We start from the raw sequence: 115,343 nt of genomic DNA on the forward strand, positions 1-115,343 counted from the left end.
GCCGGCGAAGATCAGGTTGGTTTCCGGATCGTAGGTGGCGCCGGCCCAGGTGGCTGCGCCGCCGGTCTTCCACAGGTCGCCCGGCCAGGTGGCGTTGGTGGTGCCGGAGATGCCGTTGTCCTTCGCTTTGCCGTCGGCGCCGTAGGTGTAGCCCATGTGGCCTTCGACCACCGGACGCACCCACTTCATCTTGCCGGTCAGGGCGTCTCGCGCCTCGACACGGCCGATCACGCCGAACTCACCGCCGGACACGCCGGAGATGACCATGCCTTTGACGATGATCGGTGCGGCGGTCATCGAGTAGCCGGCGTGGTAGTCGTCGACCTTCTCTTTCCACACCACCTTGCCGGTTTCACGGTTCAGCGCCACCAGTTGCGCGTCGAGCGTGCCGAAGATCACCAGATCACCAAACAGTGCGGCGCCGCGGTTGACCACGTCGCAACACGGCATGATGCCGTCGGGCAGGCGATGCTCGTATTTCCACAGCTTCTTGCCGGTCTTCACATCCAGCGCGAAGATGCGGCTGTAGGAGGCGGTGACGAACATCACGCCGTCGTGAATCAGCGGCTGCGATTCCTGCCCGCGCTGCTTCTCCCCGCCAAAAGACATCGACCACACCGGCACCAGATCTTTCACCGACTCGGTGTTGATCTTGTCCAGCGCCGAATAACGCTGCCCCTGCGTGCCCATGCCGAAAGACACCACATCGTTCGCGGTAGCCGCGTCCTGCACGATGTCGGCGTCGCTCACGCCTTTTGCCTGGATGCTGCCCATGCCCATCACCGAAGCGGCGATCAGCGAGACTGCGGCGGCCCAGTGCTTGTTGGATTTGCTCCTGCCTTCCATTGAGTAACCTCCTTGAGTTTTCTTGTCCTGCCCTGTGCTCACCCAGGCGGGCAAAACCAGGACATGGCAGGGGTCTTCCGCAAGAGGCATGCCATTGAGCGACACCTGTCGCACCTGGGCAGAGCGATCACCCATCAAGCGCGCGCCAACACTCGCTATCAGCACCGTCAACGAGTCCTGAACACGTATCGCGCCGCCCACCGCGCCCCGCGATCTGATCAGCCGCGGACGCACGGGCTGCTTCGAAACACGTCACGTGTTCCAAAGTGAAACACCTGTGCGGGCATGACACGCCATGCACCAACACAGCGCCGACGCACATGCACGCCAAACCCCGGCGGGTGGCAGCGATTGCGCGGCATCGACCCCGACCGCGCCGAGCTGGCACGCCGCTTGCGGTTATCAGCGCTATCAAACAGAGCGTGCACACCACGCCGATCAGGAGACATGAATGCCCGCACTGCCGCGCCTTGCCGTGCTTGGACTCGCCTTGTGGTCCGCGCTGGCGATTGCCGAGCCCGATCCGCTCGACTCCGCCCGCTGGGGCGACATGCGTGCGCAGCTCTTTGCCGCCGAGGCCACCGTGGTGTTCGACCCACGCGTGAGCGTCACCGGCCCGCTCACCGCCGAAGACGCGATGAACGTGCCCATCGCGGTCGACGCCACCGCGCTGCCCGAGGTGGTCGAGGTGCTGGTGTTTGCCGACTTCAACCCGATCACCAAGGTGCTGGCCTTCCGCCCCAAGGCAGCGCGGGCCGAGCTGGCCTTTCGTATCAAGCTGCAGCAGTCGTCGCCCGTGCGCGCCGCGGCCCGCACCGCCGATGGCGTGTGGCATGTGGGCGGCACCTGGGTCATCACCACCGGCGGCGGCTGCACCGTGCCCTCCACCGGCTCGGCCTCGCCCGAGTGGCAGCGCCGGCTCAATGAAGTGAGCGGGCGTATCTGGTCGCGCCCCGAGGGCAACCGGGTGCGCCTGCGCATCATCCACCCCATGGACACCGGCCTGGCCGCCAGCATCCCGGCCTTCTACATCGAGCAACTGGCCATCACCGACGGCCAGCAGCGCGTGCTGATGGAAATCGACGCTTTCGAGCCGGTCAGCGAGAACCCGCTGTTCACGCTCGACCTGCCGCCCACGGTGACCGACCTCGTCTCGGTGCAGATCACCGGCCGCGACAACAACGGCAACAAGGTCAACGCGCAGGTGGAACGATGAAGCGCCTGCTCGCCCTCCTCGCCCTCATTGCCGTACACGCCACCGCGGCCGGCTTCGACTACGCGCTCGCGCCGCGCCAGATCGCGCCTGACACCTGGGTGCTCGAAGGCGCGCAAGAAGACTTCTCCTTCGCAAACGGCGGTCGCATCGTCAATACCGCCTTCGTCGTCACCCCGGCCGGCGTGGTGGTGATCGACAGCGGTCCCTCGCGCCAGTACGGCGAACAGACCGTCGCCGCCATCGCGCGCATCACCGACCAGCCCATCGTCAAGGTGTGGATCACCCACCACCACCCCGACCACTTCCTCGGCAACCAGGCCTTTGCGCCCAAAACGCTGGGCGCCCTGGCGCGCACCCTCACCGACATCGAGACCGAAGGCAAAGCCTTCAACGAAAACATGTACCGCCTGGTTGGCGACGCCATGCGCGACACCGAGGTGGTGGTGCCGACCGAGGCGCTGGTGGCCGGCATCGTCGACATCGGCGGCCACCGCTTCGAACTGCTCGCGCTCGACGGCCACACCGCCGGCGACCTGGCCGTGCTCGACCACAGCACCGGCGTGCTCTTCGCCGGCGACCTGGTCTTCCATGACCGCACCCCCACCACCCCGCACGCCACCATCGCCCGCTGGCTCAACAGCCTCGACGTGCTCGAAGCGCTCCCCTTCAAGCACGTCGTACCCGGCCACGGCCCGGTCGCCGCCGACGCTGGCCCCATCCGCCAGACCCGCGACTACCTCAAATGGCTGGACGGCCTCCTCACCCAGAGCGCCGCCGCCGGACTCGACATGACCGAGGTCATGCGCCTGCCCCTGCCCAAGCTGTTCCGCCAGATGGCGGTGATCGACGCCGAGTTTCCACGCTCGGTCAGCCATCTGTACCCCGCGGCCGAAGAAGCCGCGCTCCACGTATCCAGCCATCCGGCCAAGCACTGACCCATGATCAAGCACACCCCCATCACCCTCCTGATCGCTGCCCTCGGCGCCGCGGCCCATGCGGCCGACCCCGCCACCCTCGGCACCCTCGAAGTGATCGGCACGGCCCCGCTGCCCGGCCTTGATGTGCCGCGCGACCACATCCCCTCGGCCATCCGCACACTCGACGACCGCGCGCTGCGCCATGCCGGCGGCGCCTCGCTGGCCGAGAATCTCCAGCGCCGCCTGCCCGGCGTGTCGATCAACGAAGTCACCGGCAACCCGCTGCAAGCCGACCTCAACTACCGCGGCTTCACCGCCAGCCCGCTCCTCGGCACACCGCAGGGCCTGTCAGTATTCATGGACGGCGTGCGCCTCAACGAAACCTTTGGCGACGTGGTCAGCTGGGATCTGATCCCCCAGTCGGCCATCGCCGACCTCACCCTCGCCCCCGGCGCCAACCCGCTCTACGGCCTCAACACCCAGGGCGGCGCCATCGGCCTGCACACCAAGCGCGGCGACACCCACCCCGGCGGCGAAGCCAGCCTGTCGAGCGGGTCATTCGGCCGAACGCGGGCCAGCCTGTCGCACGGCGGTTCCAAAGACGAACTGTCGTGGTTCGTTGCCGGCGACGCCCTGCGCGACGACGGCTGGCGCGAGCGCTCGCCCTCCGAGGCCGGCCAGCTCTTCGGCAAACTGGCCTGGACCACCGCCACCACCGACATCGCCCTCACCCTGGCCCAAGCCAACACCGACCTCATCGGCAACGGCCTGACCCCCACCAGCTTGCTGAGCGACGACCGCAACACCATATTCACCCACCCCGACCAGACCCGGAACCGCAGCACCCTGCTGGCGCTGTCGGCCAGCCACTGGCTCGGCGACAGCGACCGCCTCGCCGCCAACGCCTACCTGCGCCGCACCCGCTCGCGCACCCTCAACGGCGACGCCAACGACGACTACGAAGACGCCTACGAAAACTGGGTCACCGGCGGCATGATCGGCCCGGCCCCGGACGAAACCGGCGTGCTCAACCGCACCGCCACCGACCAGAACAGCGCCGGCCTCGGGCTGCAATGGACCCACTATGCCGAACGCCACCAGTTTGCCCTCGGCGTGAGCCACGACCGCGGCCACGCCCGCTTCTCGCAGACCGCGCAGGAAGGCGAACTGACCGACAACCGCGGCGTGGACACCGACGAAGCCAGCGAGCTGGAAAACAAACTCTCGGGCCGCACCCTCACCACCAGCGTGTATGTGACCGACACCTTCGCCCTGGCGCCCACGGTGCAACTGACCGCCGCCGCCCGCTTCAACCACACCCATGTCATCAACCGCGACAAGCTCAATCGCGTCTCTCCCAACCTCGACGGCGACTTCACCTACAACAAGCTCAACCCCGCGCTCGGCCTCACCTGGCAAGCCAGCCCGGCGCTCACCGTGTATGGCGGCATCAGCCAGAGCAACCGCGCCCCCAGCCCCATCGAACTGGGCTGTGCCGACCCGGCCAACCCCTGCACCCTGCCCAACGCCCTGGCCGCCGACCCCTTCCTTGAGCAGGTGGTCACCCGCAGCCTGGAGCTCGGCCTGCGCGGCCAAAGCGGCGAGGGCCTGCGCTGGCACGCCGGGCTGTTCCGCGCCACCAACCACGACGACATCCTGTTTGTCGGCACCTCCACCAGCGCCGGCTACTTCACCAACTTTGGCCAGACCCGCCGCCAGGGGCTGGAACTGGGCGCCAGCGGCAATGCCGGCACCTTCAACTGGCGCATCGACTACACCCTGCTCGACGCCACCTTCCGCAGCAGCGCCTGCCTGCTGGCCGAGAACAATGCCAGCCGCGGCCAGAGCGCCGAGTGCACCGCCGACGGCCAGGACGACGAGATCCTCATCTCGCGCGGCGACCAACTGCCGGGTCTGCCGCGCCACAGCCTCAAGCTCGGTGTGGACTGGCGCGCCACCGAGCACCTCACCCTCGGCGCCAGCGTGCTCGCCTACAGTGGCCAATATGCGCGCGGCAACGAGAACAACCAGCACCGCACCGGCAACGCCACCGACCGCTTCGGCGAGACCCGTACCTTCGACGACGACGGCAAGCTGCCCGGCTACGCCATCCTCAACCTCTCCGCCGACTACGCGCTCGGCCGCGGCTGGACGCTGTTCGGCCGCATCGACAACGTCTTCGACCAGCGCTACGCCACCGCCGCCGCGCTGGCCGAAAACCCCTTCGACAATGGCAGCTTCCAGGCCGACCCGGACGACTGGCGTCGCGAGCGTTTCGAAGCGCCGGGCACCCCGCGCGCCGGCTGGATCGGCGTGCGCTACGCCTGGGGCGGTCGCTGATGCACCCCCGCGCCCGCCTCGATACCCGCGTCAGCCTGGTGGTCACACTGGCCGCCGCGGCGCTGATGCTGTTTGGCGGCACGCTGTGGCTGGCCGCCACGCGCGACGCCATTCATGAGGAAATCGAGGCGGCGACGCGGGTGGCCGAACAATGGGTTGCCGTGCTCTCGCAAGACGCTGCGGCCGACCCCGAACACATCGTGCAGCAGCTGGCAGCGGTGGGCCGGGTACGCGCCAATACGCTAGAGGTGCACGAGGCCAGTGGCGCGCTGCGCTACCGCTCCCCCGCGCCGACCTACAAAGCCGGGCGCGACGCCCCGGCGTGGTTCGCCGCCCTGCTCACCCCCGACTTCGCGCCGCGCGTGATCACCGGCCCGAACTTGCACATCCGCCTGCTGCCCGATGCCTCGCGCTCGGTGCTCGACGCCTGGGACAACGCCATCGCCGCGGCCGGCTGGGCGCTGGCGATCCTTGTGCTGCTCGGCGTGGCCGTGCGTCGTGCCATCGACCGCGCGCTGGCCCCGCTCACCGAATTCGAAACCGCGCTCGCACACACGGGCGACGGCCGCTTCGACATTCGCCTGCCCCGCCAGCGCAGCCTGGAACTCGATCGCCTCGCCGAGCGCTACAACCAGATGGCGAGCCAGCTGGCCGCCTCGCTCGACCAGAACGCCCGCCTCGAAGAAGACCAGGCCTTTGCCCGCGCCGTCACCGCCCGGCTCGAAGAAGAGCGCCGCCAGCTCGCCCGTGAGCTGCACGACGAGTTCGGTCAGGGCATCACTGCCGTACGCGCCATCACCGGCGCCATCGCCCAGAAAAGCCGCGACGACGCCGGCCTGCACGGCAACGCCCAAGCCATTCTGGCCATGACCGGCCAGATGCAGGACGGCGTGCGCGCCATTCTCGAACGCCTGCGCCAGCCCGGTGCCGACACGCCCGCCCGGCTCGACGACGCGCTCGCCGCCTACTGCGCCCACTGGCGCAACTGCTACCCGGCGGTGGATATTCAACTCGGCCTCGCACCGCTGCCTGCCACGCTCGACGCCAGCTTCAGCCTCACCGTGCTGCGCTTGGTCCAAGAGGCGCTCACCAATGTGGCGCGCCACGCCAACGCGCATCATGTCAGCGTGCGGCTCGACGCCAACGACGCCGGCCTCGCGCTCACGATTGCCGACGACGGCCGCGGCTTTGACCCCGCCACGCCCACCGGCCGCCTCGGTCTCACCGGCATGCGCGAGCGCCTCGCCGCCCGCCATGGCCGGCTTCACATCGCCGCCACGCCCGGTGCCGGCACCACGCTCAGCATCCAACTCCCCTGGCCGAGCACCGCCACGGGCACGCACACACCGCAGCACGCCTACACCCCAGGAGAAGCCTCATGAGCCCCCAACCGCTGACCGGACTGCGCCTTGTCATTGCCGACGACCATGCCGTCGTACGCATGGGTTTTCGACTCCTGCTCGAAGGCGCCGGCGCCTCCGTGCTTGCGGAAGCGGAAAGTGGTGAGCAGGCCATCGCGCTGTTTGCCGAGCACCGACCCGACGCGCTGGTGATGGATGTGTCCATGCCCGGTCAGGGCGGGCTGGCCACGCTGGAACGCCTGACCGCCCACCACCGCGGCGCACGGGTGCTGATGCTCTCGGCCCATGACGACATGCAGATCCCGGCCCGCGCGCTCAAGGGCGGCGCTACCGGCTACCTGTGCAAACGCGCGCGACCCGACGAGCTGGTGCGCGCCGTGGGCTGTGTGGCGCGCGGCGAACGCTACATCGACCCGGATCTGGCGCCGCGCCTGGCGCTGGCACAGTTCAGCGACAGCGACCCGGTCGCGCAGTTGTCGGACAAGGAATTCACTGTCTTCAAGCAGCTCGCCCTCGGCCGCTCGGTGGCCGAAGTGGCCGACACCCACCACCTCGCCCCCAGCACGGTGGGCACGCATTTGTATCGCATCAAGCAAAAACTCAATGCCAGCAACGCCGCCGAACTGGCGCTGATCGCCGTGCGCAGCGGGCTGATCGAGGTGTGATCCGACACGACGCACGGCGCGCGCTGGCCCTGTGTGTCGGGCTGTTCGTCGCCGCGTCGACCACGGCCGGGCAACTGAGCCGGGCCGATATCGCACGGCGCATTTCGCCGCCGCTGGTCGTCGGCGAAAAACCGGCCGACACCCCGGCCTGGCCAATTAGCAGTGAGCTGACGCCCGACGCCGGCCCCGTCGGCTGGGTGTTCGAATCGATCGACCTCGCCCCCATCCCGGGCTTTGAAGGCACGCCCTACAACCTGCTCATCCAGATCGACACCACCGGCCAACTGCTCGACGTCGAACTGCTGCGCCAACACGAACCGGTGTTTCTCAGCGGTCTGGGCGAAGCCCCACTGCGCGACTTTCTTGCCCAATACGCGGGGCTGAACCTGAGCCAGTCGATCACCGTGTCCACCGCCTACTCGGATCGCAGCAACACGCGGCAAAGCCAGTCCGACCGCGTCGTGCTCGACGGCGTCACCAAGGCCACCGCCTCGGTGCGCATCGCCAACCAGACCGTGCTCACCGCCGCGCTCGCCGTGGCCCGCGCCCAGCTCGGCTTCGCCGGCCCGGCGCAGCACACACCACCGGCCGAGGTGCGTGAAGACCGCTTCGAGGTGCGCAGCTTCGCGCAACTACTCGCCGACGGCAGCATCGCGCGACTTCGCCTCACCCACGCCGATGTCGAAGCCTTGTTTGCCGGCACCGACGGCGCCGGGCTGGACAGCTCGGACGCGAGCCCCGACGCCCTCGTCACCGAACTCTATGTCGCCTATCTGAACGCACCAACCCTCGGCCGGGCGATTCTGGGCGACGCGGGCTACACGCATCTGCGCGGCTTTCTCGAACCCGGTCAGCACGCCTGGTGGGTCGCCACCGCCGGGCCCGACAGCCTCATCGACACGCACTTTGTGCGCGGCACGTCCCCCGAGCGCTTGAGCCTGCAGCAACACGGCACGCCCTTCGAGCTGCGAGATTTCGACACCGCCCCGGCCCCACCGCCCGGCGCGCCGGCGCTCAATGCCGCGCTGGTGCTGCGCACTTCGCCCTTGTCGGGGTTGGACCCGGCGGCCGAACAGACTTTCGAGCTGAGCTTTACCCGTCAGCGCGGGCAGATCCTGCCGCAACGCATCCACCGCAGCGCCACGCTGGCCTACACTCCGCCGGCAGACTACTTCCGCCTGCCCCCCGCCCCCCTGCCCGAGTGGCTGATCGCCTGGCGCGAGCGCGTGGTGGAGCTGTCGACCATTGGCCTCGCCCTGCTCATGCTCAGCATCGCGCTGACACGGCCGCGCTGGCTGAGCCGGTCGGCGCGCCGCTTGCGTATCTTCCGCCTCGGGTTTCTGGCCTTCACGCTGATCTATATCGGCTGGATTGCACAAGGTCAGTTGTCCATCGTGCAGATCACCGGCGCCATCAAGACACTGGCCGCCGGGCACGCGCTCACCAGTTTTCTGTACGACCCGGTGTCGCTGCTGATCATGGCTTTCACATTGCTGAGCTTTTTCATCTGGGGGCGCGGCAGCTTCTGCGGCTGGCTGTGCCCCTTTGGCGCGCTGCAGGAATTCGCCGCCGAGCTGGGCGCCCGCCTGGGCCTGCGAGCACGCCGCCTCCCGCCGCGCGTGGCGCTCGCGCTCGACCGCGGCCGCTACGGCATTCTGCTCGCACTGGTGCTCAGTGCCGCGCTGGCGCCGGCCATGGCGGAGCGTCTTGTCGAGGTGGAGCCCTTCAAGACCGCCATCACTGTCGGCTTCGACCGCGCCTGGCCTTTCGTGCTCTACGCACTCGGCCTGCTGGCGCTGGGCGCGGTGTATTACAAATTTTTCTGCCGCTACCTGTGTCCGTTGGGTGCAGCGATGGTCATTGGCGGCAAGCTGCGCGTGCTCGACTGGCTGCCGCGCCGCGCCGAATGCGGCCAGCCCTGCCAAACCTGCCGCCACCGCTGCGCCTACGACGCCATCGACCGAAACGGCAGCATTCGCTACAACGACTGCTTCCAGTGCCTGGACTGCGTCGGCATCTATCACGACGAGGCCCGCTGCGCGCCGCTCTTGCTGTATCGGCGCAAGGGCCGACGGGTTGGCACGATCAAGTCATCCTAGTCGCCGCCGTTAAGCATTGCATGGAGGCCCATCGCCTCAAGCCATGCAGGAGCGGCAGCGGATGCCCGATTCACTCAAACTGTCCGAACTCATCGGCGCGCTCAGTCACGCGCTCGACATGACCGAAGGCCAGCCCCCCGGCCACTGCGTGCGCTGCTGCTGGATCGGCACGCACATTGGCCGCGAGATCGGGATGAACGACGCCGATCTGTGGGAGCTGTATTACACGCTGCTGCTCAAGGATCTGGGTTGCAGCAGCAATGCCGCGCGCATCTGCGAGCTCTATCTGGCCGACGACCGTCAGTTCAAGCGCGACTTCAAGCTGATCGACGGCAGCCTGCCGCAGGTGCTCAACTTCGTGCTGCGTCACACCGGCCTGAAAACCGGGCTGGCCGAGCGCTTTCGCGCCATGATGACAATCTTCCGCGATGGCGAGCAGATCGCCCAGGAGCTGATCCAGACCCGCTGCCAGCGCGGTGCCGATATCGCCCGTCAGCTGCGCTTTGGCGAGCGGGTGGCGATGGGCGTGCATTCGCTCGACGAGCACTGGAACGGCAACGGCCGGCCCGATCGCCTGGCGGGCGACAACATTCCGCTGGTTGCGCGCATCGCGCTGCTGGCGCAGGTGGTCGATGTGTTTCACACCGCCGACGGCGCCGACGCCGCGCTGGCCGAGGCGGAAGAACGTGCCGGTAGCTGGTTCGATCCGTCGCTGGTCGCCGCGCTCAAACGCGCGGCGGCGGACCCCGCCTTCTGGGCCATGCTGAACGACCCGCAGCTCGACGCCGCGGTGTTTGCCCTCGAACCCGGGCGCACCGAAGTGGCGCTCGACGATGACTACCTCGACGAAATCGCCGCCGCCTTCGGCCAGGTGGTCGACGCCAAGAGCCCCTACACCTCAGGCCACAGCGCCCGGGTGGCGCTGTACACCGACATGATCGCCGAGTCGCTCGGCCTGTCGGCCGAGCGCCGGCGCTGGCTCAAGCGCGGCGCGCTGTTGCACGACGTGGGCAAACTGGGGGTGTCCAACGCCATCCTCGACAAACCCGGCAAGCTCGACGACGCCGAGTGGGCCGCGGTCAAGCTTCACGCAGCCCACACCGAAACCATCCTCCGGCGCATCCCCGCCTTTGATGAACTGGCGCGTGTCTCGGCGGCGCATCATGAGCGGCTCGACGGCGGCGGCTACCCGCGCGGCCTGAAGGCTGAGCACATCAGCACCGAGACGCGCATCATCACCACCGCCGACATCTTTGACGCGATCACCGCCGAGCGGCCCTACCGCGGCGCCATCCCGATTCCGAAAACGTTGGAGATCATGGCCGAGAACGTCGGCACGGCCATCGACGCACGCTGTTTCGACGCGCTCAAAGTCGCCCTCGCCCGCCTGGACACCACGCAGCCGGAGGCCGTCGCGCTGGCATGCTGAGGCGAACCCCAATATCTGTGCGCAGCGTTCATCGCTAGACTGAAAAGAACGCCACTCGCCGAGGCCCGCCATGGATTCACTCAGCTTCACCGATTTCGCATCGGCCAGCCGCGCGGTGCTCAGTTACCTGCATCGCAAACTTGGCTTCAAACTGTGGATGGTCACCCGCACCGAGGGTGAGGACTGGATCGTGCTCGATGCCGAAGACCACGGCTATGGCGTCGAAGCCGGCACGGTGTTTCGCTGGGCCGACTCTTTTTGCTCCGAGATGGTCAAGGGCAACGGCCCTCGCATCGCGCCGCAGTCAGACACAATCCCCGCCTACGCCACCGCACCGATCGGCCAGCAAGTCGAAATCAAAGCCTATATCGGACTGCCGCTGACCCGCGCCGATGGCAGCCTGTTTGGTACGCTTTGCGCCATCGACCCGGCGTATCAACCCGAATCAATCACCGAAGAGCTCCCGCAGATCGAACTGCTCGGCGCGCTGCTGAGCACCATCCTGCACTCCGAACTGAACGCGACCGACGAAAAAAGACGCGCCGAGCGCCTCGCCGCCGAGGCCATGACCGACGCGCAAACGGGGCTCTACAACCGTCGTGGCTGGGATGTGCTGGTGCGCCAGGAAGAGGCCCGGTGCCGTCGCTACGGTCACAAGGCGGCAATCCTTGTTGCCGATCTGGACGGTCTCAAGACCATCAACGACACACGTGGCCATGCCGCAGGCGACGCCCTGATCGCGCAAACCGCCGACGTTCTGCGTCGTTGCATTCGCAGCAACGACATCGTCGCGCGACTGGGCGGCGACGAATTCGGCATCCTGAGTGTGGAATGTGATCGCGCTGGCGCCGATGGCCTGTTCGAGCGCGTTCGTGCGGCCGCGCAAGACGCAGGTATCGAATTGTCGCTTGGCCTGGCCATGCGCGGCCATGTCACCGGGCTCGAAGCCACCTGCGAAGCCGCCGACCAGGCCATGTTCGAAGACAAACGGGCGCGCAAGGCCGCCCGCGACTGATCGCCCGGCCTCAGGCCGACGCGGCTTCGATCTGCTCCGACATCTCCAGCCAGCGGTCTTCATGCGCGGCCAGCTCGTCGGTCAGCTTTTGCACCTCGACCCCAATCTCGCCAATTTGCTGCGCTGACAAGGGCGAGGCCAGGCGCGCCTCAAGACCGTGCTTTTTGGTCTGCAGGTCGAGAATGGTCTGCTCGAGTTTGCCCAGATCGCGCTTGAGCCCCTTGAGCTCGGCGCTGTCCTTCTTGACGGGCGCGGGCGCGGCAGCGACCGGCGCAGCCTGCTTGGCCGCTTTCACGGATTCTTTCACGCTCTCGCGCACGCGCTTGGCTTCGTCGAGCAGATAGCGCTGGTAGTCGTCCAAGTCGCCATCGAAGGGTTCGATGCCGCCGCGCGACACCAGCCAGAACTCGTCGCACACCGAGCGCAGCAGCGAGCGGTCGTGGCTGACCAGCATCACCGTGCCTTCGAATTCGTTGAGCGCCATCGACAGCGCCTCGCGGGTGGCGAGGTCGAGGTGGTTGGTCGGTTCGTCGAGCAGCAGCAGGTTCGGGCGCTGCCACACCAGCATGCACAACACGAGGCGGGCTTTCTCGCCGCCGCTCATGGTGCCCACCGGCTGCTTGACCATGTCGCCGCTGAAATTGAAGGTACCGAGGAAAGTGCGCAAATCCTGCTCGCGACCACTCTGGCCGGCCGGCACGCCTTCCTTGGCCATGCGCACCATGTGTTCGAGCGGGTTGTCGAGCGGGCGCAGCACGTCGAGTTCCTGCTGGGCAAAATAGCCGATGTTCAGGCCCTTGCCCTCGATCACATCGCCGCTGATCGGCTTGAGCGCGCGCGCGATGGTTTTCACCAGCGTCGACTTGCCCTGGCCGTTGGCACCGAGAATGCCGATACGCTCACCGGCCATCACCGACTTGCTCACGCCGCTGACAATCACCGTCGAGGGCGTGCCGGCCGGCGCATCCTCGGCGGGCGGATAGCCAAAGCAGGCCGAGTCCATCGCCAGCATCGGGTTGGGCAGGTTGGCCGGCTCCTTGAATTCAAACGTGAAGTCCGCATTGGCCAGCACCGGCGCGAGGCGGTCCATGCGGTCCAGCGCCTTGACCCGGCTCTGCGCCTGCTTGGCCTTGCTGGCCTTGGCCTTGAAGCGGGCGATAAATTTTTGCAGGTGGGCGATCTTGTCCTGCTGCTTGGCGTAGGCGTTCTGCTGCAATTCCATCTGCAACGCGAGCGTGTCTTCAAAGGTGCTGTAGTTGCCGCCGTATCGCGTGAGCTTGGCGTGATCAATATGCAGCGTCACATCGGTGATCGCGTCGAGGAATTCGCGGTCGTGGCTGATCACCAGCAGCGTGCCGGCATAGCGTTTGAGCCAGGCTTCGAGCCACACCAGGGCGTCGAGGTCGAGGTGGTTGGTCGGCTCATCGAGCAGCAGCAGGTCGGACGGGCACATCAGCGCCCGCGCCAGCTGCAGACGCATCCGCCAACCGCCCGAGAAACTATTCACCGGGTTGCACAGTTCGGTGGTCTTAAAGCCGAGGCCGAGAATCAGCGCCTGTGCGCGGGCTTGCGCGTCATGTGCACCGGCGTCGTGCAGCGCCATGTAGGCATAGGCCATGCGCTCGCCGTCGTCGGCCGCTTCGGCCGCATGCACCTCGGCCTGCGCCGCCACCAGCGCGGTGTCGCCCTCGATCACGAAATCGGTCGCCGACTGATCGGTCTCCGGCATGTCCTGCGCCACCTGGCCCATACGCCATTGCGCGGGCACGCTGAAATCGCCGCCATCTTCTTGCAGCGTGCCATTGAGCAGCGCAAACAGCGTCGACTTGCCCGCCCCGTTGCGTCCCACCAGACCGACCTTCTCGCCGGGATTCAAAGTCGCCGAAGCGTTGTCCAGCACCACCTTGGCGCTACGGCGCAGGGTGACGCCTTTGAGAATGATCATGCGGGTGAAACTCCAGCGGGGTCTGGCAACAGCGTGCAGCAAGACGGAAAAAGAAGCGTGCCGGGCGAGCGTCCGGACGGCAAGGGCGGAAGTATCCCCGCCCACGGCAACTGCCGTCAATCAGGCCGACCGGCGGTTGCACACGATGAGCGCAATCATTTTGATGCGATGCAGCGACGACACCCACAACCAGCACGGCGTTGACCGAAGTAGAACGTTTGCTCTACCCTAAAAGTAGATCAATCATTCTACCTGCGACATCGCCATGAGCCTCCAGCAAGACATCGCCTCGCGCCTCGAACAGGCCTTCAGCCATCGCGGCTTTGCCGAGCCCAGCGTGGCCGAGCTCAAAACGGCCGCCGAGGTCAGCCTGCGCACCCTGTACCGTCACTTCCCCTCAAAGGAATCGATGGTCATCGGCGCGCTGGCCCACCGGCATGCGCGCTATCTCGACTTCCTGCGCGAGGGCCTGCCCGCTCCCGGCAAGGCCGCGCTCGTGCACCTTTTTCAGCGCCTCGGGCAGTGGATGAAAAACGACGCGCCCCACGGCTGCCTGTCGATGAGCGCCTTTGTCGCGTTCCCCGGCCATCCCGACATCGTCGATGCGGTCAGCCAGCACAAGCGCGACATGATCCAGCTCCTGGCCGAACTCAGCGGCCGGCCCGATCTAGCGCAAGCCCTCTTCCTGCTCCACGAAGGCGCCTCGGCCGCCTGGCCCTTGCTGGGCGAGCAAGCCATTCACGCGGCAGAACACGCCGCACTTCAACTCACCGAAGGAAATCCCTCATGACCTCCCACGCCACCACCATGCGCGGCATCCAACTCATCGGCCACGGCGACATGGACATGCTGAAATTCAGCACCGACCTGCCCGTGCCCACACCCGGCCCCGGCGAGGTGCTGATCCGCGTCAGCGCCGCCGGCGTCAACAACACCGACATCAACACCCGCATCGGCTGGTACTCCAAACATGACAACGCCGCCGACGACGCCGGCTGGACCGGCGAAGCGCTCAAGCTCCCGCGCATTCAGGGGGCCGACGTGTGCGGTCATATTGCAGCAGTTGGCGACGGTGCCGACACCGCACGTATCGGCCAGCGCGTACTCGTCGAACCCTGCCTTCGCGAAGCCGGCGGCGAAGTGCGCGACCAGCCCTGGTACCTCGGCTCGGAATGCGACGGCGGCTTTGCCGAGTTCACCGTGGTCGCCAGCCGCCACGCCCACGCCATCGACAGCGCGCTGTCCGACGTCGAACTCGCCTCCTTCCCCTGCTCCTACTCCACTGCCGAGAACATGCTCACCCGGAGCCAGGTCGCGCCCGGTGAGCGCGTGCTCATCACCGGCGCCTCCGGCGGCGTCGGCTCCGCCGCCATCCAGCTCGCCAAAGCCCGCGGCGCCCATGTCATCGCCGTCTCCACCGAAAGCAAAGCCCCAGCCCTGCGCGACCTGGGCGCCAACCAAGTCATCCCCCGCGACGCGGTGCTGACCGAGGTTGTCGACACCAACAGCATCGACGTCGTCATCGACCTTGTCGCCGGCCCGCACTGGCCGCAATATCTGGACGTACTGCGCCCCGGCGGCCGCTACGCCGTCTCCGGCGCCATCGCCGGCCCCATCGTCGAACTCGATGTGCGCACCCTCTACCTCAAAGACCTCAGCCTGTTCGGCTGCACCGTGCTCGGCCCCGACGTGTTCGCCGCCCTGATCCAACGGATCGAGCAAGGCCAAATCGCCCCGGTGGTCGCGCACCGCTTTCCGCTCGAACAGATCGCCGAGGCACAGCACGTGTTTCTGGAGAAGAAGCATGTCGGGAAGATTGTGCTGAGCATTCGGGGCGATGCTCAATAGACCTGCGCGGGGTGATTCGAGAAGGCGTGAACACCTGTTCTCAAACATCGCAATCGAACAGAAGCCCCCGGACGCAGGTAGGGCGGATCAGCGAAGCGTCATCCGCCGAACGCCTCCGCGCCAATCACCGAATGCGGCGGAAGGCGCTTCGCTTTTCCGCCCTAGACGGGCCCGCTGCTACTTACCTGCTGCACGGCCGCGCTGCGCTATCACAAAGAAAAATGCCGACCCCAGAAGCATGAAGGCTGCGTCAGCGTGGTTCCCGAAAATCGGGACAAGGAGCATGTGAGCAAAGCCCAAAAGGGTGCGATGCGTCGACGGCGGGATTGGGTGAAGCCAGCCTTCGACGGCGAGGGCAAGCGTAAGAACGGATACGCCGAATAAAACGCTGCTTCGGCGAAACAATGGACCTTCAGGCTGTGGTGTGCCGCCTTCGCGCTCTCGGTCTTCCGTGCTCTGTCCCGCTTCGTTGACCAATCGATCGTGCCGCTTGGAATCCGAACGATAACAGCCATAAATGATGAGCAGTGGGACACCCACAAAGAGAAAAACCACTAAAAGTAGAAATACGAATCCCATGACATAAGGTTCTTGCAACAGCCAAAATAAAATGTGTTAGGCATGTTACATCCGCAAGCGCAGGTTGGCCCAACAGTCGGTGTTGCACGATTGCTCCGCTGATGTTGGGCTTCGCTGCGCTCAACCCAACCTACATGACGTTGCCACGGTCGAATTGGGTCGAAAGCTCGCATAGCGGGCGTAGGTTGGGCTGACGAAGGAAGCCCAACGCTCGGCGTTCCACAATTGCACGGCTGATGTTGGGCTTCGCTGCGCTCAACCCAACCTACATGACGCCGTCACGATCAGATTGGGTCGAAAGCTCGCATAGTCAAACAAGCGCCTTCCCCGAACCCGCTTCGTAGCCGCCGGCCGGGGATTCTCACTCCCCCTTACCCAACAACCCTTTCAAATTCGCAAACGGTGAGTGCGTGGCGACCGGGCCGCGGTCAGTTTGCATGCTGGTGCCGGCCTGGGCTTCGGCCTGGCGCTGATGTTCGTTGTCGTGGCAGTACACGCAGAGCAGCTCCCAGTTGCTGCCGTCGGTGGGGTTGTTGTCGTGGTTGTGGTCGCGGTGGTGCACGGTCAGCTCACGCAGGTTGACGTGGGTGAATGTGCGGGCGCAGCGGCCACAGATCCAGGGGTAGATCTTGAGCGCGCGCTCGCGGTAGCCCTGGCTGCGGGTGTCGGCGGCGCGGCGGGCATCGGCGACGATGCGGTCGAGTTTGCTGGGGTCGGGCGTCTTCATATGGGCACTCAAAACGGTTCGTTTGAATCATCCTGGAAACGGTAGTTGAACGCACCCGAGTGTGCGTCTGGCGGGCAGGCTGACAAGGCGCGACGACGCACAGCCTGCCCGCTGTAAGGAGGAGCAACGCAGCCAGCGTGATCGCCAGACGTGCAATCGGGTGCGTAGCGTCTGCGCCCACCAAATGATCGGGCTCGACGCCGGAATCGCTCGTTTGCGCCAATCTTTGCTTACACGCACCAGCGGTCAACAGCCGTTTTCAGGATCATAGACCATCGCCGTCGCACTGCCTCATTTTGTAGCGCCGCCGCCATCGCCAATGCGTGCCGGGCTTGTCCGACTTGCTCAGGCACTTATCCACACATTCTGTGGGCAAGTCCACGGCACTGGAATCGTGCCGCGCCACGTAATAGACTGCGCCGGCATTGTTGATAGGGAGGAAACACACCATGCGTAAATCCGGCGCGGGCGGGCTCGTCTATTCCACCGAAACCGGGCGCATGTGCCCGACTTGCCGCGAACCGATGGCCGACTGCCGCTGCAAAAGCGCGTCTGCCGCGCCCGCGGGCGACGGCATTGTGCGGGTGAGCCGCGAGACCAAGGGGCGCGGCGGCAAGGCGGTGACCGTGGTGCGCGGCGTGGCGTTGAACGCGATTGAGCTGGCGGTGCTGGGCAAGAAGCTGCGCGCCGGTTGCGGCACCGGCGGCACGGTCAAGGACGGCGTGATCGAGGTGCAGGGCGACCATTGCGACCGGGTGATCGAGGCGCTGAAGAAGGACGGCTTCACGGTCAAGCGCGCGGGCGGCTGACGTTCCACCGGGGCGCGCGAATCATGATTTTCATGAGCCGCGCACGGCCCCCACACGGACGCGGCAGCGCCGCAGCGTCGGCACACTGAGGATACTGACAGAAACCCTCACGGACCCACGCCATGCGCCAACCCGCTTTCACCCCCCGCCCCCTGCTCCTCGCCCTGTTGCCCATCTTTGCCGGCAGCGCGATGGCCGCCGACACAGCCACACTGCTCAACCCGGTGGTGGTGACCGGCAGCCGCGCCGAGGCGGCGAGCTTTGATCTGCCCTATTCGATCGACGTGGTCGACAGCCGCACGATTGGCGAGGGCAAGCTGGGCGTAAATGCCTCCGAGGCTTTGGCGGGCGTGCCCGGGCTGGTGATTCAAAACCGCAACAACTACGCGCAAGACCTGCAGATTTCGTCGCGCGGCTTCGGTACACGCGCGGCCTTCGGCGTACGCGGCATCAAGCTGATCACCGACGGCATCCCGGCCAGCACGCCGGACGGCCAGGGCCAGGCGGCGACCTTCAACCTCGACACGGCCGAGCGCATCGAGGTGTTGCGCGGGCCCTTCTCCAGCGTGTATGGCGCGAGCTCCGGCGGCGTGATTCAGCTCTTCTCGCGCGATGGCAAGGGCAAGCCCAGCCTCAAGGCTGGCGTGACGGCGGGCTCGTGGGGCACCAGCAAGATCGAACTCGGCGCCGAGGGCGCGGTGGGCGACACGGGCTACATCCTCAACACCTCGCGCTTTGACAGCAACGGCTTCCGCGACCACAGCGCGGTGACGCGCGACCAGGTCTTCGGCAAACTAAGCTTTGTGCCCGATGCCGACAGCACGCTCAAATTCACCGTCAGTTCGCTCAAGCAGACCGGCACGCAAGACCCGCTCGGCCTCAAGTGGGCCACCTTCAAGGCCGACCCGAGCGCGGTCGAGAGCAACGCCACCACCTTCAACACCCGTAAAAATATCGACCACATGCAAGGCGGCCTGCAGTACGCCCGCCAGATCGGCGCCGGGCGACTGGAGTTCAACGCCTACGCCGGCACGCGCAGCGTGACGCAATATCTGTCGATCCCCAGCTTTGTGCAGGCGGCGGCGTCGCACTCGGGTGGCGTGGTTGATTTTGACCGCAGCTTCCATGGCTTTGGCGCGCGCTGGATTCACACGCTCGACGCCGGCCCCGGCGAGCTGACCCTGACTGGCGGCCTCGATTACGACCGCGCCGAAGACGACCGCAAGGGCTACGAGAACTTCATCGGCACCACGCTGGGCGTCAAAGGCAATCTGCGCCGCGACGAGATCAATACCGTCACCAGCCTCGACCCCTACGCACAGGCGAGCTGGAAGCTGGGCGACGTGACGCTGCAAGCCGGTCTGCGTCACAGCCATGTGGAATACGAGGTCGACGACGCGTATATGTCGAACGGCGACGGCAGCGGCGAGGTGAGCTATCGCAAAACCACCCCGGCGGTGGGCGTGCTGTGGGCGGTCACCCCGGCGCTCAACCTCTACGCCAGTGCGGCGCGCGGCTTCGAGACGCCGACCGTCACCGAGATGTCCTACGCCAGTGCGGGCGGCGGTTTCAACTTTGATCTCAAGCCGGCGCGCAGCATTCAGTACGAACTGGGCGCCAAGGCCTTCCTGAGCGACGACACCCGCCTCAACGCAGCGATTTTCCAGATCCGCACCGACGATGAGTTGGTGGTCGCCAGTTCCTCGGGCGGTCGCACCGTGTACGCCAACGCCGCCAAAACCCTGCGCCAAGGCATGGAAGTGGCGCTGGATTCGGAGTTCTCGGAACAGTGGCGCGCCCGCCTGGCCGTGACCTGGCTGCGCGCCATCTATGACGGCGCCTTCACCAACGGCAGCAACAGCGTGGCCGACGGCGCGCGCATGCCGGGCATTCCGGCCACCAGCGCCTTTGGCGAGATCGTGTGGCAGCCGCGCCAGGACCTGTCGGCCGCGCTGGAGGCCCAGTACCGCAGCAAGGTGTATGTGGAAGACACCAACACCGAACGCGCCGCGCCGGCCTACACCCTCTTCAACCTGCGCCTGAGCGCCGAACAGAAGATGGGCGCATGGAAGCTGACCGAGATGGTCCGCCTCGACAACCTGTTCGACCGCACATACGTTGGCTCAGTCATCGTCGGCGACGGCAATGGCCGCTACTACGAACCGGGCAGCGGCTTTGGCTGGTTCGCCGGCGTGTCGGCGCGCTACGCCTTCGACTGATCATCGGCGGCGCGATTGCGGTACAAGGCTCGCTTCGGCGGGCCTTTGCCATGTCGGCGGGCACCGCTGCTATCCATCACCCGCATCCGGCTCGCCGCAGTGCGCCAGGATGGCCTGTCGCACCGCATCGCGCAGCTGGAGCATGTCGTGCCAGCCCTCGCCCTGCGGCTCGATGGGCGCACCGATCGTGACCGACAGCGGGCCGCGCCGCGGGCGCCACGAACCGGACGGCAGAATCCGGCGCGAGCCGGCGATGGCCACCGGCACCACCGGCAGGCCCTGCTGCGTGGCAATCTGAAAGGCCCCGAGCCGGAACCCGCGCAACCCCGGACTGCTGCCGAAGGTGCCCTCGGCAAAGAACAATAAGGGCGGCGGCTGGCGGGCGATCTCGCCCATGGTCTTGACGTCCTCCACGCCTTGGCGTGAATCGAAGCGCGCCACAAAATGCGCGCCCATGCGCTCGAACAAGGGGCGCATCACGCGGTTGTGCTTGAACTCCCCCTTGGCCACGAAAGCCACCGGCGCCGGCAGTGCCGCGCCCAGCACCAGGCCATCGGCGTAGCTGGCATGGTTGGCGACGAACAGCACCGGGCCGGCGGGCAGGTGCTCAAGACCGGAGACAGTCATCGGGCAGGCGCTGAGCCATTGAAACGCGCGCGCCAGCCAATGCGTCACCCGCCATCGTGCGCCGAGGCTGGGCAAGGTGAAGATGGCCAGCGCGGCCAGCGGCGCCAGCAACCAGAACACCGCCCACACCCAGGCACCATAGCCCAGCTCACGCGCCCGCCCGATCGCACCGGCAAGCCGTCCCGCCGCACTGGCGAGCTGCAGCCGCGCCACCTGCACCCAGGTGGGTCGAGTCGAGACGCCCAGTGTGCCGTTCAGGTAGGCCTCACGCACCGCGGCGCGCCGCAGCTTGCCGCTGGAGGTCTTGAGCACGGCATGCGGCGGCGCCAGCACCACCACATCGGGGGGGATGCCGATCTGCTCGACGGCGGCACCGGCAATGCGTTGCTCCAGCGCGGCGCGGCGCCCGGCGTCGGCCTCCCGCGTCTCGGCCACCACCACCAGCCGCTCGTCCACCGCCTGCTTATCGACCACGCCGAACACCGCTACGCAACCCTTGCGCACACCGTCCAGTTCGCCGACGAGTTGCTCCAGGTCGTAGGGATAGAAGTTGCGCCCGCCGCGGATGATCAGGTCTTTCTCGCGGCCGGTGATGTACACCTCGCCATCGGCCAGATAGGCGTAGTCGCCGGTCACCAGCCAGTCGCCGTCGAACAATCTGGCGCTGGCCGCCGGGTTGCGGTAGTAGCCGCGGGTGGCCGACGGACCGCTGAACTCGAGCCGGCCGACGCGCCGCTCGGGCAGCGCGCGACCCGCGCTGTCGACCACGCGCACGCGGTGCTCGGGCAAGGGCGGACCGCAGGCGACGAAGCGCAGCGCATCTGCGCCCTCGGCAACGGGGTCGGCCAGGCCCCGACTGCGCATCGCCTCGGGCGCCACGTGGTCGACACGTACCCCGCGCCCCGGCGGCGGCACGCACAGCCCCACCGTCGCTTCGGCCAGGCCATACACGGGGGCCAGCGCTTCCGGTCGCAAGCCGTAGCAGGCGAAGGTCTGGGCGAAGCGTGCCAGGGTGTCGGGGCTGACCGGCTCGGCGCCATTGGCCGCCAGCCGCCACGAGGACAGGTCCAGCCCGTCAAGCGTCTGATCAGCCAGCCGCTTGACGCACAGCTCGAAGGCGAAATTTGGCGCCGCGGTGACCGTGCCGCGATGGCGGTGGATCGCCCACAGCCAGCGTTCGGGCCGGGCGAGAAAGTCCAGCGGCGACATCAGCACCAGCGGGCATCCATGGTAGAGGCTGCCGAGCCAGGCGCCGATCAGCCCCATGTCGTGATACAGCGGCAGCCAGCTGACGGCCACATCGGTGGACCCCAGCCCGGTCGCCCGCCCCCAGGCCCGGATGTTGGCGAGCAGGTTGCGGTGGCTGAGCATGACGCCCTTGGGGTCGCCGGTCGAACCCGAGGTGTACTGGATCAGGGCGAGCGCGTCGTCCGCGGTCGGGGTCGGCGTCATGGACGGGCCATCGAGATCGGCCAGCGTCAGGACGGTGCGCAGGCTTGGCGACAAGCCGATCAGCATCCGCGCCAGCGGGCGGACCGTATCGAAGGTGATCAGCACCCGGGCTTCGCAGTTGCGCAAGATGCCGGCCTGACGATTCAGGTGATCCTCCAGCTGGGCCGGGCGTGACGGCGGATACATCGGCACCGGCACGGAACCTGCCATCAGGATGCCGAAAAAACACCGAAAGAAGTCCGGCCCCGACGGCAGCATCAGCGCCACACAGGCGCCGGCCTGAACGCCGGCGCCGCTCAGGACGCCAGCAATACCGCGGGCCGCCTCGGCCAGCTGTGCGTAGCTCAGGGTCTCGGTGGCATCGGGCTGGCGATAGAAGGTGACATGGGTACGCTCGGGATGACGCCTCACATGCCAATCGAGCACGTCGACCAGACCCCTCGCCGCGTCGGGCAAGCCTGCCACATGCGCCGGCACCGCCAGCCGGGCATCGTCATGGGCGGTTGGCGAGGGCGTATAGCCCGCAACCGCCATGGCCGCGAGCACATCGCGCGGCGTGCGGGCGTTGCCCAGCACGTCGGACGGCAGCTGAACCGCAAACTCGCGCTCGACCCGCGCCAGCAACTCAACCCGCGCCAGGCTGTCGAGCCCCAGATCCCGGTCCAGCTGGCTGTCGAGTCCGGCATGAAGCCGGGCGCCGGGGCGCAACTCGCCAAGCACCGAGTCGACCAGCTGCAGAAGCCGGTCGGCATCGTGCGGGTGTTCCAGTCCGGGCGTCTGTGCCATGTCGTCTCCGGAGGGTGGCCTTGGGTGACCCACCTTACCGCCGGCGCACAAGGCCGGGCAAGTCACCCCCGCCGCGACACGGCCACGCAACACGCGGGAGGGTCCGGTCGATGCAGACGGTCGGCCGTGATGGCACAGACCACCTTGGGCACCGGGCACCTGCCCCATCGCGCAACAACACTGTCCATTCGCTGTACAGCCCACGCATCGCCGCCCCGAATCCCGCCGGCATGCGCGCTTGGCCGGAAGCCGCATCGGAGCGCGCTTTGCGCCCACTCCGCCTCGCCTTGAAGGCCTTGTGCGCCCCGCGGGCACGAAGATCGCGACCTATGACTTGCGCCGTGACGACGGTGGAGCACATCCGTCACAGGGAGGCGACTGCGCATCTGGCGCGGACATTCCATAAAGACCATGCATTGGAGACAAACACATGCAAAAAACGCTCATCGCCCGCGCCATCGGCGTGGCCCTCATCGCCGCGTCAGGCGGTGCCGGCGCCGTCAGCTTTACCGACGGCGACAAGACGCTGGACATCAACACCACGGTCAACGGTTTCTACGCCTTCCGCACCACTGAAGACGACCGCGGCAAGGTCAACAACTCGGGCATCACCAACGGCCTGCTGCCGGGCTGGATCAACTTCGTGTTCACCACCAAGGCTGAAGGACTGGACATCAAGGCGCACGTGGGCTTTGCCCCGGGCCTGAACAACGACTCCAGCGTGGTCGGTCTGCCGATCAGCAAGAGCGGAAGCGGCCGCCAGGACCCGTACTCGCAGATCGACACCCGCAACCTGTACTTCCAGTTCGGCAACGAGAACATGGGTACGGTCAAGATCGGTCGCGACATCGGTCTGTTCGCGCAGAAAGTCATTCTGTCCGACATGACCCTGCTTGGCCTGGGCGGCACCACCGGCGCGTCGATCCCGTACAACACCACCTTCGGCATGATCGCCCACGGCTACATGTACACCGGCTTCCAGCCGCAGATCACCTACACCACGCCGAACATGAGCGGCTTCTCGGCCTCGGTCGGCATCTTCCAGCCGAGCGATTTCATCGGCAGCGGTGAGACCTCCACACCGGGTCTGCAAGCCATCGCCAGCTACGACTGGACCGGCAGCAACCCGGGCTCGGTCTGGGGCGGCCTGATCCATCAGGACACCGATGAAGGTTTGAGCAACACCAACACCTTCAGTGCCCGTGGTTTCGAACTGGGCGCCAAGATGGCCTTTGGCCAATTCGAAGCACTGGCTTATGGCTTCAACGGCAAGGGCCTCGGCCTGTCGACCGTCGGCGCACTGTTCCATTCGCCCTACGGTGAAACCGACAGCTCGGGCTACTTCCTGCAAGGCACCTACAAGTTCGGCGCCACCAAGGTCGGTCTGAACTACGGCGAGAACAAGGACAAGGGCGGCACGCTGACCGGCAGTAACAAGTTCCGCGGCACCACGCTGGGCATCTATCACACGCTCAACAAGTACATCACCCTGGTTGGCGAAATCAACCAGGAAAAGTCCAGCGGCCCCGACGCCATCAACTCGGGCGGCAACGGCGACCTGAAGACCCGCACCATCTCCCTCGGGGGCATCGTCTTTTTCTAGGAGCACGAAAAAGACAGTCTCCCTCGACTTGCGCGGCGCCTTCGGGCGCCGTTTTTTTTAACGGTAGAATCCGGTCACATCCCCCGGGAGGCGCCCATGCCCCGATTCGTCACCGCCCTCGCCATCGCACTGGCCCTGAACCTGATGCCGGTCGCCCACGCCGACGATATCGTCCATCAACGCCTCAACACCAGCGACTACACTACGGCGCGCATCGCCGTCACCGACGCCATCATCGACGAAGGCCTGCGCGTTGCGTCAGTCAGCAACTTTGGCGAGATGCTCGCACGCACCGACGCCGACCTGCACCATGGCGCCACCCCCTATCGCCACGCCGAAGTCTTCGCGTTCTGCAGCATTCAAGTTGCCGCGCTACTGGTCAGCGAAGCGCCCGAACGCATTGCCTACTGCCCGCTCACCATCGCGCTTTATCAATTAGTGGAGGAACCGGGGCATCCCGTACATATCCTCTTCCATCCGCCGGGCGGGCAAAGCCCCGGCGCTCTGGCGGGGCTGGATGTGCTCAATCGCATCGTCGGCCGCGTGCAGCAGAACTTTCCACCGCCAAATTAGCGCGCCATCAGCCACGCCCGATGCATGACGCCCCCATGCTGAATAAGACCGAAGCCGTGCCTGTTGACGCAAAACGCGGCTCAAGGCCGCGTTATACAAGAATATTGGCGGAAGCTCAGTCCGCCGAACTATAGAATCATCACATTCCACTACATTCATTTTTATGCTACCAAATCAGTAGCTTAGCCTCGACAATTGCTTCGCACCGTGCCACCACGTATCATTAAAGCTCAATTTTTATGGCGGGTGTGTTGGCGGGTGCAGCCAGCAGTGGAGGTGAAAAATGCCGAAAAAGGTGGGTCCGCTCGCTGACAGAGAGGTCAGAAAGATTTCCGCCCCCGGAATGCATGCAGTCGGCGGAGAACCGGGGCTGTATTTGCAAGTACTGCCTTCCGGTCGCAGAACATGGGTGCTCAGGTATTCAATCGGCGGAAAGCGTCGGGAGATGGGTCTAGGCGGCTACCCCGCCGTTTTGCTAAAGGACGCACGAGACCGCGCCAAAGAACAGCGCGGAAACATCGCAAAGGGTATCGACCCGGTGGATAAACGCGCCGCCGAGCGAGCCGCAGACAAAGCGGAGAAGGCACGCCGCAAGACCTTCGACTGGTGCGCATCACAGTACATTGAGGCCCACGCCGCCGGCTGGCGCAACGCGAAGCACGCGCAGCAATGGCGCAACACCCTGAACACGTACGCCAGCCCGGTCATTGGCCGCATGCCAGTTCAGGACATCACCACAGACGATGTTCTAAAAATCCTCACGCCCATCTGGCCCATCAAAACCGAAACAGCAAGCCGGGTGCGTTCGCGCATTGAGCTTGTTATGAGTTGGGCCAAGGCAAAGAAATTTCGAACAGGGGAAAACCCCGCTGTGTGGCGCGGCAATCTCGACTGCCTGCTAGCCAAACCGGCGAAGGTCAAAGCAGTGCGGCACCACCCCGCCCTCCCGTATCACGACATCACCGCCTTCATGGCGGACCTGCGCGCCCGCGAAGGAATGGGCGCCCGCGCACTTGAGTTCGCCATCCTGACCGCCGCGCGGTCAAACGAGATTCGGGGCGCCACATGGGACGAAATCGACCTTGAGCGCCGCATCTGGACAGTTCCATCATCGCGCATGAAGGCCGGCAAAGAGCACGCAATTCCGCTGTCGGATGCCGCTGTTCAACTGTTACGCGCCCTGCCTCGGTTCGCTGAATCCAATCTAGTTTTTGTAGGCCTGAGAGGCAAGCCGCTGAGCGATGCAACTCTGCTGGCCGTCACCAAGCGAATGAATGCAGAGTGCGTCCCGCACGGCTTCCGCAGCACCTTCCGCGACTGGGCGGGAGAGACGACCGGACACCCGCGCGAGGTCATTGAGCACGCCCTAGCGCACCAACTGCCCGACAAGGCCGAAGCCGCCTATGCACGCGGAACCCTATTGCAGAAACGCCGCCGCCTAATGGATGACTGGGCGCGGTTTTGCGCCAAGAAGGCAACGGGGGGCGACGTGGTCCCACTTCGACGCAAAAAGGGTGCCGCATGATCGACGAAGAATTCATCGCCAAGCGCACGCAACACCACCCCATCAGCGGGGCCGCTCGCGTCGCAATCGACGCCGCGCTGTGCGCCCTCGCCCACAGCGAAAAAGAGGCGTCAGTCACTATTCAAAAGCGCACAGGACGCGACGGGTGGGTTTTTGTTGTCACTGGCGGACATCTGGAGGCAACGCCATGAACACAACCCCTGAAAACCCCGCAGAGGCCGCGCTGGTGGCTTTTGTAATGAGCCTTTCGCCTGAACAGCGAGAACAGCTTGAACAGGCCATGCGTCGCTCGAGTGACCCGCGCGCTGTTGCCGCTGAGTGGATGGCGAAGCACGCACTCACCAACATTCAAGCGGGCGTAACGCTTGCGCGCGAAGCCTCTCCGCCGTCAATTGGTGGAGTTCTCGACGGGCTGGAGGTGTGCGCTGTGGAGGACATGGCAACCATTTCGCAATTGGCCCACGCGATTCGCCAGCAAACACGCAGCGCGGCAGTCAAGGTGCTTGCCGATCAAATCGAGCAACTGGCGCGCGAGTGCTCCGAGAGTCTGGAAGCTGACTGCGAAACGGCCCATGCGCTACTGCAAGCGAGGCCAAAACCCCATGCTGCTTATGGTCGATAAGCAGCATCAGGGGCCGAAAGTCACGCTGTTAGCGGCAGTTGTGAGCAAGCTCCCAAAAAGATACCCACATAAATACCCGCTTTTTCTTTCGCTGGAGGCGAAATGACCGACCCGGACGATGAAGGCCTCGCGGACGCACTCGCCGCTATTAACGCGACCCATACGAACGGCGGCAGGCTACTAAGCAAGCAAGATGCTATCGAGTTCATCACGAAGCCGATCTACCTTGGGCACCCCAAAACGGCGCCGTACAGGGGCCGTGGGCGCCGCCCAACCCGCACGCAGTATGACGATGCCCTTGATCGCAGGAAGGGGCCGTATCAACGTCTGGTGAATCTCCCGACACATCGCCTGAACTCGGGCGACGTTCCGTCAAATATTATTGTGGGCGTCGGGCGCCAACTACGCCCAACAACTCCAAAGCGCGACCTTGCCCGAAAGGTGGAGGAGGAGCTCGACAGGAAATATGAGAACGCGCCCCACCGCGACAACATCCGCCGCCACCTGAAAAAAGCCGGCCTACTCGACTGAATTAAACCCCGATGATGCGTCGGCATTGACGCTGCGGCAACGGCAATACTTGGCTCACGTCCCAACAACACCCAAGGGGGTGAAACGTGTCCCAAGCAGAAAACACCGAACAGCGCGTACGCCGCTTCCTTCGGTTGCCTTCCGTCGCAGAAGCTACGGCCAAGAGTCGCAGCACTATCTACCGCGACATGGCAGCCGGCACTTTTCCGAAGGCCCACCGAATCGGCCCCAATAGCGTCGCTTGGGATGCCGACGAGATTGCCCGCTGGCAAGCAGAACGCCTTGCCGCCAAGGGATAAGGGGCGGCGACATGGCACAAAAAAATAGCCCGGCCCTCAAGAAAGAGCCGAGCAACTTCAAACACACCCCCGATTTTAACCCGCGTTCGTCGTCTGTTCGCGCACTTGTGTTGAGCGCGCTGCGCGCCGGCGAACAACTGACCCCCGGCGATGCGTGGGCGCGCTTCGGAACGTCCCGGCTGGCTGCTGTGGTCTACACCCTGCGAGGCCAAGGCTGGCAGATCAACAGCCGCCGCGTGACTGTTCGCTGTCGTGATGGACGCCCTGCGGTCGTGGCCGAATACACCCTCAGCGAGCGCCAGTAGCGTGGGCCGCGACCGCAAGAAACACGGCATCGCTTGCGAGGGGCCGTGGCTTCCCGTTCCCATCGAATTCCTGCGCAGCCGCGCCTGTGCCGAACTGAGTCCGCACGCGGCAAAGCTGTTGCTGACTGTGTGGGTGGCGCTTGGACCGAATGCGGGCCGAAACGGAGATATCAGCCTCGCCCCCAAGGCAATGGCGGTCCGAGGCTGGAATTCTCGCGCCACGCTGCACGCAGCGGTTTGCGAATTGGAAAGCGCCGGCCTGTTGTGCAAAACCCGCAAAGGCACACGACTAGATTGCACTCTCTGGGCTTGCACCCTCTATCCGCTGGATTGCGACTTGCGGAAGTTGGAAGTGACGCCGAGCGCCTACACGCAAAATGATTGGAAAGGGTCGGAGCGCGAACACCTCCAGCCGCCTACCGAGGCAAGCCCGGCCGTGTGGCGCCGCGCCCGCCTCAAGATCGACGAACAAGCAAGAAAGGCCATGAATGACGCGACGAAGCGGGGCCAGAAAAAAAATTCTGATGACCCGCTGCGGAACGAAATCCAGAACTTTGTTCCGCCACGGAACAAACCCGCCCTTGCTCAAGGCCCGTAGGCGGCTTTTCGTTCCGCCACGGTACGAAACCCCCTGTTTTGGCCCATAGCTCCGTTCCGCAGCGGGTCACCTATCTAAAGTAGCCATCTATCCACAGAATTTGGAGGCAGCATGAACAAACAAACAGACACCACCGGCGCCCTTGACCGCGCCATCGCCAAAGGCCAGGACAACGCCAACAGCCTGATCGAGCGACTGCGGACTGTCACTGCTGAACGCGACCAACTGATTGCCGATACCGAGGCCGCCGAAATCGCGCGCAAGGAGGCCGAAAACGCGCTTGTGACAGCGCAGGCAGGCGTCGAGCTTGGCGAAGCCAGTGCAGAGGACGTGAGCGCCGCACAGGCGCATTTTGATGAGCTTGAGACCACCGCAGCCGACCTGCCCGCCAAGCGCCAGCGCATCGCGGTACTGAACGCCATGTGCGAAAAGCTGACTGACAACCACCGCAGCGCGGCGGAGCACCTGCAACGCCTTCAGGACGACAGGCGCGAAGCCCAACTTGAGGCGGTGGGAAATCTCGCAAAAGCCGCCAACCAAAAGCACATTGAACTGACCGAGGCCGCCGAAGCCGCCGCCGTTGAAGTCATGGCGTGCGCCGCAGTGCTGGCCGACCAGAAATTCGCCCTTCAAGGCTGCGAGGACGCGCGGCGCTATTTCAATTCAACGATTCGCGGAGATAGGCCGCACCGCATCTTCCAAAACAAACAGCGCATCGCCGACGAAATCGGCCTTGCGTAACTCGCAGCACCGCCCGGCGGGGGGATTGGTCTCCGACCTTGCCGGGCATCACCTCGAAGGACAGAAAATGACAGACAACGAAATTGCAAAACTCAAGGAATACCGGCGTCACGCCCAAGCACGAGTCGCCGCAGGCAAGGCCAGTCAAAGACTATGGGAGGTGGCTGTTCGCAGTTGCGACGCTGCGCTGAACCCCGAAAAATTCACTCCCGAGGAACACCGCGAGATCAACGCCAGAGCGGCCCAAACGCTTGCCTCTGTTGAGAAAACGCTGGCAGTCCGAAAAGCCCGCGCAAAGGCAAAGGATGGCGCGTGAGCGTGAAAAATACAGCCCCCGTAACTTCCGTGGCAGTTGGCGAAATCGTCGATTCGATACCTCCTGAAAGTACGCCGGCCAAGCGCAGAGTGCCACCGATCAAACTGCACACGCTGCGCGACATCAAGACGGAACTTGGCAAGGTGTATCGGGAGGCCCGCGCCGGGAAACTTGAGCCGCAGGACGCGACGCGTCTCGCCTACCTTTTGCGCCAGATTGCCGACCTGACCGTCCAGACCGACCTAGAGGACCGCATCACCGCGTTGGAGGCGCGAACCAATGAGTAAAGACATCGCCCGCCGTGTGGCCTCTTTGGAGGCAACATACGGCACGCCCCTGCCCACTTGCTCGCCTGCCATCGCCGCAGCCCTCAACGCGACAATAAAGCGCCTTGCGGAGCATCCTGAGCAACCCGTTACCGAAGCCGATGCCCGCTTGTTGCTTGAGAAGAATGGCGACCGCTGGATAGACCAAGTGGAGGATGAATTTTGGATCGAGGGCAGAGTCACAGCGTTCATTGCGCTGTGCGAGTTCGCCGCGATACTCGAAACCTTCGGGACTCTGGCGCCAGCGGCTGATGTAGTCGAAACATGGGCGCAACGATTCCGAGACAAGCGGAAACTATCGCCCTATCTGCCGCCGACGCGGTATGCGGAGCACGCAGGAAAACCGGACGGCGTCGGGCCGTGGCCTGTCCTTCAAGCCATCCAACACATCGCGGACTTGGAGATTCCGGGGCGCCGCGACGACTGCGAGTATTCGTATCGACTCACAGAGGCCGACCGTATCGCGGCCCGGCATCGATCCGCCGGCTACCGGCTGAAAGACGAATCAGAGAGGGACGCATGGCGAGCCGAGGGCGAGGTGCTATCGGTGAAAGCCGCCATCGCTCAGGTAGTCGAGCTAGGAAAAGATACGGACTGGCTTGAACGGTACGCACGAACACAGCCGGAATCGGAAGCAACAGGGCTGGCGCGGGCCTTTGTCAGCACGAAGACCAAAATACCGCCACATGAAACCGGGTGACAACCACTCCGGCCTACCCCGCTAGCAAAAAGACGGCGTGTCGCGTTTCCGGCCAAAAAAACAGCATTCGCTGAATGGGACGCCGGCATCCATCAGCCCCACGTCAAGCGTCCCGAATTAGCGATGGTATCTAGCGCAGGATACCTATCCGGATCTAGATTCCTGAATATTTGATAGTTTTCTACTTCATGCTCTGTGAGCGACACGACAGCCAGTTGATAAGAAATGAAAAGTGCCAGCAATTCGTACTCTGAAAGCTGGCTCAATACAATTCTTACGTATCTTGCTGCATCCAAATTTTCTCCGTCTGTCTCGCCGAGCCAAACAAACAGCTCTGACAGAGAACGCAGCGCAGGACCGAAGAGCCCTGTATGTGCTGATTGGTATCGACTCGCATAGGCAAACCAAACTTTGAAGTCACGCTCATAGCTTTTAGCTTGCTCTGACGCCAAGCCTTCTCTTGGCTGAAAAACAGGAGGCTCGTTGGGGTTTTCTTTACGGAACCATTGCTGAATATTGGCCTCTTTGACGAGTCGAATGACCTCCAAGTCGAGATTCATCTTTTCTTTTGCTGAATCGAAGAGGGCGCGTGAGTGCAGTAGCCAAGCAAAAAAAGTTTGCTCGAACCTCTGCCGGTCAATCGCCCTATTCTGTTGCTCAAGCGCCCGAGCCGAGTTCGCCATCTCAATCTGCGACAGTTCAAGCGCCTTCTGTGAAGCCTTGGCGACCTCCCGCGACAACCTCAATTCTTTTGCCTGCATGGCCAAAGTCATCAACAGGCCAAGAAGTGCAAAGAACGAAAACGCAGGGTTCAGAACGCCGCCAAGGTAGTCGCCTAGCTGACCCCACGCAGCGGGGTCGCCGGAAATAGGGGCGTCGTAAAAACGGAGAACGTAGAAGCCGACAGCTAAGACCGCAAGGACCGCCGCAACGAGAAGAATTCCGGCCAGTAGTCCGGGCAGCTTGGACTCATGCTCAATGATCGACCGCTCGGCGCTCTCACCTGTCTCCGACATCATCGACTTGTCTCATCTCGTGAAAAATGAGGCGATTATGTCATATGGGAGACCGGCGCGTCCGACTCAACAGCGAGTTAAGCACTCGCCCGTTTGGCGGGTTTTTTGGCGGGTGCCATTGGGGTGACACCAGAACCCTCAACAACCACAAGGGGTTTGGCGGGTTATTGGCGGAAGCTCAGGGATTCGAACCCTGGATACCTTTCGGTATGCCGGTTTTCAAGTTTGGCGTAGCCGTACTTTACCCTACTTTGTTTAGCCATACACACCTATACAAATCAACGATTTAGTCCGCTTGCGTGTTTGGTGTAACCTGTCGTACCTTTACCCATGATGTTAAACATACGTTAAAAACACGTCTTGGAGAAGGAAAATGACACGGCTGACAAAGGAATTCATCGACAAAGTTCCGCTACCCGCGAAGGGCAACAAGGTCTATTGGGACGACCAGCTTAAAGGCTTCGGTCTGCGCGTCACGGCTGCGGGAAAGAAGGTCTTTGTCGTCATGGGTAGGGTAAAAGGCGAGCAGGTGGGCATCACCATTGGGCCTTATGGTGTCTGGACAGTTGATCTTGCACGGAACGGCGATACACGAAAAACCCCAGACAACTCAATCGAGATAGTGAGGCCGGGTGCAAAGCACCTGCTCAACGCAATGCAAGCGGGCATTGACCCCCGCGAGGAACGCAGAAAGCAGGAAGTGTCCGAGGTCACGTTGCGGAAGGTTGCCGACGCCTACGTCGCCCGACCCGGCAAGCTCAAGGAGAGCAGCAAGGGCGAGATTGAACGCCATGTGGCTACCACCTTTGAGGCATGGGCAGACAAACCTATCACCGCCATTACCGAGGACATGTGCCGTGATCGTTATAGGGAAATGCTCACGAAGGGTCTGCGAGGCAAGGCACCAGCCCCCGGACAGGCGAACCAAGCATTTTCCGTCCTTCGCGCCTTAATCAATTTCGCGGGTCGTAGGTACAAACAGAGCAACGGTGCGCCTCTGATTACCCTTAACCCAGTCAAAGCACTGAAGGACGACTGGGTGAAGTTGCAGCCCCGTATGACTAATATCGGCGAGAGCAAGGTCGGGGCGGTCTGGCACATGCTGACCACATCCCGCGCCGAGGCATACAACCGCGACACCCTTGCCAGCATTGACCTTGTCATGTTCTTGCTGCTGACCGGCGCACGCATTGGCGAGGCATCCGCGCTCACTTGGGACAGGGTCAATTTTGACGAGGGCTGGTGGCACATACCTGACCCCAAGAACAAGAACCCTGTGTGGTTGCCGCTGTCGTCGCAAGCCTTTGAACTGCTCAAGGGCCGCCAGCGCGTGAAGGGTAGCCCGTTCGTTTTCACCAGTTGGGGTAAGGCAGGCCACATCAAAGACCCCCGCGACACGATGGGCAAGGTCAGCGAAGCCGCGGGCACCAAAATCGCGCCTCACGATCTGCGCCGTACATTTGTCGCCATAGGCTTCCAGAACTGCGGCGTTGATCTTTCCAAGCTGGAACTGCTGACGAATCACGTCCTTAAAGGTGTAACCGCCACTCATTACCTACCGAAGCAGCGCCTGCAATACCTACTCCCGGAGGTGCAGCGCATAGGCGACTGGATCGAGGCGCAGGGTAAGGCCGCTGCCAGCGTGGTTATTGAGGAAACCGCCCCCGCATAGTTTGACGAAACTAAAGCGGGCGGCGCTTGCATGGCCGATGATTCATCGCGTACAGTTGCGTTCAGTTGCAACCCGAATACGCAATGTAATTCGGGGAAGCGCCGCACTGGGGCGCTCCCGCGAGGAAAATTCCAGAGCCGAGAGCTGGTGAGCTAAGGGTGAAAGCCCCCCAAGGAACCAGACACCGCCCGAACCCGTAAGTGGGCTGAGTGACCCTCAAATAATTCCACGGCAAGCTCGCCTTGCTGCTGCACTACCAGATACACCGCATCGGCAAGGCACGTCTTAGGACTTGCCCAAATGACTGCCGCACGCAAACTGCTCACCAACGCCGAAACCGCCGAACTACTTGGCATCCTTCCCAACACGCTGGAAATTTGGAGGGGCAAGGGTAAAGGCCCGCGCTTCCTGAAAATGGGGCCGCGCAAGCAAGACGCCATTCGCTACGACGAAGCCGAAGTGATGGCATGGATTCAGGAGCGCACCTGCTCCAATACCAGCCAATACATGAACCTCCCGCAACAAGCCCAGCACGCTTGAGGGGAACGACATGTCACACGATCAAGAAAAAACCGGCGAGGGTCGCAACACCCTGCCGGTTAAGGACGAAACCAGCCCCCTGAATGGACTAGGGGCTAGTTTAGGAAACCTCGCCGCGCAGGGCTTTGACAATTTGGGCGCACAGCAGGACGACGGTAGCGATCAATACCAGTACGGCGGCACCATGCCGATCTTCGCCCCTGTCGCCCAGCAGCCCGACCATATCGCATGGCCTCCGGGGTTTGCGGGTGCCTTGGCGAGCTTTATCTACCACTCAGCACCGCGCCCGGTCGCAGAGGTTGCGATTGTCGGGGCGCTTGGGCTGCTCGCTGGAATATGTGGTCGTCGATGGGTCATTTCCAATACGGGGCTTAACCTCTACCTCATCTTGGTTGCTCGTTCTGCGATAGGCAAAGAGGCGATGCTTACCGGGATCGGGGCGCTAGTCATGGCAGCGTCGAAGAAGGCACCTGACGCAGCGCGGTTCGTGAGCTTCACTGACTTTGCATCCGGCCCCGCGCTGGTGAAGGCGATTGCTGAGAATAGCTGCTTCGTGAATGTCGCGGGTGAGTTTGGCCACAAGTTTGCGAAGATGGCAAAAGCGAAGGAAGGACCGGAAAACTCGCTTCGAAACGTACTCACGAACCTGTATGCCAAGTCTGGGCCGCAGTCGATTGCGGGCGGTATTTCATACAGTGACAAGGAGAAGAACGCAAACGCCCATGCAGGTATTGCGTATAGCTTGGTTGGCGAAACCACCCCCGGCACTTTCTACGACGCAATTACTCAAGACGTGATGGCTGACGGGTTCATGTCACGCTTCACGGTTATTGCTTACGAAGGCGACAGGCCGGACAAGAACCCTTGCCCGCAACTGGTGCCGCCAGAGAACTACATCATTCACCTCTCTGACATCGTCATGCAGGCCGTACAGCATGAGCTTCGTAATCAGTATCAGGATGTGTATTTTTCACCTGACGCGGAACAGATGCTAACTGCATTCGAGGCTGAGTGCGACAGCAACATACGGAAGGCAGGAGACGACGAATCCCGCCGACAGATGTGGAACCGGGCGCACCTCAAGGCGCTTCGCATTGCCGCTCTGCTGGCGGTCGCCGACAACTGCCTGAACCCCTGGATAACCGCAGACCATGCGAAATGGGCGATTGACCTTGTTCGGCGGGACATCGCTCTGTTTTCCAAGCGTCTGAACGGCGGCGATATTGGCGATGGCGACGACGTTCGGCAAAACAAGGTTCTGGCACTGCTTCTCGAATACCTGACCCACGATCTGCCGGACACATGGAAGCACATTGAGCCGATGAAACGTAACGGCATCGTTCCATATAACTGGCTTCAAAACAGGACGCAGCGTGTATCGGCGTTTGAAAAGCACCCGATGAAATCTACGGTGGCATTACAGCAAACAATCAACGCGCTGATTAACTGCGGCGTCATTAGCGAGGTGTCGAAATTGCAGATGACGGAGAAGTTCGAAAAGCACTCAAAGGCTTATGCCATCGTGGAATTGCCGGGATACGAGAAACCGGCAGTCACAAGGGACTGGACAGATAAATTCATGGAGGCCGCCAAGGTGAAAAGCAAATGACAACCACATAGGCTAGTAGCGCCTCAATAGCGCAACTAGCCTACCTTCCATCGGATGTGGCGGGAAGATCGGGCTAGAAGTAGCCTGCGATAGCAAGATCGGGCTATTGCCGCAAACCCAAGCGCAGCAAGGGTTTTAAGTAAAAAAATAAAAAAAATAGCGTAATAGCCAAAGGTACTTAAATTGTCAGTTTGTGCGAGAAAAGGGGTGAGGATGGGTGGGCTTGGCTATTACGCTATTACGCTATTTTTTCCAGTGCCAGCCAAACCATAGCCAGCCAACGCCATGCAAACCATAGTGATGCAACGGACAACAAACCGGCAGCGCCAGCGGCCTGCCAATGTGGTAATCAACAGGAGAAAGTGAAATGATTAAGACAGGCGAAGCACTGACACTCGACAAGAACGAAGCGTACCAACTGCGCGAGCTACTGGACTCGCTGACCGACTTTTCCAAAGGTCTAGCGATTGCCGAGACTGCCGTACCCGACATTCGGGAAGCGGTCTGGGGCTTGCAGAAGAAGCTAAAACGCGCCGATGCAGCGTCGGGCATGGGGAAGCTGTAGCCGCTGTAGCAGGTGTAGCCAATACCCATGCACCGGCCAGCAAAAACAAAGCGCCCTTGTCGGGCGCTTGTCGTGATGCTTTTGTCATGTACGTCAGTTCGGGGCGGTCGTTCTACTGATGCCCAAGAACTTACGGCGAGCGTAATACTCACAGCTCACATTGTTTTCGTTCCAGCCGTGGGCAGGTGCAGCCGCCTTCGCTTCCTTGAGGGTAGCGGCAGGGTTCGCGTCCAGCCATGCCCACACAGCAGCGCACGCCCCGCCAACCTTCGGACGCTTGACCCCGTTGCGTTCCTCCTGCTCGACCTTCGGCACCTTGCTTGCTGTGGTCACCTTCTCCGGCTTCACAGGTGCCGCGCTCTCCTTCCAGCCGAAGCGCACCTCGTCGCCATCCTTATGAACCGTGATTGCAACCCGTTCGGTCGGTATGCCAGCAGCGACACCAGCGCGACGGGCATTCACTCGCTTGGTGTAGGTCGTTGTCGATTGCTTCATGTCGTTCTCCTGTGTGTTGTTGATGACAACGCAATTACAGGATGCATCTCCGAGAAGCGGCAAGCGATTAGTCATGCAGTCAGCGGCTAAACATGGAACAGCAAATACCTAGTTTGACGTTCGCGGCTTGTAAGCGATTGGAATTGTTCCGCTTTGTCGTCGGTCGTCGCGCCCCGTTTAACGTATGTGCAGCATTGGCCCGAAATTGGGTCGTGCGAACGGTCAGCAAGCGCACCAGCAAAGCCGACACAAAACCACTACCGCTAGTAGGTTTGACGGAAGAATGCCCTAGATGTAGTGGCTTTCATCAAGCTATTACCGGTAATTTGCCATAAGCTGCACTCACTACAACACACCAGCCGAGAAGAGGCCAGTTTTGCCAACCGACAACGCCAGGAACCAGCAAGCATTCCGCGACCGACTGAAACAGGACGGCGGCGCTCGCGTGGAACTCACTTTGAACAAAGACCTTCTCCAAGCGGTGGAGCAGGTCAGACAGAGTCTTGGGGCGGGATACACCCGCCAAGACGCATTAACCCACCTTCTCAACCAAGGAGCATCAACCGTGAAGACCAATCAGTACCGCGAAGACCAAACCAGCGGGCAACCGTCCCGCCCGTCTCAGATGACAGTAGCCGAGCATCAGGAACTTGAGAAATTCAAGGAATCCCTGCCTCAAGCTGCTCTCGCCACGCAACAAGTCCAGCAAGCGCACGCCTTCAATGGCGGCGACGATGGCGCTCGACGCAAAGCTGCATTCGAGGCGCAACTCAACGCCAGCAACCAGCATCGCAAGTAAATCACCAACCACAAAGGAACTGAAATGAACGCCCCTGAAACGAACAAACTCCGCGAAACCCTCGCTGACGTAATCGCCAAGCACAACGAAGCCAGCGGCGAATACACCCTGCTGCACTCGCAATGGCACGAAGCCGCCGCCAAGGGCGAGGACGCGAAAGCCGACAAGCTGGAAATCGAAATTGAGAAGGCGCGACGCTTAATGCTCCGCCTTGAACTGCGCCGCGCTGCACTTGAGGCGGACATTGGAAGTGCCGAAGCAGTTGAAGCAGCCGCCCGCGCTGCGAAGCTCAAGGCGACCGCTGACAGCATCCTCGCAAGAGCTGGCAAGCGCATTGCTGACATTGAACCGCTGTGCGGCACGCTTGCAGAACTGGTGCGGGCGCTGGAAGCAGACTTCCGTGATTGGAAGGAAGCACGCTACTTCGCGCAGCAGTCCGGCGCGACCCCGGAAGGCTTCGCCACGCAAGAGAACGATGCTCGCGTCAGCCGCATTGTTGAATCGCTTGGCATGTCCAAGAACCGTGTTGGCAGCGTAGCGAAGGAACTGAGCCGCGTTTCCGTGTTTATGTAATTCGCATCATCAGGCGTAACCAATGTGGTCAATGACCGCATTCAGTGCCTCTCAAACAACACCGAGAGGACAGCATGAAAACAGGACGCGGCCCGAAGGCCATCACCTCATCCACCAGCATTAAGCAGGCCGAACGACGCGCCGAAGTTTTGAGGTTGAGACTCGACGGCCACACCCTTCAAGCGATTGGCGACCGCCTCGGTATTCGCGCTGACAGCGTGCATGACATCATCACGCGATCACTGCGCGACATGACGAAGGAACCTGCGGAACAGCTTCTTGATCTGGAACTAGCCCGCCTCGATTCGCTGTATGCGGAGGCAATGAACGTCCTTCGCAGTTTCACGCCCTTGCTTCACAACGGCAAGATCGTTCAAATCCCCGTCATCGACCGCAACGGGGAAGTCGTTAAAGACCCCGATACCGGACTGCCGCGCACCTGCATTGCAGAGGACAAAGCGGCTCGCCTCGCCTCGATAGCGGCGGCAGTGCGTGTCATGGAGCGGCGAGCCAAGCTCACTGGCCTAGACGCCCCAAGCCGCTTCCAGCAGGACGTGACCCTTACCACCGACGAGAAAAAGCCCTACGACCTGAGCAGGCTGGACATGGACGAGGTTCAGCTTCTGGACTATCTGATGCGTAAGGCGGAAGACCCGAACGCAACACCAGCAGCGAGAAGGAACCTCAACGCGAAATGGGGCGAGCGCAGCGAGTGCCCGGAAGAACTGACCCCGGACGAAATGGCTACCGTGAAAGAGGTGTTCCGCAAGCTGGGCGTGAAGTACCTCGTAATTGACACGGTGAATGGTTGGCGTGTCCCGCCCGCACTGCCCAACACATAAAAGGAGAACGAACAATGATTTCCAACCACACCGACGACGCGCATAACATCGTCGTTCATTACGACACCGAGGCGACGGAACCCGCTACGCGGTTCATTGTCTGGGTAGAGGGTAACGACAGGCATGTGGTCGCTGAAGATGGCGAGTTGCCTGCCTCAACGTGGGCGCGGGTATTGGAGCAGGTGCAAGACATGCGCCGCAGCCTTGCCGAGGCAGAGCAGCGCGACCCGGCATGGAAGAACCCCGCATTCATTCGAGGCAACCCACACCGGCAAGCCCACGTCTATGCAGGCATTGAACCGACGCGGGAACAGGTCGCCGCTCACATGCGGAAATGGATTATCTGGTCACTCTGGCAGCTTTCCAACCCGTACCGAAACGACAATGCAATGGAACGCATTGCCGCCCTTGGTGCGCTTGCTGAACTGTACGGGCTGCACCAGCCACAGACGGTCTATTTCACGGTGCCCACGCTGGAACAACTGAACGCCGAAATCGCACGACGCGAGGCGCTGTAATGAGCGAGGGGCGCGACATTATCGAACCGGCGAAATGGCCGCAGCGCAACGACAAGCGGGTGCCGGTTCTGGATATGAACTTTGACCCGCCCCGCGTCGTGCGATATGTCGGCTGGCGTCCTTGCACCTGCTGTGGCCGTAAGTTCTTCAGCCGTGACGTTGCAGGTGTTCGCATGTGCCTACCCTGCAAAGACGGCACGCGGCGCGAAAGCTGGTAACACCCGATAACCACAAACACCACTCAGGCCGAGGCATAGCGGTGAGTTCCTCGTAAAACAAACCTCCGCAGTTCGTAGGGCATCTCCTCCTTGCTTGATGCGAACACTCAAGCCCGCCCTAGTCGCATGACTTCGGCGGGTTTGTTTTGAGCAGATTAATCATCCGGCAGCAACACGGCTAAATCGTCGCGTAAGCCGCTTTGAACATCATCAAGGCAAGTGTATTGAGGATTAGTCGAACGTCGCCTATACGAACTGTCGATTCTGGGCGGCGTAGCGGGCGGCACAGCCAACGATCACCGCAAGGGTGCCGCACTGGTATTGGCTCGGGTACTGCGCGGCCTGTAGCGGCGCTGTGTGCCGGGTAGTCGCGGGGCTGCAACGCTGGCCGGTGCTGGTGTTGCGGGAGGGTGCGCCGTGCTGGCAAGCCTCACGCAGCTTTACCGGCATTGTTAAACATGTGTTAAACGAGCCGTTTTGTTCTCGACGCTGATTAGCACCGAATTTGCCCTTGCATGTGGTCAGTTGCAGCGACTTTCTTACTGATCTTGCATAACGCTGAAAGTGCGCTAAGTTGTTGTATTTATTGGCGGAAGCTCAGGGATTCGAACCCTGGATACCTTGCGGTATGCTGGTTTTCAAGACCAGTGCAATCGACCACTCTGCCAAGCTTCCTAAACCTTACCTACAACAAATTTCAAGACCGGTGCAATCGACCACTCTGCCAAGCTTCCGTTTGGTCCGCGCTCGCCGGTTTCGCGAGCTGGCGCGGCCGGAGTATAGCCGATTGCGCCGCGTCCGTCAGTCGCGCTCGAAGAGCGCAATCGATTCCACATGCGAGGTCTGCGGGAACATATTGGCAATGCCCGCGCCGATGAGTCGATAACCCTTTTCATAGGTCAGCACCGCCGCATCGCGCGCGAGCGAGGCCGGATTGCAGGACACGTAGACGATCCGGCGCGGCGCGTCTTCGCCCAGGGCGCTGACCACCGCATGGGCGCCGTCGCGCGGGGGATCGATCAGCAGTTTGTCGAGTTTTCCAAAGGCGGCCATGCTGTCTTCGGTGGCTTCGAACAGGTTGGCCGCATAGAACTCGGTGCGCTCCGCGAGGCCGTTGGCGCGTGCGTTTTCGGCGGCACGGGCGACCAAGGCATCGCTGCCCTCGACCCCAATGACGGTAGCCCCGGAGCGCGCGATCGGCAGGCTGAAATTGCCCAGGCCACAGAACAGGTCGGCAATGCGCTCGCCGGGTTGCGGGTCGAGCAGTTGCATCGCTCGACGCATGAGCACCCGGTTGATCGGGATATTCACCTGCGTAAAGTCATTGGGCCGGAAGTTCATCGTCACATCGAACTCAGGCATGCTGTAGGTCAAGGCCGGCGCCGCTTCCGGGTGCACGCAATACGCCGTTGCCGGGCCGGCAGGCTGCAGCCAGACCTGCACTGCGTTCGCCTCGGCGAACGCCCGCAACTGGGCCAGATCGTCGTCGCTCAATTCAACCAGATTGCGAAACACGAGAACGGTTTCTGTGTCACCCACGGCGATCTCGATCTGCGGCACACGATCGGGCACGGACAATCCGGCAATCACGCGACGCATCTGCGGCAGCATGTCCGAGATATGCGGCGGCAGAATCTGACACGAACTCATGTCGGCGATATAGCTGCTGCGCTTTTCATGAAAGCCCACCAGCACGCCACCCTTTGAGGGGACATGCCGCACCCCGATGCGGGCGCGATAGCGGTAACCCCAGGGCGCGCCAACAACCGTCGGGTAGATGATGGCGGGTTTGAGTCGGGCAATGTGCCAGAACGCATCTTCGAGCACGCGCTGCTTTGCCGCGGCTTGCGCGTTGGAGTCGAAATGCTGCATCGAGCAGCCACCGCACTTGTCGAAGAAGGCGCATTTCGGCGTGACCCGCTGCGCACTGGCACGAATGATCCTGGTGATCTCGGCTTGCTCAAAGGTCTTTTTCTTCCGGACGACCGAATACTCGACCTCTTCGCCGGGCAGTGCGCCATCGACAAACACCGCCTTCCCTTCGGCAGAGCGAGTCACACCCCGACCTTCGTGGTCGAGCGATTGGATGATGGCAATGGGCATGTTCGGCTGATCGTAAAGAAAGGCGGTATTGTAACGACCCCTCAGACGACATCAATCCTTCATCTCGCTACGACCTCGGCGAAGCGAAGGGGCGCCAAGCACCGAATCACGAAACACTTCGACACAACGCACAATCTGAAACAATTTAGACATCCCGCCAAAATCCCTACAACCGCAGTGCAACTAGCGTTTGAGGCCGTTAAATGATGTTGCGGCACAGCAACAAAACACTTGTATGCGATCATCCGCGTGCTAGTATTTTCAGCGAGTTCTGCAAAACGCAGGATCAACATCAACGCAATACCCAACCCAAGAAAGAGGTCCTCGAACATGAAAAATTCTCTCCTCGTCGCCGCCCTTGTCGCTCTCGCCGTGTCCGCTTGCGGCCAAAAAGAAGAGCCGGCTGCACCGGTCGCTGCGCCGGCTGTTGAAGCCCCCGCCGCCGCTCCGGTCACCGAAGCCCCCGCTGAGGCCGCCAAGGAGATGAGCGCCGCTGACGCCGCCAAGGACAGCGCCGCTGCTGCCGCAGACTCCGCCAAGGATGCTGCTGGTCACGCCATGGAAGCCGCCAAGGAAGGCGCAACCGCTGCGGTGGAAGCCACGGGCGACGCCGCTGCTGCCGCCAAGGACGCCGCCGGCAATGCCGTTGAAGCTGCGAAAGAAGCCGCTGGCAACGCCGTTGAAGCTGCCAAGGACGCCGCAGCCGATGCCAAGCCGGAAATGCCCAAGCAGTAAGCGCTTTATCTGCCGCAATCAAAAAACCTCGCTTCGGCGGGGTTTTTTGTTTTCAAGCGCGCAATACGATCCAGTCGGACCCGGCCTGCTGCGTTGCAATATGCCAGATGGTGGATGTATCGGAGAGCACCTGCGTGAGGCAGGTCGCCACATGGTGGGGATCGTTATTGGTTTCGCTCAAGTGTGCGGCCAGCACGGCTTGCAGCGCATCACCTCGCAGCGCGCGCAGCAAATCCGCCGCAACGCGATTCTCCAGATGGCCCAGGCCACCGCTGATCCGCGCTTTCAGTCGCGCGGGATACGGGCCTTGCGCGAGCATGGCCGCATCGTGATTGAACTCCAGCATCAGGCCGGCACATCCGCGCAGCGCATCGCGCATGGATGCCGTCACGCTGCCCGCGTCGGTCAACACACCCAGCGACAAGCCACCGGCCGACACGACAAACTGGATGGGCTGCTCCGCATCGTGCGGAACGGCATAGGGGCGAATCTGGAGGTCCTGGACGACGAAGTCGATCGTGCCATCGATGTCTTCAAGACAGGGCACAGAAATCTTGCGGCGCGCCAACGCGCGGCGTGTACCGGCTGAGGCATAGACCGGGCAGGAAAACCGTTTGGCGAGAGCCGCAACCCCGGCCACATGATCGCTGTGCTCGTGAGTGAGGAGCACCGCGTCGATCTGCTCTGGCACAACGCCCAGCCGTGCCAGACGCTGCGCCAGTGCGCGTGGCCCGAAGCCACAATCGATGAGCAAGCGCGTTCGCCCCGACTGGACCAGCAGCGCGTTACCGCGACTGCCGCTGCCCAGCGAGGCGAACCGGATCACTTCAGCTGTTCGTGCAGCAGGCCGAGGATCTTGGTGGCGGTCTGCGAGGTATCCTCGCCGCCTTCAGGCGTGAGCACACGGACGCGACTGCGGTCGGCGTTTTCGCCGGCCACCTGGATCCGATACTCGCTGCCCGACACCACGGGTTTGTCATTGCTGCGCCAGAAGGCCAGCTTCGACAGGAAGCCTTCTGGCTTCTTGGTGTTGTTGTCGAGTTCGGGATCGATGTAGCGCACGTAGTACACGCCTTCCGAACGGTTGCGATCCTGCACCGTGAAACCGATTCGATCGAGCGCCAGGCCGACACGACGCCATGCACGGTCGAAGGGATCGTCAACCTTGAGTTGGGTCTGCCCGCCGGCGGTCGCTAGCGTGGCTTGCTCGGGACGCGGTGCGACCGCGACGCTCTCTTCGGCCCGCTTTTCTTCGGCGCCCAGATGCACCATCAGGCGGCGCAGCATTTCGGCTTCGAGTTCCGGATCGGCCGGACGCGGCTGCCAGACCGTGGTCGACTTGGATTCGTTTTCGTAGATTTCCATCATGCCGCGGTGGCTGATGAACACCTCAACCGTACCGGGCTCGGTGCCCTTTTCGATGCGGGTGCGGAACTTGTCGCGCTCGGGCGTCGAGTACAGACCATCAAGAACCTTGCCGAGCGTACCGCGGATGATGTCCTGCGGGATCTTGGCGCGATCTTCGGCCCAGTCGGTTTCGAGCACGCCGATTTCCGGCGAATCGATGTTCAGGATGAAGCCCAGCTCGATCCAGAAATTGCGCACGTCGGGCCATAGCTCTTCGGGCGTTCTCTTGATCACCAGCCAGCGCTGGGAGCCTGCACGTTCAACGCGCATGCCGGCCTCGGCGGGCAGCACTTCGCGCGACTCACCCGCACCCGCGGTTGCGACGCGTTCGGTGTTATAGGTCGAGAAAGTGGCCGTCCCCTTGCCGCCCGAGTCGGGCACGGCATAGCGGTCGTTGCGATTGGGCACGGTCAGATCGGGGGGGATTTCCAGCGTCGGCGCCTTGGCCGCGCTCTTGTAGTCGATCTTTTTGGTTTCGATCATGCTGCCATTGCAGCCAGCCAGCACCAGGCTGGCGGCGAGCACGGAGAGAGTCGCGGTGTGACGTCGCTGCATCGTGATGAATACCTATCGAATTAGACGGACAGCCCGGCAGCGCGCATGGCATTGCGCACCCGGTCGTGGTTGATTTCGCCAAGCGGCGTCAGCGGCAGGCGGAGCGTCGGGCCAATCAGCCCCAGCTGATTGACCGCCCACTTGACCGGAATCGGGTTCGCTTCGCAGAACAGTTCGCCATGCAGGCCGAGCAGTTTCTGATTGATGGCACGCGCGGTGACCACGTCGCCCTTGAGGGCCGCAATACACATCTCGTGCATCATTTTCGGTGCCACGTTGGCGGTCACCGAGATGCACCCGTGGCCACCCATCAGGATGAAAGCCAGCGTGGTCATATCGTCACCGGTATAGAGCGCAAAGCCCTCCGGCGCGCGTGCGACCAGATCGCAGGCACGGCCGATGTTGCCGGTCGCATCCTTGATGCCGATGATGTTCGGGATTTCGGCCAGACGCAGTGTCGTGTCGTTGGACAGATCAGCCACCGTGCGACCCGGCACGTTGTACAGGATCATCGGCAGCTCGTCGGCTTCCGCAATCGCGCGGAAGTGCCGATACATGCCTTCTTGCCCCGGCCGGTTGTAATAAGGCACGACCGACAGGCCCGCCATGGCGCCAGCGCCCTTGGCGAAGCGGGTGAGCTCGATGGCTTCGGCGGTGGAATTGCCGCCGGTGCCGGCAATCACGGGAATGCGTCCGGCCGCGTGCCCGACGGCCACACGAATCAGTTCGCAGTGGTCATCAACGTCGACGGTCGGGGACTCGCCCGAGGTGCCGACGATGACGATGCCGTCAGTGCCTTCGCGCACATGGAAGTCGATCAGAGAACGCAGGCTGTCGAAATCGAGGCTGCCGTCCTCGTGCATCGGGGTAACGATGGCGACAATGGATCCGGTAATCATGGGTATCGGGTCGAAAAAGCAAAAGTGCATTGTACCCGAATCGCGCCAAGCAACATCGGCGTGATAAGGCCGGGCCGCGGGCGCCTCAACGCCCACGGGCCCGGCCATGACAGACGATTCAGATGTCGGCGAGCGCCTTGATGTGCGCAACCACCGAACGGGCCAGCGACGACAGGGCGTAGCCGCCTTCCAGAATCGAAACAATCCGCTTCTCGGCACACTCGGCGGCCAACGTACGCAGTTGCTCGGTGACCCACACGTAGTCCGCTTCGACCAGTCCCAGGGAACCCATGTCATCTTCGTAGTGCGAGTCGAAACCCGCCGAGATCACGATCAGCTCCGGGGCATGCTTGCGCAGTGCCGGCATCCAGATGTCGGTGACGATCTGGCGAAACGCATCGCCACGCGTCCCCGCAGGCACCGGCACGTTGACCATGTTGGGCGCCGGATTGTCGGTGCCGCTGTAGGGATAGAACGGGTGCTGAAAGATGCTTGCCATCATCACCCGCGGATCATCCTTGAAGATGTCCTCGGTGCCGTTGCCGTGATGCACATCGAAGTCGATCACCGCGACGCGCTTCATGCCATAGGCTTCCATGGCGTGATGCGCGGCGACCGCCGCGTTGTTGAAGAAGCAAAAACCCATGGCATTGGTTTTTTCGGCATGATGGCCCGGTGGCCGAACCGCGCAAAACGCGTTCTCGACCTCTTTGGACATCACCAGATCAACCCCGAGAATGCCCGCCCCCGCCGCGCGAACGGCAGCTTTCATCGAGCCCGGCGACACGGCGGTATCCGGGTCAAGGTGGCGGATGCCGGTTTCAGGCACATTGGCCAGCAAGCCTTCGACATGCGCACGCGGATGCGCGCGCGACAACTGCTCGACCGTTGCAACCGGCGCATCATGAAACGCGAGGAACAAATCCAAGCCAGCGGCAATCAACCGGTCGTTGATGGCCGAAAGCCGGTCCGCACATTCGGGGTGATAAGGCCCCATTTCGTGCAACCAGCAATCCTTGTGTGTGATAAATGCCGTAGCTGTCATATCCCCCCTTCCCTGTTAACCAGCATCCGTGACCTGTCGGGCTCTCAAGTTCTACTATTTTTTATCGATTCATTATCCTCTGAACACTCTTTTTTCCCAACCGGCTTTACATGACAGTTGACCTCGCGCATACCCTGCTCGCACGTGCAGACACAATTCTCCTTGGCAAGGCACCGCAATTGCGCCTGGCGCTGTGCTGCATGCTCGCACGCGGCCACCTGCTGATCGAAGATGTTCCCGGCGTCGGCAAAACCACGCTGGCGCACTTGCTGGCGCGCCTGCCCGGCCTGGCCTTCCAGCGCATCCAGTTCACCAGCGACCTGCTACCTGCCGACATTCTGGGGGTATCGGTCTTCGACCGCGGCGCCAACGGCTTCCAGTTTCATCGCGGGCCGATCTTTGCCCAGCTGATTCTGGCCGACGAGATCAACCGCGCCACGCCCAAGACGCAAAGCGCCCTGCTCGAAGCCATGGAAGAAGAGCAGATCACCGCCGACGGCACGACCTACCCCCTGCCGACCCCCTTCTTTGTCATCGCCACGCAAAACCCCAGCACCCAGATCGGTACCTTTCCGCTGCCCGAAAGCCAGCTCGACCGTTTTCTGATGCGTCTGCAACTGGGCTACCCGGACGCCGCCGCCGAGCGCGCCCTGTTGCTCGGCGAGAACCGTCGCGATCTGCTCGCCGCGCTTGAACCTGTCATCGACCCCGACACGCTGATCCAGATGCAGCGCGCCTGCGCCAAGGTGCATGTCTCGGGCCCACTGGCCGATTATGTCCAGGCGCTGCTCGAAGCCAGTCGCCGCGGCGCCGACGACAGCCCCGGCCTGAGCCCGCGCGCCGGCCTCGGACTCATCGGCGCAGCACGCGCCTGGGCCTGGCTGGACCGACGTGAGCATGTGCTGCCCGAAGACATCCAGCGCGTGTTCTCATCGGTCGCCGGCCACCGCCTTGGCCTGGCACACTCAGTCGGCGCCGCCGACGCGCGCTGCCGTGCGCTGATCGAGAGCGTGCCGCTGCCTTGAACACACTCACCGCGCCACGCCGGTTGTGGTCGGGGCTGCGTCAAGTCATCGACCGCCGCCTGTTCCGCATTCGCCCCGCCGAAGCCCTGCCGCTCCGCCTGCCGCAGCGGCGCATCTTCGTCCTGCCCACCCGCGCCGGTGTCGTGTTTGCGCTCACCCTGTTCGCGATGCTGCTGGCGTCGATCAACTACACCCTGAGCCTCGGCTTTGCGCTGACCTTCCTGCTCGCCGGCCTGGGCATTGCCAGCATTTTTCACGCCTTTCGCACCCTGCTGCATCTCGAAATCAAAGCCGGCGCCGCACCGCCGGTGCATTGCGGCGAGCCCGCCCACTTCGGACTGATCATTGGTCACCACGGCAAGTCCCCGCGCGAAGCCATTCATGTTCGCACCGCGAGCGCCACGGCCCGTGTCGACCTCCCGCCCGACAGCCACACCACCATCACCCTCAGCGCCCCCACCGCCGCGCGCGGCTGGCAGCCGATCGGGCGTGTGGTGATCGAAACCGTCTTCCCACTCGGTCTGATCCGCGCCTGGAGCGTGCTGACGCCCGACCACACGCTGCTGGTCTACCCGGCGCTCGAATCCCGCCCGCCTCCACCACCGGCCAGCGCAGGCGCATCCGGTCAGACGCATACGGACTCGGGCGATGATGAGTTCGCCGGCCTGCGCGCCCACCGACCCACCGACTCACCGCGTCAAGTCGCCTGGAAAGCCGTCGCCCGCAGCGGCACGCTCGTCTCCAAGCACTTTCAGGGCGGCGCCGGGGGTCCGCAAATATTCGACTGGCAGCAACTCCCGCCCGCACTGCCCGACGAGGCCCGCCTGCAGCGCCTCGCGCGCTGGGTGGTGGACGCGGCGCAAAACGACGCGCGCTGGACGCTGATTCTCCCCGGCACGCAACTCGGCCCCGATCGCGGCACGCAACACCGACACCGCTGCCTGCGAGCGCTCGCGCTCTATGGCACGCCCGACCATGTCACGCGCGCCTGAGTCCACACTCTCGGCTGACCCGCTGCGTTGGGCGGCGGCCTGCGCCGGCGCCACGCTATTGCCCCACCTGCCGCGCCTGCCGATCTGGCTCGGCGCCCTTGCCGCGCTGATCCTGCTCTGGCGTGTGCTCAGCCAGCTCAAAGCGCCAAGCGCAGCGCCGCGTTTTCTGTCGCCGCTGCTGGCGGTCGCCGCCGGCGGGCTGATCCTGTTCGAATACGGCACGCTCTTTGGCAAGCAGGCAGGCATCGCCCTGCTCGCCTTGCTGCTCGGCCTCAAATACCTCGAATGCCAGCGGCCGCGCGATGTGCAGGTGCTGGTGCTGTTGTGCTTCTTCCTCCAACTCGGCCTGTTCTTCGACACCCAGTCGCCGCTCACTGGTGTCGGCGCGCTCGCCGGCGCCGTCCTCGCCACCGGCAGCCTGCTCAGCCTGCACACCCGCCACCCCGTGCGCGCCCAACTGCGCACCGCCGGCGTGCTGATGCTTCAGGCCCTGCCCTTCATGATCCTCCTGTTCGTGCTCTTTCCGCGTATTCCGGGGCCGCTGTGGGGGCTGCCCGCCGACGCCTTCTCGGGGCGAACCGGGCTCTCCGACAGCATGCAGCCGGGCGCCATCAGCGAGCTGAGCCAATCGGGCGAGATCGCCTTTCGCGCCGCATTTCGCGGCGAGGTACCGCCCCCGGCGCTGCGCTATTGGCGCGGCCCGGTGCTGACCGATTTTGACGGCCAGCGCTGGACCATCCGCCGCAGCACCACCGCCGACCAACCCGACTACGCCACCACGGGCACGGCCTACACCTACGACATGACGCTCGAAGCCCACAGCCGCCGGTGGCTGCTGGCACTCGACTATCCTGCCGCCGGCATCGCCGACGCCACCTACGCCGCCGATTTCACCGTGCTCGGCCGAACGCCAATTGACCAGCGCATGCGTTACGCCGCCAGCGCCTATCCGCACAGTCTGGTCGGCCAAAATGAGGCGCCTGCTTCACTGGACGGCGCACTGAACTTGCCCGAGGCGAGCAACCCGCGCACCCGCGCGCTGGCCGAGCAACTCAAAGGCCGCCATCAAACGCCCGAGCACATCGTCACCGCCGCCATCGCCTGGCTGCGCGAGGCCGACCTGGCCTACACCCTACGCCCGCCGCGCCTGGGCATCGACACCGCCGACGCCTTTCTGTTCGACACCCGCCAGGGCTTCTGCGAACACTTCGCCAGCGCGTTTGTGGTGCTGATGCGCGCCGCCGGCGTGCCGGCGCGGGTTGTCACCGGCTATCAGGGCGGCGAGATCAACCCCTTCGACAACAGCATGGTGGTGCGCCAGTCCGACGCCCACGCCTGGGCCGAAGTCTGGCTCGCCGGCGAAGGCTGGCGACGGGTCGACCCGACCGCCGCCAGCGCACCGCGCCGGATCGACGGCGGCCTGGCTGCGGCCCTGCCCGAGGACAGCGCCCTGCCGTTTCTGGTGCGCCCCAACCTGACCTGGCTGCGAACCCTGCGCGACCGCTGGGAATTCCTTGGCAATGCCTGGAACCAGTGGGTGCTCGGCTTCGACCAGAAGACCCAGCGCTCGCTCCTGCGCCGCCTCGGCCTGCACACCGACGACTGGCGCCAGATGGGCATGGCGATGCTGATCGGTATCGGCGGCTTGCTGGCGGCGCTGGCCTGGTGGGCGCAACACCGCGCCGCGCCGCGCGACCCGCTGCAACGTGCATGGCAGCACTTCGAACGAAAACTGGCCCGCGCGGGCGTGCCCCGGTTGCCCTGGGAGGGGCCGGCCGACTATGCTAATCGCGCGGCCAGCCACTGCCCCGAGCACGCCGACGCCATTCGCGCCATTGCGCACCGTTACGCCCGCCTGCGCTACAGCGCTGGCCCGACGGCAGTCGACGGCAAGGCGCTTCACTCACAGATCAAAAGGTTCTCGATTTAATGCGTCCGATTTCTCTGCTTCGCCCGCTTCGCGCACTTGTGCTCGCTGGCCTCACCGCCACCGCCGGCACCGCGATGGCGGGCTCGGGTTACGACACCCACCCTGAAGCCCTCCGCTTTGCCGAAGACATGGCGCAAACCCATGGCATCGCCGCCAGCGACATCCTCGGCTCACTCGGCCGCATCGAGCGCAATGACCGGGTGATCCGCCTGATCACGCCACCCACCAAGCGCGGCGTGCGCTCGTGGGAGCGCTATCGCAGCCGCTTCATTGAGCCTGTGCGCATTGAGGCCGGCACCGAGTTCTGGCGTGAACACGCCGACACCCTGCGCGCAGCGAGCCTCAAGTACGGCGTACCGGAATCGATCATCGTCGCCATCATCGGCGTCGAAACCATCTACGGGCGCAACACCGGCAACTTCGTGGCCGCCGAAGCGCTCGCCACACTGGCTTTCGACTACCCGCCCCGCGCGCCGCTGTTCCGCCGCGAGCTTGAAAACCTGTTCCTGCTGGCGCGCGACAGCGGCCGCGATCCGCTCAGCTACGAAGGTTCCTACGCCGGCGCGCTGGGCTTCCCGCAGTTCCTGCCAAGCAGCATCCGCAACTACGCGGTCGACTTCGATGGTGACGGCAAGATTGACCTGGAAGGCAGCCCGACGGACGCCATCGGCAGCGTTGCCAACTACCTGGCGGCACACGGCTGGATTGCCGGGGCACCCGTCGCAGTGCGGGCGCATGTCGAAGATGGCGCGCGCGCACAAACCCTGGTTGAGCTCGGCATTGAGCCGAGCGTGTCGGCCCAGGCGCTGAGCGAGCATCAGATCCTGCCGCTGGGCGACGTGCCGGCCGGCACCCTGTCCACGCTGGTCGACCTCGAAACGCCGGGCGCCGCCACTGAATACTGGCTGGGCTTTCGTAACTTCTATGTGATTACGCGCTACAACCGCAGCAGCTTCTACGCCATGGCGGTGTTTGCACTCTCCGAAGCGCTGCGCAACGCGCAGAACGAAACCACGGTGGCCAGCGTTCCGCGGCAGTAGCACCGCCGCTCAAACGTCCGGCGCTTACACTTGGCGCTGCAGGACTGACGGAATACGCGACACGCCCGGACGGGTGCGCGCAATGCATCAGCGGGGCCAAAGCGGCCCGCGGCTCAAAGCAAGGAGTCTTTCGACATGCCGTGTCGTTTGACGATGCGGCGCAGCTGACCGAGCGCTTCGAGCTGGATCTGGCGGACCCGTTCGCGGGTCAGGTTCAACTCGCCGGCCAGCTCTTCAAGCGTCTGCACTTCGACGCCATCCAGGCCGTAACGATAGCGGACGACCATGCGCTGCTTGTCATTGAGCATATTGATCCATTCACGGACCAGGGCTTCGACCTCGTGATCGTGAATCTGCGCGTCCGGCGAGCTCACGTCGTCGTCACGCAAAGACTCGCCGATCGACAAGGATGGATCGACATCCAGCGGTGCGTCGAGCGAGGCGGTGTGTTCGTTCAGTGCCAGCATGGCCCGCACGGCCTCTTCGGTTTTACCAAGATCGCGCGCCACCTCTTCCACCAGTGAGTCACGCTTGCCCGCCGCCTCGGCACGGCGGCAGGCCCGCAAGACCTGGTTGAGTTCCTTGACCACATGCACCGGCAGCCGGATGGTGCGCGACTGGTTCATGATGGCGCGCTCGATGTTCTGGCGAATCCACCAGGTCGCGTAGGTCGAAAACCGGAAGCCGCGCTCGGGGTCGAACTTTTCCAGCGCGTGCATCAGCCCGAGGTTGCCCTCCTCAACGAGGTCGAGCAACGGGATGCCGCGATTAAGGTAGTGCTTGGCGATATTGACGACCAGGCGCAGGTTGCGCTCGATCATGATCTGGCGGGCGTCGAAATCGCCCTTGCGCACACGGCGCGCCAACGCGGCTTCTTCTTCTGCAGTCAGCAGAGGATTGGCGCCGATGTCATTGAGGTAGAGCTGAGTGACATCGGTGAGAAAGTCACTTTCGAAGGAGGGGGCCGGGGTCTCGACAAATGCTTCGACCTCGGGCGGTAGATCCGGCGCTTGATCATCAACTTCTTCGTTCAATGCCGGATCGTACATTCCTTCGCCCTCCTAGCGTTTGGGTAGGTATGTCAGCGGATCGACCGGTTTGCCTCGACGACGGATCTCGAAATGCAATTTGGGTCGATCTGCATCTGTCTGGCCCAGCTCGGCGATGGTCTGCCCCTGGGTGACCGATTGCCCCTCTTTGACAAGCAGGTTTTTGTTATGTGCATACGCGCTGAGATAGTCAGCATCGTGTTTGATGATGACGAGTTTTCCATAGCCGCGCAAGCCAGCGCCGGCATACACCACACGTCCGCCCGACGAGGCGCGTACCGGATCCCCGAGCTTGCCGGCAATATCGATGCCCTTGGTTTCGCCATTGGAGAAGGTGCTCACCACTTTGCCGCTCGCCGGCCATAGCCATTCGGAGCTCCCTGCCGCGGCAGGCGGCGGGGTCGAAACGCCGGGGGCCGGCGCGGACGGTGCCGCCTCGGGCTTGCTCGCCGGGGTTGCGGACGGCGTCTGCCGGATTCGCGCCCAAGCCGCGTCAGAGTATGGCTCCACGATCGCCAGGGGGCCATTCTTGACCCCCCCGGTGGTGGTCGCTGGCGCGGGTGCGCTCGGCGAACTGGCCGGCATGGTGCCGATGCTGGGCTGACCGATCGAAATGGGTGTCACCGTCACGCCATCGGGCGGCGCCACGCGAACCGTCTGCCCGACCGAAATCTGGTTCGGATCGGCCATCTGGTTCCATTCGGCCAGCTCCTTGAATGTGTAACCAAATTTCTGGGCGATGCGATTGAGGGTGTCGCCGGGCTGGACCACATAAGTGGTGGGCTGCGGCGGCAATGCCGAGGTGCCCGCCTCGGCCGCGGGCAACTCGCCCGTGGTTTCAACCGGCATGTTGCGGTCACTGACCGGCGCCGACAGATTGGCGGCACAACCGGTCAGACTCAGGACCAGCACAGAGAGGGTCAATCGGAACAGGCTTCGCATAGTTGTCATTCCGTACCACCGAGCAGAGGCACAAAGCGGACGGCGTCCAGGCGGGTTTCGCGGAACTGCCGGCCCTGGCGCTCTACCAGGATCAAATATTGTTGTCGGCCACCGACCGGCACCAGCGCCCGGCCCCCCGGTGCCAGCTGCGCCTTGAGCGCCTCAGGCACACCGTCGGCAGCGGCCGCGGCGGAGATGATGGTATCGAACGGTGCCGCTTCAGGCAGACCAAGCATGCCGTCAGCGTATTTCAATCGTACATTGGGCAGACGCAAGTGTCGCAGATTGTCGCGCGCGCGATCGAGTAGCGGACGAATTCGCTCAACGGCGAACACGTCGGTACACAAATGCGACAGCACGGCCGCCTGATAACCGCAACCCGCGCCGATCTCGAGCGTTTTGCCCATTTCACGCCCCTCGCGCAGGATCTCGGCCATGCGCGCGACGATGAAGGGTTGCGAGATGGTCTGCTGAAAGCCCAGCGGCAAGGCGGTGTCTTCATAAGCGCGAGAGGCCAGCGCCTCTTCGACGAAGACATGACGCGGCACCTGGAGCAAGGCGTTGAGTACCTTTTCGTCACGCACGCCCATCTCGCGCACACGATCGACCATGCGCGCGCGGGCGCGCGTGGCCAGGGCCAGGTTCTGGGCCGGGGAGCGCACGCCGATCATGCCAGCCAGGCCGTAATCGACGGCATCTGGCCGGTGTGAGTCAGATCGATCTGCAAGGGCGTGACCGACACAAAGCCCTCGGCGACCGCATTGAAATCGGTGCCCTCGCCGGCGTCCTGCGCTTCGCCCGCGGGGCCAATCCAGTAGATGGTTTCGTTGCGCGGCGACAGGCTCTTGATGACGGGCTCGGCCTTGTGGCGACGCCCCAGGCGCGTGACCTTGATCCCTTTGAGATCGCCGCGCGCGCCTTCGGGCACGTTCACGTTGAGCAGCACGGGCTGGCGCATCGGCTGGCGCTTGAAGCGCGCGGCCAGTTCGGCGGCGACCTGCGCCGCGGCGGTGAAATCTTGCGGGTTCTTGCTCACCAGCGACACGGCCATCGACGGCACACCGAGCAGATAGCCTTCGGTGGCGGCGGCAACCGTGCCGGAATAGATGGTGTCGTCGCCCATGTTGGCGCCGTGATTGATGCCGGAGACGACCATGTCGGGCAGCGTGTCGAGCATGCCGGTGACGGCCAGGTGCACGCAGTCGGTCGGCGTGCCATTGACATGGTAGAAACCATTGGCGCCGCGGCGCAGGGACAGCGGACGGTCCAGCGTGAGGGAATTGCTTGCGCCACTGCGGTCGCGCTCGGGCGCCACCACGGTGACTTCGCCGACCTGCGCCAAGGCAGCCGCCAGCGCCTCGATGCCGGGCGCAAAATAGCCATCGTCATTGCTGATCAGGATTCGCACGATCGCGTTTTCTCGCTTGCGGGGTGGGGGCGCCGCCCGCTGCGAGCTGGCGCCGGAATCAGCGCCGCAGTTTAGCACAGGCGCCGCGTACGCCATGGGCGCGCGACTCGGCCTGTGCCAGCTGATCAGACGATCTTGCGTGCGTGAAGATCGGCCCGCGCCTCGGCGCCCAGATCGAGCAGCTCGGTCAGCACGGCATCGGTATCGGCGCCCAGCACCGGCGGCGCGTTGCGGTAGCTGACCGGCGTCCCGGACAAACGGATCGGGCACGCCACCTGCGGCGCCGTCCCGGCCAGCGGATGCGGCAGATCGACGCGCAGGCCGCGCGCCTGCACTTGCGGGTCGTCAAACACATCGGCCACGGTATTGATCGGACCGCAGGGCACGGCCAAGGTCTCCAGACGGGCGATCCACTCGCTGGTGCTGCGCGTGACGGTGAGCGCGTTCAGCTTCGGGATCAGCACATCGCGATTCGCCACCCGCGCGGCGTTGGTGGCAAAGCGCGCATCCGTCGCCAGCGCCGGCTGCCCGGCGCTCTCGCAAAAACGGGCAAACTGGGCGTCGTTGCCGATGGCCAGAATCATGTAGCCGTCGGCGGTCGGGAAGTCCTGATACGGGACGATGTTCGGATGCGCATTGCCCAGACGTTGCGGCGCCTTGCCACTGGTGAGGTAATTCATGGCCTGGTTGGCCAGGCAGGCGACCTGTACGTCGAGCAGCGCCAGATCGATATGCTGCCCGTCGCCGGCGCGGAAGCCGTCACGGTCACGATAGGCAATCGCCGCCAGCACGGCGTTTGAGGCATACAGCCCGGTGAGGATGTCGGTCAGCGCGACACCGACTTTCATCGGCCCGCCGCCTTCGGCGTCATCCGGCCGGCCGGTGAGGCTCATCAAGCCCCCCATGCCCTGAATCAAAAAGTCATAGCCGGCGCGCGGCGCGTAGGGGCCCGTCTGGCCAAAACCAGTGATCGAGCAGTACACCAGCTTGGGGTTCACCGCCCGCAGGCTGTCGTAATCGAGGCCATATTGCTTGAGGCCGCCGACCTTGAAGTTCTCGATCACCACATCGCTGCTGGCCGCCAGATCGCGCACCAGTTGCTGACCGTCAGGCGACGTGATGTCGATGGTCACCGAGCGCTTGTTGCGATTGGCGCCCAGGTAATAGGCCGCCTCGCGGGTCGGCGCACCGGTCTCGTCGGCCAGGTACGGGGGGCCCCAGTGACGCGTGTCGTCGCCGACGCCGGGGCGCTCGATCTTGATGACCTCGGCCCCCAGGTCAGCCAGCAGCTGGCTGGCCCACGGTCCCGCCAGGATGCGGGACAAGTCCAGCACGCGTAGGTGTGAGAGTGCGCCAGCCATGGTCGGCCTCAGTTCGCGAAGGCGGGGATGTCGGTGATGGCGCGGCCGATGATCAGCGCGTGCACATCGTGGGTGCCTTCGTAGGTATTCACCACCTCCAGGTTCACCACATGGCGGATCACGCCGAACTCGTCCGAGATGCCGTTGCCGCCCAGCATGTCACGCGCCGTGCGGGCGATATCCAGCGACTTGCCGCAGGAGTTGCGCTTCATGATCGAGGTAATCTCGACCGCTGCCGAACCGTCTTCTTTCATCCGACCCAGACGCAAACAGCCCTGCAGGCCGAGCGTGATTTCGGTCAGCATGTCGGCCAGCTTCTTCTGGATCAGCTGATTGGCGGCCAGCGGGCGACCGAACTGCTTGCGGTCGAGGGTGTATTGGCGGGCAGTCTCGTAGCAGAACTCGGCCGCGCCGAGCGCGCCCCAGGCGATGCCGAAACGCGCCGAGTTGAGGCAGGTGAAGGGGCCGCGCAGACCGGTCACTTCGGGGAACATGTTCTCTTCCGGCACGAAAACTTCGTCCATCACGATCTCGCCGGTAATCGACGCACGCAGGCCGACCTTGCCGTGGATGGCCGGGGCGCTCAGGCCTTTCCAGCCCTTTTCGAGGATGAAGCCGCGGATCTTGCCATCCTCGGTCTTGCCCCACACCACGAAGACGTCGGCAATCGGGCTGTTGGTGATCCACATCTTGCTGCCCGACAACGAATAGCCGCCATCGACTTTCTTGGCGCGGGTGGCCATCGAGCCGGGGTCGGAGCCATGGTTCGGCTCGGTCAGGCCAAAGCAGCCGACCCACTCGCCGGTCGCCAGTTTGGGCAGGTACTTCTTCTTCTGGGCTTCGGTGCCGAATTCATTGATCGGCACCATCACCAGCGAGGACTGCACGCTCATCATCGAGCGGTAGCCCGAATCCACGCGCTCGATCTCGCGGGCGATCAGGCCGTAGGCCACATAGTTGAGGCCGGCGCCGCCGTACTCCTCGGGGATCGTCGGGCCCAGCAGGCCGAGCGCGCCCATCTCGTTGAAGATCTCGCGGTCGGTACGTTCATTGCGGAAGGCGTCCTGCACGCGCGGCATCAGCTTGTCCTGACAGTAGGCCCGCGCGGCGTCGCGCACCATGCGCTCTTCTTCGGTCAGCTGTGCATCCAGCAGCAAGGGGTCGGCCCAGTCGAATCTCGGATTGGCGCTCATTGCATCTCCTCCAGCGGGGGGTTGTCGTGTCAGGCGCCGCAGCGCATCGGTTTATGTCTCCGATCTTAGAAGCCTCGACGCCGGGGCACAACCGAGAATTTCGCACCGTTATGTGCAAAAATCTCACTCCGAGCGATCAAAGCAGAAAGCCCATGAGACGCAAAATCCCCAGCACCGGCGCGCTTGTTGCCTTCGAAGCCGCCGCCCGCCACGAAAGCTTCACCCGTGCCGCGGAAGAACTCTCGCTCACACAGGGCGCCATCTGCCGGCAGATTGCCAGCCTCGAAGAATTTGTTGGCATCGCCTTGTTCAAGCGCGCCCGTCGCGGCGTCAAACTCACCGAGGCCGGGCTGAGCTACAGCCGCCAGGTGGCCAGCCGGCTCGATGCGGTTGAACGCGATACCTTGTCGATCATGGGCCACCACGCCGGCGGGCGCAGCATCGAACTGGCGGTGGTGCCAACCTTCGCCACGCGCTGGCTGCTGCCACGGCTGTCGGGCTTTCTCGCGGCGCACCCGGAAGCCAGCGTCAATCTGGCGACCAGCACCCGCCCCTTCCTGTTTGCCCAAACCGAATTCGACGCCGCCATCTACTTTGGCGATGCCGACTGGCCGGGCACGCAGGCGCATTTTCTGATGCACGAAAACCCGGTGCCGGTGTGCAGCCCCCGCCTGCTCGCGGGCGGCGTAGGGGCAGCGGCGGATCTGGCCGACGCGCCCCTGCTCCACCAGAACACCCGCCCCTACGCCTGGCGGCAGTGGTTCGACACGCAAGGTGTGCGCGCCGCCCGCGATCTGCACGGCCCGCGCATGGAGCTGTTCTCGATGCTCGCGCAGGCCGCCATGCACGACATGGGCGTCGCGCTCATCCCGCCCTTTCTGATCCAGGACGAACTGGCCCGCGGCCGGCTGGTGGTGCCGGTGGACGCCACCTACGACAGCGGCAAGGCCTACTACCTGATGATTCCCGAGCGCAAGACCGAGGCCGGGCTGCTCACCGCCTTTCGCCACTGGCTGATGACCGAGATCGCCGCCTTTGTGGGCACGCCGGCGGCTCAATCCTCGAGCGGGGCGAACTCCGACACCGCCTTGGAATAACGCGGCTTGGGATAGGGGTAGCGCATGCTGAGCGCGATCGAGCCGCCGTCGCCCTGCGCAATCCGCACGTGCTCGCGCTGGAACTCGCGCGAATGCTTCAGGCCGCAGGCATGGGCAATCATGTCGACCTCGTGATTGAGGTTGCGGCAGTAATTGGCGACACGCTCGAACTTCTCCTCGACCACCAGCCCCCGCTGCAGCTTGGCATCGTGCGTGGTGATCCCGGTCGGACAGGTGTTGGTGTGACAGCGCATGGCCTGAATGCAGCCCATGGAAAACATGAAGCCGCGCGCCGAGGTGACAAAATCGGCACCGGCCGACAGCGCCCAGGCAATGCGCGCCGAGGTCACCAGTTTGCCCGAGGCGACCACCCGAACCCGGTCGCGCAGGCCATATTCAATGAGCGAATCCACCACCCGCGGCAGCGCCTCATCAATCGACAAGGCCATATGATCGGCCAGTGCCTGGGGCGCCGCGCCCGAGCCGCCCTCGCCGCCATCGACCGTAATGAAGTCCGGCGCGAACTCCCGACCGCGCAGCACAATCGCCTCGCACAACTCACCCATGAAATACCAGCCGCCGATGGCCGCCTTGATGCCGACCGGCTTGCCGGTGACTTGTCGAATGCGAACCACCATGTCGAGCAAGGCATGAACATCCTTGATCTCGGGGTGGCGGTTGGGGCTGATTGACGCCTTGCCCGCGGTGATACCCCGAATCCGCGCGATCTCCTCGGTCACTTTCTCCGCGGGCAACAACCCGCCCTTGCCCGGCTTGGCGCCCTGCGAGAGTTTGAGCTCGAAGGCGCGCACTGACTCGATGGCCGCCAGCTCGCGCAAACGCGCCTCCGACAGCCGGCCTTCTTCGTCGCGCACGCCGTACTTGGCCGTGCCAAGCTGCACGATCAGGTCGCAACCGCCTTCGAGGTGATAGGGGCTCACGCCGCCCTCACCGGTGTTCAGCCAGCACCCGGCCAGCTTGGCGCCTCGCGACAGCGCCTGAACGGCCGGGCGCGAAATCGCCCCGAAACTCATGCCACTGATGTTCACCACCGATCCGGCCACAAACGGGGTCGTGCAATAACCCTCGCCAATCGTCAGCGTGGGCGTGGGCAACTGGTCCTCCTTGAGCACCGGAAACGGCGAATTGACGAAGATGATCGCGCCGCGCTCGCGCAGGTTATAGGTCGAACCAAAACCGATGGTGCCGCCTTCGTCCTTGGCCAGCCGATAGACCCAGCCGCGCGTGGCGCGATTGAAGGGCATCTCCTCGCGATCGCCCAGAAAGAAGTACTGGCGAAAATACTCACCCATCTGCTCGAAGAAATAGCGCAGATGGCCCACGACCGGATAGTTACGCAAGATGGCGTGCTTCTTCTGGGTGATATCGCGCAGATACCAGAACACCAGGCCGGCCATCAGGACGATCACCACAATCACGCCCAGACTGACCGAAAATACCGTGGTCACACTCTCCATACCGCCTCCGATTCCGCCGCTTGTTCCAAAGAGTGTAAACGGTGCCTACGCAATGCGCTTAAGCGCCGTATCACGGGGTTTTGCAGTGATAGAATGCACACCCGACCACAAAGAGCACTTGCCGCATGGAATCGATCGAGCAACTCCGGGTAGAAATCCAGCGTAGCGTGGCCGCCGCCCTGGCCGAAGACATCGGCACCGGCGACCTGACCGCACGACTGATTCCAAACGCCTCCGAAGCACGCGGACGGGTCATCACCCGCGAAGACGCGGTGCTGTGCGGCTCCGACTGGTTCAACGCCGCCTTTGAAACCCTCGATCCGACCGCCACCATTTTGTGGCACGCCAAGGATGGCGACCGCGTTGAGGCCGGCCAGACGCTGTGCGACGTGGTCGCCGGCGCCCGCGCCCTGCTCACCGCCGAACGCGCAGCGCTCAACTTCCTGCAACTGCTCTCGGGCACCGCGACGCTCACCCGTCGCTATGTCGAGACCGTGGCCGGCACCCGCGCCAAGATTGTCGACACCCGCAAAACCCTGCCCGGCCTGCGTCTGGCGCAAAAATACGCGGTGGGCATCGGCGGCGGCACCAATCACCGCATCGGTCTCTACGACGGCATCCTGATCAAAGAAAACCACATCATCGCCGCCGGCGGTGTGGCCGAGGTACTGGCCGAAGCCCAACGCATCGCGCCGTCGAATGTGTTCATCGAGATCGAAGTCGAAACCTTGGAACAGCTTGGCGCGGCACTCGATGCCGGCGCGCGCATGATCCTGCTCGACAACATGACGCTCGATCAGATGGCCGAAGCGGTCCGGCTCACCGACGGCAAGGCCGAACTCGAAGCCTCGGGCGGCGTCAGCCTCGACCGGGTGCGCGCCATCGCTGAAACCGGCGTCGATCGCATCTCCATCGGCGGCCTCACCAAAGACGTGCGCGCCATCGATCTGTCGCTGCGCCACATCGAAGATTAAGCTGCCTGCCCGGCCGACCTGGAGACCCTGCATGCTGTTTGCGCTCTACTACATCTTTGCGATTACGGTGCTGGTACTGCATTTCACCGGTTTTCTCGCCCGCCGGAATCTGGAGTGGCTGCTGTACGTCGTGGCCATCACGGTATTTCCCGCGGTGATGTATCTGTAGCAGCTGGACAGCACCATGACAAAGGGCACCCACGGGTGCCCTTTGTCATGTGCCATCGAAATAATTCAGGTCGCAGCGCGTTGCACCACGACATCGACCAGCGCCGACATTCCGCGATGCCCCTCGCCTTCGTCGATGACCGACTCGTGCGTCCGGAGCAGCAGAATATCGTGCCCATCGAAGGCATTGAGCAACACCGATTCGGTGTAGAGATTTTCGACCGCAGACGGCCCGCCGGTGCCGTACTCAAGCTGTTTCGGCGTATAGCCCTGCAACAGCAACAGGCCGCCGGGCTTGAGTGCCGCCATCATTTTGTCGAACAAAACCTGACGCTCGGCCGGCGCTGAAAACTGGATAAAGATCGCCACCACGGCGTCGTAGGTCTCCTCCGGCCAGGCCCATTCAAACACGTCCGCCTCGATCAGATTGACCGCCACCTGCTGCTCTTGCGCCAGTTGCCGGCTCTTGGCCACCGCGGCCGGCGCAAACTCCAGCGCATCAACGCGGTGGCTGGCCTTGGCCAAAAATACGCTGTTGCGCCCTTCGCCGTCGGCGACCGACAGGACCGCACTGTCCGGAAACAGTCGCCCCGACTCACGGACGAGAAAATCGTTGGGCTCGCGCCCGAACACGAAAGACTCGCCCGCGCTGGCGAAGCGGGCATCCCAGAACGCCTTGGGGTGTTGCTCAGCCACGGTCAATCGGCCACATGAGCGCGAATGAAATCCTTGATGACGTCAACATCGACCGCCATCACCTCGCAGCGCTGCGGCAGGCTTTCAAGATGGGCAAAGCCATCGGGGCGCGGCGGCTCTTCGTTCAGCGCCTCGCGGATAGTCTCTTCAAACTTGACCGCCTGCGCGGTTTCGAGCACCAGCACCGGCACCGCGGCATCGCGATGCGCCACGGCCACCTTCAAACCATCGGCGGTGTGGGTGTCGACCACCACGCCATAGGCTTTTTTGGTGGCGCGGATGGTCTCGAGGCGGTCGGCATGCGAACTGCTGCCGGAGACAAAACCGAAGCCGGACAGCGCGTCGCGATACGGCGTGTCGTTCAGATCGAAGCTGCCGCCCGACTCGACCTGCTGCCACAGTTGGCACACCACGGCGGGGTCGCGCCCGACCAGGTCGAACACGAAGCGCTCGAAGTTGGATGCCTTGGAGATATCCATGGACGGGCTGGAGGTGACATGCGTTTCGGCCGAGCTACGCGGGCGATAGACGCCGGTGCGGAAGAACTCGTCGAGCACGTCGTTTTCGTTGGTGGCGCAAATCAGTTGCCGGATTGGCAGACCCATCATGCGGGCGATATGGCCGGCACAGATATTGCCGAAGTTGCCCGAAGGCACGGCCATGTCGACCTGCTGATCGTCGCTGGTCGTGGCGCCAAAATAGCCGGCAAAGTAATACACGATCTGCGCGACAACCCGGCCCCAGTTGATCGAATTGACCGCGCCGATCTTGTATTTGGCCTTGAAGGCGTGATCATTGGAGACGGCTTTGACGATGTCCTGCGCGTCGTCGAACATGCCTTTGACGGCGATGTTGAAGATGTTGTCGTCTTGCAGCGAATACATCTGCGCGCGCTGAAAGGCGCTCATGCGGCCGTGCGGCGAGAGCATGAACACCCGCACGCCGTGCTTGCCGCGCATGGCGTATTCCGCGGCCGAGCCGGTGTCGCCCGAGGTGGCACCAAGGATATTGGTCTGCTCGCCGCGCTTGTCGAGCACATACTCGAACAGGTTGCCGAGCAACTGCATGGCCATGTCCTTGAAGGCCAGCGTCGGCCCGTTGGACAGCTCCAGCAGCGCCAGCCCGCCCTGGTGATTGGGGCCGTTGCCGGCCTCCAGCCAGGTCACCGGCGTAATCGCCCTTGCATCGCTGCCCGCGCGGGTGTTGCAGTACACGGCCGGCGTGTAGGTTTTTTGGCAGATCGCGCGCAGATCGGCGGCGGGAATGTCGTCAATGAAGCGCGACAGGATTTCAAACGCCAGGTCGGCGTAGGACAGCGTGCGCCAGGCCGCCAGATCCGCCGCGCTGACCTTGGGATAGGTCTCGGGCAGATACAGGCCGCCGTCAGGCGCCAGGCCGCCAAGCAGGATGTCGCAGAACTGTTGATCGGGCGCCCGCCCGCGGGTAGAGAGATAACGCATGAGCTTCACCAGAAGGCGGGCGACACGAGGGCCGCCCGCCAGGGGGAGGAGTTAACGATCGAGCTGTTCGATGCGCAAACGGGTGATCGGCGCCGATACGACCGGCAAGGCTTCGATCTTGGCAATCGCCGCATCGGCGAACTTCTCGACGGTCTCGTGGGTGAGCAGAATGATGTCCGCCTGCGATTCACCCTCGCGCGGTTCCTTCTGGATCAGCGCGTCGATGGAAATGTTGTTGTCCGCCAGAATGCGAGTGATATCGGCCAGCACGCCCGGCTTGTCGTCAACACGCATACGCATGTAGTACCCGCCGCGGCTCTCGGACACCGGCAGCACCTTGAGGTCGACCAGCTGATCGGGCTGGAAGGCCAGGTGCGGTACGCGGTGCTCGGGGTCGGCAGTGTGCATGCGGGTGACATCGACCAGGTCGGCAATCACCGCGCTGGCGGTCGGCTCGTCGCCGGCGCCCTTGCCGTAATACAGCGTGGGGCCGACGGCGTCGCACTGCACCAGCACGGCGTTCATCGCCCCTTCGACATTGGCCAGCAGGCAGCGCGCCGGGATCAGCGTCGGATGCACCCGCAGCTCGACGCCGTCTTCACGCATGCGCGCGATGCCCAGCAGCTTGATGCGATAGCCCAGTTGCTCGGCGTAGGCGATATCGGTCGCTTGCAGCTTGGTGATGCCCTCGATATGCGCACGCTCGTACTGCATCGGGATACCGAACGCGATCGAGGCCATGATGGTGGCCTTGTGCGCGGCGTCATTGCCCTCGATGTCGAAGGTCGGATCGGCCTCGGCATAGCCGAGCGCCTGCGCTTCCTTGAGGACGACGTCGAAGGGCAAGCCCTTGTCACGCATCTCGGACAGGATGAAATTGGTGGTGCCGTTGATGATGCCGGCCAGCCACTGGATGCGGTTCGCGGTGAGGCCTTCGCGCAGCGCCTTGATGATGGGGATGCCACCCGCCACCGCAGCCTCAAACGCCACCATCACGCCCTTTTTCTGGGCGGCGGCGAAAATCTCGTTGCCGTGGGTCGCAATCAACGCCTTGTTGGCGGTCACCACATGCTTGCCGTTTTCGATGGCTGCGAGCACCAGATCCTTGGCGACGGTACAGCCGCCGATCAGCTCGACGATGATATCGATCTCGGGGTCGCGCACCACCGCGAAGGCGTCGTCCACGACCTTGGCCTTGCCCTGCGTCATCGCCTGGGCACGCTCGATGTTACGGTCCGCCACGGTAGTAATGCTGATGGGACGCCCCGCGCGGCGGGTAATCTCCTCAGCGTTACGGGTAAGGACGGTCCAGGTGCCGCCGCCAACAGTGCCGATGCCCAGCAGGCCAACATTGATCGGTTTCATCGCAGAGTTTTCTTGAAGTCAGTACAACGTGGTCAACACCCCCTGCACCGCAGGGGAACATAAGCGCGGCCACCACAGCCGGACGACCGTGGTGGCCGCGCGATTCAAATCAGACGCGGCGGGCCATCAGCTGCGATGGAGCCCCTTGCGGTAACTCTCGAGGAAGCGGGCAATGCGGCTGACCGCATCGCGCAGATCCTCTTCGTGCGGCAGGAAGACCAGACGGAAGTGGTCCGGCTGTTTCCAGTTAAAGCCGCTGCCTTGCACCAGCAGCACCTTCTCGGCTTCGAGCAGCTTCAGGATGAACTGCTGGTCGTCCTCGATCGGGTACATGTTCAGGTCAAGCTTGGGGAACAGATACAGCGCAGCCTTGGGCTTGACGCAGCTCACCCCCGGGATCTGGGTGATCAGCTCGTAGGCCAGGTCGCGCTGACGGGTCAGGCGGCCGTCCGGTGCGATCAGCTCTTCGATGCTCTGATAGCCGCCCAGCGCGGTCTGAATACCCCACTGCGCCGGCACGTTGGCGCACAGGCGCATCGACGCCAGCATGTCGAGCCCTTCGATGTAGTCGCGGGCATGACGCTTCTCGCCCGAGACAATCATCCAGCCGGCGCGGTAGCCGCAGGCGCGATAGTTTTTCGACAAGCCGTTGAAGGTCACGCAGAGCACGTCATCGGCCAGCGAGGCGATCGAGGTGTGGGTTTCGCCGTCGTAGAGCACCTTGTCGTAGATCTCGTCGGCAAAGACGATCAACTGGTGCTGACGCGCGATCTCGAGCAACTGCTCGAGAAAGGCGGTCGGATACAGCGCGCCGGTCGGGTTGTTCGGGTTGATGATGACGATGGCGCGCGTATTGGGCGTGAGCTTGCGGCGGATATCGTCCAGATCGGGCAACCAGCCAGCCTGCTCATCACACACGTAATGCACCGGCGCACCGCCGCCGAGGCTGACCGCCGCCGTCCACAACGGATAGTCCGGCGCCGGCACCAGTACTTCGTCGCCATTATTGAGCAGCGCCTGCATCGACATGACGATCAGCTCGGACGCGCCGTTGCCGATGTAGATGTCTTCAATGCCAACCCCCGCAATTTTCTTTTGCTGGGAGTAGTGCATCACCGCCTTGCGTGCCGAGAACAGGCCCTTCGAATCCGAATAGCCCGCCGCGCCGCGCAGATTATGGATCACGTCGACCACGATCTCTTCGGGCGCTTCAAAACCGAAGTGCGCCAGGTTGCCGATATTGAGCTTGGTAACGCGGTGGCCTTCGTCTTCCATCTGCTTGGCGCGCTGCAGGACGGGGCCGCGGATGTCGTAGCAGACCTCCGCCAGCTTGTGCGACTTGCGAACCGCCCGCAAGGCGGCGGCGTCGGCGCGGGCGGCGCCCTGCATTTCACCGATCGGCTCTGCCACCTTGAGATTGGGCGTTTTGCTCATCATCTTCCCCTGTGCGAAGGACACTGACCGCAATAATTGCTGCAACGCAAAAGCCTTGCGTTTGGCCAGAAAATCAAAAGATTGTAATCTACCCCAAGCCACAGCCCCCGGGCAAATCCCGCCCAAATCGTGCACTGCCCATGAACCTTCATCAAGACAGCATTTCCGATCAGAACGTCATCACCGGTTACGGCCCCGACTACGTCCAGGTCAATCGGGTTGATCATCGCGGCAACAGCCTGATCATCCTGCCCGACCAGATCCAGTCCGACTGGGCTGCGCCAGGCGGTTTCGAAGCTCTGAGCGAGGCGGCCTTTGCCACCCTGGCCAAGCTCGATTGCGTCGTGGTGCTCATCGGCACGGGAAACCGCCAGCGCTTCCCCTCGGCGGCGCTGCTCCGGCCGCTGATTGAAGCGCGCCTGGGTTTCGAGATCATGGACACCCCCGCCGCCTGCCGCACCTACAACATTCTGATGGGCGAAAACCGCAAGGTCGCGGCCGCCCTGATGTTCGACCCGGCCTGAGACTCGCGCACGATTCCAACGCGCGTTTGTCATCGTGATGGAATGTCGATTACCCTGCGGTGAAGCCTTCACCGACAGGAGCATGCATGATCGACCAAGCAGCCCCCGACATCACCCTGCCCGCCACTGGCGACCAGACCATCCGGCTCGCCGACCTGCACGGCAAAACCGTGGTGCTCTACTTCTACCCCAAAGACAACACCCCCGGCTGCACCACCGAGACCCGCGATTTTGGCGTGCTTCACCCGAAGTTTGCCGAGGCCGGCTGCGTGGTGCTGGGCGTCTCGCGCGACAGCCTCAAGTCGCATGAACACTTCAAGGCCAAGCTCGACGTGCCGTTTGATCTGTTGTCAGACGCCGACGAAGTCGCCTGCCAGGCGTTTGACGTCATCAAGATGAAGAACATGTACGGCAAGCAAGTGCGCGGCATCGAACGCAGCACCTTCGTCATCGACCGCGAAGGCGTCGTGCGGCGCGAGTGGCGCAAAGTCAAAGTGAATACGCACGCCGAGGAGGTGCTCAACTTCGTCCAGTCGCTTTAACCTCATGGCCGGCCCGGCACAGATGTGGACCGGGCCTCAGAACACCGATTCCCTGCCGGAGCCCGCATGGTCACCAAACGCGCATCGAAGTCTGTGAAAACCAAGCTGTTCATCCTCGACACCAACGTGCTGATGCACGACCCCACCAGCCTGTACCGCTTTGAAGAGCACGACCTCTACGTCCCGATCATGACGCTGGAGGAGCTCGACGGAAACAAGAAAGGCATGTCGGAAGTGGCCCGCAACGCGCGTCAGGCCAGCCGCATGATGGACGAAATCGTCCGCGCCTGCCCCAACGGCATCGACGAAGGCATCGACCTCACCGAACCGTCTCGCCGTCAAGCCACCGGCCGGCTGTATCTGCAAACCGAAGCCATCGACCTGCATCTGCCGCCGGGTTTGCCCACTGGCCGCGGCGACAATCACATCCTTGCGGTGGTCAGCTTCCTCGCCAAACGCTTCCCCAAGCGGCCCGTCATTCTGGTGTCGAAAGACATCAACATGCGCATCAAGGCACGCGCGCTCGGGCTGGATGCGCAGGACTACTTCAACGACAAGGTTCTCGAAGACACCGACCTGCTGTACTCCGGTGCGCGCGAGCTACCCGCCGATTTCTGGGAAACCCACGGCGCCAACCTCGAGTCCTGGAAGGACGAGCGCAGCACCTACTACCGCTTGCGCGGCCCCCTGGCCGACTCACTCAGCCACAACGAATTCGTTTTCGACACCACCTCCGAGCCACCCTTCGATGCCTGGGTCACCGAGTGCGACGGCCCCACCGTGGTGCTCGAAACGCTCACCGACTTCAGCCATCAAAAGAACAACATCTGGGGCATCACCGCGCGCAACCGCGAGCAGAACTTCGCGCTCAACCTGCTGATGAATCCCGAGATCGATTTCGTCACCCTGCTCGGCCAGGCCGGCACCGGCAAGACGCTCCTGACACTCGCCGCCGGCCTCACCCAGGTGCTCGACGCGAAGCGCTACAGCGAAATCATCATGACCCGGGTGACGGTACCGGTCGGCGAAGACATCGGCTTCCTGCCCGGCACCGAGGAAGAAAAGATGACGCCGTGGATGGGCGCGCTCGAAGACAACCTCGATGTACTCAACGGCGCCACCAACGAGGGCGGCGAATGGGGCCGCGCCGCGGCGCACGACCTCATCCGCTCGCGGGTCAAGGTCAAGAGCCTCAACTTCATGCGCGGGCGCACCTTCATCAACAAGTTTCTGATCATCGATGAAGCGCAGAACCTCACACCCAAGCAAATGAAGACGCTCGTCACCCGCGCCGGCCCCGGCACCAAGGTGGTCTGCCTCGGCAACATTGCCCAGATCGACACGCCCTACCTCACCGAAGGCAGCTCCGGCCTGACCTTTGTCGTCGATCGCTTCAAAGGCTGGCCGCACTCGGGCCACATCACCCTGCAACGGGGCGAACGCTCGCGCCTGGCAGATCACGCAGCCGAAGTGCTCTAAACCCGCGCAACGCGCCGGCCACCACGGCCGGTGCGTCCGTCAAGACGACGGAATAGCGCACCGCGCGCCTCAACCACGGTGCACTGCACCATCCTAGGAATTCATTTTACTTTCAGCGCGTTATCGAGGATACTGATCGGTTTTCCCGTCGCCCGTTGCGTCCGGGGATGCCTGAAACCACGAGACTCGCATGACAACGTCCGACCCGACACCTACTACCTTCGCCGCCCTGGGGCTATCCGCCCCCGTTCTGACTGCCTTGTCAGAAATCGGCTACGAAACCCCCTCGCCCATCCAGGCGGCGTGTATTCCCCACCTGATGGCCGGCGGCGACGTGCTTGGCGAAGCCCAGACCGGCACCGGTAAAACCGCCGCCTTTGCGCTGCCCGCACTCGAACGCATCGACGTCACACGTCGCACCCCACAGATTCTGGTGCTGACCCCCACCCGCGAGCTCGCCATCCAGGTGGCCGAAGCCTTCCAGACCTACGCCCGTTACCTGCGCGACTTCCATGTGGTGCCGCTCTACGGTGGCCAGAGCATGGTCGTTCAGCTGCGTCAGCTCACGCGCGGCGCGCAGGTCATCGTGGGCACGCCGGGCCGCCTGATGGACCACCTCAAGCGCGGCAGCCTCAAGCTCGACGAACTCAAAGTGATGGTGCTCGACGAAGCTGACGAGATGCTGCGCATGGGCTTCATCGAAGACGTGGAATGGATTCTCAGCCACACCCCGAGCACCCGCCAGACCGCGCTGTTCTCGGCCACCATGCCCTCGATCATTCGCAGCGTGGCCCAGCGCCACCAGCGCAACCCGATCGAAATCAAGATCAAATCGGCCACCAGCACCGTGTCGACCACCCGCCAGAGCTACTGGATGGTGCGCGGCCACGACAAGCTCGACGTCCTGACCCGCATCCTCGAAGCCGAAGAAGAGCTCGACGCGGCCATCGTTTTCGTACGCACCAAGGTGGCCACCGACGAGCTGGCCAACAAACTCGAAGCCCGCGGCCACGCCGCCGCTGCGCTCAACGGTGACATGACCCAGGGCCTGCGCGAGCGGGTGATCAGCCAGCTCAAATCGGGCCAGATCGACATCGTCGTCGCCACCGACGTCGCCGCCCGCGGCATCGACGTGCCGCGCGTCAGCCACGTTATCAACTACGACGTGCCCTACGACACCGAGGCCTATGTGCACCGTATCGGCCGCACCGGCCGTGCCGGGCGCACCGGTCACGCGATCCTGTTCATCACGGCGCGCGAACAGCGCATGCTGCGCGCCATCGAGCACGCCACCCGCCAGAAGATCGCCCTGCTCACCCTGCCCACGCGCAGCGAAATGGCCGATCGTCGCGTCTCCAAGTTCAAGCAGGAAGTCCTCGACGTCCTGGAGAAGGAAGAGCTGCACTTCTTCATGGAAGTCGTCGGCCAGCTGCGCGACGAAAACGAACTGAAGGCGCACTCCATCGCCGCCGCCCTGGCCTTCATCGCCCAGCGCGACAAGCCGCTGCAACTCGACAACGCCAAGGGCGGCGAATTGCCCACCACCAGTGAACTCCGCGCACCGGACGCCCGCGCGCCGCGCGAGAAGCGCGACGAAGCCCCCGGCCGTCGCCGCGACGCGGCCGATGGCAAGCTGCGCCCCTACCGTATCGAAGTCGGTCGCCAGCACGGCGTCACGCCCAAAGAAATCGTCGGCGCCATCGCCAACGAAGGCGGCCTGTCAGGCGGTCAGATCGGTCAGATTCACCTGTTCGACGACTTCAGCCTGGTCGAACTGCCGAGCGACCTGTCCAACGAAACGCTCGCCACACTGAAGCGCACCCGCGTGTGCCAGCAGGCGCTGCAAATTCAAGCCGACGACTCGACGCCGATGCCGGCCAAGCGTTTTGGCACCAAGCCGGGCGCGAGCAAGCGTCCGGGTGGGCCGGGCGCGCCGGGCAAGAAGCCCTTCAAAGGCGGCAAGCCCTTCATCAAGCGCCCAAAAGAGTAATCTCGCGAACTAAGCCCGCGCAGCCTGCACCAGCAGGTTGCGCGGCGTGATCGCCCGATCGCAGAACACCCCGAGCCTCACCCGGTAGCCTGCCGCCTCCAGGCCGAGCGCCAGATCCCCCACCAGCCACATCTCCAGCGCCCGTCGAAACACATGGCGTACCAGGTCGTAGCGCAGCACCTGCGCATGACGCGCCCAGCCGACTACCTGCCATTCATCCCAATTCACCGCAGCGGGTAACACCACCACTTCGCGCGCGGCCAATTGCCGGCAAAAGCCTTCAAAACCTGAACGCACCCACGCCGCCGGCACCGGCCGGAACGGGCGATACTCACCGCCGTCGACCGCTGCGCGCAGCGCGATGAAACCCAGCTTGAACGCGCTGTCCTGCGCGTGCTGGCGTCGTTCGCGCTCAGTGGCCGTCACCGACTCGGTGATCGCCAGACGCAAATCGCCCGCATCCAGCCTCAGCGTCGCGGCGGTCGATACCGGCAGGAAGTCGCCCGTCACGCCCCGGTCGTAACAGCACGGCGCAATACTGAACCCCGCCGCCGCACCCGCTGCCGCGCCGCGCACCAGGCTGCGATGCAATTCGCCACAGGCGTGCAAGGCCACCACATGATGCGTCGCCACGCGCGCCTGCCCGTCCGCCGACAAGGCATCGGCGCAGACCATGTGTTGCGCCAGCCGCGCGCGCGTGGCCAGCAAGGCACTCTGGGCACACAGCGCGGGGTCGATTTCCAGACTGGTCACCGCGCCCGCGCCCTGCATCGCCAGGCGTCGGCCGAGATGCCCCTTGCCGGCGCACCACTCCAGCACCGGCGCCTCGACCGGATCGAGCGCGGCCGCGAAGGCTTCGATCTGCTCACGCTTGCGCCCCGGAATCGCCCAATCGAAATGCGCATCGCAGGGTGGCAACGGCCGTGGCTCGCATCGCGGCACCGTCGTCAAGGCGGGCAAGTCAGCCAAGGCCGGCACGCGCGACGCCACCCAGGCCAGACGTGCGGCGTCATCGGCTGCCAGCGCAGCCACCGCATCATCGGACAAGGCCAGCACGTCCGCGGCGAGCGCCGGATAGCGCGCCACCCAGTCGGGCGCCTCGACACAGAACGGCCGCGGACGCCAGAGGTCGGCATGGACGTCCAGACAATGCTGCAGGGCGAAGAAACGATCGGGAAGATTCATGGCCGCGAACGATACGCCCTTGGCTGCGGCTGGCAAGCCCGACGGCAACATGGCGCGTCCGCGGCAGATACGGTATAAGCGGGAGGCCCGGACCCATCGCCACACAGCCCATGAACGCCCTCGTCGATCTAGCCGACCCCGCCGCCGTCACCGACGCCCTCTCGCGCGAGTGGCTGGTGGCCTGCCTGTGCGCCGAATGGTGCGGCACCTGCCGCGACTATCACGACAGCTTCGCATCCATGCAGGCGCAGTTTCCGCAGGCGGCGTTTCTGTGGGTGGACATCGAAACCCATGCCGACTGGGCCGACGACATGGACATCGAAAACTTCCCGACGATCATGATCCAGCAGGACGATGCCGTCCGTTTTCTCGGCACCATGCTGCCCTACCCGGGCCATCTCCAACGCACGCTGGAAACCCTGCTCAACGCCTCTGGCGACGCGCGCCGCCCCGGTGAAAGCGTGCCACTCGATCTGCGTGAACTGCTGCGAATGCAGGCTGGCTGAACGGGCGCGACTCAGGAACCGATCTCAGGACGCAGCAAGGGCGCCAGCCGGGCCGGCGCCTGCATGGCCTGCTCCATCAGCTCCGAGAGCGACACCGAGCGCTCCGGACTGAGCGTCAGCCGAATGCTGTCGTCCTCGCCGCTGATGAACTCGATCAGCGTGGCGCAGGCCTTTTTGCGATCACCCACATCGGTCACCGGCAAGTCCTTTTCACAGTCACGCTGCGCCGCGTCGATATCGGACTTGAAGCGCGCATCGCGCTGCGTCGCCGCCTTGCCTTCGGTCGGCAACACCGGAATCGCGTAGCGCTTGTGCAACGCGATGCTGCGCTTGATGTAGCCGTCGTCATGCAGGGCTGCCTCAAGCTGCTTGAGCCGCACCTCACCCATCAATTCGAGCATCTGGAAGGCCATCCCCAGCCCCGGCGGCGGGCCACCACGGCGCCCGCGCGGCCCACCCGCGCCAGGCATGGCGAACGCAGAGGGGGCCGCCCCGCCGTCGGACAATCGCGCGAGCGCAGCAACGCGCTCAAGCGCCAGGTCAAGACGCGCCTTCATCACTTCGGGCTGATCCACTTCCAAGGCCAGGGTCAGCGTGTCGTCATCCAGATCCATGCGCCACTGCATCACGATGGTGGCCGGCGGCAACTGCGAACGCCCGCTGGCCTGGACGAACGCCACATCGCCCAAGGGGCTGAACCCGTCGCTGGTAGCGACACCGCTCATCCGCAGCTCGGCCCGCTTGCGCCGTGGCTCATCGACAAAATCATCAATATCCACCCGTACGATGTGCACCACGCCCGCACCCGGTACCTCTTCGATACGCACGTCGTCCAAATGTACGCTGCCGCCCAGCGGCGACGCCGAGACGCCCTGCCACGACACCTGACCGCGCATGCCGTGCTGATCGAGCGCGCCGTTGATTGCCGCTTCGGCCTTGGACGCCGCCACATTCGACAAGACCATCCAACCGACCACGAGCGCCACCACCGCGCCACCGCCAATCATCATCAGTTTGCGTTGTTCCATCGCCATTGCGTGCGCCTCATTGCTGGCGCTGGAGATCCGCCTGCGCGGCCTCGGGCGTCCATTCGGGTTGGCCGAGCGTCATACGGGTGACGGCCAGGGGGTCGAGCAGATCGGTGCAGCCCTCGTTCTTGCACGGCATCACCGTCTGCGCGCTCAACAGCGTCAGCGGCAAGCCCTCGTCGTCGCGGCGCTTGGCGTCCAGGGTCACTTCGCCATCGACGCGGTACCACCCCGAGGGCAGGTCGCGCTTTCCGGTCAGGCGCATGGCGTAGGGCCAATCGACTTCCGCATCCTCCCCGTCACTGCCATCGACCCGCACAATGCGCTGAATCTTGCGCTTGCCGCCGGCCACCAGCGTGGCATACGTGCCGCCGGACAGCGGTTGGTAGGCAAGGTCTGACTCCAGGCGACTGCGCAGGCGCTGCGGGTCGCGGGTCGCTTCATCAACCAGTTGTTGATAGGTCTGCAGGTTGCGACGCTGCTCAGCCACCACGCGCGCCTGCTCCATCCGCAGACGCTGCGCCTCGCGCTGCTCGGCATACCGGCGCTGCTGCTCGGCGCGCTGTTCTTCCATCTGCTTTTGCCGGGCCAGACGGGCATCGCGCTGGAACAGATAGTTATTGGCCTGCTGCAAGTTGTATTGCCACGGCCCCCACGCCTTGCTGCGCCGGTCCCGGCCGCGCCAGACGCTGATCGAATACAGCAGGTGGTTGGCGTCCCCGGCGGCCGTACCCCGTTCAAATTCGCTGGAAAACACCAGATTGGCCCGCGACGCGCGCGTCACGTCGGCCGCGTCGAGCGCCACGATGGCCGCATCCACGGCGTGACGGATCGCCTCAGCCTGACGGAAGCGATCGGCCTGATCGGTCAGCGCGTCGATCTGCGGATCGATCTGCCACACACCGATGCCGCCGTAGTGGGTGGCCCGCGCCCGCAGCAAAAAGTGCGTGCGTGTGTCGACATCACTGGCCAGATGGAACCACAAGGTGTTCTGTTTATCGGTCGCCGCCAGACGGGTGGCCTTCACCTCCTGCGTGAAGGGAATGCCGCCGGAAAACCAGAGCTGGCTGGTTCGCGCGATCGGCACGCCATCCGATCGCTCCAGCGTCAGCCGGCCCGGGCCGCTGGCATAGCCGTCGGTGCCGCAGGTCAAATCCACCGACTTCAAGGTGACGAAATTCATGTCGGTGCGCGTATCAATCCGCGTCAGCACCCGACACCCGTTCTGGTCCTTCATTTCGCTCAAGGCCTCGGCCAGCGGCCCCGTCCGCGAACCATCGCCGGGCTTCCAGCCGCCGATGGCGAAATCGGCGAGCATCGGCGCGACGGCGGCGGGCGGCGTGGCGACCGGCGCGGAGGGCGGCGTGGCGACCGGCGCGGGCGTCGGCTGCGCTGCCGGTGCCGCGACCGGCGCTACTGGCGCTGCCGCTGCGGGGGCCGGCACAGGCGCCGCAATCGGTGCGGGTGGCGGGCTCGGCACGGGTTCAGGGCGCGGAGTCGGCGTCGGTTGCGGCGTCGGTTGCGGCGTCGGTTGCGGCGTCGGTTGCGGCGTCGGTTGCGGCGTCGGTTGCGGCGTCGGCGCGGGCGGTTCGGGTGCGGGTATGGGGACGGGCGTCGGCGCGGGGGCCGGTTCGGGCAGCGGCGTCGGGGGCGCCGCCGCAACCGGCGGCACCGCCGCTGCGGGCGTGACACGCAGCGCCCACAGGTCGGTCTTGCTGCTTGTCCCGTTCGCCACCGGCCGACCATTCGTGTCGGTACTCACCCAATCAAGCGCGGTGGCTTTGGGGCATTGGCTGTTGAGCAGCGCGCCGAGCTTGGGCAGCAACCGGGCCAGCGCGGCCGTATCGGGGCTGCCGCCATGCACCGCGCGCAAGGACAGATGCGGCGCACACCACGGCGTACCCGCGGCATGCTCGACGAAAATTTCGATGTTTTCCGACTTGGAGAACGCCAGCCGGTAGCTGTCCGCCAGTGCATTGGTGGCCACCAGACCGAGCGCGGCCGCCAGCCACCAGCGCGCGCTGCGGCCGCCAAGCATGCTCAGCTCAGCTGCCAGGCGCCGTCGGCGCTCTGACAGGCATCAACGGTTTTGCTTTCTTCGCCGTCCGCGGTCTTCACTCGATAGTCGACCGTCCGACACGTTGTCTTGACCGCCACCTGCTCGGTCACCGCGGCACTCGGTTCAATGCTGTCCAGATCAAAGCCCTGCGCACTGGCGGTGTCGGCCGAGATGGCATCGAGATCAGTTGGCGCGTCCTTGGCCTGCATCGGCACCGGACCGACCAGCGGGCCATAGACATAGCCGATTGTCACCCCCTTGCGGCCGACGGCGATCCAGTCATTGTCGGTACGCCCGAGCGCGGTAAAGGTTTGCCCGGCCAGGAAACCGCCGACCTTCTCGCCCTGCGTCCCGGGCTCGGCGCGCAAATTGGACGATTTGATGGCCTGGTAGGGCTGGTTGATGACGGCCATGTTCTGCACCGTCGCGATCTTTGGCGCACGGCGAATGGTCTGCTGCGAGCTCACGGTCTTGCTCGACACGGGTGCAATCGTCGCGCTGGCACCGCTGTGCGTGGATTGCCACGCCACGGTCCTGCCCGAATCCAGCGCGTCCTGCGTGCTCGCGGCCAGGGCTTGACGATCACGTTCGTCCAGCTTGGCGCCCAGCCAGTTGCCCAAGGCGCCACCGGCCAGGGCGCCGGCAAGGATGGCCAGATTCCGCCCCGAGCCCTTGCCGACCTGGCTGCCCAGGATCGCGCCGCCCACCGCCCCCAGCACCGACCCCATGGTCTGCTTGGACATGCCGCCTTCGCCGTTGGTGGCGCAGCCCCCCACTCCGAGCGCGATCGATGTCGCAATAACGGTGAGATGTTTCTGTGGCGACATGAGTGCATCTCCCTCAAACACCCGGCATCACAGCCCGGGACAACGCCATGGCGGCCCCCATGCGACTTCAGGCTGCCGTCGACGCCCACCCGTTCGACATTCATGACAAGGAAGCGCGAGAACCAGGGTTTGAGCAACACCCTCAACACCGCCGACGCCGAACACCAACACGTATTTCTTATAGATTGACTATAGAAATCACGATTCGCGAATACAAGCCAGCCGCCCCCGCGGATTGACAACATCGCGAGGCTCACCTGTCTCGCCCAACACGATGGAATAGCACTATCCTAGGTGTGTGTACTCGCCGCCAGGAGGCGCAGGCCGACATCATGGACGCATCTACCCTTGCCGAACTGTGCACTGGCGACTTCCCGGTCGCCACGCCAGACACGCTTGCGACCGATGTCTGCGGACTTGTCGCTGAGCGCGGCATTCTGGTGGTCATTGACGGAGACCGCCCGGTCGGCGTGCTGACTGCGGCGATGTTGCTTGCCCCACCCCTGACGCCGACCAGCACGGTGGGCGAGCGCATGGGGCCCGCCGAGTGCATTGATGCCCGTGCAGACTGCGCCACCGGTCTCCACCGCCTTCAGCACAGTTCGGTCCACGCGCTGGTGCTGATTGACGACACCGGCGGCCTGATCGGCCTGGTCGGTGAACGCGAGTTGCTGCGCCATTTTTCGGGCCGGAGCATGACCCGATCAGCGCTGGCGCTCGAGTCCAGCGACATCTCGCTGCGCAAGGCGCTCAACGAGGTACGGTACAGCGACCGCGTGCTGGACTCCGTCTTCTCGGCCCTGCCCGATCTGTTTTTCAGAATGCGCCAAGACGGCACAATCATCGACTATCGCGCGCGAACCGACGACGATCTGTACACGCCGCCCGAGTACTTTCTCGGCAAACGCATGCAGGACGTGATGCCCGAGGCCACCGCCCGGCAGTTCAGCGCCAAGCTGGCGCAGATGGCCGACAGCGGCGAGATGGTCAGCTTCGATTACGCACTGGACGTTGCCGGCCAGACGCGACGCTTCGAGGCACGACTGTGCCAGCTCGACGACAGTGCGCAAGTCATCGCCGTGGTGCGCGACATCACCGACAGCCATGCCACGGCAAAAGCGCTGCGCGACAGTGAAGCCCGCCTGAGCTTCGCTCTGGATGCCGCCGAGGGCGGCGTCTGGGATTGGGATCTGACCCACGACACCTGCCGTGGCAGTGCGCGCTATTTCACACAACTGGGCTACCCCGCACAAAGCGAATCAATAACACTGGCAGACTGCCTGAGCCTCATTCACCCCGACGACCGCGCCATTTTCGAGCAGCACATGAGTGCGCAGCGCCAGGTCGGTGCGCCGCCCTTCGACATCGAGATTCGCATGCGGCACGCCGATGGCACGGACCGCTGGATTCGACGGAAAGGCAAAACCGTCGAGTGGGACAGTGCGGGCCGTCCGGCGCGCGTCGTCGGCACCCACAACGACATCTCCGCGCGCAAAGCAGACGAACTCGCCCTCCAGGCGCTCAACCAGAAACTTGAAAATGCGCAGGCCCTCGCTCATGTGGGCTGGTGGGAGTGGACGCCGGCCACGGGTGAGGCGCGCTTTTCGGACGAATTGCTGCGCATCCACGGGCTCGCCATAGGGACCCGCCCGCCACGCCACGAGGACTGGTTGACGCATGTCATCGCCGAAGACCGCCAGCGTGTGCAACGTGCCCAGGAAGCCGCCTTCGAAAGCGGAATTCTCGAATGTGAGTTCGCCCTTCATCGCTACGACAACGGCGAGCGGCGCGATCTCAAAACCATCGGCCAAGTCTCTTTTGACGAGCACGGACAACCCGTCAAGCTATTTGGCGTCACCGCCGACATCACCGAATTGCGCGACATGGGGCGGCGATATGCGCTGTCAGCGCGAATCAGCAACTCGGCAACCTGGGAAATCTGGCCCGGCGAGGGCCGTTTGCTGGCCGATGCCAATCTCGCACGCTTGATCGGTGAGGCGCCCAACGCCCCACCCGGCACGCTCAGCGCGTTTTTGTCGCGCCTGCCCGACGACGACGCCCAGGAACTCCTTAACGCGCTCAAGCGCATCACCGACGGCGACACCGACACCATCAAGCTGGACCATCGCGTGTTGCGCCGTGACGGCCAGACGGCCTGGCTCCATGTGCAGGGGCAACGCATTTCCGACCCGGATGAAACCCCGGTCCGCGTGCTCGGCTCATCAATAGACGTCACCGAACAAAGACTCGCCGAGCGCCGCATCCGCGACAGCGAAGCCCGTTTTCGCGCCATTACGGCGCTCGCACCGGTCGGCATCTATCACGCCGACACGCAAGGGCGAATGACTTACGGCAACCCACGATGGTGCGCGATTGCCGGCATGGACCTTGAACAGGCCCTCGGCGACGGCTGGGTGCAGTCCCTGCATCCGGCGGATCGCGATCGCATCGTCGCAGCCTGGCAGTCGCTGGTCGACACACGACAACCATTTCACGCCGAGTACCGCTTTCAACGCCCGGGCGGCGACAGCACCTGGGTGTTTGGCGCAGCCGAAGCGCTCAGTGACGCCGACGGCCAGGTCACGGGCTACCTCGGCATCACCTTCGATATTTCCGAGCGGGTGCGCGCCGACGCGGCCCGCCATGAACACATCCATTTTCTCGAATCGCTGGAGCAACTCGACACCGCACTGCACGCCAGCAGCAACATGGACGACATGCTCAACCGTGGCACCGCCGCGATTCTCGAGATGTTCGACTGCGACCGCTGCTGGCTGCTCACCCCCTGTGATCCGGACGCCCCAACGTGGCGAATTCCGATCGAGGCCACACGCCCCGACTATCCCGGTGCCGGCGCACGGAACACCGATCTGCCGATGACCCCCGAGATTGCCGCACTCTGTCGCACAATACTCGCCAGCGACGTCCCCATCGCGCTGATCGACGAACAAAGCTCGCCAGTGCTGGCCGCCATGAAAGCCGACTTCGATGTGTGCTCACTGATGATCGTGGCCCTGCACCCGGCAACCGGCCCCGCCTGGGCGATGGGCCTCCACCAATGCCGCAGTGCGCGCGAGTGGTCCCCCAACGAACAGCGCCTTTTTTCCGAAGCCGCGCGTCGCATGACCACCACCATCGACCTGCATACGGCCATTCAGGCCCTGCGCACCAGCGAAATCCGATACCGCTCGGTGGTCGAAGACCTACCCATCCTGCTCTGCCGAAATCGCGCCGACGGCACCATCGAATTCGTCAACGATGCCTACTGCGAGTACTTCGGCAAACCACGAGAAGCCCTGATCGGCCGCAACCTGCTCGACCTGATCCCCCCCGAGAATCGCAACCAGGTTCGCCAGCATTTCATGTCGCTCAGCGCCAGCACGCCGCTCAAGACCCACGAGCTCAAGGTGATAGACAGCAGTGGCAATGTCCGCTGGCAGCGCTGGACCAACCGCGCCATCTGCAATGCCAAGGGGGAAGTCATCACATTCCAGGCTTTTGGCGAAGACATCACCGAGAGCAAGCACGCCGAGCAAATGCTCAGTCGACAACAACGCGAGCTGGCCGAAGCGCAGGAGCAGGCGCATCTGGGCAGTTTCGTCTGGAATATCACCTCTGGTGAAATTCGCTGGTCCGACGAAATTTTTCGACTGTTTGGTCTCGACGCTAAGGCACAACCTCCAACTTATGGCTTGTTTCTCAGCGCCGTCCACGTCGAAGACACCGCGCGTGTCGATTCAGCCTTCAAGGGGGCCCTGCGCGATGCCATTCCGTTTCAGGAAGAATTCCGTCTCACCCGGCCAAACGGTGAGCTCCGATGGCTGTTTGCACAAGGCCAGATCGAGACCGAACCCGCCGACAGGTCCGTGTTCATGCGCGGCACGGTGCTCGACATCACCGACCGGGTGTTGGCGACCAACGCACTGCAACACGCCCACGACGAACTGGAACAACGGGTCGAGCAACGCACGGCAGAGCTCAAAGCCACCAATGCCGAACTCGAAGCCTTCACCTACGCGGCCTCGCACGACCTGCGAGCACCACTTCGCGCCATCCAAGGCTTCCAGCGTGCGCTTGATGAAGACTTCGGCCCCCAGATACCGGAAGGCGCCCAGGACTTTCTGGGTGAAATCGCCAAGGCCAGCGCCCGGATGGGCGATCTCATCGACGGCCTGCTGGAACTCTCTCGCAGCAGCCGGGCAAGCCTGGTAAGGCAAACGCTGGATCTTGCTCAAATGGCACAATCCATTCATACCCGGCTCGCGCGCAACCAGCCGGAGCGCCAGGTCAGCTTGCATTGCGACAGCCCGATCGTCGCCCAGGGCGACAGCCGGCTACTGGCCACCGTGATGCAAAATTTGCTCGAAAATGCGTGGAAATACACAAGCACCCGAACCCAAGCAACCATACACTTCACCAGTAGCATGCAAAATGGGCAGCGGGTATATTGTCTCGAGGACAACGGCGCGGGTTTCGACCCGGCCTTTGCCAACAAGCTGTTCGAGCCATTCCAGCGCCTGCACCATCCCAGCGAGTTTCCGGGTATCGGAATCGGGCTGGCGACGGTAGCAAGAATCACACGACGCCACGGCGGCTGGATTGAGGGCGAAGGGCGCCCAGGAGAAGGCGCCTGTTTCCGGTTCAGCTTGGGACCGCAAGAAGGGAGTACGGAATGAACCACCGCAAACTGCTGCTGGTCGAAGACGACGCGCAAGACCTGCGCCTGACCCTGCGCGCGCTCAAGCGCATCAACGTGGTCAACGAAGTCGACGTGGTGGGCGATGGCGCGGCAGCGCTCGACTATCTCTTCTGTCGCAACACCTACGCCCAGCGCAGTCCCGCCGACGCCCCGGCCGTGGTGCTGCTCGACATACGCCTCCCCAAGCTCAGCGGTCTGGAAGTGCTCGAACAGCTTCGCCAGGACACCCGCACCCACAAGATCCCGGTCGTCATGCTGACCTCCTCCGACGAAGAGCAGGACATCCTGCGCAGCTACGACCTGGGCGCCAACAGCTATGTGCGCAAGCCGCTCGACCCCGGTGAATTCACCGAGGCGGTCGCCCAGCTCGGCCTTTACTGGATGCTGCTCAACGAGCCGCCCAAGAGCACCGAATGACGGAGGCACTTCAGATTCTGGTTATTGAAGATGACGAACAAGACTTTCAGCTTCTTGTCCGTCATCTGGCGCGCAGCCAGCTGTCCTGCCATTGCACCCGGGTCGACACCCCCGCCGCACTCGCCCAGGCCCTGGCCAAACCCGACGCGCACTGGAACATTGTCCTTAGCGACTACAACCTGCCAGGCATCGACATTCGCCAGACGGTCAGCCAGCTGGCAAAGGCCCACCCTGAAACGCCGATCATCATCATCTCAGGCACCATCGGCGAAGAAACCATCATTGACCTGCTGCGCGCAGGGGTGGCCGACTTCGTCAGCAAAGATAACCTCACCCGGCTCGTACCCGCCATCAATCGGGCGGTAGACGCCGCCGCAACGCGACGCGCCCAGCTGCATGCCGAACGCGAGCTCCAGTTGCGCGATCGTGCGCTATCGGCCGCCACCAACGGCGTCATCATCACCCGCGCCGACGGCGACATGCCCGTGGTCTATCTCAACCCGGCCTTCGAAGCCATCACCGGCTACCGGGCCGACGAAATGCTCGGGCGCAACTGCCGGGTGCTGCAAGGCGACGACCGCGAACAGCCTGAAATCGCCAAGATATACACCGCGCTATCGCAAGGCGAAGGCTGCCAGGCGGTGGTTCGCAACTATCGCAAGAACGGCAGCGCATTCTGGAACCGGATGAGCATCTGGCCGGTCAAGAGCAGCGCTGGCGCGACCACGCACTTCGTCGGCATTCAGGAAGACATCACCGAACAACGCCAAGCCGACGACCGCCTGCGCCAGGCCGCCGCGGTGTTTGAAAGCAGCGCGGAAGGGATGATGATTACCGATTTGTCGGCGAACATCATCGAGGTCAACCGCGCCTTTACCGAAATCACCGGCTACGAACGCGACGAAGTCATCGGAAAATCCAGCAGCGTCCTTCGTTCAGGCCAGCATCCGCCCCAGTTCTATCAATCGCTCTGGCGCAGCTTGCAAGAGAGCGGACAATGGCGCGGAGAAATGTGGAATCGACGCAAAAACGGCGAGATCTACCCCGAATGGCTGACGCTCAGCACCGTTTATGACGATGACGGCCAGCCCGTGTTCTACACCGGCGTCTTCTCGGACATTACCCGCGTCAAGCAATCTGCCCAGAAGCTGGAGCACCTGGCGCACCACGACCCGCTCACCGATCTGCCCAACCGCATGCTGCTCAATGCGCGCCTCAAGCACGCCATCGAGCACGCCACGCGCAGTGGCGTGTCGCTGGCGCTACTGTTCCTCGACCTCGATCGCTTCAAGAACATCAATGATGTCTACGGGCACCCCTTTGGCGACGAACTCCTTCGCCAGGTGGCCAGCCGACTGCGCGACTGCGTCCGGCTCGACGACACCGTCGCCCGGCTCGGCGGGGATGAATTTGTGGTCTTGCTCGAAGAGGTCAAGGAGCCCCACAGCGCTGTGCTGGTGGCCGAAAAAATTCAGCTCGCGCTCAATCAGCCCTTCGCCATCGAGCACCGCGAGCAGTTTGTCACCGCCAGTATTGGCATCAGCGTGTTCCCGCGTGACGGCGGCGATGCCGCGGAACTGATCCGCAATGCCGATGCCGCGATGTATCAGGTCAAGGACAAAGGGCGTTTCGGCTTCGCGTTTTACACACCGGAACTGACCCTCAAGGCCACCGAGCGCGTTCGCCTCGAAAACGATCTGCACAAAGCACTGGATCTCGATCAGTTCGTGCTGCACTACCAGCCGCAGGTCGACCTGGGCAGCGGCCGGCTCACCGGCGTCGAAGCTCTGGTGCGCTGGGCCCATCCCGACAAAGGCCTGCTCTATCCATCGGCCTTCATCCCGATTGCCGAAGAAAGCGGCATGATGCCGCGCATCGGTCGCTGGATTCTCGAAACGGCATGCCGGCAAGCCAGCGATTGGCGCGATGGCGGCCTGGCGTTTGGCCGGATCGGAGTCAATATCGCCGCCTCACAGCTGCGCCGAGGCGACCTCGTCGCCCTGACCCGCGACACCCTCGCCGCCACCGGACTCCCGGCCGAGATGCTCGAACTGGAAGTCACCGAAGGCTTCATCATGCAGCAGGCCGCCGAAGCCATACCGCGCCTGAACGAGCTGCGCGAGCTCGGCATCGGGATCGCCATCGACGATTTCGGCACCGGCTATTCGTCACTGTCTTACCTCAAGCGCCTGCCGGTCACACGGCTCAAGATTGACCAGTCGTTCGTCCGCGACATCCCCAACGACCGCGACGACGCGGCCATCACCCGGGCCATCATCGCACTGGCCAAGAGCCTGTCGCTCGATGTCATCGCCGAAGGCGTGGAAACACCCGATCAAGCCGCCTTTTTGCTGGCCGAAGGTTGCCAGCGCGGCCAGGGGTTTCACTTCAGTGCGGCGGTCAGTGCCGACACCCTGACGCGCGGGTATGCAGCGGCGTCGCAGGCGGCGAACACCTAGCGCTCTGCCCCCCCATCGGGCTGCGCCGCCGGCAAACTGACCCGAACCCGCAACCCCGCCCCCGACGCGGGCGTTTCAAGCTCAAGCAGCCCGCGGTGGACGCGCACAATCTCCTGAACAATTGCCAGGCCCAGCCCCACCCCGCTGCCAGCGCTGCCCGGCGTGCGATAGAAACGGGTGAACACACGCTCGCGCTCTTGCGCCGAAATCCCCGGGCCATCGTCCTCAACGCTCAGCAGCACCCCACCGGCATGCGTCGCGCAATGCAGGCTGACGCGACCACCGGTCGGCGCGTATTTCAGGGCGTTGTCCACCAGATTGGCCATCAGCTCGCGCAGCAGCGTTCCGTCACCCACCACCCTGGCCGACTGACGATGCACGCCAAGATCAATCTGTTTGCGGTCAGCCTGCGCCAACCAGTCGTCCAGCATGTCATCAATCAAGAACGCGAGATCGACTGGCGCGGCATCAAGGATCAATCGCTCACCCGCCTCGGCGCGCGCCAGTGCGAGCAGTTGATTCGCCAGGCGCGTCACACGCACTGTCGCACGGGTCACATGATCGAGTTGTTGCGGCCCCGGCGCAGCCCCCAGCAACTCGACCTGCATCTGCAAATTGGCCAATGGCGTGCGCAGCTGATGCGCTGCGTCTTGCAGAAAACCCCGCTGCTGTGCCTGTGCCGAGGCCAGACGCCCCAGCAAATCATTGAGTGCGTCGACCAAAGCGCGCAGTTCGAGCGGCACGCTGGCCGGATCAATCAAACTCAAGTCGTTTCCACCTCGTTCGGCAAGGCGAGCACTCAGGCCGGCCAGCGGCGACAAACCTGACGGGATGGCAATTCGCACGATCGCCGCCCCCGCCACCACCAAGCCAGCGATCGCCGCTACAAAGCCCAGCAGCAGCCGCTCAAGTGCGGCCTGCCGCTTGCCCAGCGTTTCAGCCACGGTGACATAGAAGCCACGGCCATCGACCGTCCGATGCAAGCGCACGCCGCGAATGGCCTGGCCGCGATAGACGGTGTCGTAGTAGTCGGGCGGTGCGTCAACGCTGATCGCATCGGCCGGCGGCAAATCGCCTTCTCCGGCAACCAGCGTGCCATCATCGTGCCGCACGCGATAGAAAATGGTATCCACCGTATCGGAGCGCAACAGCGCCACCCCGCCGTCGGCGATATCCATCCGCAACCGCTGCTCGCCGCCCCGGATACGCTCGGCCACACCATCGGCCAGATTCAACAGGCTCGCGTCATAAGCCGCGCCGATGACGTCGATCGCCGTGCGGTGCGCCAGCACTCCGCCCATCAACGTAATCACACCCGGCAAGAGCAAGGCGCGAAGCAGTCGGCGGCGAAGACTAGACACGCAACATCCTCGACTCAGGCATTGGCAGAACCACCGGCGTCCGGCGCCGGCGCGCCGCCCCGGAACTCAAGGCGATAGCCAAACCCGCGCACGCTCCGGATCACCAGGCCGGCGACCTCAAGCCGCGGCCGCAAGCGGGAGATGTACACCTCCACCGCATTGGCCGAACCGTCGGCCACCAGGCGCTCTTTGGGCACGGTTCGCCCACCGGATTCCACCAAGGCGGCCAGCACAGCCCACTCGCGCCCGGTGAGCGTCATCGGCTCGCCCGAGAGTGTCGCCAGGTGATCTTCGGCGTCCATCTTGAGCGGGCCAAACACTCGCTCGCTGCGCGCCAGATGGCCGATTCGGCGTGCCACCGCGCGCATTCTGGCTGACAGCTCGCCCAGCTCGAAGGGCTTGGCCAGGTAGTCGTCAGCCCCCAGATCGAGGCCGTAGATCCGATCCGACAAGGCATCGCGGGCCGTCACCAGAATCACCGCCACAGGCAGCTTGTCGGCGCGGATACCGCGCACCAGTTCATAGCCGGACAAGCCCGGCAGCCCCACGTCGATCAGTGCCATATCGATACCGCCGGCCGCCAGGCGGCGGCGGGCCACTTCGCCGTCGTCAACCGCCTCAACGGCCACGCCCTGCGCCTGCAGGTGAGTCACCATGCCATGGGCCAATTCGACATCATCTTCGACAACCAGTACGCGCATTTCAGTCCTTTTACGCCTCACACCCTGGCACCTCACGCGCCTAGCAAAGTGTAGCCCGGCCACGCCCGCTGGCAAGCCACCGCACACGCGATTCGCAAAGAAAAACTCCCGCCGTAGCGGGAGTCTTTCAACACAACGTCACAAAGACACTTAGTGCGTCGCGCCACCGGCACCACGCGGGGTGCGGATGTCTTCGACCAAGTGCTGGATATGCTCCGGGCACGGGGCCGTAAACTTCGCCACAGTGAAGGCAACCGCCATGTTCAGCAGCGCACCAATCGAACCAATACCTTCCGGCGAGATGCCGAACAGCCAGTTCGCCGGGATGTTCTCTGCCATCGGCGTGATGAAGATCCCCTTGAAGTAGAGGATGTAGCCGAAGGTGAAGATCAGGCCGCTCAACATACCGGCAATGGCGCCTTCCTTGTTCATCGTCTTGGAGAAGATGCCCAGAAGGATGGTCGGGAACAGCGAGGCGCAGGCCAGACCGAAGGCGAAGGCCACCACCTGTGCCACAAACCCTGGTGGGTTGTAACCCAGATAGCCGGCGATACCCACCGCAACCGCGGCCGCCAGACGACCGGCCAGCAGCTCCGATTTTTCCGACAGATCCGGTGTCAGGATGCCCTTCATCAGGTCATGCGAGATGGCGGAGGAGATCACCAGCAGCAGACCGGCAGCGGTCGACAGTGCGGCAGCGATACCACCTGCGGCCACCAGCGCGATCACCCAGTTGGGCAGCCTGGCGATTTCCGGGTTGGCCAGCACCATGATGTCGCGGTCAACCGTCAGCTCGTTGCCTTTCCAACCCGCGGCTTCCACCTTGGCGTTGAATTCAGCATCCTTGGACTTGTCGTTGTAGTACTGGATGCGGCCGTCACCGTTCTTGTCTTCGAACTTGATCAGCTTGGTCGCTTCCCAGCGCTTCATCCAATCCGGACGCTGCTCATAGTTCAGGCCGTTGCCCTCTGCGAAGACCTCACCCGTCAGAACGCCCGGGGTCATCGTGGCATGCAGGTTGTAACGCGCCATGGCGCCAACTGCCGGAGCCGTGGTGTAAAGGATGGAGATGAACACCAGCGCCCAGCCAGCGGACGAGCGAGCGTCCTTGACTTTCGGCACGGTGAAGAAGCGCACGATCACGTGGGGCAGACCGGCGGTACCGGCCATCAGCGCGAAGGTAATGGCGATCACGTCGACCATCGACTTGTTGCCCGAGGTGTATTCCTGGAAGCCCAGGTCACGCACCACCATGTCCAGCTTGGCCAGGAACGGCTCACCGGAGGCCACCGCCCCACCCAGACCCAGCTGCGGGAAGACGTTGCCGGTCAGGTTCAGCGAAATGAAGATCGCCGGCACCATGTAGGCGAAGATCAGCACGCAGTACTGCGCCACCTGGGTGTAGGTCACGCCCTTCATGCCGCCGAGCACGGCGTAGAAGAACACCAGACCCATACCGACGAGCAGACCGGTGACGATATCGACCTCGAGGAAGCGCGAGAACACGATACCGACGCCGCGCATCTGGCCGGCCACGTAGGTGAAGGAGATGAAGATCAGGCAGATCACCGCCACCAGACGCGCACCGTTCGAGTAGTAACGGTCACCAATGAACTGGGGCACCGTAAACTTGCCAAACTTGCGAAGGTAGGGGGCGAGCAGCACGGCGAGCAGCACATAGCCGCCGGTCCAGCCCATCAGGTAAACCGAGCCGCCGTAGCCCAGGAAGGCGATCAGGCCGGCCATCGAGATAAAGGACGCTGCGGACATCCAGTCAGCGGCCGTTGCCATGCCGTTGACCACCGGGTGCACACCGCCACCGGCCACATAGAAGTCGCTGGTGCTGCCGGCACGGGCCCAGATCGCCACGCCGATATACAGCGCGAAGGACAGGCCGACGACGACGAAGGTTAGTGTTTTCAAATCCATGTCTTGCGCCCCTTAGTCTTCGTGAACGTCGTGTTCGCGGTCGATCTTGTTCATGCGCGCCGCGTACCAGAAGATCAGGATCAAAAATACGTAAATCGAGCCTTGCTGAGCGAACCAGAAGCCCAGCGGATAGCCGCCCAGGTGAATGCTGTCGAGCGCCGGCTGCAAAATGATGCCGAAACCGAACGACACGACAAACCACAGGATGAGAATCACGGTCAGCAGACTGAGCGTCGCCTTCCAGTAAGCCTCACCTGATTTTTTATCAGGGGATGTCATTGTGTTGTCTCCTCACGAAGTGTTTTGAGCGCACATGCGGTGCACGCGCTGGCAGCACTTTATGTCCGGAGCACTTACGCGATGCTTGCTCGAAGCTTACGATTTGCTGAATTTTCCATCAGCGCGCCGCGCGACGTGTCGAAACCCTTTTCGGTACCATGAACACCTCACCATCGGAAAACCATCATGTCTGACGATTGCCACCACGCTCCCGCCCCGCGCCGCGGCATCGGCATTGCCCGCGAAGGCGATTTCGACCCGGTCGCCTTCGAGAAAGCCGTCGGTGACATGCTGCGCGCCTGCGGCGTATCGACAGACGGCCCGCACACCGGACGCACCGTCCAGCGCGTGCGCGAATTGTGGCAAAAGCGCCTGCTCGGCGGCTACGAGCTCGACCCCGCCGACGCCCTCGGCGATGGCTTTGAAGACCCCCGCCGCGACATGGTCGTGGTGCGTGGCATCGCGGTGCATGGCATCTGCCCGCACCACCTCGTACCGTTTCGCGGCGTCGCCCACGTCGCTTACATCCCCGGCGGCCGTCTGCATGGCTTCGGTCGCATCGCGCGCATGGTGGACGCCATCGGCCACCGCTTCACCTATCAGGAATGGATGACTCGCGACATCGCCGACGTGCTCGTCCAGCACGGCCAGGCCGCCGGCGCCGCCTGCCTGATCGAAGCCGAGCAACTGTGCCTGCTGCTGGGCGAGGATCGCCGCGGCGACGAGCGCGTGATCACCCAGGCCTTTGCCGGCAGCTTCGAAAATGATCTGCAGGCGCGCAACGAATTCATGCGCGCGATTGGACCCAGCCCTCGCTGACCCCCATGTCCGACACCCTGTTGCGGCGCATTGCGCTCATCGCAGCCCCGATGTTTCTCGCGGCCTGCCAAACCACGCCTTACGAATCCCGCCCCTCACCCTCGCTGCCGCCGGCGGTGCCGGGGCAAGTCACGCCCGCCCCCAGCCAGCCGCCACAGCCCACAGCGCCGGTGCAGGAGGCGCCAGTCACGCAGTGGCCGCTCACGCCACCCGCAGGTCCGCGCCTGAGCGCGGCCGATCTGCTCCCCGGCGGCATCCCCGATCGCCCGGGCTGGGCACGCGACATCGACACCGCGCTCGACCACCTCGGCGTACCCCGCAGCGCCGAAACGCTGTGCGCCGCCATGGGCGTGATCGAACAGGAGTCCACCTGGCAAGCCGACCCGGTGGTAGCCGGCCTGCCGCGCATCGTGCGCAAAGAGATCGACAGCCGCGCCGAACGCTACGGCATCCCCAAAATCGTCGTCAGCGCGGCGCTCGAGAAATCCTCGCCCGACGGCCGCAGCTACGCCAAACGCATCGCCGCGCTGCGCACCGAAAAGCAGATGAACATGCTGTTCGAAGACATGCTCTCCGAACTGCCGCTGGGCAAGACCCTGCTGTCAGGCTTCAACCCGATCCGCACCGGCGGGCCGATGCAGGTCAGCATCGCCTTCGCCGAAGACCACCTGCGCCAGCGCCCCTTCCCTTACCCGCGCACCGGCAGCGTCCGGCACGAAGTGTTCACCCGCCGCGGCGGGCTCTACTTCGGCATCGCCAACCTGCTCGACTACCCCGCCGACTACCCGCACCCGCGCTACCGCTTCGCCGATTTCAACGCCGGGCAATACAGCAGCCGCAACGCCGCCTTCCAGAGCGCGATCACCCGCGTCTCCGGCCGCAAGCTCGCGCCGGATGGCGACCTGCTGCGCTACCAAGGCAAATCGCCCAGCGACGAGGTCAGCAGCACCGAGGCCGCCTTGCGTGCGATCGCCGGCCAACTGCACCTCAGCGCCCGCCAGATCCGCAGCGATCTGACGCGCGAAAAATCGGCGGACTTCAGCCACACCCGACTCTATGACCGCCTGTGGCAACTGGCCGAGCGCAAGGCAGGGCGGGCATTGCCGCGCGAGCAGATGCCCGACATCCTGCTCAAGAGCCCGAAAATCCAGCGCAAGCTCACCACCGCCTGGTTTGCCAAACGGGTCGAATGGCGTTACGACCGCTGCCTGGCGCGCGAGCGCTGATGGCGCCGCGGATGCAACTTTTCTACGCCGACCATTTCGTGCTACCGCTGCCACCGGGACACCGCTTCCCGATGGAAAAATACAGCCGCCTGCGCGAACAGCTGACGGCCAGCGGCCAGTTCGAGGCCACCGATTTCTGCGTGCCCGACGCCGCCGACGACACCGCCTTGCTCCGCGCCCACAGCGCCGACTATCTCCAGCGCGTGGTCACCGGCACACTCACCGAGGCCGAGCAGCGCCGCATCGGCTTCCCGTGGTCGCCCGAGATGGTCGAGCGCTCGCGCCGCTCCGCTGGCGCCACGCTGGCCGCCTGCCGCAGCGCGCTTGAGACGGGTTGCGCGGCCAACATGGCCGGCGGCACCCACCACGCCCACCGCGAGTTCGGCTCGGGCTTTTGCGTATTCAACGACGCCGCCGTAGCCGCGCTGGCGATGCGCGCCGAAGGCCGTGTGGCCCGCGTCGCCATCATCGACTGCGATGTGCACCAGGGCGACGGCACGGCGGCCATCCTCGCCAACACACCCGAGGTGTTCACGCTCAGCCTGCATGGCGACAAGAACTTTCCCTTCCGCAAGACGGTGTCCGATCACGACATCGCCCTGCCCGACGGCACCGGCGACGCCGACTACCTGGCTGCCCTGGCGCCGGCGCTCGACACGGTGTTCACCCACTTCCGGCCCGAACTGGTGATCTACCTCGCCGGCGCCGACCCCTTTGAAGGCGACCGCCTCGGCCGCCTGTCCCTCAGCTTCGACGGCCTCGCCCAACGCGACGCGCTGGTGCTCGGCACCTGTCGCGACCAGCGCATTCCCGTTGCCATCGCCATGGCCGGCGGCTATGGTCATGACATCAACGACACCGTCGCCATCCACGCCACCACATTACTCACAGCCGCCCGGCTGTTCCGGAGTACCTGATGCAAGAAGAATCCCGAATCGCCCTACTCATCGACGCCGACAACTGCCCCGCCAGCAAGATCGACCTGATGCTCGACGAACTGGCCAAATACGGCGTCACCAACATCCGCCGCGCCTATGGCAACTGGAAGAGCAGCAGCCTCAACGGCTGGGCCGACAAGGTGCACGAGTTCGCCATCCAGCCCGTGCAGCAATTCGCCTACACCAAGGGCAAGAACGCCACCGACTCGGCCATGATCATCGACGCCATGGACCTGCTCTACACCCAGCAGCTCGACGGCTTCTGCCTCGCCTCGTCCGATTCCGACTTCACCCCGCTGGTCATGCGCATCCGCGCCAACGGGCTCAAGGTGTATGGCTTTGGCGAGAAGAAAACACCGATGCCCTTCGTCAATGCCTGCTCGCGCTTCCTCTACCTTGAAAACCTGATCGTCGAATCCGCCGATGACACCGCCCCCGCAGCGGCCAAACCGGAGCGCGTCAGCAGCAAGGCGCTGCGTGGCGATTCGCGCATCACCAGTTTGCTGCGCAACGCGGTCGAAGCCTGCGCCGACGAGGAAGACAACTGGGCCAGCCTGTCGTCGATCGGCTCGCACATCAGCAACCAGACGCCGTTCGACCCACGCAACTACGGCTACAAAAAACTCGGCGACCTGATCGAAGCCACCGGCCTGTTCGAGTCCGTACGCCGCGGCAGCCACCTCTACCTGCGCGACAAGCGCAACAAGGGCAAAGGCAGCGCCGGTACGTGAGCGTGCTGATCGGCGTCGACTTCACCTCGGCGCCACGCGCGGCCAAACCAATTACGGTGGCGCACGGCCGACTGGCGGGTGAGGAAATTCACCTCGACCGCCTGTCAGCCCTGCCCGACTGGCCGTCCTTCGACGCCCTGCTCAACACACCCGGCCCCTGGCTGGGCGCCTTCGACTTCCCCTTTGGTCTGCCGCGCGACGGCCTCGCGGCGCTGGGCTGGCCGCACGCCGACTGGGCGACGCAGGTGCGCCATGTCGCCACGCTCAGCAAAGCCGACTTTCGCGCCGCGCTCGACGCCGACCGCCAGCGCCGGCCCATGGGCGCCCGCTACCCGCACCGCCACACCGACGCCGCCGCCGGCTCGCACAGCCCGATGAAGCTGGTCAATCCGCCCGTCGGGCTGATGTTTTTCGAGGGCGCGCCACGCCTGCTTGCCGCGGGCTGTCGCTTGCCCGGCCTGCACGACGGCGACCCGGCGCGCATCGCGGTCGAGGCCTACCCCGGGCTGCTCGCCCGGCGCATCACGCGGGCCTCCTACAAGAGTGACACCCGCCGCAAGCAAAGCCCCGAGCGGCTCGCGGCACGGCAACACATCGTCGCCGAACTGATCGCCGGCACCGCACTGGCGGGACTGCGTCTGGCGCTGACGCCTGAACAACGCGCGTCCTTGGTCGCCGATGCCCGCGGCGACTGGCTCGATGCCGTACTCGCACTGGCGCAAGCGGCCTGGTGCGCCCGCCATGGCGCCCCCCGATTTGGCATGCCAGCACACGCCGACCCGCTCGAAGGCTGGATCGCCACCGCCTGAGGCCGGCACGCCACACCGTTTGAAACGCGTAGAATGTGCCCTCTCTGACGTCCTGGGCACACACGCCATGCTGCAACCGAGCCAACCGATCTACACCGTTGCCGGCATCCGCACCATCGAAACGGCCGCGATGCCTTCCGCCAAGCCGCCCTTGATGGAACGCGCCGGACGCGCATCGGCCGAAGAAGCCGTGCGCCTGATGATCGACCGCCCCGGCGCACTGCTGATCGCCTGCGGCCCCGGCAATAACGGCGGTGACGGCTTCGTCATGGCGCGCCACTTTTTGCAGGCCGGTCGCAAGGTCGTGGTGGCCTTTTCGGGCGACACCGCGAAACTGCCCGGTGACGCCAAAAAGTCCTGGGAAGCCTGGCGAGATGCCGGCGGCGAAACGCTCTCTGACCTGCCCTCGGCGCCGCCCGAAGGCTGGGCGCTGGTCGTCGACGCCTTGTTCGGCATCGGCCTGCAACGCCCCATCAATGGCCGCTACGCCGACTGGATTCGCGCGCTCAACGCGCTGCCCTGCCCGCGCATGTCGATCGACGTACCCAGCGGCCTGTGCGCCGATACCGGTCGCGTGCTGGGCGTAGCCTTCAAGGCCACCCATACGGTCACCTTCATCGCGCTCAAGCCCGGTCTGCTCACCCTGGATGGGCCGGACCACTGCGGCGAACTGGTGGTCAAGCGGCTGGATCTTGACGCCAACAGTTATCTGCCCGCGCCCGGCTGGGAAGTTCGGCCCGCCTTGTTTGGCGACCAGTTCGCGCCGCGGCGGCTGAACTCGCACAAGGGCCTGTTTGGCGACGCCGTGATCATTGGCGGCGCCCCCGGCATGTGCGGCGCCCCCTTGCTGTCGGGCCGCGCGGCGCTGCGTGCCGGTGCCGGCCGCGTGTTTGTCGGCCTGCTCGATCCGCGCGCGCCAGTCGTCGATCTAGTCCAGCCCGAGCTGATGCTTCGCCCCGCCGAAGATGCCCTGAGCGAAGGCCAGGCCATCGCCATTGGCCCCGGACTGGGCCGCGACGAAGCGGCCTCCGCACTGCTGCACCGGGCCGTCGCCGGCAAACACACGCTGGTGCTCGATGCCGACGCGCTGAACCTGCTGGCCACGGACGATACGCTGGCTGGCGCCCTCACGCGCCGTCATGCGCCGGTGGTACTGACGCCTCACCCGGCCGAAGCCGCGCGACTGCTCAAGACCCTGCCAGACGAAGTCCAGGCCAACCGGCTCGATGCCGCACTGAAGCTGGCTCAGCGATTTGACGCGCACGTGGTCCTCAAAGGCAACGGCAGCCTGATCGCCCACCCGGACGGCCGCTGGCTGATCAACCGCAGCGGCAATCCGGGCATGTCTGCCGCTGGCATGGGCGATGTGCTCACCGGCCTGCTCGCCGCCTTGCTGGCCCAACGCTGGCCCATCGAGGCCGCCATACTCGGCGCCGTTCATCTGCATGGCGCCGCCGCCGACCTGTTGCTCGCCAAAGGTATCGGCCCCATCGGCATGGGCGCATCAGAGCTCCCCGACGCGGTGAGAATGCTGATGAATCAATGGGTAGCGCAGCATCAGCACTACTAGCCGCGCGAGCTTCATTCAATTGCCATATGACTTCTTTTTAAACCGGGGATCAGCTACATTTGGTAACAAGTGGGTCACACCACACCTGTAGCGATCCTCATATGCCCGCATCCCGCCGTATCGGCCATTCGCCTTTTGCGACCTCGTCGGCGGCCGAACTCGCCCTGCCGATCACTGCCCTGGCCGCCGATACGCCGCTGCCTGCCGCGCTGGCCAATCTGGCCAGTAGCGCATCCCACGCCGTGCTGGCCGAACGCCACGGCGAAATCATCGGCATTCTGACCGAGCGCTCCGCCTTGGCGCTGGGGCTGGAGCTGACATCCCGGAATCAGCCGACCGCACAACGGCTGGCAGACGTCTGCCAGCACCCGGTGCTGTGGGCAAAGGCGGATGAGAACTATGTCGATGTGTACGAGCGCATGCTCCGCCACGGCATGCGCCACGCCATTGTCCGGGGCACCGATGGCGAGATGATCGGCCTGCTCTCCGAAAGTGCCATCCTCGGCCGGATGGGCATTGAGCACTTTGCACACCTCGACGCCATCGATCAGGTCATGACCCCTCGGTTGACCACGGTGACACCCGGCATGTCGGTGCGCGATTGCGCCGACCTGATGCGCAAGGAACACATCGGTTGCGTCGTCGTGGCATCCGGCGCCGACATGCCGCTGGGCATCCTGACCACACGCGACATCACCCGTTTGCTGGTCAAGCGCGACGCATTGCATACCGTGCAAGTCGCTGAGGTGATGACATCGCCGGTCATTCAACTGACCGCGGATCGCCCGGTGTTCGAAGCCGCCCGCCTGATGTCCTCACACGGCATCCGACACGTCATCATCACGCGGGGCGATGCGTTGTGCGGCGTCGTCTCCGAACACGACATCGTGCGCTGCCTGGAGCATCGCTACGTTGACGTGCTGCGCCGGGTCATCCACCGCCAGGCCGACGAACTCGAAGCCCACCGGCAAGTTCACGCTCACAACAACGTGCTCGACCAACTCCTGTCGCACAGCCAGGCGCTCGGATTGTGTCTTGTCGAGGCCGACGGCCAGGTTGATTTCGTCAACGCCGCCGCACGCGCATTGCTCCAACTCGCACCGGCACAGCCTGCCGGCCGGCTCGATGACGTTCTCCAGCATGCAACCGACGAAGCTCGGGCCGCCATTACCGCGCTTATTCACACCACGCCGCCCGCCGCGCCGGTGTCGATCCCGCTTGGCGAGCGCCAACTCATGGTGCAGGCCCAGCCGTTTGCGACCCATGCCCAGAGCGACGCGCTGTCGCACCTGCTGATCCTGATCGACGAATCCGTCGCCAAGGAGGCCGGAGAGCTGCTGGGTTTCAGCCGACACGCCTTTGGCACCATGGCGCTCCCGATGATGTGGGCCGACACCGAAGGCACGATCTCGCTGAGCAATGCCGCATTCAAACGACTGGCCGGTTGCGAGGGCGCCGACACAGCGCTCAGCCTGGATCAGCTCTTCGACCCTGCCGACACCCTGCGCCCCCCGCCGGACGACAGCGACGCCTTACGTGTTCAGTGCCAGCTCATACGCGCCGACGGCCAGAAGATCCCGGTCGAGTTGTTCTTCAACAAAATGCACTTCCTGGGCAAGCACTATCTGGGCGGCTTCATCATCGACCTCACGGTTCAGGACGCCATCGAGCAGGCACTGCACGAGTCCGAACAGCGCCTCGACACCCTGCTTGCCACGTCCCCGGATTTCATCGCCGTCAAAGACGCGGCGGGCCGCTGGCAAATGGCCAACTCCGCCGGTCTGCACATGTACGGGCTGAACCAGACCGACTGGAAAGGAAAAACCAATTCACAACTCGCCGCCCACGCCGGCGGCCCCATGCAGGACATCCTGTCCCGCTGCAACAACACCGACAAGCTGGCCTGGTCTCGCCGCGAGTCCATCCGCTACATCGAAGAGATCCCTCACACCGACGCGCCCGGCCTGCGCTCGCTGGACATGATCAAGACCCCGATTCTGGACGCGTATCAGCAGCCAAAAGCCCTGATGGTGATAGGCCGTGACATCACCGAGCGCATGCGCGCCGAAAGCTCGCGCCGCGAAAGCGATGAGCGCCTGCACGGTGCACTCTCGGGCATGGACGATCTGATGCTGATCACCAACTGCGAGGGGCAGATTCAGGATCATTACCCCAAACCTGCCCCACAGCGTTTTCAATTCCCCAGCCCCGAACTCACCGGCCTGGACGTCAGCACGCTCCTCCCCTCCGAGGCACTCGCACACTTCGATGCCGCGCACGAAAAACTCCGAAGCGGGCTTGGCATTCAGCAATTCGACTACGCAGTCGAGGTCGGTGAGCAAACCCACTGGTTCAATGTCAGGGTGTCGCGCCACCGGCTGGCCAATGGCGGGCAAAACGGCATGACGCTGATGATTCGCGACATCACCGCCAGCCGAAAGACCGCCGAACAGCTCGATCGCCTCAAAGCCACCATGGAAGACCATGTCGATGCCCGTACCGGCGAGCTGAAGAACGCACTTGATGAGCTCGAATCCTTCAGCTATTCGCTCTCGCACGATCTGCGCGCCCCACTGCGGGCGATCGACGGATTCGGCCGCCTGCTCGGGCAGAACATGGCGGGTCAGCTCAACGAGGTGAATCGCGAATATCTGGAACGCATTCAATCCGCTGTCGACCGGATGGGCGGCCTCATCGACGACATGCTCGACCTCGCCCGACTGTCACGCAAACCGGTCGAACGTCAGCCCGTGGACATCAGCCAGATGGCCCGCCGAGTTGTCACCGACCTGTCTGAACGCGACCCGGAGCGTGCCGTTACCTGGGATATTGCCCGCGATCTGCGCGCCAATGCCGACCCCATCCTGATGCAGTCGGTCCTCGACAATCTGCTCAGCAACGCCTGGAAGTTCAGCCGGCGCGTCGATGCGGCACACATCAAAGTGTTTTCGGAACAACGCGACGGGCAACACTGGTTTGTCGTCGAAGACAACGGCGCGGGCTTCGACATGGCCTACGCCGACAAGCTGTTCAAACCTTTTCAGCGCCTGCACTCGCCGCGCGACTTCGACGGCACCGGCGTTGGCCTGGCCACCGTGCAGCGCATCGTCACCCGCCACGGCGGACGAATTGAAGCGCAATCCGGTGAGAAGCCGGGCGCGACCTTTCGCTTTTGCCTCGGCGAATAACCCCCGCGCCGCGAGCCCGGCAACTCAGCATCAATCTCCCGCAATAGACGCTGTTTTCTTGCGTCAGATCAGTTTTGCGCCATCGGAGCACCCTATAATTTCTGAATAAGCAGAAAGGGGAGGCCGAATGACAACAGCAACAGAAACGCTCGTGGGCGCCAGTGCCGATTTTCTTAAGCGCTTTTCACCCTTCGACCAAATGGAGCCGGAGGCGCTGGACTATCTGTCCGAGCGCGTACTCCTCGGCTTCTTCAGCAAGGGCGCGACCATTCTGTCCGCCGAAATGGGTCAGCCGCGCCACTTCTACATCATCCAGCGCGGCAAGGTGCAAGCCAGCCAGAGCGGTGACGTCGCCCTCACCGAATACGCCTCCATGACGCTCGGGCCGGGCGAGTGCTTCCCGATCGGCGCGATCTCCGCCGGCCGCCCCTCCACCAACACCTACATGGCGCTCGAAGACAGCTTCTGCTTCCAGCTCCCCGCCGACGACTTCATGGCGCTGATGCGCATCAGCCCGGTCTTCCACGTCTTCTGCACCCAATACATCGCCAGCCTGCTCAGTCAGTCACGCCAGCAGTTGCAGAGCACCTTCTCGCAACGCGCGGCCGAACAGCAGACCATGACGACCCCGCTCGGCCATCTGATCAAACGCGACCCGATCTTTGTCACGCCCGACACCAGCACCCGCAGCGCACTCGAGAAAATGAACGAAATGCGCATCGGCTGCATGGTGGTCGCCGATGCCGACGCCCGCCCGGTGGGCATTCTCACCCAGAGCGATCTGCTGTCCCGCATCGTGCTCCCCGCTTTCGACCTGAATCGACCGATTTCGGATGTCATGACCCCGGCGCCGCAAGTCTTGCAAATGACGGCAACGGCCTACGACGCCGCGCTCGAAATGGCCACCCATGCCCGCCGGCATCTGCTGGTGGTCGACTCCGATGACAAACTGCGCGGCGTGGTGTCCGAGCGCGATCTGTTCTCGTTGCAACGCATCGGCCTGCGCCAGATTCGCGCCAGCATCGAAGGCGCCGACGACATCGAATCGCTGCAGCACGCGAGCCGCGACATCCGGCAACTGGCGCTCAACCTCATCGCGCAGGGCATCGGTTCTGAACAGCTCACGCGCTTCATCTCCGCCCTCAACGACGCCCTCACCCGCCGCATCATTACCCTCGAGCTGGGGCGTCACGAGTTGTTCGGCGTGCAGTTTTGCTGGCTGGCCTTTGGCTCCGAAGGGCGTCACGAGCAGACGCTGTCGACCGACCAGGACAACGGCATCATCTTCTCCGCCCCCGAAGGCGAACGCGACGCGATCAAACAAAAACTGCTGGCCTTCGCCAAAGACGCCAACGATGCGCTGGCCGCCTGCGGCTTCCCGCTGTGCAAAGGCAACATCATGGCCAGCAACCCCGAGCTGTGCCTGACGCTCGAAGAGTGGAAGCGGCGCTTCGGTGCCTGGATTCGTGAGCCCGACCCGCAAGCCCTGCTCAACGCGTCGATTTTCTTCGACTTCCGGGTGCTCTTCGGTAGCGAGAAGATTGGCGACCAACTGCGTCGCTGGTTGCTCGAAACTGCACGCGGCAACTCCACCTTCCTGCGCATGATGGCGCAAAATGCGCTGGCCGTGGCCCCCCCTCTGGGTCGCTTCCGCGACTTTGTGGTCGAAGACGACGGCATGATCGACCTGAAAAAATCGGGCGCACGCCTGTTCGTCGACGTCGCCCGCATTCTGTCGCTACGCTCTGGCGTCGAGGCATCCAGCACGGTCGGTCGCCTGCGCCAGTCGGGTCAGCGCGCCAACATGGCCGAAGAAGAACTCGACGCCATCACCGACGGCTTCCACTTCATCCAGCTCCTGCGCCTGCGCTCGCAACACCTCGACACCGAGCACGACGCACCCGGCGACAATAAAATCGACCCTGATACGCTCAATGAGCTCGATCGGCGCATTCTCAAAGAAGCTTTCCGACAGGCTCGAAAGCTGCAACTTCGGCTTAAACTGGATTACCAGCTCTAAGACCACGCTTTCCCCCGTGCGCGGCGGCAGCACCTCTCTGGCGTCGCGCATGCAGATTCCGCTTTTTTACGACTCACGCTTGGCAAACCACCACCGATGACCTGGCTCTCTCGACTTATCCCTGGCGCTCACCCCCCCGTACAACTGGCACCCGAGATCCGTGCACGGCTCGATGCCTGGCGCAAACTGCCCGAGACGGCGCTCACCGCACAACACACCGAGACGCGCTATGTCATTGTCAACACGGAGGCCAGCGGCCTGGACCTGAGCAAGGATCGGCTTCTGTCGGTCGCGGCCATCGCCATCGAAGGCGGACTGATCGACCCGAAACTCGCGTTCTATCAAAGTCTCGAACCCGATCCCGCAGACGCGCTGACCGGCTTGCTCGAATTCATCGGCAGCTCACCGATCGTGGTTTTCAACGCGGGCTTCAATAAACGCGTGATCCTCAACGCCATAGAACGCGTACTGGATGTTGAGCCCGAACTGCACTGCATCGACCTTTACTGGCTGCTGCCGGCCCTGTTTGCCGAGCGTGGCCAGAGCGCAAGCAAACTGACCGAGTGGATGAACGCCTTGCGAATCGAGACCTTCCAGCGGCACCATGCGCTGGGCGACGGCTACGCCATTGCGCAGCTATTTCTCGCAACGCAGGCCCGAGGGCGCCTGCTGGGCCACAGCACGCCCCAAGCGCTCATCGAACTCGAGCATGCCCGTCAGCGCCTGAAGCGCCCGCTCTGAACGCACTCAATCTGCCACCCAATGCGCAATCGACGCACTGGGCGGCAGCGCATCATGGGGCCAGCGCGCATAGCGCACGCCCGCCGCTTCCAGCGTTTCGCGCTTGAATGCATCGCCCGGCGACGAACGCTCACCCCGCGCAAGATCCACCGCTGCCACGGGAATCAGCGCACGGGTACAGACCACAAAATCGAGCAACGCATCCTTTTCAATCGCCTCCAGTCCAGCCGCCCGGCGCAATGACGCGCGTGGAAAAATCTCATACGCGGGCAGCGCCGCCTTAAGACGCTGATACGCCGTTGCCCGCACGGCATCCAGATACGCGGGCCTTGCGCTTTCCGGCACCGCAACCGTCTCGACAAGCGGCGCAACATCATGAGAGCGCTCGCCGTCCATGGCCCGGGGCGTCGCGGCATCGCCCCTCACCGCACGCCCACCTGGCAGTTCGCCGTGGGCCAACAAAAAGGCCATCTCTCGGGCTTGCTCAGACTCTCGATGCTCGCGCCGACGACGGCGCACCAACACGCCTAGCCAAACGATGGCCAGGACCGACACAAAGAAAAAAATCCACGCCATCCCGTTCGCTCTCCTTATCGTCAGCGCTAAAAATAAAAACAGTGCCAAAAATCAGCGCTTTACTGAAGCGCGCCAAGAAAGTATATTCGCGCGGATGGGTATTCGACACGCACTTCCTGTTGCTGCACTTCTGCTCGCCCTGACTTTGCCTGGCACGGTGTACAGCACGGAAAACGCAAGCGCGGCCTTGCCGGAGCCCAACAGTACGCCCGTGAGCGCAGGCGCGCCGATCAGCGAACTGATTGTGCAGGGTCTGGCGTATCTTGATACCCCGTATCGCTTCGGCGGCAATTCCCGCGACACCGGCATCGACTGCAGCGCCCTGGTACAGCAAGTCTTCCAGCGGGCGCTGGGCCTTGATCTGCCCCGCACGACCAGCGAATTGGCCAAGATCGGCGACAGTCTCAAACGCGCGCAGCTCAAAGCGGGCGACCTGGTGTTCTTCAATACGCGTCGCCGTGCGTATTCTCACGTGGGCATCTACCTGGGTAGCGATCGCTTCCTCCATGCGCCCTCCAGCGGCGGCAAGGTGCGCATCGAAAGCCTGAACACTCGCTACTGGAACAAGCGATTCAACGGTGGCCGGCGCGTCGTCAGCCACACGACAAGCCCGACCATCGCCACCGCCCTGCAGTAAGCAGCCCCCGCTCAAGCGCCTCGATTCGGGCAGTCCCGACAACGGCTGCCAGCGCGCTTGTCGAGCGCCTGCTTGAGCGCGCACACCGAACGCCGACAACACACGAATTCCACGCCCGCCTTACCGGCCGCTTCCCGGAAGCGCTGCATGACATTGTGGCCAAGGAAATCCGTAAACAGGATCACCAGGTCCACGCCCACCGGAAGATCCGCCGCGCGTCTTTGATGAGATCGGTCCCGGCCAGTCACGTGGGCCGCGATCCGGATTCCGAACTCATCCAGAACCCCGGGGATGTTACCGAGACGGTCGGCGCCGATCAGCATTGCATTCATGACAAATTCCTATTGAGAACGATTCGCATCCAGATTACACCGAATGAGAATCGTTTGCATTCGTAATTTGTTCTCGTTACACTTTGGACACTCAAATTTTCTTGAACCAAAGGTCCGACCAATCATGAATCGTACTGTTGCCGCTGCTGCCTTGTGCGCACTGTTCTCCGTCTCCTCGGCACACGCCGACGACAAAGTGCTCAACCTCTATACCGCGCGCCACTATCAAACTGACGAAGCGCTATACGCCAACTTCACCAAGGCCACCGGCATCAAGGTCAACCGTATCGAGGGCAAGGAAGACGCCTTGCTGGAGCGGATTCGCAGCGAAGGGGAGAACAGCCCGGCCGACGTGCTCATCACGGTCGACGCCTCCCGCCTCGCCAAGGCCGACGAGCTGGGGGTGTTCGCCCCGGTCAAATCCGAATCGCTCACCAGCCGCATCCCGGCAAACCTGCGCACCGACACCTGGTTCGCCTTCTCCACCCGCGCCCGCGTCATTGTGTACAACAAGGCTGGCATCAAGCCTGAGCTGGTCCAGAACTACGAAGACCTCGCCAACCCGGCACTGAAAGCCAAGGTGTGCACGCGCTCGGGCAGCCATCCCTACAACCTGTCGCTGGGCGCATCCATGATTGAGCACCACGGCATCGAAAAGACCGAAGCCTGGGCCAAAGGCATCGTCGCCAACTTTGCACGCCAGCCCAAGGGCGGCGACACCGACCAGATCCGCGCCGTCGCGGCGGGCGAATGCGGCGTGGCGATTGCCAACAGCTACTACGTGGCGCGCCTGATCAACTCGACCAAGCCGGAAGACCAGCAAGTCATGGACGCCGTCGGCGTCATCTGGCCGAACCAGACCAACGTCGGCACGCACATCAACGTGTCTGGCGGGGGCATGCTCAAGCACGCACCGAACAAGGCCGCTGCCGTGGCCTTCCTCGAGTACCTGGCGTCGGACGAAGCACAACGCTACTTCGCCGATGGCAACAACGAATGGCCGGTGGTGCAGTCCGTCAAGGTGAGCAATGCCGCACTTGAGAAGCTGGGCACCTTCAAAGCGGATGCCCTGCCGGTCGGCAAACTCGCCAACTCGGTTGCCGAGGCGCAAAAAGCCTACGATCGCGCCGGCTATCGCTGAGTCGATACGCGCCAGCAAAGCGGCCTTCGGGTCGCTTTTTTTTCGCCGACACGCCGCCGCTTTAGCCCTCGAGCGCCCAAACCCTCACCGCCGGCAGCACGCCGGCGCCCAAAAAGAAAAACCCCCATGGGCTTTCGCGCATGGGGGTGTCAGGCGATGTTCGGTGATCAGAACATGTCGTCTTCAAGTGCCAGCGCACCGGCCGCACCATTGACGACCGAGTAGGCCAGCCCCGGTGCCTGCGACAAGATGTGGTCGGCGTAGAAACGCGCCGTCACGATCTTGGCCTGGTAGAACGACGCATCACCCGCGCCTTCGTTCAAGCGCGTCTGCGAGATCATTGCCGCGCGCGCCATCTGCCAGCCACCGGCCACAATACCGAACAGCTTGAGCATGGGCACAGCGCCCACCGAAGCCGCCTTGATGTCGTTGCCGTAAGTGGCCAACACATAATCAGTCGCCTCTTCCAGCGCGGTAATGCCTGCCGACAGCGCCGTGCGGATCGCCTTGTATTCCGGGGCGCTCTGCTCGTTCAACTGCACCACAACGCCGCGCATCTGCTCGATCACGGCCTTCATGGCCAGGCCGCCATCGCGCGAGATTTTGCGGCCGATCAGGTCGTTGCCCTGAATGGCGGTCGTGCCTTCGTAGATGGTGGTGATACGGGCATCACGGAAATGCTGTGCCGCCCCGGTTTCTTCGATAAAGCCCATGCCGCCGTGAATCTGAACGCCGGTCGAGGCGATGTCGATCGAGTTCTCGGTGCACCAGCCTTTGACGATGGGAATCAACAAATCGACAAAGGCCTGATTCTGCGCACGCACCGCCTCATCCGGGTGATCGTGGGCCATGTCGGTGGCTGCACCCACCACATAGGCCAGCGCACGCATCGCCTCGGTCTGGGACTTCATCGACATCAGCATGCGACGCACATCCGGGTGACGGATGATTGCCACCTTACCGCCGCCACGCACGCCGGGTTCGGTCCCCTGCACGCGGTCACGGGCGTAGCCCAGCGCCTGCTGATAAGCACGCTCAGCCAGCGCCAGACCTTCCATGCCGACCGCAAAACGCGCCTCGTTCATCATGATGAACATGTACTCGAGGCCGCGGTTCGCTTCGCCGATCAGGTAGCCCGTTGCGCCGCCCTTGTCGCCAAAGGCCAGCACGCAGGTCGGGCTGGCATGGATGCCCAGCTTGTGCTCGATCGACACGCAATGCACATCATTGCGCGCGCCGATCGTACCCTCGGCATCGACCATGAACTTCGGCACCAGGAACAGCGAAATGCCCTTCACGCCTTCCGGTGCATCCGGCAGACGCGCCAGCACCAGGTGAACGATATTGTCGGTCAGGTCGTGCTCACCGTAGGTGATGAAAATCTTCTGACCGAAGACCTTGTAGCTACCATCGGCCTGCGGCTCGGCGCGGGTGCGAACCGCCGCCAGATCGGAACCGGCTTGCGGCTCGGTGAGGTTCATGGTGCCGGTCCACTCGCCGCTCACCATGCGGGTCAGGTACACCGCTTTTTGCTCATCGGTGCCGCGCAGCATCAAGGCTTCGATCGCACCGTTGGTCAGCATCGGACAAAGCGAAAAGGCCATGTTGGCCGACTTCCACATCTCCATCACCGCGGTGTTGACCAGCTTGGGCAGACCCTGACCGCCATACTCCGGATCGCAGGCCAGCGCCGTCCAGCCGGACTCGGCGAACTGGCGGTAGGCGCCCTGCCAGCCCGGCGCCGTCGTGACCTGGCCATCGGCCCACTTGGCACCGATCTGGTCGCCGGTGCGGTTCAGCGGCGACAACACGCCGGTGGCGAACTTGCCGGCCTCTTCGAGCACCGCGTCGACCAGGTCGTCGGTGGCATCGCCAAAGCTCGGCAACTGACCCACTTGCTCAAGGCCTGCCAGTTCCTTCATCACGAACTGCATATCCCGAATCGGGGCAACGTACTCGCTCATTGTCCATGCACTCCTGTCCAGTGTTTGATTGTGGTTGCGACGATCGCCGCAGCCGTGCCTATTTGTTCTTCAAGTAAAGACGGTCATCGAAAGTAGCGACCCAATCGGGTCGATAGATGACCATCACGGTAATCACTGCGCCTGACAACCAGGCCTCGGAGAAGCCCAGCAGCAGGAAATACGGCAGATAGTCCGACGCCAGAAATTCCAGGGAATACACACCGGCGATGCTCAGCACCACCGACGCCAATAACCCCTGCGCCATCACCGTGGCCGCACTGCCGAAAAACGCGACCACAAACACATACACAAAAAAGTGCCGCGGCAGACGCCACGCCACCAGACGACGCACGCCTTCGGCGACCAACACCGGCCACACCACCATCAGCAGCCAGTTCAGCCCCAGACTCGGCCAGTCGCCCCCGGTGGCCAGCATGACCGCCGCCAGCACGATGCCGAGCACCGCCATGGCCAACTGCGGGCCAAACAACAAGGTCGCCACCATTGCGCCGAGCAGGTGCAGATCCAGACCGGGAAGCACCCCCGCCTTCATTCGCCACACCAGCATCAGCGCAACCGACGTCCCGAGCCATACATTGATGCGCTCGGGACGACGCAGGCTGGCCCACGGGCCGGTCCGGATAATCCAGACCAGCACCGCACTGGCGAGCGCGTACGCCCCCCAAAGCCAGCCTTCGGCAAACAACCCAGCGGTGAAGTTCACCGCCGCAACGCCTTGCGCTTAACCCAGTGCCGCAGTCAGCGCCGGGACAGCGTCGAACAGATCGGCCACCAGGCCGTAATCGGCCACCTGGAAGATCGGGGCTTCTTCATCCTTGTTGATGGCGACGATGACTTTCGAATCCTTCATGCCGGCCAGGTGCTGGATGGCGCCCGAGATGCCGATGGCCACATACAGCTGCGGCGCGACGATCTTGCCGGTCTGACCGACCTGATAGTCGTTGGGCACATAGCCCGCATCGACTGCGGCGCGGCTGGCGCCGAGAGCTGCGTTGAGCTTGTCAGCCAGCGGCTCGAGCAGGCTGTGATAGTTCTCGCCATTGCCTAGACCGCGACCGCCGGACACGATGATCCCCGCTGCGCCCAATTCAGGACGCTCGGATTTGGTCAGCTCACGATTGACCAGCTTGGTCAGGCCGGTATCAGCCCCGGCATCGAGCGCTTCAACACTGCCGCTGCCGCCGGTCTCGGCGACCGGATCGAAACCGGTGGTACGCACGGTGATGACCTTGACCGGATCCGCGCTTTGCACGGTGGCAATCGCGTTGCCGGCATAGATCGGACGACGGAAGGTGTCAGCCGACACCACGGTGACGATCTCGGAGATCTGCGCCACATCCAGTTGGGCAGCCACGCGCGGCATCACGTTCTTGCCGAAGGTGGAGGCCGCGGCGAGGATATGGGTGTAACCGCCGGCGTTGGCCACCACGAGGGCGGCCACGTTCTCGGCGCCACCGTCGGCATAGTGGGCGGCATCGGCCACGCGCACTTTGCTCACACCGGCAATCTTGGCGCCGGCTTCAGCGGCAGCACCGCATCCGCTGCCAACCACGAGCAGGTCGATGTCGCCACCGATGGCCTGGGCCGCGGCGAGCGTGTTGAGGGTGCCAGCCTTGATGCTGGCGTTGTCGTGTTCTGCAATGACGAGAATGCTCATGTTCAGATCACCTTCGCTTCGTTCTTGAGTTTGGCGACCAGTTCGGCCACATCGGCGACTTTGACACCGGCGCTGCGCTTGGGCGGCTCTTCAACCTTGAGCGTCTTCAGGCGCGGCGCCACATCCACGCCCAGATCGGCGGGGGTGACAGTTTCCAGCGGCTTCTTCTTGGCCTTCATGATGTTCGGCAGCGTGGCGTAACGCGGCTCGTTCAGGCGCAGGTCGGTGGTCACGATGGCCGGCAGGCTCATCGACAGCGTCTCGAGACCGCCGTCGATCTCGCGGGTCACCGTGGCCTTGCCGTCGGCAATTGCCACTTTGGAGGCGAAGGTCGCTTGCGGCAGGTTCAGCAGCGCGGCCAGCATCTGACCGGTCTGGTTGGCGTCGTCATCGATCGCCTGCTTGCCGAGGATGACCAGTTGGGGGCCTTCCTTCTCGACCAGAGTCTTGAGCAGCTTGGCCACGGCCAGCGGCTGGAGCTCTTCGTCGGTCTGCACCAGAATGCCGCGGTCGGCACCGATGGCCATGGCGGTGCGCAGGGTTTCCTGACACTGGGCCACACCGCAAGACACGGCGATCACTTCCGTCGCCACACCCGCTTCTTTCAGACGCACAGCCTCTTCGACGGCGATTTCGTCGAAGGGGTTCATGCTCATCTTGACGTTGGCAATATCGACACCGCTGTTGTCGGCCTTCACGCGTACTTTTACGTTGTAATCAACGACCCGTTTGACGGGAACCAGAATTTTCAAGGCTGTCCTCCTTAATCCAATCTTCAGAAAGGCAATACTGCTACAAAGCCAACAATCATTATGGCATCGCCCACGATGTTTCGCTCGATGCCCCCGGATGACAAATTTCCATACGGAAAAGTATGGGCCGTACGGTAGCGTATGGAGGGTGATTTTGTCAATACTACGCCGTATGGAAAATTCGAAGACCAAACCCCGCGCCCAACTCGACCGTTCGGCCTGGGTGCTCGCCGCCACCGAACTGCTGGCAAAAGAAGGCGTCGCCGGCTTGCGCGTGGAGTTGCTGGCCAAGCACTTGAAGGTGACCAAGGGCAGTTTCTACTGGCACTTCAAGGATCGCAGCGATCTGCTGCTATCGGTGCTGGAGGTCTGGAAAGAAGGCCGTATCCGCGACATCGTGAAGCAAACACGCGCCAACACCGGCAAAGAGTTGTCGCAATTGCACCACGTGATCGAGGTCTACAGCGCCAGCCGCAGCCGCAAGGGCATGATGATCGAGCTGGCCGTGCGCGACTGGGCACGTCGTGACGAAGCCGCCGCAGCGATTGTTGAAGAGGTGGATACCTGGCGCCTCAAGTGCGCCCGCGAACTCTTTCTGGCCTGCGGTGTACCAATGGCCGAAGCGTCCAGCCGCAGCATGTTGCTCTACGCCTATGTGTTCGGCGTCTCGCTGATGTTCTGCGACCGATACGCCGACAACGTGAACGACCTCAAGAACGATATTGCCGGCCTGATCGCGAGCTCATCCAACGCCACCAGCAGCTAACGCACCGGCTTCACGCGATCAACGTGTCCAGCCGTGGCAATGCGCACCGCGCATTCGCCTCGGTTGCCGCGATCACCTCCGCCAGCGGCTCACCTCGCAACGCCGCCAGCGTTTCGGCAATTCGCACCAAGTTGACCGGCGCGTTTCGCTGCCCCCGCGCCCATTCGGGCGACATGTCCGGCGCATCGGTTTCGAGCACCATCGCGGTGAGCGGCAAGCTCGCCGCCAGCGCACGAATCCGGCGCGATCCCGGATAGGTCAGCGTCCCGCCAAACCCCAGTTTGAAGCCCATCGCCAGCAAGGTGTCGGCCTGCTGGCGGCTACCATTGAAGGCATGGGCAATCCCGCCGCTGACTCCGATCTTTTTCAAGGATCGGATAATCGGCTCAACGGCGTGGCGCACATGCAGGATCACCGGCAGATCAAATCGTTTGGCCAGCGCCAGCTGCGCCTCGAACCACGGCAACTGCGTGGCAAGATCCGGCGCCGGAATATACCCATCCAGACCGATCTCGCCCACCGCCACCGCATCCGGCCGCGCCAGCCGCTGCGTGAGCAACTCAAGGTCTTCCTGCCTTGCGCGGTCGATGTAAAGGGGATGCAGCCCGTAGGCGCGCGCCACGTTCGGTGTGACATCAGCGAAGGTGTCGAGCGCATCAAAGCCTGCCGCGGTGACGGCCGGGACCACGAAGGCCCCAACCCCCGCCGCGCGCGCCGCGTCGATCACCGATTGGCGGTCTGGCGAAAATTCATCCGCGTCGAGATGAATGTGGGTATCGATCAGCATCACACCCGCATCCTGTCGCTCAGCGACCCTTCCAGACCGGCTTGCGCTTGGCGATGAAGGCGTCGATGCCCTCGCCCGCATCCTCGGTCATCATGTTGCAGGCCATGGTTTCGGCCGCGGTCTGATACGCGGCGTCGATGCCCATTTCGAGTTGCTGATAGAACAACTGCTTGCCCATGCTGATGGCGGCCGACGATTTGGTGCAGATTGACGCGGCCAGCTTGGCGACTTCTTCATCAAGCTGCTCGAGCGGCACCACCCGGTTGATCAGGCCGCGACGCTGTGCTTCGGCGGCATCGATGAACTCGCCGGTGACCAGCATCTCAAACGCGGCCTTACGCCCCATGTTGCGCGACAGGCCCACGCTCGGCGTCGAGCAGAACAGCCCGACGTTGATCCCCGACACGGCAAAGCGCGCGCCTTCGGCGGCCACGGCCAGATCGCACATCGATACCAGCTGGCAGCCCGCCGCGGTGGCGATGCTGTGCACCCGCGCGATGACCGGCTGGGGAATGGCGATGATCTTGCACATCAGCTTGCCGCACAGACGAAACAGGGCTTGCTGGAATTCAAGCGTGTGATTGCCACGCATTTCCTTGAGGTCGTGACCGGCGCAAAAGGCCTTGCCCTCGCCGGCCAGCACCACCACACGCACCGCCGGATCGGCGGCAATCGCGTCCAACTCGGCGATCAACGCGTTGAGCATCGCCTCGGACAAGGCATTGAACTGCGCCGGGCGATTCAGGGTCAGGTGAGCGACGCCATCGCGGTCCTCGCGCAAGACCATCGGGCTATCGTCCTGATTCAGCACTGCACTCATGATTCTCTCCTCCGTGCCGGGCAGTCTCTACGGACGCCCGGGCATTGGCTCGACCGCTCACGGCTGTGAGCGGCGTTATCGATTCATGTTAGCGCGCTGATGGCGAATTGACCAGACGGTAGCGTATGGATCAGTCGATCGCGTCGGTCGAACGCATGCGCTCGCGCAGCACGAACTTCTGGATCTTGCCGGTCGAGGTCTTCGGCAATTCGCTGAACACGATTTTTTTCGGCAGCTTGTAACTGGCCAGATGCTCGCGGCAATGCGCCACCAGCTCGGCCTCGGTCACGCTCGCCCCCTCGCGCAGTTCGATAAAGGCCGCCGGCACTTCGCCCCACTTGTCATCCGGCGCAGCCACCACGGCGACGGCCATCACGGCCGGATGCTTGTAAAGCGCGTCTTCGACCTCGATGGAGGAGATGTTTTCGCCGCCAGAAATGATGATGTCCTTGGAGCGATCCTTGATCTTCACGTAGCCATCGGGCTGCAGCACACCCAGGTCACCCGAATGAAACCACCCACCGCTCAAGGCCTCGCGCGTCGCCTGCGGATTCTTGAGGTAGCCCTTCATGACCAGGTTGCCGCGGAACATGATCTCGCCCATGGTTTCGCCGTCGCGTGGCACGGGCTGCATGGTCTCCGGGTCCATCACCGTGATGCCTTCCTGGACGTGATAGGTCACGCCTTGCCGGCCGTTGAGCCGCACCTGCTCGGCCAGCGGCAGATCGGCCCAGTCATCATGCTTGGCGCACACCGCTGCCGGGCCGTAGGTCTCGGTCAGGCCATACACATGGGTCAGCTCGACACCGATCTTCGCCATGCCTTCAATCACCGACGCCGGCGGCGGCGCGGCGGCCACCAGACCATTGAGTTTGTGATCAATGCCTTCGCGCATCGCGGCCGGCGCATTGGCCAGCATCGCATGCACAATCGGCGCGCCGCAGTAGTGCGTGACGCCATGCGCGCGAATCGCGTCAAAAATCAACGCCGGGTCCACCCGGCGCAGGCACACGTTCACCCCCGCATTGGCCGCCATGGTCCACGGAAAGCACCAGCCATTGCAGTGGAACATCGGCAGCGTCCACAAATACACCGCATGCGGCGCCATGCCCCAGGAGACGATGTTCGACAGCGCATTCAGGTACGCGCCGCGGTGGTGGTACACCACGCCTTTCGGGTTGCCCGTGGTGCCAGAGGTGTAGTTGAGGGAGATGGCATCCCACTCATCGGCCGGCATCTCAAATGCGAACTCGGGGTCGCCTTCGGCCAGCAAGGTTTCGTAGTCGAGCGTGCCGACGCGTTCGCCGGGGCCGGTAAATTCGGGGTCGTCCACATCGACCACCAGCAGATCCTGCCGGTTGGCACGCCGCAGTGCCTCGCGCATCACCGGCGAATACTCGCGATCGGTGAGCAGCACCTTGGCCTCGCCGTGGCCAAGAATGAAGGCGGTCACATCGGCATCGAGCCGGGTGTTGATGGTGTTGAGCACCGCGCCGATGGCCGGCACGCCAAAGTGCGCTTCGAGCATTTCCGGGGTGTTGTTGAGCACCACGGCCACGGTGTCGCCCCGCCCCACCCCCCGCGCCTTGAGCGCCGAGGCGAGGCGTCGGCTGCGCGCGTACATTTCGCGCCAGGTGTAGCGACGCGCGCCATGAATGATGGCGAGGCGGTCGGGGTACACCGCCGCACTGCGCGCCAGAAAACTCAGCGGCGAGAGCGGCACATAATTGGCGTCACATCGATCAAGGCCTTCGGCATAGGGGCTGGATGTCAGGGTCATGCGTCACTCCCGCAAGGTGGTGGTTTGAAACGAGGGTTGAACGACTCCGGCTAGCGCGAACAACGCGCCCGGAAAGACTCGGCGCCCGCGCCCGGCGCCTCAAGCGCAGCCAGCCAGCGCCCGGCGTCGACCGCAAGCTGATTGACGCCCGCTCGCATCGCGACCACGCCGCCGGCGGCATCGGCCGTCGGCGCGGGCACTTCGACCGCAAAGGTCTGGCTGGCCATCACCGCATCGGTGCGCGGCGCGAGCAAGCTGGCACGCAGCTCAATCAAGGCCACGCTGGCGTCGACCGCATCGAAGCGCTGAATGAATTCATCCACATCCACCCGCAGGCGGCAACCCGAGCCATTGGTGGCGGGCTGGGCTTCAATCACGCGCCCGACCACAATCCGCACCATCTCCGACGGCATGCCGGCCCACCGGCTATTGGTATAGGCACGGCGCTCCAGCGGATGCTGCGGCACCAGACGGTATTGCATGGCCGAGGACGACAGCCACGAAGGCGCGACCACGTCGATGCCCACCAGCGGCACCGCGACCGGCACCGGCGTGTTGCCCTGTGGGCCGATGTCGTAAATGCTGAAGGATTCAGGAATGGCGCTGAAGCTGGTGCATCCGCTCAAACCGGCAAGCAGCATCAGCGCAGCCAAGCCTTTGTATCGTGTCATGCGTGCGTCTCCTGTGTGTCAGCGCACTGGCGGAACGGCAAAACCCGCCTCGCCGGGGCCGGGCGCCTGCACGCCTCGGCCGAGCAACAACATTTGCGGCGACGCGTCGACTTCTTCGATCAAACGCGTCAGGCGCTGTGACGTGACGGTCAGCTCCTTCATCAAGCCGTTCAGACGCGGCAGAGTGCCATTGAGCAAACCATCGCCGGTCGCCACCGCGGTCTCATCGATATGCTCGCTCACTTCCTGCAGTTTGAGCAGCAATCCACGCAGTTCGACGAGCGTCGGGCCAGCCTGCTCGGACGCGCTGGACAGATTGGCAAGGCTGCGCGTCAGGTGCTGCCGATTCTCCGGTGTCAGGAAGCGGCGCGCCTCGGCGAGCACCTCGGGCGCCGCAGCAAAGGTCTCGTCCATGCCTTTGACCGCCGACTCCAGCCGAGTCATAGTCGACTCCACCCGTGCCACCGATTTTTCGTCGAACACCCGCTCGACCTGCGCGGCGATCTTGCGGAACTGGTCAAGCGCTTCCACCGCGACCGACGACAACTCGTCCAGCAAGCCCGAGGACAGCGCGATGCGCGGCGGATTGCCGCCCTCACCCACCAGCGGCGTGGGGTCCGTCCCCTTGTCGTCGAGCTGGATAAAGGCCAGGCCCGTCACGCCCTGATAGCCCAACGATGCCTTGGTGCCCTGAGTGACCGGCAAATCGGTGCGCAGGCTCACCCGCACCAGAATGTTCTGCGGATCGGCCTGATCGATGGAAATCGATTCCACCCGCCCGGCCGATATGCCCCGGTAGCGCACCGCCGCCTGCAGATTGAGGCCGGTGATACTGCCCCGGCTCACCAGTTCCAGCGTGCGGGTGGCTTCACGCTCACCCGAAAACCACCACACCCCCGAGACCGTCGCCGCGCCAAGCAACAGCACGAACAGGCCGGCCAGAATGGCATGTGCCCGATTCTCCATGGTTTAAGCTCCCTGCGCCCGAGCCAACGCACGTGCACTGCGCTCGCTGAGGAAAAATTCCTGAATGAAAGGATGGTCGACCTGCATCACCGCTTCCAGCGAATCAAAGGCCAGAATGCGGCGCTCGGCCAGCACCGCCACCTTCGAGGACAAAGCCGCCAGCGTATCCAGATCGTGCGTCACCAGCACCACGGTCAGCCCCAGTTGCTGCTGCAGATCGCGAATCAGCGCCACAAAGGACGCGCTGCGCGTCGGGTCCAGCCCGGCAGTCGGCTCGTCGAGCAACAATAACTCGGGCTCCAGCGCCAACGCACGGGCCAGCGCCACCCGCTTGATCATGCCACCGGACAGCTCCGCCGGCATCAGCGCGGCATGGCTGGGCAGCAACTCGACCATGGTCAGCTTGAGCGCCACCAGCTCACGAATCTCGGCTTCGGTCGCGATGCCAGCCTCGCGCAGCGGAAAGGCGATGTTCTCGTAAACCGTAAATGCAGAGAACAGCGCGCCGCCCTGAAAACACATGGCAAAGCGACGACGGCGCTGGCGCTGGGCCTCGCGACTGCCCGCAAACAATGGCTCGTCGAACACCCGCACCTCGCCTTCGGTGGGGGTCAGCAGACCCACCATCTGCCGAAGCAGCGTGGTCTTGCCACTCCCCGAACCACCGACCAAGGACACCACCTCGCCCGGCGGGATGTCGAGGTCCACGCCCTTGTGCACCCAGTTACTGCCAAAGCGCGTGCTGAGGCCGCGCAGGCTGAGCACAGGCGTCGTCATGGGCCGACCCGTTCCGCAGGCGTGCTCATAGCGGCACCCCGATCGAGCGCGTGGCGATGGCAAACACCGCATCCACCAGAATCACCAGGGTGATCGAGGTCACCACCGAGGCGGTGGTGTTGGCGCTCAGACTCTCGGTGTTCGGCTTGACCCGAAGGCCAAAATGGCAGGCCACCAGCGCGATCAGCACACCGAAGACGGCGCCTTTGCCCAGCGCGATGAACAGGTTGGCCGCCGGCACCACCTTGGGCAAGGTTTCAATAAAGTAGCCATAGCTCAGGCCCAGCTGCAACTCGGCCGACATCATGCCGCCAACCAGCGCCACGGCCGAGGTCCACAACACCAGCAGCGGCATCGCCACCGACAGCGCCATCACTTTGGGCAGCACCAGCCGAATGTAGTTGGAAATACCCATCACCGTGAGCGCATCGACCTCTTCGGTCACGCGCATCACGCCAAGCTGCGCGGTCATGGCCGAGCCGGAACGCCCGGCCACCAGCACCGAGACCAGCACCGGGCCGAGCTCTCGAATAATGCCCAGGCCCAGAATGTTGACGATGAAGATGTCCGCGCCAAAGGCCTTCAGTTGCAAGGCCGACAAATAAGACAGCACCACGCCGATCAGGAAACCGACCAGCGCACTCACCGGCATGGCCTTGACGCCGACCTTGTACAGATTGGCCGAGAATTCCTTGAGCGGCCAGTTGCGCGGTCGGCCCAGCAGGTGCAGACAATCGAGCGCCAGGCGGCCGATCAGCGCCAGGAAGTCGCCCAGATGCGCAAACAGCCCAAGCAAGGCGCCGCCCAGTCCGGCCACCACATCGACGACACCCACGCGCGGCGGATGCGGCACCGGCGCCTCGTCCATCGCGGCCAGACGCTCGAACTGCGTCGCGTAGCCGTCGGGCAGCACCATGTCGGCGGGAAGACGCCCGCCCCAGGCGCGCCACAACAACAGTGCGCCAAAGCTGTCCAGCCGGGTCAGCGCCGACAAGTCCCAGCGATTCGCTTTGGCAGCGGCCAGTTCCTGGCGCAATCGGTTCGCGTGTGAGCCCAGCGCCAGCAAAGTCCAGTCGCCCGCCGGACTCAGGCACCCCTCACTCAAATGAAGTTCTGGCGTGCGGATCGCGTCGGCCATGTGGCTGGTCAAACGGTCAGGGCGAAACCGGACCGTGTCGCGACCGACAGCGGATGCCCCAGGGCAGACCACTGCGCTACTTCATCGGCCAGCGTTGCGGCCGTCAGCGGCAATGCATCCAGCCAGGCTTTGTCGGCCACCAGGGCGAAGCCGCTGCCCTTTCGCTCGATGCCTACTGGCGGACGCCCGCGGTTGTCCCGCGCGCGGTGAAAGACCACCGCCAGACGCAAACAGGCGATCAGCAACCAGTCGCTGCTGGCCGGGTCGAGACTCGCGATGCGCGCGAGCTTGCCGCGATGGGCGAGCACG

Annotated in this window: 106 protein-coding genes and 1 tRNA gene (2 of these 107 running past the window's edge); 61 read left to right on the top strand and 46 right to left on the bottom strand. The window is 63.9% G+C overall.

What is annotated here, in order from left to right:
• Positions 1-846, bottom strand: the 5' portion of a protein-coding gene (locus FHP89_RS01785) for a methanol/ethanol family PQQ-dependent dehydrogenase (protein ID WP_144176907.1). It extends 939 nt beyond the left edge of the window; the window shows 846 of its 1,785 coding nt (coding positions 1-846); it begins with the start codon at positions 844-846; its stop codon lies beyond the left edge, outside the window.
• Between the two features lie 451 nt (positions 847-1,297).
• On the opposite strand from FHP89_RS01785, the gene FHP89_RS01790 reads away from it, so the two are divergent.
• The 8 genes from FHP89_RS01790 to FHP89_RS01825 all read left to right on the top strand — a co-directional run bounded on the left by FHP89_RS01790 (position 1,298) and on the right by FHP89_RS01825 (position 11,888).
• Positions 1,298-2,062: a quinoprotein dehydrogenase-associated SoxYZ-like carrier gene (locus tag FHP89_RS01790; RefSeq protein ID WP_144176909.1), complete on the top strand. Its 765-nt coding sequence runs from the start codon at positions 1,298-1,300 to the stop codon at positions 2,060-2,062.
• A complete protein-coding gene (locus FHP89_RS01795; RefSeq protein ID WP_144176911.1) occupies positions 2,059-2,997 on the top strand; it encodes a quinoprotein relay system zinc metallohydrolase 1 in 939 nt (312 codons plus the stop codon). Before FHP89_RS01790 ends, FHP89_RS01795 begins: the two co-directional genes overlap by 4 nt.
• Positions 2,998-3,000: 3 nt before the next feature.
• A complete protein-coding gene (locus tag FHP89_RS01800; RefSeq protein WP_144176913.1) occupies positions 3,001-5,319 on the top strand; it encodes a TonB-dependent receptor in 2,319 nt (772 codons plus the stop codon).
• Positions 5,319-6,701 carry a HAMP domain-containing sensor histidine kinase gene (locus tag FHP89_RS01805; protein ID WP_144176915.1) on the top strand — a complete coding sequence of 461 codons (1,383 nt, stop codon included), beginning with the start codon at positions 5,319-5,321 and terminating at the stop codon, positions 6,699-6,701. The genes FHP89_RS01800 and FHP89_RS01805 overlap by 1 nt, the downstream gene beginning before the upstream one ends.
• On the top strand, positions 6,698-7,345 hold the full coding sequence (locus FHP89_RS01810) for a response regulator (protein ID WP_144176917.1): 648 nt from the start codon (positions 6,698-6,700) through the stop codon (positions 7,343-7,345). Before FHP89_RS01805 ends, FHP89_RS01810 begins: the two co-directional genes overlap by 4 nt.
• Positions 7,342-9,444, top strand: a complete 2,103-nt coding sequence (locus FHP89_RS01815) for a 4Fe-4S binding protein (RefSeq protein WP_222105294.1) — start codon at positions 7,342-7,344, stop codon at positions 9,442-9,444. Before FHP89_RS01810 ends, FHP89_RS01815 begins: the two co-directional genes overlap by 4 nt.
• 61 nt (positions 9,445-9,505) lie before the next feature.
• Positions 9,506-10,873 (top strand): HD-GYP domain-containing protein, encoded by a 1,368-nt coding sequence (locus tag FHP89_RS01820; protein WP_144176919.1) that lies wholly within the window; start codon positions 9,506-9,508, stop codon positions 10,871-10,873.
• A 70-nt stretch (positions 10,874-10,943) separates the two neighbouring features.
• Positions 10,944-11,888, top strand: coding sequence for a sensor domain-containing diguanylate cyclase (locus tag FHP89_RS01825; protein WP_144176921.1), 945 nt, complete (start codon positions 10,944-10,946; stop codon positions 11,886-11,888).
• A gap of 10 nt (positions 11,889-11,898) precedes the next feature.
• Here FHP89_RS01825 and FHP89_RS01830 read toward each other — a convergent pair whose 3' ends face one another.
• Positions 11,899-13,833 carry an ABC-F family ATP-binding cassette domain-containing protein gene (locus FHP89_RS01830; protein ID WP_144176923.1) on the bottom strand — a complete coding sequence of 645 codons (1,935 nt, stop codon included), beginning with the start codon at positions 13,831-13,833 and terminating at the stop codon, positions 11,899-11,901.
• Positions 13,834-14,098: 265 nt separating this feature from the next.
• Here FHP89_RS01830 and FHP89_RS01835 point away from each other — a divergent pair, with 265 nt between their 5' ends.
• Both FHP89_RS01835 and FHP89_RS01840 read left to right on the top strand, forming a co-directional pair.
• On the top strand, positions 14,099-14,623 hold the full coding sequence (locus FHP89_RS01835; RefSeq protein ID WP_144176925.1) for a TetR/AcrR family transcriptional regulator: 525 nt from the start codon (positions 14,099-14,101) through the stop codon (positions 14,621-14,623).
• Positions 14,620-15,681 carry an alcohol dehydrogenase family protein gene (locus FHP89_RS01840; RefSeq protein ID WP_144176927.1) on the top strand — a complete coding sequence of 354 codons (1,062 nt, stop codon included), beginning with the start codon at positions 14,620-14,622 and terminating at the stop codon, positions 15,679-15,681. The genes FHP89_RS01835 and FHP89_RS01840 overlap by 4 nt, the downstream gene beginning before the upstream one ends.
• A gap of 177 nt (positions 15,682-15,858) precedes the next feature.
• Here FHP89_RS01840 and FHP89_RS01845 read toward each other — a convergent pair whose 3' ends face one another.
• Both FHP89_RS01845 and FHP89_RS01850 read right to left on the bottom strand, forming a co-directional pair.
• The gene (locus FHP89_RS01845) at positions 15,859-16,260 is read right to left on the bottom strand and encodes a hypothetical protein (protein ID WP_144176929.1); all 402 of its coding nucleotides are present in this window, start codon (positions 16,258-16,260) and stop codon (positions 15,859-15,861) included.
• A 361-nt stretch (positions 16,261-16,621) separates the two neighbouring features.
• The gene (locus tag FHP89_RS01850; protein ID WP_144176931.1) at positions 16,622-16,987 is read right to left on the bottom strand and encodes a YajD family HNH nuclease; all 366 of its coding nucleotides are present in this window, start codon (positions 16,985-16,987) and stop codon (positions 16,622-16,624) included.
• A 449-nt stretch (positions 16,988-17,436) separates the two neighbouring features.
• On the opposite strand from FHP89_RS01850, the gene FHP89_RS01855 reads away from it, so the two are divergent.
• Both FHP89_RS01855 and FHP89_RS01860 read left to right on the top strand, forming a co-directional pair.
• Positions 17,437-17,796: a translation initiation factor Sui1 gene (locus FHP89_RS01855; protein ID WP_144176933.1), complete on the top strand. Its 360-nt coding sequence runs from the start codon at positions 17,437-17,439 to the stop codon at positions 17,794-17,796.
• Positions 17,797-17,918: 122 nt separating this feature from the next.
• Positions 17,919-20,015, top strand: a complete 2,097-nt coding sequence (locus FHP89_RS01860; RefSeq protein ID WP_144176935.1) for a TonB-dependent receptor family protein — start codon at positions 17,919-17,921, stop codon at positions 20,013-20,015.
• A gap of 69 nt (positions 20,016-20,084) precedes the next feature.
• On the opposite strand, the gene FHP89_RS01865 is transcribed toward FHP89_RS01860, so the two are convergent.
• Positions 20,085-22,880 carry an AMP-binding protein gene (locus FHP89_RS01865; RefSeq protein ID WP_144176944.1) on the bottom strand — a complete coding sequence of 932 codons (2,796 nt, stop codon included), beginning with the start codon at positions 22,878-22,880 and terminating at the stop codon, positions 20,085-20,087.
• Between the two features lie 430 nt (positions 22,881-23,310).
• Here FHP89_RS01865 and FHP89_RS01870 point away from each other — a divergent pair, with 430 nt between their 5' ends.
• The 13 genes from FHP89_RS01870 to FHP89_RS01930 all read left to right on the top strand — a co-directional run bounded on the left by FHP89_RS01870 (position 23,311) and on the right by FHP89_RS01930 (position 31,019).
• Positions 23,311-24,483: a porin gene (locus tag FHP89_RS01870; RefSeq protein WP_144176953.1), complete on the top strand. Its 1,173-nt coding sequence runs from the start codon at positions 23,311-23,313 to the stop codon at positions 24,481-24,483.
• 96 nt (positions 24,484-24,579) lie between these two features.
• On the top strand, positions 24,580-25,056 hold the full coding sequence (locus FHP89_RS01875; RefSeq protein ID WP_144176960.1) for a DUF302 domain-containing protein: 477 nt from the start codon (positions 24,580-24,582) through the stop codon (positions 25,054-25,056).
• A gap of 283 nt (positions 25,057-25,339) precedes the next feature.
• The gene (locus FHP89_RS01880) at positions 25,340-26,581 is read left to right on the top strand and encodes a tyrosine-type recombinase/integrase (protein ID WP_144176962.1); all 1,242 of its coding nucleotides are present in this window, start codon (positions 25,340-25,342) and stop codon (positions 26,579-26,581) included.
• Positions 26,578-26,772, top strand: coding sequence for a hypothetical protein (locus tag FHP89_RS01885; protein ID WP_144176964.1), 195 nt, complete (start codon positions 26,578-26,580; stop codon positions 26,770-26,772). Before FHP89_RS01880 ends, FHP89_RS01885 begins: the two co-directional genes overlap by 4 nt.
• A complete protein-coding gene (locus FHP89_RS01890) occupies positions 26,769-27,203 on the top strand; it encodes a hypothetical protein (protein WP_144176966.1) in 435 nt (144 codons plus the stop codon). Before FHP89_RS01885 ends, FHP89_RS01890 begins: the two co-directional genes overlap by 4 nt.
• 102 nt (positions 27,204-27,305) lie before the next feature.
• The gene (locus tag FHP89_RS01895) at positions 27,306-27,734 is read left to right on the top strand and encodes a hypothetical protein (protein WP_144176968.1); all 429 of its coding nucleotides are present in this window, start codon (positions 27,306-27,308) and stop codon (positions 27,732-27,734) included.
• An 86-nt stretch (positions 27,735-27,820) separates the two neighbouring features.
• The gene (locus tag FHP89_RS01900) at positions 27,821-28,033 is read left to right on the top strand and encodes a helix-turn-helix transcriptional regulator (RefSeq protein WP_144176970.1); all 213 of its coding nucleotides are present in this window, start codon (positions 27,821-27,823) and stop codon (positions 28,031-28,033) included.
• Positions 28,034-28,044: 11 nt separating this feature from the next.
• Positions 28,045-28,338: a helix-turn-helix domain-containing protein gene (locus FHP89_RS01905; protein WP_144176972.1), complete on the top strand. Its 294-nt coding sequence runs from the start codon at positions 28,045-28,047 to the stop codon at positions 28,336-28,338.
• A 1-nt stretch (position 28,339) separates the two neighbouring features.
• The gene (locus FHP89_RS01910; protein WP_186300280.1) at positions 28,340-28,936 is read left to right on the top strand and encodes a hypothetical protein; all 597 of its coding nucleotides are present in this window, start codon (positions 28,340-28,342) and stop codon (positions 28,934-28,936) included.
• Positions 28,937-29,047: 111 nt separating this feature from the next.
• The gene (locus FHP89_RS01915) at positions 29,048-29,677 is read left to right on the top strand and encodes a hypothetical protein (protein WP_144176974.1); all 630 of its coding nucleotides are present in this window, start codon (positions 29,048-29,050) and stop codon (positions 29,675-29,677) included.
• Positions 29,678-29,744: 67 nt separating this feature from the next.
• The gene (locus FHP89_RS01920; RefSeq protein WP_144176976.1) at positions 29,745-29,993 is read left to right on the top strand and encodes a hypothetical protein; all 249 of its coding nucleotides are present in this window, start codon (positions 29,745-29,747) and stop codon (positions 29,991-29,993) included.
• Positions 29,990-30,280, top strand: a complete 291-nt coding sequence (locus tag FHP89_RS01925) for a hypothetical protein (protein ID WP_144176978.1) — start codon at positions 29,990-29,992, stop codon at positions 30,278-30,280. The genes FHP89_RS01920 and FHP89_RS01925 overlap by 4 nt, the downstream gene beginning before the upstream one ends.
• Positions 30,273-31,019, top strand: coding sequence for a hypothetical protein (locus FHP89_RS01930; protein ID WP_144176980.1), 747 nt, complete (start codon positions 30,273-30,275; stop codon positions 31,017-31,019). The genes FHP89_RS01925 and FHP89_RS01930 overlap by 8 nt, the downstream gene beginning before the upstream one ends.
• 92 nt (positions 31,020-31,111) lie before the next feature.
• On the opposite strand, the gene FHP89_RS01935 is transcribed toward FHP89_RS01930, so the two are convergent.
• A complete protein-coding gene (locus FHP89_RS01935; RefSeq protein ID WP_144176982.1) occupies positions 31,112-32,038 on the bottom strand; it encodes a putative phage abortive infection protein in 927 nt (308 codons plus the stop codon).
• 370 nt (positions 32,039-32,408) lie between these two features.
• On the opposite strand from FHP89_RS01935, the gene FHP89_RS01940 reads away from it, so the two are divergent.
• The 4 genes from FHP89_RS01940 to FHP89_RS01955 all read left to right on the top strand — a co-directional run bounded on the left by FHP89_RS01940 (position 32,409) and on the right by FHP89_RS01955 (position 36,421).
• On the top strand, positions 32,409-33,707 hold the full coding sequence (locus FHP89_RS01940; protein WP_144176984.1) for a tyrosine-type recombinase/integrase: 1,299 nt from the start codon (positions 32,409-32,411) through the stop codon (positions 33,705-33,707).
• 300 nt (positions 33,708-34,007) lie between these two features.
• Complete coding sequence (locus FHP89_RS01945; RefSeq protein ID WP_144176986.1) at positions 34,008-34,247, top strand: helix-turn-helix transcriptional regulator; 240 nt, start codon at positions 34,008-34,010, stop codon at positions 34,245-34,247.
• Positions 34,248-34,257: 10 nt separating this feature from the next.
• A complete protein-coding gene (locus tag FHP89_RS01950) occupies positions 34,258-35,856 on the top strand; it encodes a DUF3987 domain-containing protein (RefSeq protein ID WP_144176990.1) in 1,599 nt (532 codons plus the stop codon).
• Positions 35,857-36,223: 367 nt separating this feature from the next.
• Positions 36,224-36,421: a hypothetical protein gene (locus FHP89_RS01955; protein ID WP_144176992.1), complete on the top strand. Its 198-nt coding sequence runs from the start codon at positions 36,224-36,226 to the stop codon at positions 36,419-36,421.
• Between the two features lie 93 nt (positions 36,422-36,514).
• On the opposite strand, the gene FHP89_RS01960 is transcribed toward FHP89_RS01955, so the two are convergent.
• Positions 36,515-36,916, bottom strand: coding sequence for a hypothetical protein (locus FHP89_RS01960; protein WP_144176994.1), 402 nt, complete (start codon positions 36,914-36,916; stop codon positions 36,515-36,517).
• Between the two features lie 445 nt (positions 36,917-37,361).
• Here FHP89_RS01960 and FHP89_RS01965 point away from each other — a divergent pair, with 445 nt between their 5' ends.
• From FHP89_RS01965 to FHP89_RS01980, 4 genes are all read left to right on the top strand, one after another.
• Positions 37,362-37,715, top strand: a complete 354-nt coding sequence (locus FHP89_RS01965; protein ID WP_144176997.1) for a hypothetical protein — start codon at positions 37,362-37,364, stop codon at positions 37,713-37,715.
• A gap of 24 nt (positions 37,716-37,739) precedes the next feature.
• Positions 37,740-38,288 (top strand): hypothetical protein, encoded by a 549-nt coding sequence (locus FHP89_RS01970; protein WP_144176999.1) that lies wholly within the window; start codon positions 37,740-37,742, stop codon positions 38,286-38,288.
• A gap of 74 nt (positions 38,289-38,362) precedes the next feature.
• Positions 38,363-39,130 (top strand): helix-turn-helix domain-containing protein, encoded by a 768-nt coding sequence (locus tag FHP89_RS01975; protein ID WP_144177001.1) that lies wholly within the window; start codon positions 38,363-38,365, stop codon positions 39,128-39,130.
• A 14-nt stretch (positions 39,131-39,144) separates the two neighbouring features.
• Positions 39,145-39,648 carry a hypothetical protein gene (locus tag FHP89_RS01980; protein ID WP_144177003.1) on the top strand — a complete coding sequence of 168 codons (504 nt, stop codon included), beginning with the start codon at positions 39,145-39,147 and terminating at the stop codon, positions 39,646-39,648.
• An 805-nt stretch (positions 39,649-40,453) separates the two neighbouring features.
• Here the strand turns inward: FHP89_RS01980 and FHP89_RS01985 are convergent.
• Both FHP89_RS01985 and rlmD read right to left on the bottom strand, forming a co-directional pair.
• Positions 40,454-40,541 (bottom strand) — tRNA-Ser (locus FHP89_RS01985).
• Positions 40,542-40,667: 126 nt separating this feature from the next.
• Complete coding sequence (gene rlmD / locus FHP89_RS01990) at positions 40,668-41,969, bottom strand: 23S rRNA (uracil(1939)-C(5))-methyltransferase RlmD (protein ID WP_144177005.1); 1,302 nt, start codon at positions 41,967-41,969, stop codon at positions 40,668-40,670.
• 231 nt (positions 41,970-42,200) lie between these two features.
• On the opposite strand from rlmD, the gene FHP89_RS01995 reads away from it, so the two are divergent.
• Positions 42,201-42,704 carry a hypothetical protein gene (locus FHP89_RS01995; protein WP_260851438.1) on the top strand — a complete coding sequence of 168 codons (504 nt, stop codon included), beginning with the start codon at positions 42,201-42,203 and terminating at the stop codon, positions 42,702-42,704.
• A 52-nt stretch (positions 42,705-42,756) separates the two neighbouring features.
• On the opposite strand, the gene FHP89_RS02000 is transcribed toward FHP89_RS01995, so the two are convergent.
• The 4 genes from FHP89_RS02000 to FHP89_RS02015 form a co-directional block, all read right to left on the bottom strand.
• Positions 42,757-43,530: an MBL fold metallo-hydrolase gene (locus tag FHP89_RS02000; protein WP_222105295.1), complete on the bottom strand. Its 774-nt coding sequence runs from the start codon at positions 43,528-43,530 to the stop codon at positions 42,757-42,759.
• Entirely contained in the window at positions 43,527-44,666 is a 1,140-nt protein-coding gene (gene bamC / locus FHP89_RS02005) for an outer membrane protein assembly factor BamC (protein ID WP_144177007.1), read from the bottom strand. Before bamC ends, FHP89_RS02000 begins: the two co-directional genes overlap by 4 nt.
• A 20-nt stretch (positions 44,667-44,686) precedes the next feature.
• On the bottom strand, positions 44,687-45,565 hold the full coding sequence (dapA, locus tag FHP89_RS02010; RefSeq protein ID WP_144177009.1) for a 4-hydroxy-tetrahydrodipicolinate synthase: 879 nt from the start codon (positions 45,563-45,565) through the stop codon (positions 44,687-44,689).
• A gap of 118 nt (positions 45,566-45,683) precedes the next feature.
• Positions 45,684-46,610, bottom strand: a complete 927-nt coding sequence (locus tag FHP89_RS02015) for a histone deacetylase family protein (RefSeq protein WP_144177011.1) — start codon at positions 46,608-46,610, stop codon at positions 45,684-45,686.
• A gap of 110 nt (positions 46,611-46,720) precedes the next feature.
• On the opposite strand from FHP89_RS02015, the gene FHP89_RS02020 reads away from it, so the two are divergent.
• From FHP89_RS02020 to mltB, 4 genes are read left to right on the top strand one after another with little or no spacing between them, the layout of a single operon-like run.
• Positions 46,721-47,635: an AAA family ATPase gene (locus FHP89_RS02020; RefSeq protein ID WP_144177014.1), complete on the top strand. Its 915-nt coding sequence runs from the start codon at positions 46,721-46,723 to the stop codon at positions 47,633-47,635.
• The gene (locus FHP89_RS02025) at positions 47,632-48,627 is read left to right on the top strand and encodes a DUF58 domain-containing protein (protein ID WP_260851439.1); all 996 of its coding nucleotides are present in this window, start codon (positions 47,632-47,634) and stop codon (positions 48,625-48,627) included. Before FHP89_RS02020 ends, FHP89_RS02025 begins: the two co-directional genes overlap by 4 nt.
• Positions 48,611-50,557, top strand: a complete 1,947-nt coding sequence (locus FHP89_RS02030; RefSeq protein ID WP_144177016.1) for a transglutaminase TgpA family protein — start codon at positions 48,611-48,613, stop codon at positions 50,555-50,557. The genes FHP89_RS02025 and FHP89_RS02030 overlap by 17 nt, the downstream gene beginning before the upstream one ends.
• Positions 50,557-51,597 carry a lytic murein transglycosylase B gene (gene mltB / locus FHP89_RS02035; RefSeq protein ID WP_144177018.1) on the top strand — a complete coding sequence of 347 codons (1,041 nt, stop codon included), beginning with the start codon at positions 50,557-50,559 and terminating at the stop codon, positions 51,595-51,597. The genes FHP89_RS02030 and mltB overlap by 1 nt, the downstream gene beginning before the upstream one ends.
• A gap of 113 nt (positions 51,598-51,710) precedes the next feature.
• Here the strand turns inward: mltB and rpoS are convergent, their stop codons facing one another.
• From rpoS to FHP89_RS02065, 6 genes are all read right to left on the bottom strand, one after another.
• Positions 51,711-52,646 (bottom strand): RNA polymerase sigma factor RpoS, encoded by a 936-nt coding sequence (gene rpoS / locus FHP89_RS02040; protein ID WP_144177021.1) that lies wholly within the window; start codon positions 52,644-52,646, stop codon positions 51,711-51,713.
• A 12-nt stretch (positions 52,647-52,658) separates the two neighbouring features.
• Positions 52,659-53,588, bottom strand: coding sequence for a peptidoglycan DD-metalloendopeptidase family protein (locus FHP89_RS02045; RefSeq protein WP_260851440.1), 930 nt, complete (start codon positions 53,586-53,588; stop codon positions 52,659-52,661).
• Between the two features lie 5 nt (positions 53,589-53,593).
• The gene (locus tag FHP89_RS02050; RefSeq protein ID WP_144177025.1) at positions 53,594-54,259 is read right to left on the bottom strand and encodes a protein-L-isoaspartate(D-aspartate) O-methyltransferase; all 666 of its coding nucleotides are present in this window, start codon (positions 54,257-54,259) and stop codon (positions 53,594-53,596) included.
• Positions 54,256-54,996, bottom strand: coding sequence for a 5'/3'-nucleotidase SurE (surE, locus tag FHP89_RS02055; protein WP_144177028.1), 741 nt, complete (start codon positions 54,994-54,996; stop codon positions 54,256-54,258). Before surE ends, FHP89_RS02050 begins: the two co-directional genes overlap by 4 nt.
• Positions 54,997-55,121: 125 nt before the next feature.
• Positions 55,122-56,357: a CaiB/BaiF CoA transferase family protein gene (locus tag FHP89_RS02060; protein WP_144177030.1), complete on the bottom strand. Its 1,236-nt coding sequence runs from the start codon at positions 56,355-56,357 to the stop codon at positions 55,122-55,124.
• An 8-nt stretch (positions 56,358-56,365) separates the two neighbouring features.
• Entirely contained in the window at positions 56,366-57,550 is a 1,185-nt protein-coding gene (locus tag FHP89_RS02065) for an acyl-CoA dehydrogenase (protein ID WP_144177032.1), read from the bottom strand.
• 152 nt (positions 57,551-57,702) lie between these two features.
• On the opposite strand from FHP89_RS02065, the gene FHP89_RS02070 reads away from it, so the two are divergent.
• Positions 57,703-58,647, top strand: a complete 945-nt coding sequence (locus FHP89_RS02070) for a LysR family transcriptional regulator (RefSeq protein ID WP_144177034.1) — start codon at positions 57,703-57,705, stop codon at positions 58,645-58,647.
• Here the strand turns inward: FHP89_RS02070 and FHP89_RS02075 are convergent.
• Entirely contained in the window at positions 58,605-60,125 is a 1,521-nt protein-coding gene (locus FHP89_RS02075) for an FMN-binding glutamate synthase family protein (RefSeq protein WP_144177036.1), read from the bottom strand. The two genes, FHP89_RS02070 and FHP89_RS02075, sit on opposite strands and share 43 nt — an antisense overlap.
• 125 nt (positions 60,126-60,250) lie before the next feature.
• On the opposite strand from FHP89_RS02075, the gene nadC reads away from it, so the two are divergent.
• Positions 60,251-61,099 (top strand): carboxylating nicotinate-nucleotide diphosphorylase, encoded by an 849-nt coding sequence (nadC, locus tag FHP89_RS02080; RefSeq protein WP_144177038.1) that lies wholly within the window; start codon positions 60,251-60,253, stop codon positions 61,097-61,099.
• Positions 61,100-61,130: 31 nt separating this feature from the next.
• Positions 61,131-61,268: a hypothetical protein gene (locus tag FHP89_RS20890; protein WP_186300281.1), complete on the top strand. Its 138-nt coding sequence runs from the start codon at positions 61,131-61,133 to the stop codon at positions 61,266-61,268.
• Between the two features lie 65 nt (positions 61,269-61,333).
• Here FHP89_RS20890 and FHP89_RS02085 read toward each other — a convergent pair whose 3' ends face one another.
• From FHP89_RS02085 to FHP89_RS02100, 4 genes are all read right to left on the bottom strand, one after another.
• Entirely contained in the window at positions 61,334-61,963 is a 630-nt protein-coding gene (locus FHP89_RS02085; protein ID WP_144177040.1) for a class I SAM-dependent methyltransferase, read from the bottom strand.
• Positions 61,964-61,965: 2 nt separating this feature from the next.
• On the bottom strand, positions 61,966-63,423 hold the full coding sequence (gene thrC, locus FHP89_RS02090; protein WP_144177042.1) for a threonine synthase: 1,458 nt from the start codon (positions 63,421-63,423) through the stop codon (positions 61,966-61,968).
• A 51-nt stretch (positions 63,424-63,474) separates the two neighbouring features.
• Positions 63,475-64,788, bottom strand: coding sequence for a homoserine dehydrogenase (locus tag FHP89_RS02095; RefSeq protein WP_144177044.1), 1,314 nt, complete (start codon positions 64,786-64,788; stop codon positions 63,475-63,477).
• Between the two features lie 126 nt (positions 64,789-64,914).
• Positions 64,915-66,222: a pyridoxal phosphate-dependent aminotransferase gene (locus FHP89_RS02100; RefSeq protein WP_144177046.1), complete on the bottom strand. Its 1,308-nt coding sequence runs from the start codon at positions 66,220-66,222 to the stop codon at positions 64,915-64,917.
• 140 nt (positions 66,223-66,362) lie between these two features.
• Here FHP89_RS02100 and FHP89_RS02105 point away from each other — a divergent pair, with 140 nt between their 5' ends.
• The 4 genes from FHP89_RS02105 to FHP89_RS02120 all read left to right on the top strand — a co-directional run bounded on the left by FHP89_RS02105 (position 66,363) and on the right by FHP89_RS02120 (position 70,757).
• Positions 66,363-66,746 carry an Mth938-like domain-containing protein gene (locus FHP89_RS02105; protein WP_144177048.1) on the top strand — a complete coding sequence of 128 codons (384 nt, stop codon included), beginning with the start codon at positions 66,363-66,365 and terminating at the stop codon, positions 66,744-66,746.
• An 86-nt stretch (positions 66,747-66,832) separates the two neighbouring features.
• Complete coding sequence (locus FHP89_RS02110; protein ID WP_144177050.1) at positions 66,833-67,288, top strand: peroxiredoxin; 456 nt, start codon at positions 66,833-66,835, stop codon at positions 67,286-67,288.
• A 66-nt stretch (positions 67,289-67,354) separates the two neighbouring features.
• Positions 67,355-68,767, top strand: coding sequence for a PhoH family protein (locus FHP89_RS02115; protein WP_144177052.1), 1,413 nt, complete (start codon positions 67,355-67,357; stop codon positions 68,765-68,767).
• Between the two features lie 190 nt (positions 68,768-68,957).
• On the top strand, positions 68,958-70,757 hold the full coding sequence (locus FHP89_RS02120; RefSeq protein ID WP_144177054.1) for a DEAD/DEAH box helicase: 1,800 nt from the start codon (positions 68,958-68,960) through the stop codon (positions 70,755-70,757).
• A 9-nt stretch (positions 70,758-70,766) separates the two neighbouring features.
• Here the strand turns inward: FHP89_RS02120 and FHP89_RS02125 are convergent, their stop codons facing one another.
• Positions 70,767-71,942, bottom strand: coding sequence for a methyltransferase (locus tag FHP89_RS02125; RefSeq protein WP_144177059.1), 1,176 nt, complete (start codon positions 71,940-71,942; stop codon positions 70,767-70,769).
• Between the two features lie 110 nt (positions 71,943-72,052).
• Here FHP89_RS02125 and FHP89_RS02130 point away from each other — a divergent pair, with 110 nt between their 5' ends.
• Positions 72,053-72,448 carry a thioredoxin family protein gene (locus tag FHP89_RS02130; protein ID WP_144177067.1) on the top strand — a complete coding sequence of 132 codons (396 nt, stop codon included), beginning with the start codon at positions 72,053-72,055 and terminating at the stop codon, positions 72,446-72,448.
• An 11-nt stretch (positions 72,449-72,459) separates the two neighbouring features.
• Here the strand turns inward: FHP89_RS02130 and FHP89_RS02135 are convergent, their stop codons facing one another.
• Genes FHP89_RS02135 through FHP89_RS02145 form a run of 3 tightly spaced genes read right to left on the bottom strand, consistent with a single transcriptional unit; the run spans position 72,460 to position 76,362 of the window.
• Complete coding sequence (locus FHP89_RS02135; RefSeq protein ID WP_144177074.1) at positions 72,460-73,482, bottom strand: hypothetical protein; 1,023 nt, start codon at positions 73,480-73,482, stop codon at positions 72,460-72,462.
• A 10-nt stretch (positions 73,483-73,492) separates the two neighbouring features.
• Positions 73,493-75,514, bottom strand: a complete 2,022-nt coding sequence (locus FHP89_RS20895) for a hypothetical protein (protein WP_186300282.1) — start codon at positions 75,512-75,514, stop codon at positions 73,493-73,495.
• Between the two features lie 2 nt (positions 75,515-75,516).
• Complete coding sequence (locus FHP89_RS02145; RefSeq protein WP_144177076.1) at positions 75,517-76,362, bottom strand: SH3 domain-containing protein; 846 nt, start codon at positions 76,360-76,362, stop codon at positions 75,517-75,519.
• Positions 76,363-76,694: 332 nt separating this feature from the next.
• Here FHP89_RS02145 and FHP89_RS02150 point away from each other — a divergent pair, with 332 nt between their 5' ends.
• The 3 genes from FHP89_RS02150 to FHP89_RS02160 are packed head-to-tail and all read left to right on the top strand — an operon-like array spanning position 76,695 to position 83,937.
• Positions 76,695-81,038 carry a PAS domain-containing protein gene (locus FHP89_RS02150; protein ID WP_144177079.1) on the top strand — a complete coding sequence of 1,448 codons (4,344 nt, stop codon included), beginning with the start codon at positions 76,695-76,697 and terminating at the stop codon, positions 81,036-81,038.
• Positions 81,035-81,478: a response regulator gene (locus FHP89_RS02155; RefSeq protein ID WP_144177081.1), complete on the top strand. Its 444-nt coding sequence runs from the start codon at positions 81,035-81,037 to the stop codon at positions 81,476-81,478. The genes FHP89_RS02150 and FHP89_RS02155 overlap by 4 nt, the downstream gene beginning before the upstream one ends.
• Complete coding sequence (locus tag FHP89_RS02160) at positions 81,475-83,937, top strand: EAL domain-containing protein (RefSeq protein ID WP_144177083.1); 2,463 nt, start codon at positions 81,475-81,477, stop codon at positions 83,935-83,937. Before FHP89_RS02155 ends, FHP89_RS02160 begins: the two co-directional genes overlap by 4 nt.
• On the opposite strand, the gene FHP89_RS02165 is transcribed toward FHP89_RS02160, so the two are convergent.
• The 4 genes from FHP89_RS02165 to FHP89_RS02180 form a co-directional block, all read right to left on the bottom strand.
• Complete coding sequence (locus FHP89_RS02165) at positions 83,934-85,298, bottom strand: sensor histidine kinase (protein ID WP_260851441.1); 1,365 nt, start codon at positions 85,296-85,298, stop codon at positions 83,934-83,936. The two genes, FHP89_RS02160 and FHP89_RS02165, sit on opposite strands and share 4 nt — an antisense overlap.
• 14 nt (positions 85,299-85,312) lie before the next feature.
• Positions 85,313-85,999, bottom strand: coding sequence for a response regulator transcription factor (locus FHP89_RS02170; protein ID WP_144177085.1), 687 nt, complete (start codon positions 85,997-85,999; stop codon positions 85,313-85,315).
• 150 nt (positions 86,000-86,149) lie between these two features.
• Positions 86,150-87,928 carry a sodium:solute symporter family protein gene (locus FHP89_RS02175; protein ID WP_144177087.1) on the bottom strand — a complete coding sequence of 593 codons (1,779 nt, stop codon included), beginning with the start codon at positions 87,926-87,928 and terminating at the stop codon, positions 86,150-86,152.
• A gap of 12 nt (positions 87,929-87,940) precedes the next feature.
• Positions 87,941-88,207: a DUF4212 domain-containing protein gene (locus tag FHP89_RS02180; protein ID WP_144177089.1), complete on the bottom strand. Its 267-nt coding sequence runs from the start codon at positions 88,205-88,207 to the stop codon at positions 87,941-87,943.
• A gap of 186 nt (positions 88,208-88,393) precedes the next feature.
• Between FHP89_RS02180 and folE the strand changes: the two genes are divergently transcribed.
• The 9 genes from folE to FHP89_RS02225 all read left to right on the top strand — a co-directional run bounded on the left by folE (position 88,394) and on the right by FHP89_RS02225 (position 100,249).
• Entirely contained in the window at positions 88,394-89,026 is a 633-nt protein-coding gene (gene folE, locus FHP89_RS02185) for a GTP cyclohydrolase I FolE (RefSeq protein ID WP_144177091.1), read from the top strand.
• 5 nt (positions 89,027-89,031) lie between these two features.
• Entirely contained in the window at positions 89,032-90,252 is a 1,221-nt protein-coding gene (locus tag FHP89_RS02190; protein ID WP_222105296.1) for a DUF1615 domain-containing protein, read from the top strand.
• An 11-nt stretch (positions 90,253-90,263) separates the two neighbouring features.
• Positions 90,264-91,169, top strand: coding sequence for a histone deacetylase family protein (locus FHP89_RS02195; protein ID WP_144177093.1), 906 nt, complete (start codon positions 90,264-90,266; stop codon positions 91,167-91,169).
• Positions 91,169-91,921 carry an NYN domain-containing protein gene (locus FHP89_RS02200; protein WP_222105297.1) on the top strand — a complete coding sequence of 251 codons (753 nt, stop codon included), beginning with the start codon at positions 91,169-91,171 and terminating at the stop codon, positions 91,919-91,921. Before FHP89_RS02195 ends, FHP89_RS02200 begins: the two co-directional genes overlap by 1 nt.
• Complete coding sequence (locus FHP89_RS02205; protein ID WP_144177096.1) at positions 91,918-92,730, top strand: DUF429 domain-containing protein; 813 nt, start codon at positions 91,918-91,920, stop codon at positions 92,728-92,730. The genes FHP89_RS02200 and FHP89_RS02205 overlap by 4 nt, the downstream gene beginning before the upstream one ends.
• A 67-nt stretch (positions 92,731-92,797) precedes the next feature.
• Positions 92,798-94,300 (top strand): NAD(P)H-hydrate dehydratase, encoded by a 1,503-nt coding sequence (locus FHP89_RS02210; RefSeq protein ID WP_144177098.1) that lies wholly within the window; start codon positions 92,798-92,800, stop codon positions 94,298-94,300.
• Positions 94,301-94,401: 101 nt separating this feature from the next.
• Positions 94,402-97,488, top strand: coding sequence for a CBS domain-containing protein (locus tag FHP89_RS02215; RefSeq protein ID WP_144177100.1), 3,087 nt, complete (start codon positions 94,402-94,404; stop codon positions 97,486-97,488).
• Between the two features lie 127 nt (positions 97,489-97,615).
• Complete coding sequence (locus FHP89_RS02220; protein ID WP_144177102.1) at positions 97,616-99,508, top strand: DUF294 nucleotidyltransferase-like domain-containing protein; 1,893 nt, start codon at positions 97,616-97,618, stop codon at positions 99,506-99,508.
• A gap of 96 nt (positions 99,509-99,604) precedes the next feature.
• On the top strand, positions 99,605-100,249 hold the full coding sequence (locus FHP89_RS02225) for a 3'-5' exonuclease (RefSeq protein ID WP_144177104.1): 645 nt from the start codon (positions 99,605-99,607) through the stop codon (positions 100,247-100,249).
• A gap of 6 nt (positions 100,250-100,255) precedes the next feature.
• Here the strand turns inward: FHP89_RS02225 and FHP89_RS02230 are convergent, their stop codons facing one another.
• Positions 100,256-100,825, bottom strand: coding sequence for a DUF2726 domain-containing protein (locus FHP89_RS02230; protein ID WP_144177107.1), 570 nt, complete (start codon positions 100,823-100,825; stop codon positions 100,256-100,258).
• On the opposite strand from FHP89_RS02230, the gene FHP89_RS02235 reads away from it, so the two are divergent.
• Positions 100,788-101,462: a C40 family peptidase gene (locus tag FHP89_RS02235; protein ID WP_260851442.1), complete on the top strand. Its 675-nt coding sequence runs from the start codon at positions 100,788-100,790 to the stop codon at positions 101,460-101,462. The two genes, FHP89_RS02230 and FHP89_RS02235, sit on opposite strands and share 38 nt — an antisense overlap.
• 11 nt (positions 101,463-101,473) lie before the next feature.
• Here FHP89_RS02235 and FHP89_RS02240 read toward each other — a convergent pair whose 3' ends face one another.
• Positions 101,474-101,794 carry a DUF2325 domain-containing protein gene (locus tag FHP89_RS02240; RefSeq protein ID WP_144177109.1) on the bottom strand — a complete coding sequence of 107 codons (321 nt, stop codon included), beginning with the start codon at positions 101,792-101,794 and terminating at the stop codon, positions 101,474-101,476.
• 124 nt (positions 101,795-101,918) lie between these two features.
• On the opposite strand from FHP89_RS02240, the gene FHP89_RS02245 reads away from it, so the two are divergent.
• Positions 101,919-102,935, top strand: a complete 1,017-nt coding sequence (locus FHP89_RS02245; protein WP_144177111.1) for a Fe(3+) ABC transporter substrate-binding protein — start codon at positions 101,919-101,921, stop codon at positions 102,933-102,935.
• A 167-nt stretch (positions 102,936-103,102) separates the two neighbouring features.
• Here the strand turns inward: FHP89_RS02245 and FHP89_RS02250 are convergent, their stop codons facing one another.
• Genes FHP89_RS02250 through FHP89_RS02265 form a run of 4 tightly spaced genes read right to left on the bottom strand, consistent with a single transcriptional unit; the run spans position 103,103 to position 107,329 of the window.
• Complete coding sequence (locus tag FHP89_RS02250) at positions 103,103-104,899, bottom strand: acyl-CoA dehydrogenase (RefSeq protein WP_144177120.1); 1,797 nt, start codon at positions 104,897-104,899, stop codon at positions 103,103-103,105.
• Between the two features lie 58 nt (positions 104,900-104,957).
• On the bottom strand, positions 104,958-105,623 hold the full coding sequence (locus FHP89_RS02255) for an energy-coupling factor ABC transporter permease (protein WP_144177129.1): 666 nt from the start codon (positions 105,621-105,623) through the stop codon (positions 104,958-104,960).
• 18 nt (positions 105,624-105,641) lie between these two features.
• On the bottom strand, positions 105,642-106,577 hold the full coding sequence (locus tag FHP89_RS02260; RefSeq protein ID WP_144177138.1) for an electron transfer flavoprotein subunit alpha/FixB family protein: 936 nt from the start codon (positions 106,575-106,577) through the stop codon (positions 105,642-105,644).
• A gap of 2 nt (positions 106,578-106,579) precedes the next feature.
• Entirely contained in the window at positions 106,580-107,329 is a 750-nt protein-coding gene (locus FHP89_RS02265; protein ID WP_144177146.1) for an electron transfer flavoprotein subunit beta/FixA family protein, read from the bottom strand.
• Between the two features lie 172 nt (positions 107,330-107,501).
• Here FHP89_RS02265 and FHP89_RS02270 point away from each other — a divergent pair, with 172 nt between their 5' ends.
• Entirely contained in the window at positions 107,502-108,095 is a 594-nt protein-coding gene (locus FHP89_RS02270) for a TetR/AcrR family transcriptional regulator (RefSeq protein WP_144177153.1), read from the top strand.
• Positions 108,096-108,105: 10 nt separating this feature from the next.
• On the opposite strand, the gene FHP89_RS02275 is transcribed toward FHP89_RS02270, so the two are convergent.
• The 8 genes from FHP89_RS02275 to ppx all read right to left on the bottom strand — a co-directional run.
• Positions 108,106-108,882 carry a TatD family hydrolase gene (locus FHP89_RS02275; protein ID WP_144177282.1) on the bottom strand — a complete coding sequence of 259 codons (777 nt, stop codon included), beginning with the start codon at positions 108,880-108,882 and terminating at the stop codon, positions 108,106-108,108.
• 19 nt (positions 108,883-108,901) lie between these two features.
• Positions 108,902-109,702, bottom strand: coding sequence for an enoyl-CoA hydratase (locus FHP89_RS02280; RefSeq protein WP_144177155.1), 801 nt, complete (start codon positions 109,700-109,702; stop codon positions 108,902-108,904).
• Between the two features lie 130 nt (positions 109,703-109,832).
• Positions 109,833-111,482 carry an acyl-CoA synthetase gene (locus FHP89_RS02285; protein WP_144177157.1) on the bottom strand — a complete coding sequence of 550 codons (1,650 nt, stop codon included), beginning with the start codon at positions 111,480-111,482 and terminating at the stop codon, positions 109,833-109,835.
• Between the two features lie 50 nt (positions 111,483-111,532).
• Positions 111,533-112,153, bottom strand: a complete 621-nt coding sequence (locus FHP89_RS02290) for an ABC-type transport auxiliary lipoprotein family protein (RefSeq protein ID WP_144177159.1) — start codon at positions 112,151-112,153, stop codon at positions 111,533-111,535.
• Positions 112,154-112,171: 18 nt separating this feature from the next.
• On the bottom strand, positions 112,172-113,119 hold the full coding sequence (locus tag FHP89_RS02295) for an MlaD family protein (RefSeq protein WP_144177161.1): 948 nt from the start codon (positions 113,117-113,119) through the stop codon (positions 112,172-112,174).
• 3 nt (positions 113,120-113,122) lie between these two features.
• Positions 113,123-113,896 carry an ABC transporter ATP-binding protein gene (locus FHP89_RS02300; RefSeq protein WP_144177163.1) on the bottom strand — a complete coding sequence of 258 codons (774 nt, stop codon included), beginning with the start codon at positions 113,894-113,896 and terminating at the stop codon, positions 113,123-113,125.
• A gap of 25 nt (positions 113,897-113,921) precedes the next feature.
• Positions 113,922-115,034: an ABC transporter permease gene (locus tag FHP89_RS02305; protein ID WP_144177165.1), complete on the bottom strand. Its 1,113-nt coding sequence runs from the start codon at positions 115,032-115,034 to the stop codon at positions 113,922-113,924.
• Between the two features lie 8 nt (positions 115,035-115,042).
• Positions 115,043-115,343: the 3' portion of an exopolyphosphatase gene (gene ppx, locus FHP89_RS02310; protein WP_144177173.1), read on the bottom strand. Its footprint extends 1,202 nt past the window's final position; 301 of the gene's 1,503 nt are visible here — the last part of the coding sequence; its start codon lies off the right edge, out of view — the gene reads right to left on this strand; the stop codon is at positions 115,043-115,045.

The sequence above is a fragment of the Denitromonas ohlonensis genome (assembly GCF_007625205.1).
Taxonomy (GTDB): Bacteria; Pseudomonadota; Gammaproteobacteria; order Burkholderiales; family Rhodocyclaceae; genus Nitrogeniibacter; species Nitrogeniibacter ohlonensis.

Coding starts and splice junctions, on each gene's coding strand:
- FHP89_RS01790 (WP_144176909.1), top strand. CDS start 1,298: ATGCCCGCACTGCCGCGCCTTGCCGTGCTTGGACTCGCCTTGTGGTCC.
- FHP89_RS01795 (WP_144176911.1), top strand. CDS start 2,059: ATGAAGCGCCTGCTCGCCCTCCTCGCCCTCATTGCCGTACACGCCACC.
- FHP89_RS01800 (WP_144176913.1), top strand. CDS start 3,001: ATGATCAAGCACACCCCCATCACCCTCCTGATCGCTGCCCTCGGCGCC.
- FHP89_RS01805 (WP_144176915.1), top strand. CDS start 5,319: ATGCACCCCCGCGCCCGCCTCGATACCCGCGTCAGCCTGGTGGTCACA.
- FHP89_RS01810 (WP_144176917.1), top strand. CDS start 6,698: ATGAGCCCCCAACCGCTGACCGGACTGCGCCTTGTCATTGCCGACGAC.
- FHP89_RS01820 (WP_144176919.1), top strand. CDS start 9,506: ATGCCCGATTCACTCAAACTGTCCGAACTCATCGGCGCGCTCAGTCAC.
- FHP89_RS01825 (WP_144176921.1), top strand. CDS start 10,944: ATGGATTCACTCAGCTTCACCGATTTCGCATCGGCCAGCCGCGCGGTG.
- FHP89_RS01830 (WP_144176923.1), bottom strand. CDS start 13,833: ATGATCATTCTCAAAGGCGTCACCCTGCGCCGTAGCGCCAAGGTGGTG.
- FHP89_RS01835 (WP_144176925.1), top strand. CDS start 14,099: ATGAGCCTCCAGCAAGACATCGCCTCGCGCCTCGAACAGGCCTTCAGC.
- FHP89_RS01840 (WP_144176927.1), top strand. CDS start 14,620: ATGACCTCCCACGCCACCACCATGCGCGGCATCCAACTCATCGGCCAC.
- FHP89_RS01845 (WP_144176929.1), bottom strand. CDS start 16,260: ATGGGATTCGTATTTCTACTTTTAGTGGTTTTTCTCTTTGTGGGTGTC.
- FHP89_RS01850 (WP_144176931.1), bottom strand. CDS start 16,987: ATGAAGACGCCCGACCCCAGCAAACTCGACCGCATCGTCGCCGATGCC.
- FHP89_RS01855 (WP_144176933.1), top strand. CDS start 17,437: ATGCGTAAATCCGGCGCGGGCGGGCTCGTCTATTCCACCGAAACCGGG.
- FHP89_RS01860 (WP_144176935.1), top strand. CDS start 17,919: ATGCGCCAACCCGCTTTCACCCCCCGCCCCCTGCTCCTCGCCCTGTTG.
- FHP89_RS01865 (WP_144176944.1), bottom strand. CDS start 22,880: ATGGCACAGACGCCCGGACTGGAACACCCGCACGATGCCGACCGGCTT.
- FHP89_RS01870 (WP_144176953.1), top strand. CDS start 23,311: ATGCAAAAAACGCTCATCGCCCGCGCCATCGGCGTGGCCCTCATCGCC.
- FHP89_RS01875 (WP_144176960.1), top strand. CDS start 24,580: ATGCCCCGATTCGTCACCGCCCTCGCCATCGCACTGGCCCTGAACCTG.
- FHP89_RS01880 (WP_144176962.1), top strand. CDS start 25,340: ATGCCGAAAAAGGTGGGTCCGCTCGCTGACAGAGAGGTCAGAAAGATT.
- FHP89_RS01885 (WP_144176964.1), top strand. CDS start 26,578: ATGATCGACGAAGAATTCATCGCCAAGCGCACGCAACACCACCCCATC.
- FHP89_RS01890 (WP_144176966.1), top strand. CDS start 26,769: ATGAACACAACCCCTGAAAACCCCGCAGAGGCCGCGCTGGTGGCTTTT.
- FHP89_RS01895 (WP_144176968.1), top strand. CDS start 27,306: ATGACCGACCCGGACGATGAAGGCCTCGCGGACGCACTCGCCGCTATT.
- FHP89_RS01905 (WP_144176972.1), top strand. CDS start 28,045: ATGGCACAAAAAAATAGCCCGGCCCTCAAGAAAGAGCCGAGCAACTTC.
- FHP89_RS01915 (WP_144176974.1), top strand. CDS start 29,048: ATGAACAAACAAACAGACACCACCGGCGCCCTTGACCGCGCCATCGCC.
- FHP89_RS01920 (WP_144176976.1), top strand. CDS start 29,745: ATGACAGACAACGAAATTGCAAAACTCAAGGAATACCGGCGTCACGCC.
- FHP89_RS01930 (WP_144176980.1), top strand. CDS start 30,273: ATGAGTAAAGACATCGCCCGCCGTGTGGCCTCTTTGGAGGCAACATAC.
- FHP89_RS01935 (WP_144176982.1), bottom strand. CDS start 32,038: ATGATGTCGGAGACAGGTGAGAGCGCCGAGCGGTCGATCATTGAGCAT.
- FHP89_RS01940 (WP_144176984.1), top strand. CDS start 32,409: ATGACACGGCTGACAAAGGAATTCATCGACAAAGTTCCGCTACCCGCG.
- FHP89_RS01945 (WP_144176986.1), top strand. CDS start 34,008: ATGACTGCCGCACGCAAACTGCTCACCAACGCCGAAACCGCCGAACTA.
- FHP89_RS01950 (WP_144176990.1), top strand. CDS start 34,258: ATGTCACACGATCAAGAAAAAACCGGCGAGGGTCGCAACACCCTGCCG.
- FHP89_RS01955 (WP_144176992.1), top strand. CDS start 36,224: ATGATTAAGACAGGCGAAGCACTGACACTCGACAAGAACGAAGCGTAC.
- FHP89_RS01960 (WP_144176994.1), bottom strand. CDS start 36,916: ATGAAGCAATCGACAACGACCTACACCAAGCGAGTGAATGCCCGTCGC.
- FHP89_RS01970 (WP_144176999.1), top strand. CDS start 37,740: ATGAACGCCCCTGAAACGAACAAACTCCGCGAAACCCTCGCTGACGTA.
- FHP89_RS01975 (WP_144177001.1), top strand. CDS start 38,363: ATGAAAACAGGACGCGGCCCGAAGGCCATCACCTCATCCACCAGCATT.
- FHP89_RS01980 (WP_144177003.1), top strand. CDS start 39,145: ATGATTTCCAACCACACCGACGACGCGCATAACATCGTCGTTCATTAC.
- rlmD (WP_144177005.1), bottom strand. CDS start 41,969: ATGCCCATTGCCATCATCCAATCGCTCGACCACGAAGGTCGGGGTGTG.
- bamC (WP_144177007.1), bottom strand. CDS start 44,666: ATGCAGCGACGTCACACCGCGACTCTCTCCGTGCTCGCCGCCAGCCTG.
- dapA (WP_144177009.1), bottom strand. CDS start 45,565: ATGATTACCGGATCCATTGTCGCCATCGTTACCCCGATGCACGAGGAC.
- FHP89_RS02015 (WP_144177011.1), bottom strand. CDS start 46,610: ATGACAGCTACGGCATTTATCACACACAAGGATTGCTGGTTGCACGAA.
- FHP89_RS02020 (WP_144177014.1), top strand. CDS start 46,721: ATGACAGTTGACCTCGCGCATACCCTGCTCGCACGTGCAGACACAATT.
- FHP89_RS02030 (WP_144177016.1), top strand. CDS start 48,611: ATGTCACGCGCGCCTGAGTCCACACTCTCGGCTGACCCGCTGCGTTGG.
- mltB (WP_144177018.1), top strand. CDS start 50,557: ATGCGTCCGATTTCTCTGCTTCGCCCGCTTCGCGCACTTGTGCTCGCT.
- rpoS (WP_144177021.1), bottom strand. CDS start 52,646: ATGTACGATCCGGCATTGAACGAAGAAGTTGATGATCAAGCGCCGGAT.
- FHP89_RS02045 (WP_260851440.1), bottom strand. CDS start 53,588: ATGCGAAGCCTGTTCCGATTGACCCTCTCTGTGCTGGTCCTGAGTCTG.
- FHP89_RS02050 (WP_144177025.1), bottom strand. CDS start 54,259: ATGATCGGCGTGCGCTCCCCGGCCCAGAACCTGGCCCTGGCCACGCGC.
- FHP89_RS02060 (WP_144177030.1), bottom strand. CDS start 56,357: ATGGCTGGCGCACTCTCACACCTACGCGTGCTGGACTTGTCCCGCATC.
- FHP89_RS02065 (WP_144177032.1), bottom strand. CDS start 57,550: ATGAGCGCCAATCCGAGATTCGACTGGGCCGACCCCTTGCTGCTGGAT.
- FHP89_RS02070 (WP_144177034.1), top strand. CDS start 57,703: ATGAGACGCAAAATCCCCAGCACCGGCGCGCTTGTTGCCTTCGAAGCC.
- FHP89_RS02075 (WP_144177036.1), bottom strand. CDS start 60,125: ATGGAGAGTGTGACCACGGTATTTTCGGTCAGTCTGGGCGTGATTGTG.
- nadC (WP_144177038.1), top strand. CDS start 60,251: ATGGAATCGATCGAGCAACTCCGGGTAGAAATCCAGCGTAGCGTGGCC.
- FHP89_RS20890 (WP_186300281.1), top strand. CDS start 61,131: ATGCTGTTTGCGCTCTACTACATCTTTGCGATTACGGTGCTGGTACTG.
- thrC (WP_144177042.1), bottom strand. CDS start 63,423: ATGCGTTATCTCTCTACCCGCGGGCGGGCGCCCGATCAACAGTTCTGC.
- FHP89_RS02095 (WP_144177044.1), bottom strand. CDS start 64,788: ATGAAACCGATCAATGTTGGCCTGCTGGGCATCGGCACTGTTGGCGGC.
- FHP89_RS02100 (WP_144177046.1), bottom strand. CDS start 66,222: ATGAGCAAAACGCCCAATCTCAAGGTGGCAGAGCCGATCGGTGAAATG.
- FHP89_RS02105 (WP_144177048.1), top strand. CDS start 66,363: ATGAACCTTCATCAAGACAGCATTTCCGATCAGAACGTCATCACCGGT.
- FHP89_RS02110 (WP_144177050.1), top strand. CDS start 66,833: ATGATCGACCAAGCAGCCCCCGACATCACCCTGCCCGCCACTGGCGAC.
- FHP89_RS02115 (WP_144177052.1), top strand. CDS start 67,355: ATGGTCACCAAACGCGCATCGAAGTCTGTGAAAACCAAGCTGTTCATC.
- FHP89_RS02120 (WP_144177054.1), top strand. CDS start 68,958: ATGACAACGTCCGACCCGACACCTACTACCTTCGCCGCCCTGGGGCTA.
- FHP89_RS02125 (WP_144177059.1), bottom strand. CDS start 71,942: ATGAATCTTCCCGATCGTTTCTTCGCCCTGCAGCATTGTCTGGACGTC.
- FHP89_RS02130 (WP_144177067.1), top strand. CDS start 72,053: ATGAACGCCCTCGTCGATCTAGCCGACCCCGCCGCCGTCACCGACGCC.
- FHP89_RS02135 (WP_144177074.1), bottom strand. CDS start 73,482: ATGGCGATGGAACAACGCAAACTGATGATGATTGGCGGTGGCGCGGTG.
- FHP89_RS20895 (WP_186300282.1), bottom strand. CDS start 75,514: ATGCTTGGCGGCCGCAGCGCGCGCTGGTGGCTGGCGGCCGCGCTCGGT.
- FHP89_RS02145 (WP_144177076.1), bottom strand. CDS start 76,362: ATGTCGCCACAGAAACATCTCACCGTTATTGCGACATCGATCGCGCTC.
- FHP89_RS02150 (WP_144177079.1), top strand. CDS start 76,695: ATGGACGCATCTACCCTTGCCGAACTGTGCACTGGCGACTTCCCGGTC.
- FHP89_RS02155 (WP_144177081.1), top strand. CDS start 81,035: ATGAACCACCGCAAACTGCTGCTGGTCGAAGACGACGCGCAAGACCTG.
- FHP89_RS02160 (WP_144177083.1), top strand. CDS start 81,475: ATGACGGAGGCACTTCAGATTCTGGTTATTGAAGATGACGAACAAGAC.
- FHP89_RS02170 (WP_144177085.1), bottom strand. CDS start 85,999: ATGCGCGTACTGGTTGTCGAAGATGATGTCGAATTGGCCCATGGCATG.
- FHP89_RS02175 (WP_144177087.1), bottom strand. CDS start 87,928: ATGGATTTGAAAACACTAACCTTCGTCGTCGTCGGCCTGTCCTTCGCG.
- FHP89_RS02180 (WP_144177089.1), bottom strand. CDS start 88,207: ATGACATCCCCTGATAAAAAATCAGGTGAGGCTTACTGGAAGGCGACG.
- folE (WP_144177091.1), top strand. CDS start 88,394: ATGTCTGACGATTGCCACCACGCTCCCGCCCCGCGCCGCGGCATCGGC.
- FHP89_RS02190 (WP_222105296.1), top strand. CDS start 89,032: ATGTCCGACACCCTGTTGCGGCGCATTGCGCTCATCGCAGCCCCGATG.
- FHP89_RS02195 (WP_144177093.1), top strand. CDS start 90,264: ATGCAACTTTTCTACGCCGACCATTTCGTGCTACCGCTGCCACCGGGA.
- FHP89_RS02200 (WP_222105297.1), top strand. CDS start 91,169: ATGCAAGAAGAATCCCGAATCGCCCTACTCATCGACGCCGACAACTGC.
- FHP89_RS02210 (WP_144177098.1), top strand. CDS start 92,798: ATGCTGCAACCGAGCCAACCGATCTACACCGTTGCCGGCATCCGCACC.
- FHP89_RS02215 (WP_144177100.1), top strand. CDS start 94,402: ATGCCCGCATCCCGCCGTATCGGCCATTCGCCTTTTGCGACCTCGTCG.
- FHP89_RS02220 (WP_144177102.1), top strand. CDS start 97,616: ATGACAACAGCAACAGAAACGCTCGTGGGCGCCAGTGCCGATTTTCTT.
- FHP89_RS02225 (WP_144177104.1), top strand. CDS start 99,605: ATGACCTGGCTCTCTCGACTTATCCCTGGCGCTCACCCCCCCGTACAA.
- FHP89_RS02235 (WP_260851442.1), top strand. CDS start 100,788: ATGGCCAGGACCGACACAAAGAAAAAAATCCACGCCATCCCGTTCGCT.
- FHP89_RS02230 (WP_144177107.1), bottom strand. CDS start 100,825: ATGGCGTGGATTTTTTTCTTTGTGTCGGTCCTGGCCATCGTTTGGCTA.
- FHP89_RS02240 (WP_144177109.1), bottom strand. CDS start 101,794: ATGAATGCAATGCTGATCGGCGCCGACCGTCTCGGTAACATCCCCGGG.
- FHP89_RS02245 (WP_144177111.1), top strand. CDS start 101,919: ATGAATCGTACTGTTGCCGCTGCTGCCTTGTGCGCACTGTTCTCCGTC.
- FHP89_RS02250 (WP_144177120.1), bottom strand. CDS start 104,899: ATGAGCGAGTACGTTGCCCCGATTCGGGATATGCAGTTCGTGATGAAG.
- FHP89_RS02260 (WP_144177138.1), bottom strand. CDS start 106,577: ATGAGCATTCTCGTCATTGCAGAACACGACAACGCCAGCATCAAGGCT.
- FHP89_RS02270 (WP_144177153.1), top strand. CDS start 107,502: ATGGAAAATTCGAAGACCAAACCCCGCGCCCAACTCGACCGTTCGGCC.
- FHP89_RS02275 (WP_144177282.1), bottom strand. CDS start 108,882: ATGCTGATCGATACCCACATTCATCTCGACGCGGATGAATTTTCGCCA.
- FHP89_RS02280 (WP_144177155.1), bottom strand. CDS start 109,702: ATGAGTGCAGTGCTGAATCAGGACGATAGCCCGATGGTCTTGCGCGAG.
- FHP89_RS02285 (WP_144177157.1), bottom strand. CDS start 111,482: ATGACCCTGACATCCAGCCCCTATGCCGAAGGCCTTGATCGATGTGAC.
- FHP89_RS02290 (WP_144177159.1), bottom strand. CDS start 112,153: ATGACACGATACAAAGGCTTGGCTGCGCTGATGCTGCTTGCCGGTTTG.
- FHP89_RS02295 (WP_144177161.1), bottom strand. CDS start 113,119: ATGGAGAATCGGGCACATGCCATTCTGGCCGGCCTGTTCGTGCTGTTG.
- FHP89_RS02300 (WP_144177163.1), bottom strand. CDS start 113,896: ATGACGACGCCTGTGCTCAGCCTGCGCGGCCTCAGCACGCGCTTTGGC.
- FHP89_RS02305 (WP_144177165.1), bottom strand. CDS start 115,034: ATGGCCGACGCGATCCGCACGCCAGAACTTCATTTGAGTGAGGGGTGC.